We start from the raw sequence: 115,343 nt of genomic DNA, 5'->3' as shown, positions 1-115,343 counted from the left end.
ACGGAGCCTGCCAGGAAGCGCTGAGACAACTTGCCCTGGTCCAGCCCGGCGAGCCAGGCTTCGCGAACGACGGTTAATGGGAGTTCTTCCTGCAACTCGACGACTTCACAGGTTTCCAGCCACGTCTCGCGAAGGGTTTCGAGCTGACCGAGCAGGTAGTCGTCGTGCTCACTCTCTGCGCTGAAAAATAGCTGCATCAAGGCCTGTAATCGCTCGCCCCAGACTGGCGGTGCGGCAGGTTGAGACAGCTCGGCGTGGGCAACTTGCAGTGCGTCGATCAGCGAAACCAAAGGGCCTATGAGGGCCGCGTCCAGCCCGCCAATTTCGTCATAAGGTTCGATGCCGTCATAGGCACTCCCGGCCCCCACTGCGTAACCCAGCAACATCCGGCGCAGGCCGAAGTGCCAGCTATTTTGTTCCAGTGCTTCGGGCAGTCCGAGGCCTTCACGTTGTTTGGCGTTCAGCCCCCAGCGTACGCCCGCGCCTTCGATCCAGCGGTGGAGAGTGGGCAAATCACGCTCGTTGACACCAAAACGTGCGCGCAGAGCCGGGACGTCGAGCAAGTCTAGAATTTCGCTGACCGGGAATCGGCTGTCGGGAATGTTCAGCAGATGCTCGACGGCGATTAGCAGCGGGTCACGACCGCGTTGGCCTTGGTCCGCCAGGGTGAAGGGGATGAAACGACGGTCGTCGCGATCCAGTTGCCCGAACACGGCACGAATATGGGGCGCGTAGCTGTCGATGTCCGGGACCATCACGATGATGTCTCGTGGGCGCAGATCCGGGTCTTTACTGAAGCGCGCGAGGAGTTGATCGTGCAGCACTTCCACTTCACGTTGTGCGCTGTGAGCCACATGGAAACGGATCGAGCGGTCGCTCTTGATATCGACAGCAGGCCAGCGCTCGCGGGTTTCATTCAGGGGACGCAGTTCAAGGATGTCGTCTTGTAGCTGGCTGAGTAGCGTCTGGGGTTCACTGTCGCTGAACAGATCAATGCGACCGTCGCGAAAAATAGAACGGTAGCTGTTCGGATCGTCATGGCTGTCGAGCAGGTTGATGTAGTCGCGACCTTGCTTGCCCCATGCGGCCAACAATGGATGGGCATGTTGATGCAGTGCGTCCGGGTCGAGCACGACCGGCATGCCAGCCTTGCGCGACTGCCGTTTGTATTCGTGACGCAGCAGATCCTTGTCAGCGACGATGTCCGCCCAATGGTGGCGACAGGGGTTGTGCACGCACAGCAGCACCTGACTGAAACGCGCCAGACCGGCCAAGGCTTCCAGTGCCTGGGCGGGCAATGAAGAAATACCGAAGACGATGACCCGAGCGGGCAGCCCCACGGGGGCTTCAGTGAGGTTGTTGATTCGCTCCATGTAACGCTGATGCACACCTGCACGGCTCTGAGCCATGCCCTCAGCACCGACATCGTCAAGCAACGCACGCCACAGCTCGGCTTGCCAGCAGTTCTCAGGCTTGAGAGGGCTGACCTCTCCCCGTACATTTTTCAGTTGATGTAGGCCCGCCGCCCAATCCTCCAGCCAATCAGCGCGATACACCTGATACTGGTCGAACAGGTCGGCCAGTCGCTCGGACAACTGATAGCGTTTGCGCAGGTCGGTGTCGGCGGTCAAGAAGCGTTGCAGAGGTTCGAAGTGAGGCTGATCGATCAACGCCGGGAGCAAACGCATCAGCCGCCAAGTCAGGGGGGCCTTGTCGAGCAACGAGGTTTCCGGGATCTCGTCTTTTCCCAGCACGGCTCGGTATAGCTGCCACATGAAGCTACCGGGTAACTGAACATCAATGGCCGCCGCGATTCCGCAGCCGCCAAGATCATCGTCCAATGCGTCTTCCGCCAATGCCAGTTTCAGCCACTGGGCGATGCCGTTGCTCTGTACCAGAGCGATTTCGTTTTCCAGCGGAGTCAGCGGATAGCGTCGCATCCACGACACCACAAGACTACGCAGCTCATCCGGCCGATTGCCATGCACGACCATGAATCCCGGGTTGAGGCTGGATGTCACCGGCATAGCTGCTTCCTTGGCGTTTGAAGAGGGAGAAGACTAACAGAGGGAGAGGGTCTTGTTGCTCATGGACTTTTCCAAACCCCGGAAAAGACAAAACCCCGTCTGCTTTCGCAAACGGGGTTCTGCAATTGAATCTTGACGATGACCTACTCTCACATGGGGAAACCCCACACTACCATCGGCGATGTATCGTTTCACTTCTGAGTTCGGGATGGGATCAGGTGGTTCCAACACTCTATGGTCGTCAAGAAATTCGGTGTGCCGACTCGTCTTTCGACGCTTCAGCAAATCAGGTATGTGATATCCGTTCGTGACGCAAACTCTCGGTTCGTGTCGTCTCCACAGTCACCGCAATCCGGCCCTTGGCTCAAATTGCTTGGGTGTTATATGGTCAAGCCTCACGGGCAATTAGTATGGGTTAGCTCAACGCCTCACAGCGCTTACACACCCCACCTATCAACGTCGTAGTCTTCGACGGCCCTTCAGGGAACTCAAGGTTCCAGTGAGATCTCATCTTGAGGCAAGTTTCCCGCTTAGATGCTTTCAGCGGTTATCTTTTCCGAACATAGCTACCCGGCAATGCCACTGGCGTGACAACCGGAACACCAGAGGTTCGTCCACTCCGGTCCTCTCGTACTAGGAGCAGCCCCTCTCAAATCTCAAACGTCCACGGCAGATAGGGACCGAACTGTCTCACGACGTTCTAAACCCAGCTCGCGTACCACTTTAAATGGCGAACAGCCATACCCTTGGGACCGGCTTCAGCCCCAGGATGTGATGAGCCGACATCGAGGTGCCAAACACCGCCGTCGATATGAACTCTTGGGCGGTATCAGCCTGTTATCCCCGGAGTACCTTTTATCCGTTGAGCGATGGCCCTTCCATACAGAACCACCGGATCACTAAGACCTACTTTCGTACCTGCTCGACGTGTCTGTCTCGCAGTCAAGCGCGCTTTTGCCTTTATACTCTGCGACCGATTTCCGACCGGTCTGAGCGCACCTTCGTACTCCTCCGTTACTCTTTAGGAGGAGACCGCCCCAGTCAAACTACCCACCATACACTGTCCTCGATCCGGATGACGGACCTGAGTTAGAACCTCAAAGTTGCCAGGGTGGTATTTCAAGGATGGCTCCACGCAAACTGGCGTTCACGCTTCAAAGCCTCCCACCTATCCTACACAAGCAAATTCAAAGTCCAGTGCAAAGCTATAGTAAAGGTTCACGGGGTCTTTCCGTCTAGCCGCGGATACACTGCATCTTCACAGCGATTTCAATTTCACTGAGTCTCGGGTGGAGACAGCGCCGCCATCGTTACGCCATTCGTGCAGGTCGGAACTTACCCGACAAGGAATTTCGCTACCTTAGGACCGTTATAGTTACGGCCGCCGTTTACCGGGGCTTCGATCAAGAGCTTCGCTTTCGCTAACCCCATCAATTAACCTTCCGGCACCGGGCAGGCGTCACACCCTATACGTCCACTTTCGTGTTTGCAGAGTGCTGTGTTTTTAATAAACAGTCGCAGCGGCCTGGTATCTTCGACCGGCATGGGCTTACGGAGCAAGTCCTTCACCCTCACCGGCGCACCTTCTCCCGAAGTTACGGTGCCATTTTGCCTAGTTCCTTCACCCGAGTTCTCTCAAGCGCCTTGGTATTCTCTACCTAACCACCTGTGTCGGTTTGGGGTACGGTTCCCGATTATCTGAAGCTTAGAAGCTTTTCTTGGAAGCATGGCATCAACCACTTCGTGTTCGAAAGAACACTCGTCATCAGCTCTCGGCCTTGAAACCCCGGATTTACCTAAGATTTCAGCCTACCACCTTAAACCTGGACAACCAACGCCAGGCTGGCCTAGCCTTCTCCGTCCCTCCATCGCAATAACCGGAAGTACAGGAATATTAACCTGTTTTCCATCGACTACGCTTTTCAGCCTCGCCTTAGGGACCGACTAACCCTGCGTCGATTAACGTTGCGCAGGAAACCTTGGTCTTTCGGCGTGGGTGTTTTTCACACCCATTGTCGTTACTCATGTCAGCATTCGCACTTCTGATACCTCCAGCAAGCTTCTCAACTCACCTTCACAGGCTTACAGAACGCTCCTCTACCGCATCACCTAAGTGATACCCGTAGCTTCGGTGCATGGTTTGAGCCCCGTTACATCTTCCGCGCAGGCCGACTCGACTAGTGAGCTATTACGCTTTCTTTAAAGGGTGGCTGCTTCTAAGCCAACCTCCTAGCTGTCTAAGCCTTCCCACATCGTTTCCCACTTAACCATGACTTTGGGACCTTAGCTGACGGTCTGGGTTGTTTCCTTTTCACGACGGACGTTAGCACCCGCCGTGTGTCTCCCATGCTCGGCACTTGTAGGTATTCGGAGTTTGCATCGGTTTGGTAAGTCGGGATGACCCCTAGCCGAAACAGTGCTCTACCCCTACAGTGATACATGAGGCGCTACCTAAATAGCTTTCGAGGAGAACCAGCTATCTCCGAGCTTGATTAGCCTTTCACTCCGATCCACAGGTCATCCGCTAACTTTTCAACGGTAGTCGGTTCGGTCCTCCAGTCAGTGTTACCTAACCTTCAACCTGCCCATGGATAGATCGCCCGGTTTCGGGTCTATTCCCAGCGACTAGACGCCCTATTAAGACTCGCTTTCGCTACGCCTCCCCTATTCGGTTAAGCTCGCCACTGAAAATAAGTCGCTGACCCATTATACAAAAGGTACGCAGTCACCTAACAAAGTAGGCTCCCACTGCTTGTACGCATACGGTTTCAGGATCTATTTCACTCCGCTCTCCGCGGTTCTTTTCGCCTTTCCCTCACGGTACTGGTTCACTATCGGTCAGTCAGTAGTATTTAGCCTTGGAGGATGGTCCCCCCATGTTCAGACAAGGTTTCTCGTGCCCCGTCCTACTCGATTTCATTGACAAGAGGTTTTCGCGTACAGGGCTATCACCCACTATGGCCGCACTTTCCAGAGCGTTCCGCTAACCTCAAATCAACTTAAGGGCTGGTCCCCGTTCGCTCGCCACTACTAAGGGAATCTCGGTTGATTTCTTTTCCTCAGGGTACTTAGATGTTTCAGTTCCCCTGGTTCGCCTCTTGCACCTATGTATTCAGTGCAAGATAACGGTCTTGTGACCGCTGGGTTCCCCCATTCAGACATCTCCGGATCACAGTCTGTTTGCCGACTCCCCGAAGCTTTTCGCAGGCTACCACGTCTTTCATCGCCTCTGACTGCCAAGGCATCCACCGTATGCGCTTCTTCACTTGACCATATAACCCCAAGCAATCTGGTTATACTGTGAAGACGACATTCGCCGAAAGTTTGCTATTCACAAACTTTACCTTAGCCTGAAGTTCCACCAGTGAAAGTGGCCTTCAGTCTATCTTTCTATCACATACCCGAATTTTTAAAGAACGATCTGATCAAAGACCAGAAATCAACATTCATCATCAGCCTGATGGAATGCTCATTTCTAAGCTTTAAGCAACACAAGCAGCGGCAAACCAGTAAATGGTGGAGCCAAGCGGGATCGAACCGCTGACCTCCTGCGTGCAAGGCAGGCGCTCTCCCAGCTGAGCTATGGCCCCAGGGAACTGGTAGGTCTGGGCAGATTTGAACTGCCGACCTCACCCTTATCAGGGGTGCGCTCTAACCAACTGAGCTACAGACCTATTAAAGGCTCTGCTTATCGTCTTCTTCAATGAATCAAGCAATTCGTGTGGGAACTTGCGAAGCAGCCGAGTCTTCGATTAAGGAGGTGATCCAGCCGCAGGTTCCCCTACGGCTACCTTGTTACGACTTCACCCCAGTCATGAATCACACCGTGGTAACCGTCCTCCCGAAGGTTAGACTAGCTACTTCTGGTGCAACCCACTCCCATGGTGTGACGGGCGGTGTGTACAAGGCCCGGGAACGTATTCACCGCGACATTCTGATTCGCGATTACTAGCGATTCCGACTTCACGCAGTCGAGTTGCAGACTGCGATCCGGACTACGATCGGTTTTATGGGATTAGCTCCACCTCGCGGCTTGGCAACCCTTTGTACCGACCATTGTAGCACGTGTGTAGCCCAGGCCGTAAGGGCCATGATGACTTGACGTCATCCCCACCTTCCTCCGGTTTGTCACCGGCAGTCTCCTTAGAGTGCCCACCATAACGTGCTGGTAACTAAGGACAAGGGTTGCGCTCGTTACGGGACTTAACCCAACATCTCACGACACGAGCTGACGACAGCCATGCAGCACCTGTCTCAGTGTTCCCGAAGGCACCAAACCATCTCTGGTAAGTTCACTGGATGTCAAGGCCTGGTAAGGTTCTTCGCGTTGCTTCGAATTAAACCACATGCTCCACCGCTTGTGCGGGCCCCCGTCAATTCATTTGAGTTTTAACCTTGCGGCCGTACTCCCCAGGCGGTCAACTTAATGCGTTAGCTGCGCCACTAAAATCTCAAGGATTCCAACGGCTAGTTGACATCGTTTACGGCGTGGACTACCAGGGTATCTAATCCTGTTTGCTCCCCACGCTTTCGCACCTCAGTGTCAGTATGAGCCCAGGTGGTCGCCTTCGCCACTGGTGTTCCTTCCTATATCTACGCATTTCACCGCTACACAGGAAATTCCACCACCCTCTGCCCTACTCTAGCTTGCCAGTTTTGGATGCAGTTCCCAGGTTGAGCCCGGGGCTTTCACATCCAACTTAACAAACCACCTACGCGCGCTTTACGCCCAGTAATTCCGATTAACGCTTGCACCCTCTGTATTACCGCGGCTGCTGGCACAGAGTTAGCCGGTGCTTATTCTGTCGGTAACGTCAAAACAGCAAGGTATTAACTTACTGCCCTTCCTCCCAACTTAAAGTGCTTTACAATCCGAAGACCTTCTTCACACACGCGGCATGGCTGGATCAGGCTTTCGCCCATTGTCCAATATTCCCCACTGCTGCCTCCCGTAGGAGTCTGGACCGTGTCTCAGTTCCAGTGTGACTGATCATCCTCTCAGACCAGTTACGGATCGTCGCCTTGGTGAGCCATTACCTCACCAACTAGCTAATCCGACCTAGGCTCATCTGATAGCGTGAGGTCCGAAGAGCCCCCACTTTCTCCCGTAGGACGTATGCGGTATTAGCGTCCCTTTCGAGACGTTGTCCCCCACTACCAGGCAGATTCCTAGGCATTACTCACCCGTCCGCCGCTGAATCAGAGAGCAAGCTCCCTTCATCCGCTCGACTTGCATGTGTTAGGCCTGCCGCCAGCGTTCAATCTGAGCCATGATCAAACTCTTCAGTTCAATACTGCAATCGGGTTTTGAGAAAACCCTATAAACTTGGCTCAGCAATCGTTGGTTAAACCATGATTTCTCGTGGAGTAATTTGCGATGCTGATAATCTGTTGACTTCAGTCTTACAGCGCAAGCACCCACACGAATTGCTTGATTCAGTTGTTAAAGAGCGGTTGGTCAAGAATCTTTCGTCTCAACCGAGGCGCGCATTCTACAGCAGCGCCTCATCTTGTCAAGCGGTTATTTTCAGAAGTTTTCAAAATTTCTTTTTCAACTTCAACCACTTGCGCTTCGTTCGATTTGGCATCTCACGTTAGCGGGAGGCGAATTCTACAGCGTTACTCGCTGCTGTCAACACCCTTTTTCACCGCTTTCGATTCGAGCCACAAGCCGGAAAACCGAAGCACTTCCAACCCTATCTAGAAACCGTTAACTCGTTGATCTACAAGGAGTTTTCGGTTCCGACTGCGCCGGAAGTGGGGCGAATTATAGAGACATCTGCAGGGGCGTCAACCCCTTTTTTCACTTATTTGTCATATCGGTCAGAAACAGCCCAAAAGCAAAGGGGCGAGCCTTGCGGCTCGCCTCTTTCTTCAGCGTTACAGACTGGGGAACGCGAATTGCGATGCCTCATGGCTCGCACGCTGCGGCCAGCGCTGAGTAATTGCCTTGCGACGCGTATAGAACCGCACCCCATCCGGGCCATAGGCATGCAGATCTCCAAACAGCGAACGCTTCCAGCCGCCAAAGCTGTGATATGCAACCGGTACCGGCAGCGGCACGTTGACGCCAACCATGCCTACTTCGATCTCATCGCAGAACAGGCGCGCCGCTTCGCCATCACGGGTGAAGATGCAGGTGCCGTTGCCGTATTCATGATCGTTGATCAGTTGCATCGCCTGTTCAAGGCTGTTCACCCGCACGATGCACAGCACCGGCCCGAAGATTTCTTCTTTATAGATACGCATATCAGGCGTGACCTGATCGAACAGGCATCCACCCAGGAAGAAACCATCTTCATGGCCAGAGACTGTCAGCCCACGACCATCCACGACCAGCTTCGCACCCGACGCCACGCCGTCTTCTATATAGCCACTGACTTTGTCGCGATGCTGCCCAGTAACCAACGGCCCCATGTCCAAGCCACAGGAAGTGCCCGCACCGATCTTGAGTGCCTTGATTTGCGGAACCAGCTTGGCCACCAACGCATCAGCCACCTGGTCACCGACACACACGGCCACAGAAATCGCCATGCAGCGCTCGCCGCAGGAACCATAGGCTGCACCCATCAATGCACTGACCGCGTTATCCAGATCGGCATCCGGCATCAACACCGCGTGGTTCTTGGCACCGCCCAGCGCCTGAACACGTTTGCCGCGTGCAGTCGCTTCTTTATAGATGTACTCGGCGATTGGCGTAGACCCTACGAAACTCAGCGCTTTGACTTCCGGCGCTTCGATCAGCGCATCCACTGCTGCTTTGTCGCCATGCACTACGTTCAACACGCCTTTCGGCAAACCGGCTTCGTGCAACAGTTGTGCGATCAGTAGCGTAGAGCTTGGGTCACGCTCCGAAGGCTTGAGAATGAAACAGTTGCCGCACGCAATCGCCAACGGGTACATCCACAGCGGCACCATGGCCGGGAAGTTGAACGGGGTGATGCCGGCAACCACGCCAAGCGGCTGGAAGTCCGACCAGGCATCGATGTTCGGCCCCACGTTGCGGCTGTACTCGCCTTTGAGAATTTCCGGGGCAGCACTGGCATACTCGACGTTCTCGATACCCCGTTTCAGTTCACCGGCTGCGTCTTCCAACGTTTTGCCGTGTTCTTCGCTGATCAGTTGCGAGATCCGTGCCTCGTTCTGCTCCAGCAATTGTTTGAAGCGGAACATGATTTGCGCACGTTTCGCGGGCGGCGTGTTACGCCAGGCCGGGAAGGCGGCTTTGGCCGAATCGATGGCCTGCTGAACGGTTTCACGGCCGGCCAGCAGCACCTTCTTGGTCGCCTGCCCTGTGGAAGGGTTGAACACATCGGCGGTGCGGCCATTGTCGCCGACCAACTCGCCGTGAATCAGGTGTTGAACGATGCTCATGTTTGACTCCGAAAAAGGTAACCCACAGGCGCAACCAAGCTGCGCCTGTTGTTAAGAAGAAAGATTGATCAGTCGATCTGATTGAGCGCTTCGCCCACCGCATCGAACATGCGGTCCAGGTCCTGAGGCTTGCTGTTGAAGGTTGGGCCAAACTGCAGGGTATCGCCGCCGAAGCGCACGTAGAAACCCGCTTTCCACAACTTCATCGCCGCTTCGAACGGACGCACAATCGCATCGCCATCGCGAGCAGCGATCTGAATCGCACCCGCCAGACCGAAGTTGCGAATGTCGATCACGTTCTTGCTGCCCTTCAATCCGTGCAGCGAATTCTCGAAATGCGGTGCGGTTTCAGCGACCTGTTGCACCAGATTCTCACGCTTGAGGATGTCCAACGCCGCCAGGCCCGCCGCACAGGCAACCGGGTGCGCGGAATAGGTGTAACCGTGCGGGAATTCCACCGCGTACTCAGGCGTCGGCTGGTTCATGAACGTCTGGTAGATCTCGGAGCTGGCGATCACCGCGCCCATCGGAATCGCACCGTTGGTGACCTGTTTGGCGATGCACATCAGGTCCGGCGTCACACCAAAACTGTCTGCACCAAACATGGCGCCGGTACGACCGAAACCGGTGATCACTTCATCGAAGATCAGCAGGATGTTGTGCTGATCGCAGATTTCACGCAGACGCTTCAGGTAACCCTGTGGTGGCACGATCACGCCAGCAGAACCCGCCATCGGTTCGACGATAACGGCAGCGATGTTCGACGCATCATGCAGCTCGATCAGCTTGAGCATCTCGTCTGCCAGCGCGATACCGCCCTGCTCTGGCATCCCACGAGAAAAAGCGTTGCTGGCCAGCAAGGTGTGCGGCAGATGGTCGACGTCCATCAACTGGCCGAACATTTTGCGGTTACCGTTCACGCCCCCCAGACTGGTGCCCGCAATGTTCACGCCGTGGTAACCACGGGCACGGCCGATCAGCTTGGTCTTGGTCGCTTGACCTTTCAAACGCCAGTAAGCACGGACCATCTTCACCGCGGTGTCAGCGCATTCAGAGCCAGAGTCGGTATAGAAAACGTGGTTCAGGTTGCCCGGCGTCAGGTCGGTGATTTTTTCAGCCAACTGGAACGAGAGCGGATGACCGAACTGAAACGCAGGCGAGTAGTCCAGCGTGCTTAGCTGCTTGGCGACCGCTTCCTGAATCTCCTTGCGAGTATGGCCCGCGCCACACGTCCACAGACCTGAAAGGCCATCGTAGATCTTGCGCCCCTTATCGTCTGTCAGGTAACCGCCTTCTGCCGCCACGATCAGTCGCGGGTCGCGCTGGAAATTGCGGTTTGCAGTGTAGGGCATCCAGTGCGCATCGAGCTTGAGCTGACTGGCCAGAGACATATCGGACGATTCGGGCATGTTCATTGGAATAACCTCACAAGGACGTGGGTGGCCTGTCTTCCTCTCCCTTGAAAGGAAGCAGGGCCGGTTGCAGCTACGTTGCCATGGGCATAAAGTCGCTAAAATCCTGCTTTTATGATCTTTAGTTACTGGACTGCTAAACAATGAGCACTCGCCGTTCTGACCCGCTGGCGCAAGTCAGCGACTTCGACATTCGTCTGTTGCGCATCTTTCGAAGCGTAGTCGAGTCAGGGGGGTTCTCTGCAGCGGAAAGCGCGCTCGGCATCGGCCGTTCGGCGATCAGCCAGCAGATGAGTGATCTTGAACAGCGTCTAGGGTTGCGCCTGTGTCAACGAGGCCGCGCAGGTTTTTCGCTGACGGAAGAAGGCCGCGAGGTTTATCAGTCGTCGCTCCAGCTTTTGAGCGCGCTTGAGAGTTTTCGTACCGAAGTGAACGGCCTTCACCGACATTTGCGCGGTGAACTGAACATCGGCCTGACTGACAACCTCGTCACCCTGCCCCACATGCGCATTACTCACGCCCTTTCCCAGTTGAAAGAGCGTGGGCCGGACGTGCACATCAATATCCGCATGATCGCGCCTAACGAAGTGGAGCAAGGTGTGCTCGACGGCAGCCTGCATGTCGGCGTGGTACCACAGGCGACGGCCCTCTCCGGCCTTGAATATCAGCCGCTGTACAGTGAGCGTTCGCTGCTCTACTGCGCGGTGGGTCATCCGCTGTTCTATGTGGACGATGCGCAGTTGGGCAATGAGCGTCTGTCCGATCAGGAAGCCATCGCCCCCACTTTTCGCTTGCCTGCTGATATTCAAGCGCACTATCAGGCACTCAAGTGCACGGCCAGCGCGTCCGACCGGGAGGGCATGGCATTTTTGATTTTGACGGGCCGCTTTATTGGCTATCTACCGGACCACTACGCGATGTTTTGGGTGCAGCAGGGACGGTTGCGGGCGCTGAAGCCTCAGGCGCGGTTTTATGATCTGAGTCTGGTGACCGTGACTCGCAAAGGCCGTCGCCCTCATTTGGTGCTAGAGAGTTTTCTGGAGAGCCTGGCTGCTACACGATGAGGCTGGGTGTCTGCTCACTGGCAAATCCCAACGATATTCAGATTCTTTTTTCGAATGGCAAGCCTATGTTTATAAAAGGAAATGTTTAGACATGCCCATAACTACCTGATCACTTGGACAGGTTTTTGCAGTGACAGGCCCATAAAGGTTGGTGGCTGAATATCCTGATCGCGAGCAAGCTCACTCCTACAGGGAGAGGGGATGTTTCGCAGGGCAACAGGCCACTTTCCAATCTGGCCAGACACAAAAACCGAGAACCCAGCATGCAGCCCAACGCGTCAGACACCCACGACCTGATCTACGGCCTCAACGACCGTCCGAAACCCGCGCCCGCCATTCTGGCCGCCGCGCAGCATGTGCTCGCCGCCTTTGTTGGCATCATTACGCCCCCCTTGATCATTGGTTCCGCGCTGGGACTCGGGGCCTATTTGCCCTACCTGATCAGCATGGCGTTGATGGTTTCGGGTGTAGGCACGTTCATTCAGGCGCGTCGTCCTTTCGGCATTGGTGCGGGAATGATTTGCCTGCAAGGCACCAGCTTCGCCTTTTTGGGCGCAGTGCTGTCAGCCGGTTTCATGGTGAAACAGCGGGGTGGCAGCCCCGAAGACATCATGGCGATGGTGTTTGGTGTGTGTTTTTTCGGCGCACTGGTGCAAGTCGTGTTGAGTCGCTGCATGGGTCAACTGCGTCGAGTGATCACACCGTTAGTGACCGGGATCGTCATCACGTTGATTGGCGTCAGCCTGATCAAAGTCGGCGTGACCGATCTGGGCGGCGGCTTCAACGCGCCCGATTTCGGCGAACCCGTCAATCTGATTCTGGGCGTGTTCGTGCTGCTGGTAATCATCCTGCTCAACCGTTCGAACACGCCATGGGTGCGACTGTCAGCCATTATCATCGGCCTGGCAGTTGGCAGTATTGCGGCCTGGTTCAGCGGCAAACTCGTTCCGCACTCGATCAGCGATGTCGAATTGATCAGTGTCCCAACCCCCTTCCGTTTCGGATTCAGCTTCGACTGGGCCGCTTTCCTGCCGGTCGCGCTGATTTATCTGATCAGCAGCATCGAAACTGTCGGTGATCTCACGGCCAATTGCATGTTGTCCCGCGAACCCATCGAAGGACCAAGCTACATCGCGCGTTTGAAAGGCGGTGTTCTGGGCGACGGCGTCAGTTGCATGATCGCCGCAACCTTCAGCGCCTTCCCGAACACCACGTTCGCGCAGAACAACGGCGTGATTCAACTGACCGGTGTGGCCAGCCGCTACGTGGGCCTGTACATCGGCGCGATCCTGTTCTTACTCGGACTTTTCCCGGTCATCGGCGCGATTCTTCAGCAGATCCCCAAGCCAGTGCTCGGAGGCGCAACACTGGTGATGTTCGGCAGTGTCGCGGCAGCGGGCGTTCGAATTCTTGCGCAATCGTCACTGGATCGGCGCAGCATGTTGATCATCGCGACCTCATTCGGCGTGGGCCTGGGCATCGCCGCACAACCGACGCTGCTACACCACTTGCCCCAACTGGTGCAGAACCTGTTTGACTCGGCGATCACCAGCGGTGGCCTCACAGCGATCGTGATGTGCCTGCTGTTGCCTGAAGCCAAGGCGACCAGCGCCGTAAAAAAGCCGGAAATTGAAGCCCTTGAGCACTGATTTTCATCGTCAACGCTTGTCGGATCGTCTTGGGTGCGTTATCTGTTCACCCCGTCGCACCCACTGATCCGTCTGGAACCGCACATGACCCTTGAAGTCCCTGCTCACAGCGTCAGCGCCACCAAACCGGCGAGCCGTATTCGCCAGAAGAACGAAGAAGCGATCATGAAGGCTGCCGAGGACGAGTTCGCGCGTCACGGCTTCAAAGGCACCAGCATGAACACCATCGCTCAGAATGCCGGGCTGCCCAAGGCCAACCTGCATTACTACTTCACCAATAAGTTGGGGCTGTACATCGCCGTCTTGAGCAACATCATTCAGTTGTGGGACAGCACCTTCAATAACTTGAAGGTCGAGGATGATCCGGCTCAGGCATTGGCCCAATACATCCGCGCAAAGATGGAGTTTTCCCGACGCCAGCCACAGGCTTCGCGCATCTTCGCGATGGAGATCATCAGCGGTGGCGAATGCCTGAATGAGTATTTCAGCCAGGATTACCGGACCTGGTTTCAGGGGCGAGCGTCTGTGTTCCAGGCCTGGATCGACGCTGGAAAAATGGACCCGGTCGACCCGGTTCATCTGATTTTTCTGCTGTGGGGCAGCACGCAGCATTACGCCGACTTCGCCACTCAGATCTGCCAGGTCACGGGGCGCTCGCGCCTGACCAAGCAGGATATGGAAGAAGCGGGCAACAACCTGATTCGCATCATCCTGAAGGGTTGCGGACTGACCCCGCTGATTTGAATGTACGAAATCTCCTGATTTTTAGCTGGAACCGTCATGCCCTCTACCCTCGTCGGCCCTTGTGAATTTCGCGAAGAGATTCGCAAGAGCCGCTTCATCACCTTCGCAGCGCCCATCAGCAGCCCGGCTGACGCCCAAGCGTTCATCGAACAGAACAGCGACCTCAACGCCACGCACAACTGCTGGGCCTGGAAACTGGGCGCGCAGTACCGCAGCACAGACGACGGCGAGCCAGGAGGTACGGCGGGCCGTCCGATTCTCGCGGCCATCGAAGCTCAGGATTTCGATCAAGTGGTGGTACTGGTGATTCGCTGGTACGGCGGCATTCAACTCGGCACCCGCGGATTGGCCCGAGCCTACGGCGGCGGTGCCAACAAGTGCCTGCAACAAGCTGCTCGCGTGCCCTTGATCAATCGGGTTTCGCGCCGCTTTGAATGCACGTTCAGTGAGCTGGCCTTGGTCAAGCTACGCCTGAGCGAACTGAATGGATTGGTGCAGGAAGAACACTTCACCGCTGTAGGCGTCGAACTGTCGATTGCGCTCGGTCCAGAGCAACTGGATACCTACCAACGCCAGCTTTCCGATATCAGTCGCGGGCGTATCGTTTTGCAGTCCGATCCAGCCGACTGACACGCCCCGTTCTGGACCTCGCTGACCCGCGCACGTTTCCCACATCTACTGTGCACCTGCCTGTGGACAAGCTGAGCACACTCCCCCAAGCGCCTTGATTTACAAGGCCTGCAAGCCTTTGCTCAGTTTTTGAGCAATTCGGTTATCCACTGCATAAATCAACCCTAAAACAGTCAGTTAGCGAGCCTTATCGCGAGTCGCTCCTACCCGCGCCGGGCTTATGCCGCGCCTTTGGGCTTGCTCACATTAACTGTGGAGCAACCTGTGGATAACGCGTGCAAGGCTGTCCGCAGCGCCGGGGATACCTCGCCTGTCGTCGTTTGGTCATTTTTTGTACAGAAAAATTGAACCAAATTGAATCGGCAGCGAAATGCTACGCCCAGCAGTGGTGCTCTTGATTTCAAGGGCCACAGCATTTTTGTGACAGCACGGCTTGTCGGCGGTGGCGATTTTCATAACGCCATCGTCGGCAAGCCGTGCTGCTAAAGGGGTCAGCTAGATATGCACAAAAAAGCTGACCGGCTGGCCAAGAAATTGCTATGTGCAGGGGCGACCCACTTTCCACCGAGTCTGTCATGCCTCATTCAGCGAATACTGCGCGATTGCAACTGCGCCATATCACTAAGCGATACCCCGGTTGTCTTGCCAATGACGCCATCGACCTGACCATCGAACCAGGTGAAATCCATGCGTTGCTCGGCGAAAACGGCGCAGGGAAAAGCACCCTGATGAAAATCATCTATGGCGTGGTTCAGCCTGATGCCGGTCAGATCATCTGGGAAGGCCAAAGCCTGACCATGCGCAATCCGGCTCAGGCCCGTGAGTTGGGCATCGGTATGGTGTTTCAACATTTTTCCCTGTTCGAAACCCTGACGGTCGCACAAAACATTGCCTTGGCCATGGGCGCTTGCGCAGGCACACCGAAACAGCTAGAGCCGAAAATTCGCGAAGTGTCGCAGCGCTATGGGATGACGCTGGAGCCACAACGGCTGGTGCACAGTCTGTCGATCGGGGAGCGGCAAAAGGTCGAGATCATTCGCTGCCTGATGCAAGACATCCGTCTCTTGATCCTCGATGAACCGACGTCTGTGTTGACGCCGCAGGAGGCCGACGACCTGTTCGTCACCCTGCGTCGCTTGGCCAGCGAGGGTTGCAGCATTCTATTTATCAGCCACAAGCTCGGCGAAGTCCGTGCCCTTTGCCACAGCGCCACCGTCCTGCGCGGCGGCAAAGTGTCCGGACATTGCGTGCCCGCCGAGTGCAGCGATCTGGAGCTGGCACGGTTAATGGTCGGTGACGCTGAAGGGCTGGTCGCGCAGTATCCAAAAGCGACGGGCGCTGCGCCCTTTCTTCGAGTGGATAAGTTGTCGTGGCATAACCCTGATCCATTCGGTTGCTCGCTGATCGACGTGGATCTTCAAGTGCGCAGTGGCGAAATCGTCGGTATTGCCGGGGTCGCGGGCAACGGTCAGGACGAGTTGCTGGCGCTACTCAGCGGCGAGCAAACCTTGGGCCGATCCGAGGCGCAACGCATTGGCTTCGCTGAACAAAGCGTTGCCCATTTACGCCCGGATGCGCGCCGTAAACTCGGGCTGGCCTTTGTGCCCGCCGAACGCCTCGGCCATGGTGCGGTGCCGGACATGAGCCTGACCGATAACGCCCTGCTCACCGCGTTTCAGCAAGGGTTGATCAGCAGGGGGCTGATTCAGCGGGGCAAGGTGCAGGCGCTGGCCGACACCATCATCCAGCGTTTTTCCGTGAAAACGCCTGACGCACAAACCCGCGCTCGCAGCCTGTCCGGCGGCAACCTGCAGAAATTCATCCTCGGTCGCGAAATCCTGCAAAGCCCGAAGCTGCTGGTGGCCGCTCACCCGACATGGGGCGTGGACGTGGGCGCTGCTGCGGCGATCCATCGCGCATTGATTGCCCTGCGTGACGCAGGCGCAGCGATTCTGGTGATTTCCGAAGACCTCGACGAACTGTTTCAGATCAGTGATCGCGTCGCGGCGTTGTCAGCCGGGCGCCTTTCAACCCTCGCACACACCGCACAGACCAGCCCAGTGCAGGTCGGCGGCTGGATGGCGGGTCAATTCGACGCTGCCCCGCTCATTTAACGGAGACGCCCATGTTGCTTTCACTGGAGCCGCGCGGCCAGGAATCCCGCGCCATGTTGTGGTTTTCTCCGCTGCTCGCGGCGACCCTGACGCTGGTGTCGGGGTCATTGCTGTTTCTCGCCTTGGGTCTGGACCCTTTGCTGACACTGCACACATTGCTCATCGCACCGGTCAGCGATCTGTACGGCGTGTCCGAACTGATGGTCAAGACGCTGCCGATCCTGCTCTGCGCACTGGGCCTGGCTGTGGCTTATCAGGCGCGCATCTGGAACATCGGCGCCGAAGGCCAGTTGCTGATCGGAGCGTTGGCGGGCGGTGCTGTAGCCGTCAACGTCATCGACATCGAAAGCCGCTGGGTGCTGGTGCTGATTCTGTCGGTGGGCGCAATGGCGGGTGCCGCCTGGGCAGGCCTGACCGCCTGGCTGCGCACGCATTTCAATGCCAATGAAATCCTTACCAGCATCATGCTCAACTACATCGCTCTCAATCTGTTGCTGTTTTTCGTACACGGCCCGCTGAAAGATCCGGCTGGTATGAACTTCCCCGAGTCAGCCATGTTCGGTGATGCGAGCCGTCTGCCCTTGCTCACCGAAGACGGGCGCGCGCACGCCGGGGTGTATTTCGCGCTACTCGCTCTGGTCGCGGTGTGGGTGTTGTTGCAGCGCAGCTTTGTGGGCTTCCAGATCAAAGTGCTCGGTCTGGATAAACGCGCGGCCGGCTTCGTCGGTTTTCGTGAGAAAGGTCTGATTTGGCTCGCGTTATTGATCAGCGGCGGGTTGGCCGGTCTGGCGGGCGTGTGCGAAGTCACCGGTCCCATCGGCCAGTTGGTGCCTCAAGTGTCGCCGGGCTATGGCTACGCGGCGATCACCGTGGCGTTTCTTGGCCGCTTGAATCCACTGGGCATTCTGTTTTCCAGCCTGTTGATGGCGTTGTTATACCTGGGCGGCGAAAGCGCGCAGATGACCCTCAACTTGCCTCAAGCCATCACGCAATTGTTTCAGGGGATGATGCTGTTCTTCCTGCTGGCGTGTGACGTGCTGATTCTCTACCGCCCGCGCTTGAAGCTGCGCTGGGCCAGACGCCAGATGGCCGTTGTGCCGGGAGCCGCGTGATGGATATCGATCTGCTGAGTAATATTTTTTTCGCTACCGTTCGCTGCGGTACGCCGTTGCTTCTGGTGGCACTGGGCGAACTGGTCTGCGAAAAGACCGGCGTTCTGAATCTGGGTCAGGAAGGCATGATGCTGTTTGGCGCAGTGATCGGCTTCATCTTCGCGCTGAGCACCGGCAGCCTGTGGCTGGGTGTGCTGCTGGCCATTCTGGCGGGAATGCTGCTGTCGTCACTGTTCGCGCTGGTGGCCTTGGTGTTCAACGCCAATCAGGTCGCAACCGGACTGGCATTGACGATCTTCGGGGTCGGCCTGTCGAGCTTCGTCGGCGCGGCGTGGGTCGGCAAGCCGTTGATGGGCTTCGAACCCATTGCGATTCCTGGACTGAGCGCAATTCCGCTGATTGGCCGCATGCTCTTTGCGCAGGACGTATTGGTGTATGTGTCCTTCGCACTATTCGCCGTGGTGGCGTGGATCCTTCTGAAAAGCCGTGTGGGTTTGGTGATTCAGGCCGTAGGAGAAAACCCCAACGCCGCCAGCGCGATGGGGCTGCCGGTGCTGTTGGTCCGCACCTTGGCCGTCTTGTTCGGCGGCGCCATGGCGGGGCTGGCCGGGGCGTATCTGTCGTTGGCGTACACGCCGATGTGGGCGGAGAACATGAGCGCGGGCCGCGGCTGGATCGCACTGGCCCTCGTGGTGTTCGCCAGTTGGCGGGTGTGGCGCCTGTTGCTGGGTGCGTATTTGTTCGGTTTCGCCAGCATCCTGTATCTGGTGGCGCAAGGTGTAGGCTTGGCGATCCCGTCCAATTTGCTGGCGATGCTTCCTTATGTCGCAACGATCGTGGTGCTGGTGTTACTGTCGCGCAACGCTTTGCGCATCCGACTGTATGCCCCCGTCTCCTTGGGACAGCCTTGGCAGTCGGGACACTAAGTATGTGAGCAGGCGACGACCGTTGCGCGGGAGGATCAAATTCCTTCGAGCGCGCGCGGTCAACCCTGCTGACACCGCTTCGTTTCGTTCTTCAAGGAGTGACCTTCATGTCTGCCAAAAAAACCGCGTTGATCATCGGCGCCTCCCGTGGCCTGGGCCTTGGGCTGGTCAAACGTCTGACCGAAAAGGGCTGGGACGTCACCGCGACAGTGCGTGATGCGCACAAGGCCGATGACCTGAAAGCCGTCCCCGGCGTGCACATTCAGACGCTGGACATGGACGAGCAATCATCGCTGGAAGTCCTGACCCACAACCTCAAAGGCCAGGTGTACGACGTACTGTTCGTCAACGCCGGGGTCATGGGGCCACTGCACGCCAACCCGACCGACGCCACCGCAGGCGAACTGGGCCAGTTGTTTCTGACCAACGCTGTCGCGCCGATTCGTCTGGCCAAACGCTTCGTCGACCAGATCCGTCCCAACACGGGAATCATTGCGTTCATGAGTTCAGTGCTCGGCAGCGTTACCATGCCGGATGCCCCGGAAATGGCGCTGTACAAGGCCAGTAAGGCGGCCCTCAACTCGATGACCAACACCTTCGTCACGCAACTGGGCGACCACAAACCAACGGTGCTGTCGATGCATCCGGGCTGGGTGAAGACGGACATGGGCGGCGAAGGCGCGGATATCGACGTTGAGACCAGCGTGCGCGGGATGGTTGAACAGCTGGAGCGATTTGCCGGCGAAGGCGGGCATCATTTTGTGAATTACAAAGGGGAAATCATTCCTTGGTGACGCCTGACGGATTGCGGTGAGCTTTTGTGGGAGACGGCCGGGCGTCTCCCACAGTAAATAGCAAATTGGCCGCCCCATCGTGTCGCCCCTTGATTACGCGGCGATATCGAACATAAACTCCGTCTCCTCGCCTTACGGCGACCCTGGATCAGCAGACAGGGCAACACTGAGCTGGCGACCTGAACCCATATTTTCAGAGGAGCCGGCCCATGCCCGCGATCCGTATCTGGTTAAAAAATCCCCTTGCCGTGTTTACCGCCAATGCCCTCGATGCCCGAGGTGGACTGGTGGTCGAGAACGGCGTGATCGTTGAAATGCTCGCACCAGGCCAGTCGCCTGCCCGGCCTTGCGATCACGTGTTCGACGCACGCGAACATGTGCTGCTCCCGGGGTTGATCAATACCCATCACCACTTTTATCAAACCCTGACCCGGGCTTGGGCGCCCGTGGTGAACCAGCCGTTGTTTCCCTGGCTGAAAACCCTGTACCCGGTATGGGCGCGGTTGACACCCACGAAACTGGCGCTGGCCAGTAAGGTCGCACTGACCGAGTTGTTGTTATCGGGCTGTACCACGGCTGCCGACCACCATTATCTGTTTCCGAACGGGCTGGAAAACGCCATTGATGTACAAGTCGAGACCGTTCGCGAACTGGGCATGCGGGCCATGTTGACGCGCGGCTCGATGAGTCTGGGTGAGGCCGATGGCGGGCTGCCGCCGCAGCAAACGGTCCAGCAGGGGCAGGTGATTCTGGAAGACAGCCAGCGCCTGATCGAGCGCTATCACGAACGAGGCGATGGCGCGCAAATCCAGATCGCCTTGGCGCCCTGCTCGCCATTTTCAGTGACCACCGAGATCATGTCCGAAAGTGCGGCGCTGGCCGAAAAACTCGACGTGCGCCTACACACTCATCTGGCAGAAACACTGGATGAGGAGGATTTCTGCCTGCAACGCTTTGGTCTGCGGACGGTGGACTATCTGGACAGCGTCAGTTGGCTCGGCCCTCGCACCTGGCTGGCCCATGGTATTCACTTCAATGAACAGGAAATCAGACGATTGGGCGACGCGGGCACCGGTATCTGCCATTGCCCGAGTTCGAACATGCGTCTGGCGTCCGGCATCTGCCCGACACTGGACCTGACCGCAGCGGGCGCGCCGATCGGGCTGGGGGTTGATGGCTCGGCCTCCAACGATGGGTCGAACATGATCCTTGAAGCGAAGCAGGCGCTGTACCTGCAACGGCTGCGGTATGGCGCCGAGAGGATCACCCCTGAAGTCGCGCTAGGCTGGGCGACGAAAGGCTCGGCCACGCTGTTGGGGCGCCGTGACATCGGTGAGCTGGCGGTGGGGAAACAGGCTGATCTGGCGTTGTTCAAACTCGACGAGCTGCGTTTTTCCGGGAGCCATGATCCGTTGTCGGCACTGCTGCTGTGCGGGGCCGATCGTGCGGATCGAGTAATGATCGGTGGCCAGTGGCGGGTGATCGACGGACAGGTCGAGGGGCTGGATGTGAAGGGGTTGATTGCCGATCACCGGCAGGCGGCTGCGGAGTTGATCCAGGCATAAGCCATCATGTGGGAGCCGGCTTGCTGGCGAATGCGGTTTATCACGCGACATTGATGCCACTGACCAGACGCTTTCGCCAGCAAGCCGGCTGCCACAGATCCACGAACAACCCGCAAGACCGATGCGCTAAGCCAGTAGCTCCTACAACCCCAACAACGACAACATCACGAACGTCGCGAACAGCACGAAGTGGGTCATGCCTTCAATGGCGTTGGTTTCGCCATCATTGAGGTTGATGGCACTGACCAGCAAGGTGACGAAGATCATCACGGTCTGCACCGGGGTCATCGCCATCTGGAAAGGCTGACCGGTGTACAGCGCCATCGCCTCCATCACCGGAACGGTCAGGATCACGGTGGACAAAGACGCGCCGAGCGCGATGTTGACCACCGACTGCATGCGGTTGGCCAACGCAGCACGCAAGGCGGTCAAAATTTCGGGCGCAGCGGAAATGGCGGCCACCAGAATCGCCGTCATGACAGGCGGTGCGCCGCTGCCTTCAAGGCCCAGATCGAGGGTCTTGGACATGACCTCGGCCAACGCACCAATGACCACCACGCCAAACACCAGAATGCCAATGGAAAGCGCCAGATTGACCTCTTCGGCGGCATGCTCTGGCTGGTCCTTGCGACGTTTTTTGTCCGGGTAGCTGTAGCTGAAGAAATAGCTGTGCGGCCCGACCTGCATGCGCAGGAACAAGCCATAGAGAAGAATCATCGCGCCGATGGTGAAGCCCGAGTACACCTTCCAGTTGGATTCCGGTATGAATTCAGGCACGACCATCGATACGGCCATCGCCGTCAAGATCATTACGCTATAGGAACGCGCAGAGTCGTCATTGTAGGACTGTTCGCCATGCTTGAGCCCGCCCATCAACGCAGCGAGGCCCAGAATGCCGTTGACGTCCAGCATCACCGCCGAATAGATGGTGTCCCGCACCAGCGTCGGCGAGGGTTCGTTGCTCATCATGATCGCCAGAATGACCACCTCTACCAGCACTGCCGAGAGGGTCAGAATCATCGTGCCGTAGGGGTCCCCGACTTTTTCCGCGAGCACCTCGGCGTGATGGGCCACGCGCAAAGAGGCACAGACGATAAACCCCACCAACGCGATCCCCGCGATCAACGCCACCGTGTTTCCATGGCTGAGCAATTGGTGCTCGAACGGATACGCGAAACAGGTCGCGATCACCGCCAGTAGAAGAAATTTTTCCTGCTTGAGAATCGTGCCCATCGCTGCCCTTTATCCCTGCGACCGACGCCGCACGTCCATGAAGTGGTAACTGCTCAAGGCGTTGAGAGTGCGTGTTGTAAGTAAAGGTTTCAAGACATGCGTGGCCGGGAACGGATATGGCATTTCATTGTGGGAGCGAATTCATTCGCGAAAAATATCTCGGTCCACAGAGATGTATCGGTGGAGCCGACCAATCGCGAATGAATTCGCTCCCACAGGGTGATCTTCAGATAGCACGCCAACCTGCACCAGTTCGCGGCGCTCATCATGACGTCGGCACCTTCTGTGATCACCCGCGTCACTCTCCCTCGTCGGAAGAGCAACAAAACCGCACCTAACACCTTACCTGTCTCATTGGTCAGCTTTTTGCATTGAGTCGAACGCCCAGCCCTGACGGCCCGGCCTACAAGACCAAAGGAGCTAGACCTGCATGCTTTCCACCCTTCACTCACGTCGTCCGCTGAAAAAACTGATGTGCGCCATGGCCGCTGTCGTAGGGCTGAGTTCAAGTCTGATGGCGGCAGCAGACCCTCTGAAAGTGGGTTTCGTCTATATCGGCCCCATTGGCGACCATGGCTGGACGTACCAGCATGAACAGGGCCGTCAGGCGATGGCCAAAGCGTTGGGCGACAAAGTGACCACCAGTTTTGTCGAGAACGTCCCCGAAGGAGCGGACGCCGAGCGCGTGATTCGTAACATGGCCAAAAGCGGCTACGACCTGGTGTTCACCACCTCGTTCGGCTACATGAACCCGACGCTGAAAGTCGCCAAACAATTTCCGAAAGTCACCTTCGAGCACGCGACCGGGTACAAGCAAGACAAGAACATGGGCACCTACCTGGCGCGCACCTATGAAGGCCGTTACGTCGGGGGTTTCCTCGCGGCGAAAATGACCAAAACCAAGAAAATCGGCTACGTGGCCTCGTTCCCGATCCCGGAAGTGCTGCGGGATATCAACGCGATTCAACTGGCGCTGAACAAATACAACCCTGGCACTGAAATCAAAGTGGTGTGGGTCAACTCCTGGTTCGACCCAGGCAAGGAAGCCGATGCGGCCAACGCGCTGATCGATCAAGGCGTGGACGTGATCTTCCAGCACACCGACAGCCCGGCGCCAATCCAGGCTGCTGAACGACGCGGTGTCTACGCTGTGGGGTATGCATCGGACATGGCGCATTTCGGGCCGAAAGCCGTGTTGACCTCCATCGTCAACAACTGGGGACCGCATTACATTCAGGCCACCGAATCGGTGATCAACGGCACCTGGAAATCTCAGGATTATTGGGGCGGCCTGAAAGAGGGCACCGTTGAACTGCCGATGAGTGATCTGGTGCCTGCAGACGTGAAGGCCGAAGCGCAGAAGATCATCGCGGACATCGAAAGTGGCGCGTTCCATCCATTTACCGGACCGATCAAGGATCAGACCGGTGCGGTGAAGATTCCTGAGGGCGCAGTGGCGACCAATGCAGAGCTGGCGTCGATGAACTACTACGTCGAGGGCGTGAAGGCGGATTTGCCGAAGTAAGCGTGCATTCCTCTAGATACACACGATAGGCACTGTGGGAGCCGGCTTGCTGGCGAAAGCGGCGTGTCAGTCAATACATTCATTGCTGATACACCGTTTTCGCCAGCAAGCCGACTCCCACAAGGATGGCGTCATCCGAAATAACCATGGAGCCCGCATGAACCCGCTTCCCATCATCGACATTTCCCCGCTCTACGCCCAGGACGATCAGGCCTGGCACGAGGTCGCCCGACAGATCGATTCGGCCTGTCGCGAGTGGGGCTTCTTCTACATCAAGGGTCATCCGATCAGCGCCGAACGCATCGAGCAGGTCATCGGCAGCGCGCAGCGTTTCTTCGCTCAGCCGCTGGAAGAGAAGCTCAAGATCGATATCACCCAGAGCCAGCACCACCGCGGCTACGGCGCCATCGCCACCGAACAATTGGACCCCAGGCTGCCGAGCGACCTCAAAGAAACCTTCGACATGGGCCTGCACCTGTCCGCCGATCACCCTGAGGTGTTAGCGGGCAAACCGTTGCGCGGCCCCAATCGCCACCCTGATCTAGACGGTTGGCAAACCTTGATGGAACAGCATTATCAGGACATGCAGGCGCTGGCCCAAACGCTGCTGCGCGCTATGACTCCAGCGCTGGGTATCGAACAGGATTTCTTCGACCAGCGCTTCGCGCAGCCGGTCAGCGTGCTGCGGATGATTCATTATCCGCCTCGTCACACGGCCAGCAGCGAGCAGCAGCAAGGCGCGGGAGCGCACACCGATTACGGCTGCGTCACGTTGCTGTATCAGGACGTCGCTGGAGGGTTGCAAGTGCGTGACGTTCGCGGCCAATGGATTGATGCACCGCCCATCGAAGGCACCTTCGTGGTCAATCTGGGCGACATGATGGCGCGCTGGAGCAATGATCGCTATGTCTCTACGCCCCATCGCGTAATCAGCCCGCTGGGCGTAGACCGTTACTCGATGCCGTTCTTCGCCGAGCCGCACCCGGACACCCGCGTCGAATGCCTGCCAGGCTGTACTGACGCCGAGCATCCGCCACTGTACCCGCCAACGACCTGCGCCGAGTTTTTGCTCTCGCGTTTCGCTGACACCTACGCTTACAGACGGGAGCCGGAAATCAGGGTCTGAACCTTTCGGTCAGGTTTTTAACCAGCCGACGCGCCCGACTCTGTAGAATGCCCACTATTGCACCTGACGAGAAAAGCACATGTACGACTGGTTGAACGCCCTGCCCAAGGCTGAATTGCACCTGCATCTGGAGGGCTCACTGGAGCCCGAACTGCTGTTCGCACTGGCCGAACGCAACAAGATTGCCCTGCCCTGGTCGGACGTCGAAACCCTGCGCAAGGCCTATGCCTTCAACAACCTTCAGGAGTTTCTCGACCTCTATTACCAAGGTGCAGACGTGCTGCGCACCGAGCAGGACTTCTACGACCTGACCTGGGCCTACCTGCAACGTTGCAAGGCGCAGAACGTAATTCACACCGAACCGTTCTTCGACCCCCAGACCCACACCGACCGGGGCATCCCCTTCGAGGTCGTGCTCGATGGCATCTCGAAAGCGCTGGATGACGGCAAACAGCAACTGGGCATCAGCAGCGGCCTGATCCTGAGCTTCCTGCGCCACCTCAGCGAAGACGAAGCGCACAAGACACTGGATATGGCGCTGCCCTACCGCGACACCTTCGTCGCCGTCGGTCTGGACAGTTCGGAAATGGGCCACCCGCCGAGCAAGTTCCAGCGCGTGTTCGATCGCGCGCGCAGCGAAGGTTTTCTGACTGTCGCTCACGCCGGTGAGGAAGGACCACCGGAGTACATCTGGGAAGCGCTGGACCTGCTGAAGATTCAGCGTATCGACCACGGCGTGCGCGCCATCGAAGACGAGCGACTGATGCAGCGTATCATCGATGAGCAGATTCCACTGACGGTCTGCCCACTGTCCAACACCAAGCTGTGTGTGTTCGATCACATGAGTCAGCACAACATCCTCGACATGCTGGAGCGTGGCGTGAAGGTGACGGTCAACTCCGATGACCCAGCGTACTTCGGCGGCTATGTGACGGAGAACTTCCAGGCGCTGCATGAGCACCTGGGCATGACTCAGGATCAGGCCAGACGTCTGGCGCAAAACAGCCTGGATGCGCGACTGGTCAAACCCTGATCAGGATCTGTAGCAGGACGTCGCCCGGATATCCTGCTACAGCAGCGGTACTTACGCCGCTGACGCGATCTTGCTGATCTCCCGCTGCCCGTTGGAGGACACTTGCAACGTGCTGGCCTCCTCCGTGGCGCGCAGCCACCCTAACTGCATGAACAGTTGCAATAACCCCGCCCCGAGCGCGCCCCCCAGATGCGGATTGGCGTCGTTGCACTCGACGCAGGCGCAGACGGTTTCCCTTTGTCGATGCGCCAACGCCGGAACAAAGATGCCACGCTCGGCGAACCGGGTGATCCCCACACTGGTCACTTCCAGACGCTGATCGGATTGCTCGATCCACCCTGCACCGAGCATTCTCTGGTACAACGCGGTCCCCAACTCACCGCCAAGATGATCCTCGCAGATACTTGCCCTGAGCAGTGGCAGAGGGGGAAGCGGCTGCGCGAGGTTTCGATTGATGGTTTCCGCGCTGGCCATCGATGCACTCGCCAATGCTTGCACCGCTTGCCCGACTTCCGGTGCAGCCATTCTGAAAAAGCGCTTCTTGCCACGCGTTTCCTGCCTGAGCAAACCGCCTGCGGCCAGACGCCCCAAGTGTGCCCCTGCCGAGGAAGTCGACAAGCCCACCAGCAACGCAAGCTCATCTGCCGTCCGAGAAGCCCCATCCAGCAACGCCCACATCATCGCGCTGCGCTTGGGATCAGCCAGCAATGCCGCAATCTGACTGATGCACGGTGCCTGTTCCATGTTTTCACTCCCTGTTGAAACGTTCACCTGGTACAAAAACCGGGTTGTCTTGTAATACCCACATTGTCGCCTTGAACGAACGTTGGCCTTGATCTACATCATTTCATGGAAACTCCAGGTAACGAAAATCGCGGAGCAATACAGATCTAATGATTAGCCGCGACAGTTTTAATACCGTGCCTTAATGGGTATCCACTACGACTGCATAGTATAAGCACTGCATCAGGATACCAAGGCAAGGTTCCGGACTTGCGCATAAGCCAACGTCAACTCATACGGCATAACTTCGGGCAGGATCGGCCTCTTGTACTGGTGCAATGCGAACACCTGAATCGTCCGGGAAAGCCCTTTCCAGAGGGCCTTTCTGTTTTACCCCAGGCGATGTGCTCTGGTTGGCCCGGGGCAAATGCCTACAACGAAAACTCCAAATACACTCAAGAAAAAAATCTCTATTGCAGACTTTTAAAGTAGCGTCAGAGCGGCTGGATTGCCGGGACGCGACTTTCCAGGCAAATATTTTCCACGCACCCAGTACCAGGTGTTAACGGTCAAGTTTGAAATCCCGGCTAACCGAACATGTCTGTACAGCGAACCATGAAGGCAGCTGTACACACTAAAGACAATCCGCCAGGCGGCGCTAAATACGCACATCCGAGTGCAAGGCCAGCTCGTCACGCTTCTTCTGCGCCCGACGCGTCACGGTGGCAAGTCCCGCCGTCAACACACCACACAGGGTAATGACGGTCGCCATGGGCACGGCAGTACCGTCATGTAGTACGCCAACTAACGCTGCCGCGCCCGCAGCAACGCTGAACTGCAGGCAGCCCAGCAGCGCCGACGCACTGCCCGCGCGCTTGCCTTGTCCGGCCATCGCACAGGCCGATGCGTTGGGAATGATGCAGCCCAGGCTGGAAATGTAGATGAACAGCGGAATCAACAACGGCCACAGCTTCTCGGTATGCAGTGACGCGATACCCAGCAGCACCACGGCAGCACTCAGGTACAGCCAGACGGCACGGGACAGCATCCAGGCCGGACCGAAGCGGCCGACCAGCCGGGCGTTGACTTGAGCGACCAGAATGAACCCCGCCGCATTGGTCCCGAACAGCCAGCCATAGTGCTCGGCAGGCACACCGTACAACTTGATAAACACGAAAGGCGAACCCGCAATGTAGGAAAACATCCCAGCAATTGCGATACCGCCGGTCAACGCATGCCCTAGGAAAATCCGGTCTCCGAGCAGTTGCCAATACGAACCCAGGGCGCCGGACAGCGGCGCACGCGGATGCCCCGCAGGCATGCTTTCCGGCAGGCCGACAGCGACGGCTGCTGCTGTGAGTGCACTGAACAGGGTCAATGTCATGAAGATCGTTTGCCAGCCGTAGACGTTCACCAGCAACCCGCCGAGCATCGGTGCCAGGATCGGTGCAAGGCCCATGACCAGCATGAGTTGGGAAAAGACTTTGGCCGATTCGATCGGTGAGCATTTGTCACTGACGATCGCTCGCGACAGCACCATCCCCGCGCAACCGCCCAGAGCTTGAACGAAGCGCGCTACGATCAGCCACTCAAGACTCGGCGCGAATGCGCAGCCCAACGACGCCAGCGTGAACAGGCCCACCCCGAACAGCAGTGGCACGCGACGGCCAAAGCGGTCGGCAATCGGGCCGTAAACCAGTTGGCCGATACTCAGCCCCAGAAAATAGGACGCCAGCGTCAGTTGGACATGCTTTTCATCCGTGCCAAATGCGGCAGCAATTGCCGGGAATCCGGGCAGATAAAAGTCGATGGCCAAAGGACCGAAAGCGCTGAGGGCGCCAAGAATCAGGATCGTTCGCAGGTTCATTCATTTTCCCAGGCTATTGCGCGCAGCTGTGCAGTTTAACAACCTTGTATGTTCTCAGGCCGCTCACGGGAAAATTACTAAAAGTTTTTTCAGGAAATGCCCGCCATTCAGCGCAATCCGGGAACTAATCGCACAAGACCGGGCATCGGTTAATGGATTTCTCACACCCCTTTTACAAATAACTCACGGATCCGCTTCTAGACTTTTCACATAAGTCGAGGAAAACGGAAATGAACACGCGTTGGGTTGTGCTGTGGTGCTGTTTGGTTGTCGCCGGATGTCAGTCTACCCACGACCAGCTACTGGCCGAAGGTTATCCACCGGCATTTGCGGACGGTTTTCAGGACGGGTGCGGCAGTGGGCGACAGTCCATAGACCCCATGAAAGGCCAGTACAAGAAGGATGTCCCGCGTTACTTGCGCGATACGGTTTATGCGCAGGGCTGGGGTGACGGATTTCAGCAATGTCAGGCTCAACTGGTCAACCGCAACGTTCAGGATCAGGGGCGCGACAGTATCTGGAATGATCGGGACCGCGCGTGGGAACAGCAGAAAACTCAGGATGCGGCCAAGGCATATCGCTCACGTTGATGGCCAAGCCTTATCAAATGCACGAATACCGGTCCAATAACGTACTCCTGTGGGAGCGAATTCATTCGCGAGAGGCCTGTGCACTCGCCCCATCTCTACCGCATCTGCCGACGCATCGCGAATAAATTCGCTCCCACGGAGATCAGTCGCAAGCCGAAGAGGTATGACCGATTCAATCCAAACAAAAACGAAGCCCGAAGGCTCCGTTTTTATGCCACCAACCCGAATCAGGCCAGTTTCTTGTGACGCACGCGGTGCGGCTGGGCAGCGGCTTCGCCCAGCCGCTTTTTGCGGTCGGCTTCGTACTCGGTGTAGTTGCCTTCGAAGAATACGGCTTGCGAGTCGTCTTCGTACGCCAGGATGTGAGTCGCCACGCGGTCCAGGAACCAGCGATCGTGGGAAATCACAATGGCGGCGCCCGGGAAGTCCAGCAAGGCTTCTTCCAGGGAACGCAAGGTTTCGACGTCGAGGTCGTTGGACGGTTCGTCGAGCAGCAGGACGTTGCCGCCCTCCTTCAGCGTCAATGCCAGGTGCAGACGACCGCGCTCACCGCCGGAGAGGTCCTTCACGAACTTCTGCTGATCGCCACCTTTGAAGTTGAAACGGCCAACGTAGGTACGCGACGGGATTTCATAGTTGCCGATCTTGATCAGGTCGGAACCGTCGGAGATCTGCGCAAATACCGTCTTGCTGCCGTCCAGGTCTTCACGGCTCTGATCAACGCAGGCCAGTTGCACGGTTTCACCGATCTCGATGGAGCCCGAATCCGGCTGCTCCTTGCCCATCAGCATGCGGAACAGGGTCGATTTACCGGCACCGTTACCACCGATCACGCCGACGATGGCACCTTTGGGCATGGAGAACGACAAGTTGTCGATCAGCACGCGATCGCCGTAACCCTTGGTAACGTTCTTGAACTCGATGACCTTGTCGCCCAGACGTGGACCGGCCGGGATGTAGATTTCGTTGGTCTCGCTGCGCTTCTGGAATTCCTGCGATTGCATTTCTTCGAAGCGTTGCAGACGGGCCTTGGATTTGGACTGACGCGCCTTGGCGCCTTTACGCACCCACTCCAGTTCCTCTTTCATGGCCTTTTCGTGAGCCGACTGCTGCTTGGATTCCTGGGCCAGACGATCGGATTTGGCTTCCAGCCAGCCCGAATAGTTGCCTTCGTACGGAATACCGGCACCGCGGTCGAGTTCCAGAATCCAGCCCGCGACGTTGTCCAGGAAGTAACGGTCGTGGGTAATCGCTACCACGGTGCCCGGGAAGTCGTGCAGGAAGTGTTCGAGCCAGGCAACCGAATCGGCATCCAGGTGGTTGGTCGGCTCGTCGAGCAGCAGCATGTCAGGGGCGGACAGCAGCAGTCGGCACAAGGCCACACGGCGTTTCTCACCACCGGACAGGTGCTCGACCTTCGCCTCCCATGGCGGCAGACGCAGTGCATCGGCGGCGACTTCCAGTTGACGCTCCAGGTTATGACCATCGCTGGCTTGCAGAATGGCTTCGAGCTTGGCCTGTTCAGCGGCCAGCTTGTCGAAATCGGCATCAGGCTCGGCGTAGGCGGCGTAAACTTCGTCCAGACGCGCTTGAGCGTCCTTGATCACGCTGACCGCCTCCTCGACCACTTCACGAACGGTTTTAGCAGGGTCAAGTTGCGGTTCTTGCGGCAGATAACCCACATTCAGCTCTGGCATCGGGCGCGCTTCGCCGTCGAACTCGGTGTCGACGCCTGCCATGATTTTCAGCAAGGTGGATTTACCCGAGCCGTTCAGGCCAAGGACGCCGATCTTGGCACCCGGGAAGAACGACAGGGAGATGTTTTTCAGGATTTCCCGCTTCGGCGGAACAACCTTGCTCAGCCGATGCATGGTGAAGACGTATTGAGCCATGGAATGAAAACCTGGAGTGTGACGGTGAATGATTAAAGGCGCGAGCTTAGTGCTCTGACGCAAAAATTGCTTTTTATTTATCGTCGCAACTTGCCGCCAGCCGATTCAGGGCCTTGAATTGATTAAGACTTGATCCGTACAACGGCGACATCGGGAACTTCCGAGTATCGGTCATGGAGCTGGAGCAATGTTTGCAAGCAATGCGCAAGTCTTGCAGAACTGGGCACTTCGCGCGTCGCGCCAAACTACCCGAATGCGGTCGACAGGGCAAACCGTGCGGGCCGATAAGGCTGGCACTTAGCCACAAGTCAGGGCATGCTAGCCGCCCTTTGGGCGTCGAGCTTATAGTACATTTCGCACACGCTGATTCAGTCCAGCAGTCAGGATCACAGTTTGTCCACACCAGCCCCCATTTCTCCTTTGCGCTCGACTAAAAGCGCGACGTCAGTGCCTTTCCGGGGCTCGCTCAAAGGCGCGCTGGCAGTGCTGGTGCTGCTGATGCTCGTGCTGTTGTTATGGCAACTGTTCGAACAGTTCCAGCAAACGCAGGAGCGGCAACATCAACGCAGCGTCGATTACAGCATTCAACTGGCCGACCGCCTGAGCCTGAACATGGCGCTCAACGCACAGGTCGCCCTCAACGTACTGGACGATGCCAAAGGGCGTGCGCAAACCACCGAACAACACGCCGCAACGCTGGAGCGGCTGCGCCAGGCCATGCCGGAGCTGCGCAGCGTGGCGTGGCTCGACAGCGACGCCAATATCCTGATCGACAGCGCACTGAACAGCTCGGACGCCAGCTTTTTGACTCAGCAGCGCGAGCGTATCAAGGGCCGCACCTATTATTACGCCGACGCGCCGGATGGATCGCTGTTTTACCTGTTCGTGCGCCAACCCGGCGGCGATACCGAGCGCTACTGGGCCATTCGCCTCAACCCGCAGGCGCTGAAATCCCTGACACGGCAAAGCGATCAGGATTACAAAGCAGCGTGGCAACTGGAAAATCGCACCACCCAACATCTGGTTTATCGGAGTGAAACCGATACGGACGAAGCCGCCAGCGGCGACGTCCAGACCGTATTGCTCGAACCGCTGACCAACAGCGACTGGCAACTGCGTGGCCTGTTCGATACCACCAAAGCCCGCCAGGCCTTGATCGCCCCCTTGATCGGCAAATGCCTGATCGCGCTGCTCTGCTCCATCCTGCCGTTGCTGGCATTGCGCAGCCTGCATCGCCGCCAGCAGCAGTTGCACGAAAGCCGCCGTCGCTACAAAGACATCTTCGAAGGGACCGGTGTTGCGCTGTGCGTGCTTGACCTGTCCGGCTTGCCCGCTTACCTCAAACATCTGCAAATCGACAACAGCGAAGAACTGCACACACGCCTGCTCAATCATCCGGATCAGCTCAAAGGGCTGTTGCGCCAGTTGCGCATCACCGAGGTCAATCAGGTGGCCGCCAGTCTGTTGCGCGCCGAATCCGCCGAGCAGGTCTGGAAGCAACTGATCGAAGGCTGTCCGCGCTCGCAACAGGGCATCGGTGTGCAAGTGTTGAGCGCCGTACTCGACTGCCAGCCACAACTGGAGCTGGAAATCGTCCTCCCGGACGCCAAGGGCAACGATCAGCATTTGTGGCTGGTGGTGCGCCTTCCCGAGCACCCGGAAGACTTCAACGCCGTCATCCTCAATATCAACGACGTCACCAATCGCAAGCAGACCGAGCTGGCGTTGCAGGAGCGTGAGAGCTTCTGGTCGGAAGTGGTCCAGACCGTCCCCGATCACCTGTACGTTCAGGATGTCGTGACCCGGCGCATGATCTACAGCAACCACCATCTGGGGCACTCGCTGGGCTACAGCAGGCAAGACGTGCAGGAGATGGGCGAATACTTCTGGGAAATCCTGCTTCACCCGGACGACACCGAACCTTATGAGCGCCTGCGTCTGATGCGCAGCGAAGAGAACCGCAGCGACCTGATCCAGGAGCAATTGCGCTTCCGGGACCGTCGGGGCAACTGGCGGCGTCTGGATATTCGCGAGCAAGCCTTGGCGCGGGACGAAAATGGCCGGATCACCCGCATCATCGGTGTGGCCAAGGACATCACTGAACAGGTCGAAGCGAGTCAGTCTCTGCGCGACAGCGAGCAGCGTTATCGCATGCTGGCAGAAAGCATCAGCGACGTGATTTTCTCCACCGATGCCCGCTTGCGCCCGAACTACGTCAGCCCTTCGGTGAACACCGTGCTGGGCTACAGCGCCGATTGGATACTGGAAAACGGGTGGAGCTCGATCATCGCCAACCCTCAACAGTTAGCGGGTGTCCAGGCGCTATTGCACAGAGTGGGCAAGGCGCTGAACAAGCCCGACGTATTGTCGCAATTGCGCAGCGAAGTGCCGACTCAGGTCTTCCTTTTCGACTGCTTACGGGCGGACGGGCGCAAAATTCCGGTCGAACTGCGTCTGGTGCTGGTGTGGGACGATTCGGGGGCGTTTGAAGGCATTCTCGGCGTGGGTCGTGATATCAGTCAGCAGCGCCGCGCGGAAAAAGACCTGCGCATGGCGGCGACCGTATTCGAACACTCGACATCGGCCATTCTGATCACCGACCCTGCCGGCTACATCGTGCAGGCCAACGACGCGTTCAGCCGGGTCAGTGGCTATGCGGTTTCGCAAGTGCTGGATCAATTGCCGGTGATGCTCACGGTCGAGGATCAGCAGGAAGCCCACATGGGCTACATCCTCAAGCAATTGCACCAGCGCGGCAGTTGGGAAGGCGAACTGTGGCTCAAGCGGCGGGACGGCGAGCATTACCCGGCGTGGGTCGGCATCACGGCAGTGTTCGATGACGAAGGTGATCTGGCCAGTTACGTGTGTTTCTTCAGCGACATCAGCGAACGCAAGGCCAGCGAGCAACGCATTCATCGCCTGGCCTATTACGACGCCCTGACGCATCTGCCCAACCGGACGCTTTTCCAGGATCGACTCCACACGGCATTGCAACATGCCGAGCGCCAGAGTGCGTGGGTCGTGCTGATGTTCCTCGATCTGGACCGTTTCAAACCGATCAACGACTCTCTGGGTCACGCCGCTGGCGACCGCATGCTCAAGGAAATGGCCTCGCGACTGCTGGAGTGCGTGGCCGAAGACGATACCGTCGCACGCATGGGCGGCGACGAATTCACGCTGCTGTTGCAACCGGGGGCTTCACAACAGGCGGCGCTGACCCGCGCCATTCATGTCGCCGAACAGATTCTGGCCAGCCTGGTGAAACCGTTCGTGCTGGAAGGCCGGGAGTTCTTCGTCACCGCCAGTATCGGCATCGCGCTCAGCCCGCAGGACGGCCATGAGTTGAGCCAGTTGATGAAGAACGCCGATACGGCGATGTACCACGCCAAAGAGCGCGGCAAGAATAACTTCCAGTTCTACCAGGCGGACATGAACGCCAGTGCGCTGGAGCGTCTGGAACTGGAAAGCGATTTGCGCCACGCACTGGAGCAAGAAGAGTTCACCCTGTTCTACCAGCCGCAGTTCAGCGGCGACGGCAAGCGCCTGACTGGCACTGAGGCCCTGTTGCGCTGGCGCCATCCGCGTCGAGGGCTGGTTCCGCCGGGGGATTTCATTCCGGTGCTCGAAGAGCTGGGTCTGGTAGTAGAAGTCGGCGAATGGGTGCTCAAAGAGGCCTGTCGGCAACTGCGCGAATGGCATCAGGCCAAAGTCCGCGTGCCGAAAGTGTCGGTCAACATTTCGGCGCGGCAGTTCTCTGATGGCCAGTTGGGCATGCGCATCGCCAACATTCTTCAGGAAACCGGCCTCCCCCCTGCGTGCCTGGAACTGGAACTGACCGAAAGTATCCTGATGCGCGAAGTCAGCGAAGCGATGCAGATCCTCGACAGCCTCAAGCGGTTGGGCCTGAGCATTGCGGTCGACGACTTCGGCACCGGTTACTCGTCGCTCAACTACCTCAAGCAATTCCCCATCGACGTGCTGAAGATCGACCGCACGTTCGTTGACGGCCTGCCGTCCGGCGAGCAAGACGCACAGATCGCCCGCGCCATCATCGCGATGGCGCATAGTCTGAACCTCGCGGTGATCGCCGAAGGCGTGGAGACCCACGAACAACTGGACTTCCTGCGCGAACACGGGTGTGACGAGGTGCAAGGCTACCTGTTCGGCCGCCCGATGCCTGCCACGCGGTTCGAGGCGCAGTTCAGCAACGATGCGTTGTTCATGATCGATTGAACGCCCGCTTGCCACCGATGCGACGCAACAACTGTGGGAGCCGGCTTGCTGGCGAAGGCGTCAGGTCAGACAGCTCAACATTGAATGACCCTGCGCTTTCGCCAGCAAGCCGTCTCCCACAACGTCACGGGTCAGCCATTCAGGCACATGAAAACCGCTTGTCTGCGGCATGACCGCCTTTCATATGTCATATGAAACCCGATGCGGTAGAATGCCCCCCTTTTCAACTGCCCGATCCTCGAGGACCGCCATGTTCAGCCGTAATTTGACTATCGCCAAGTACGACTCCGACCTGTTTGCTGCTATGGAACAAGAAGCCAAGCGCCAGGAAGAGCACATCGAGCTGATCGCCTCGGAAAACTACACCAGCCCTGCGGTGATGGAAGCGCAAGGCTCGGTTTTGACCAACAAGTACGCTGAAGGCTACCCAGGCAAGCGTTACTACGGTGGTTGCGAATACGTCGACATCGTCGAGCAACTGGCCATCGATCGCGCCAAAGAGCTGTTCGGCGCTGACTACGCCAACGTCCAGCCGCACGCCGGTTCCCAGGCCAACAGCGCCGTTTACCTGGCACTGCTGAATGCAGGTGACACCATTCTGGGCATGAGCCTGGCCCACGGCGGTCACCTGACCCACGGCGCCAGCGTTTCTTCGTCCGGCAAGCTGTACAACGCTGTTCAGTACGGTATCGACGGCAACGGCCTGATCGACTACGACGAAGTCGAGCGCCTGGCGGTCGAGCACAAGCCAAAAATGATCGTTGCCGGTTTCTCGGCCTACTCGCAAGTGCTGGACTTCGCCCGTTTCCGCGCCATCGCTGACAAGGTTGGCGCTTATCTGTTCGTCGACATGGCTCACGTAGCCGGTCTGGTCGCCGCAGGCGTCTACCCGAACCCGGTGCCCTTCGCTGACGTTGTGACCACCACTACCCACAAAACCCTGCGCGGTCCACGTGGCGGCCTGATCCTGGCGCGCGCCAACGCCGACATCGAGAAGAAGCTGAACTCCGCGGTCTTCCCGGGCGGTCAAGGCGGTCCTCTGGAGCACGTGATCGCCGCCAAAGCGATCTGCTTCAAAGAAGCGTTGCAGCCTGAGTTCAAGGCGTACCAGCAACAAGTCGTGAAGAACGCCAAGGCCATGGCCGCCGTGTTCATCGAGCGCGGTTTTGACGTCGTTTCCGGCGGTACTGAAAACCACCTGTTCCTGCTGTCCCTGATCAAACAGGACATTTCCGGTAAAGACGCCGACGCCGCGCTGGGTCGCGCCTTCATTACCGTGAACAAGAACTCCGTGCCAAACGACCCACGCTCCCCGTTCGTCACTTCCGGCCTGCGCTTCGGCACCCCGGCTGTGACCACTCGTGGCTTCAAGGAAGCAGAGTGCAAGGAACTGGCGGGCTGGATCTGCGACATCCTGGCTGACCTGAACAACGAGGCGGTGATCGACGCCGTTCGCGAGAAGGTCAAGGCCATCTGCGCCAAGCTGCCGGTTTACGGCGCTTGATAGCGGTTCGCTGATGTGAAAAGCCCGGCTCTTTAGCCGGGTTTTTTATTCAGGCGACGCCTTACCCTCCATGAAATACACACCCTGTGGGAGCCGGCTTGAACTGGCGAAAGCGGTGTCATTCAGCATAGAGGTGTTTGACCTGACGCTTTCGCCAGCAAGCCGGCTCCCACAAGGATTCGCTGTGCGTCAGTCCACAGCAACTCTGGCAAACCCCTCCCGAATCTTCTCTTCCGGTAACTCATCGGCGATGAACACCATCACGCTCTCGCGCTGTTCGTCTGCCCTCCACTCCACATCAAAGTCGAAGCCATACAGCTTCAACACGCCCTGAAACACCAACTTGCGGTCTTCACCGGCAATGTTCAGCACGCCTTTGTAGCGCAACAGTTGTTTGCCGTGGGCTTCCAGCAGGTCATTCATGAACTCGCTGAGTTTGTCGATATCCAGGGCCTTGTCGCTGCGCAGCACCAGGCTGCTGATGCGGTCGATCGAACGCCCCGAAGGCGCGGCCGGACGCAGCAACATGCCGCCGACATCGGCGTTGAGGTTGAAGCCGCGCACGTCGAGTAATTCGGCCAGATCGATCTTGCCGTGCTCGACTACACGAACCGGTGCCCGGCGGTTAATGCGGGTCAGGCGCTCGCTCAGGGCCTTGAACGTTGCTTCATCCACCAGATCGGTCTTGCTCACCAGCAGGCGGTCGGCAAAGCCGATCTGAGCCTGGGCGATGGTCTGTTCCAGATGGGTGTCGGCGTGGGCTGCGTCGACCAGCGTGATGATGCCATCGAGGATGTAACGCTCACGCAGTTCTTCGTCGATGAAAAAGGTTTGCGCCACAGGGGCCGGGTCGGCCAGGCCTGTGCATTCGATCACCAACCGGTCGAAGAAGATCTCGCCGCTGTCCAGCCGCTCAAGCAGCAGCACAAGGGCCTTGGTGAGATCGGTGTGAATGGTGCAGCACACACAGCCGTTGGACAGGGTCATGACTTGCACGGGCTCATCGCCCAGCAACTGGGTATCGACCCCGGCATCACTGAATTCGTTTTCGATCACGGCGATTTTCAGGCCGTGCTCTTCTTTGAGGAGGTGACGCAGCAGCGTGGTCTTGCCTGCGCCGAGAAAGCCACTCAGGACGGTGACGGGGATGGGTGTGAACAAAACAGATATCTCCAATACAACGCAAATCTGTGGCAATACGACGGATTAATGTGGGAGCCGGCTTGCTGCGGGCGGCTCCCACGCGTGTAAAGCGGTGTTATCGACCTATCAACAACACTTCGGCCCACCCTTGCCGCCGTAACGCGCATCCTGGCGTTCCCGAAAGAACACCTCGTACGACATCACCGGTTTGTCCGGGTGTTTGGTCTGCATATGTTCGACGTAGGTGTCGTAGTCCGGCATGCCGACCATCAGACGCGCCGCCTGACCCAGATACTTACCCAGCCGACTCAAGTCATTGAACATACACAACTCCTCGCGTCAGCGCGCACTCAATGGGTTTTAGGGAAGGCCTGGAACGGCGCTTCCTTGTCGGTACGCTCTTGCTTGACCCACGCCGCGCGACCGACCTTGATCGCATAGAACAGGATGCTCAGCACCACGAACAGGAACAGCGTGGTCAGCGCCGCGTTGGTGTACGCATTGAAGATCACGTGCTGCATCTGCTCCATGGATTTGGCCGGGGCCAACACTTGACCGGCGTCTGCCGCCGCGCTGTATTTCTTGGCCAGAGCCAGGAAGCCAACCGCAGGGCTTGGGTCGAACAGCTTGATGAAGCCCGCTGTCACGGTGCAGATCAGCAGCCACGACGCCGGGAGAATCGTCACCCACGCGTACTGTTGACGCTTCATTTTGATCAGCACCACGGTGGCCAGCATCAGCGCGATACCGGCCAGCATCTGGTTGGAGATACCGAACAGCGGCCACAGGGTGTTGATACCGCCCAGTGGATCGATCACACCTTGATACAGCAGATAGCCCCACAGCGCGACGCAACCACCGGTGCCGATGGCGTTGGCGCTCCAGGATTCAGTGCGTTTGAGCGCTGGCACGAAGCTGCCCAGCAGGTCTTGCAGCATGAAGCGACCAGCGCGAGTACCCGCATCGACCGCTGTCAGGATAAACAGCGCTTCGAACAGAATCGCGAAGTGGTACCAGAACGCCATGGTGTTCTGACCCGGGAAAGCTTGGTGCAGGATCTGCGCGATGCCGACAGCGAGGGTCGGCGCACCACCGGCACGGGCCAGAATGGTGTTTTCGCCGATGTCTTTGGCAGTGGCCACCAGTTGATCCGGCGTAATCACGAAGCCCCAACTGCTGACCATCTGCGCGACCGCGTTGACATCGGTGCCGACGATCGCCGCTGGGCTGTTCATGGCGAAGTACACGCCCGGCTCGATGACCGAGGCGGCGACCATGGCCATGATGGCCACGAACGATTCCATCAGCATGCCGCCGTAACCGATGTAACGGGCGTTGACCTCGTTATCCAGCAGTTTCGGCGTGGTGCCCGAAGAGATCAGCGCATGGAAGCCGGACACGGCGCCACAGGCGATGGTGATGAACAGGAACGGGAACAGCGTCCCTTTCCAGACCGGGCCCGAACCGTCGGTGAACTGGGTCAGCGCAGGCATTTTCAGCTCGGGCGCCAGAATCAGGATGCCGATGGCCAGCGCGACGATGGTGCCGATTTTCAGGAAGGTCGACAGATAATCGCGCGGTGCCAGCACCAGCCAGACCGGCAGCATCGCGGCGACGAAGCCGTAACCTACGAGCATCCAGGTGATCTGCACGCCGGTGAACGTGAACAGGGGCGCCCATTCAGGGCTGGCGGCCACCTGACCGCCAATCCAGATCGACAGCAGCAACAGCCCCACGCCTACCACCGAAATCTCCCCGATTCGGCCCGGACGGATGAAGCGCATGTAGATGCCCATGAACATCGCGATCGGGATAGTCGCCATGACCGTGAACATGCCCCATGGGCTTTCGGCCAGGGCTTTGACCACGATCAACGCCAGCACCGCGAGGATGATGATCATGATCAGGAAGCAGCCGAACAAGGCTATGGTGCCGGGAATGCGGCCCATTTCCTCACGGACCATGTCGCCCAGCGAGCGGCCATTACGGCGGGTGGAGAGGAACAGGATCATGAAGTCCTGAACCGCACCGGCTAATACCACACCGGCGATGAGCCAGAGGGTGCCAGGCAGATAACCCATTTGCGCGGCCAGCACCGGGCCGACCAGCGGACCTGCGCCTGCGATGGCGGCGAAGTGGTGACCGAAAAGAATGTGTTTGTTGGTCGGCACGTAGTCCAGACCGTCGTTGTTCAGCACCGCCGGGGTGGCCCGGGTCGGATCGAGTTGCATGACACGATTGGCGATGAACAGGCTGTAGTAGCGATAAGCGACCAGATAAATGGCAACCGCGGCGACCACGATCCAGAGTGCGTTGATTGCCTCTCCCCGACGCAATGCAACCACCCCCAGGGCGCAGGCCCCAAGAATCGCAACAATCAGCCAGGGCACATGGCGCAGCAGACTATTATTGTTTTTCATTTTTTATTTCCAGCTGAGTGGACTTGTTATTTGACCAGCCTTTGGAGTTTAGCGCCGCTGAAGCGAAAGGCCACCCCCAACAATGGTCTAGCCTATAGTCTATGCACTCGCCGCCACACGGCTCAGGAGAAGTCGAGTCATGACAGATTCCCACGAAGAGCGTCGCCGTTTTAAACGTATCTCGTTCGATGCCAGGACCGAGCTGACTCAGGGCCAGAAAAGCTGGCCTGTGCACCTCATCGATCTTTCTCTAAAGGGATTGCTGATCGAACGCCCGTCGCCCTGGCTGGGCAATCCGGACGAACCGTTCATCGTCGACATTCATTTGAATGTGGATATCGACGTGCAGATGGAAGTGAGGCTGACCCACGACGACCACAATCATCTGGGTTTTGTCTGCGAGCACATCGGGCTGGAGTCAGTGACGCATTTGCGCAGGCTAGTGGAGTGGAATCTGGGTGATCCCAAAGAGCTGGAGCGCGAACTGGCGGCGCTGATCGAGGTATGAGGCACGGGGCTGGCCCCGTGCCTGCTGATTGGTCCGCTTAGATCAGCTTCTGTTTGACCGCTTCTTCCAGCGAGCTTTGCGTCAGGTGCTGGATGATGCCGTCCGGCGACTGGTTGAACGGCAGCGCGAACACCAGCAACAATTGCATCCAGGTCGTGACCGTCTCACTCTTCTCGACACGGCCGAGCGTTTTTCCGTCGCGGTCCTTGTACACCGTTTCCAGAACCAGCTTGTTGTCGAACGTGGTCGGGATCACGTAAAGGGTGGCACCGGTCAGGATCGCACTGGCAAAACTGCCGGTTTCCTGATTGCGCAGCGTGGCGTAGACATACACATCCGACTCGGTCTTGTCGGTGGTCACGCTCTGGAAGCGCTCGGACTGTTTGACGTTATCGACGAACACCTTTTCCCACGCCGCCGGGCTGGTGCCGCCCGGCGTCTGCTGGCCATTCATCGTGTGCAGGGTGGTGAACCGAATGTAGGCCGAAGGCTTGGCTGCCGCTTCCTTGTTCGGCAACGGCCAGTTTTGCACCACGGGCAAATCATGTTGCGAGTACGACACGCAGCCCGTCAGCGATACCCCAACCAGCAACAACAGCGTTTTCAACGTGCGCTTCATATTCTGTCGAATCCTTTCAGTGAGCATTCAATTGCGTGACAGCGTCGTCTGTCAGCTTGGTGATCAACGCGCGCAGTTGTGGACTGCCCAGACCGGGCGCTGCGTAATCGGGATCGAACAATCCGACGTTGCGTGGCTGATCGACTCGCTGCATCGACTTGGCCAGCGTTTTGCCCGTGCGATCCTCGATGCTCAGTTCGCCCGCCAGATCATAGGTGTCGACGTAAACCGGGCCGTTGACCCAGATGTAGATCGTCAACGTCAGCAAAGCCCCCGGAAAGTAAGCCGGGTGCGGCGTGCGTTTGCCGTGCAAGGAGGTCAGGTTGAATTTCAGCAGAACGTCCTGATCACCCAGTTTTGCCGGAAACACCGACAGGTCTTTGAAGTAACCGGCGCTTTCCAGGTAGTGATTGATCTGGTCCGTCAGTTGACGACTCGCGTTCTTGCGCAGGTCGTCGTTGATATCAGGGGCGGAAATGACCACATCCGACATCTGCGCAACACGAGGACTGCTGACCGAGGCTGCCTTTTCAGGCTCGCCCAGAGGGCCGTAGGTATTGAAAGAAAAACAGCCCGTCAGCGAAAGCATCGCGCTCAACAGCAAAAAACAAGAAACCCGTTTCACAGCCAACATCCTTATTTCGGGCGAACAGCCGTGCGTATCGGTCCAGAGCACCGACGCGGCAATATTCAAATCTGAGGGAGGGGGAGTAACCAGAGCAACGCGGAAGAGTGCGCCAGCGAAACCACGGGCGCGATATTAATGTGACATCATTATGGCGTCAATTTTTCAGTCGCGTTATCGAGCCATCGCCGACGAGTCGGCCGCCATCGCTCTACTCCTCGAACAGCGCATCCAGCGCCTGATCCAGCCGGGTCACGGCCACCACGGTCAGTCCGGGCGGCGCCTCCTTCGGTGCGTTGCCTTTCGGCACGATGGCACGTTTGAAGCCATGCTTGGCCGCCTCCTTCAAGCGCTCCTGACCACTGGGCACCGGACGCACTTCCCCTGACAACCCCACTTCGCCGAACACCAGCAAATCCCCCGGCAGGGCGCGATTGCGCAGGCTCGACATGACGGCTGCCATCAACGCCAGATCAGACGCGGTTTCCAGCACCTTCACCCCACCGACCACATTGAGGAACACGTCCTGATCGTGGGTCGGAATGCCGCCGTGGCGATGCAGCACCGCCAGCAGCATCGACAGCCGGTTCTGATCCAGACCGAGGGTCACGCGGCGCGGGTTGGACAGATGGCTGTCGTCGACCAGCGCTTGCACCTCCACCAGCATTGGCCGGGTGCCTTCCCACGTGGCCATGACCACGCTGCCTGCGACCGCTTCCTGGGCGCGGGTCAGAAAAATCGCTGAAGGGTTGGAGACCTCTTTCAGGCCCTTGTCGGTCATGCCGAACACGCCCAGTTCGTTGACCGCACCGAAACGGTTTTTCACCGCCCGCAGCAAACGCAGACGCCCGTCAGACTCGCCTTCGAAATACAGCACCGTGTCGACCATGTGTTCGAGCACGCGAGGTCCGGCCAATGCGCCCTCTTTGGTCACGTGGCCGACCAGAAAGATCGCCGTACCGCTCTGTTTCGCGTAACGCACCAACAACGCAGCACTTTCCCTCACTTGGGACACGCCGCCCGGTGCCGATTGCAGTTGCTCAGTGAAAATGGTCTGGATCGAGTCGATCACCATGACTTTCGGCTGTTCGATACGGGCTGTGGCGATGATGGTTTCGATGCTGGTCTCGGTCATCACCCGCAGCTTGTCCTGCGGCAAACTCAAGCGGCGGGCGCGCATGGCGACCTGTTGTTGCGACTCTTCGCCCGTCACATACAGCGCTGGCATGCGCTCGGCGATGGCGCAGAGGGTTTGCAGCAAAATGGTCGACTTGCCGATACCGGGGTCACCGCCGATCAGCACCACCGAGCCATCGACCAGACCGCCGCCGAGGACACGGTCCAGTTCTGCCGAGTTGGTGGAGAAACGCGGGATCTCCTCGACACTGACCTCTGCCAGCGTCTTGATCTGCGCCTGCTGCCCCGCCCATCCGCCACGCCCCGCTGGCGCCGCTGCGCCGCCGCTCTCGATCATGGTCTCGGTCAGCGTGTTCCAGGCGCCGCATTCGCCGCACTGCCCGGCCCACTTGGGAAAGGTCGCGCCACACTCCGTGCAGCCATACATGCGTTTGGCCTTGGCCATGGAACCCCCGCAGCAAAAAAGGGCAATCATACCCCATGCCTCACATCAGGGTTTATCCAAGGAGTCTGAGGCGGGTTTCTGGATCATTCGATAAAACTAACGCGCCACGGTCCGGTCGATTGAATGGATTACGCGAGATGCAGGTCACTGACTTACACTGCATCTACCACCCTCATCTGTAACAAAGGAATACACCATGAGCGTACTGAGCGAGTTCAAAGCCTTTGCCGTCAAAGGAAACGTGGTCGATATGGCCGTCGGGATCATCATTGGCGCGGCATTCGGCAAGATCGTTTCGTCGTTCGTCGGCGATGTCATCATGCCGCCCTTGGGGCTGCTGATTGGCGGCGTGGACTTCAGTGATTTGGCTATCACCTTGCGCGCCGCAGAAGGAACGGCTCCGGCCGTTGTTCTGGCCTACGGCAAATTCATCCAGACCGTGATCGACTTTCTGATTGTGGCGTTCGCCATTTTCATGGGTGTGAAAGCGATCAACCGTCTGAAACGCGAAGAGGCCAAGGCGCCATCCGTTCCGCCAGCACCAACGCCACAGGAAACCTTGCTGACCGAGATCCGCGACCTGCTTAAAGAACAGAACAGCAAACCGGCTGCGCCGCTGCCGGTGAATCCTGATCGGTTGGTTTGACGCGCTGTTTCTACCCGAAGGGCGTAGGAGCGTGGCCAGAATCAAAAGCCAGTATCTTTACCAATAATTCTCCACCGCCACCTGACCCGGCTTACGGGTCAGGGCCAGGCGCATGTCGCGAGTTTTGAGCAGCGCGCGGGTGTCGTCGATCATTTGCGGGTTGCCACAGATCATCACCCGCGAATGCTCTGGCGACAGTTCAACCCCTGCGGCCTTCTCAAGCTCGCCGTTCTCGATCAGTGTGGTGATGCGACCGTGCAGCGCGCCAGGATGCTCTTCACGGGTCACCGTCGCGATGAACTGAAACTTGTGGGCATACTCGGCCAGGTACTCGCGTTGCGTGAGTTCGGCGATCAGTTCCTGATACGCCAGTTCCTTCGCCTCCCGCACGCTGTACACCAGAATGATGCGCTCGAACTTCTCCCACACTTCGAAGTTCTGCAGGATCGACAGAAACGGCGCAACGCCCGTGCCCGTGGACAACATCCACAGGTCGCGTCCATCGGTGAAGCGGTCGAGGGTCAGGTAACCCGTGGCCTGTTTCTCCACCATCACGGTGTCGCCCTCGCGCAGCCGACTCAGCTCACTGGTGAACTCGCCGCCTGGCACCACGATAGAGAAAAACTCCAGAAATTCGTCGAAGGGTGATGACACCACCGAATACGCCCGCCATACCGTACTGCCGTCGGCTTTGGTCACGCCCAGACGCGCAAATTGCCCTGCCGTGAAACGAAACCCCGGATCACGCGTGGTGCGCAGGGTAAACAGGCTCGGGGTCAACGGGGTCACGTCCAGCAGCGTTTGCCGGGTGAATTTTTCTGCACTGGCAGTCATGGGCGCGTCGGGCTCCTGTCGCTCACTCAATGACGCACAGTTTCCCGCAAACCGGGGCCGATAAACACCGCAGGTTTGTAGTGATATCCCTCGACGCCCGGTTGAGCACCTGCGTTTCTTAGAGTATTTCGCGATTGATGTTATCGCGACAAAAGATGAACGCCCCTTGGCCGTCGAGCTAACCCGTTGATAAAAAACGACCTGCTCGAAAGCTTCGCAGCCTCGTGAACTCCCCTCCGTCATCCCTCCACGAGCAGGGTACGCCCGTCAGCAGATTCCTTTTCTAGACTTCAAGAACAGGGCAGTCAGTCAAAACGGACATGGGGTGGGTGATGGACTACATGAAACTGGACCTGCTGCGCATGACGACTGCCAAACCACTGCTTCACAGGGGCCTGACGTCGCGAGAAATAGAGGTGCTCAAATGGTCAGCTGAAGGTAAAACGGCCGCTGAAGTGGCGCTGATTCTCAACGTGAAAATACGCACAGTGAACTTTCACATCAGCAGCGCGATTCGCAAAATGGGGGTCAGCAACAAAATATCGGCGGTAGTGCAGGCAGCATTGCACGGCGCCATTCCCATCATGGCAGTGGACGTCGAGGGTGGCGATACCCCTGAAAAGCCGCAGGTGCGCGAGCGCGAAAAACACGTAAAATCGCTGGTTTCGTGAGTCCGGTTGCAACGGCGCTTACATGACATCCGCCGCGTGCCCGATCACGTCGTCAACGAATGGAATTTTCCAGCACATGCCCCTGCTTACCACGCCCTTCGCCGAGCTCGATCTGATTCGCCAGCCAGAACAGTCGGATGAACCCCTGCAAGCATTCGACGCTGCGGACGAGTACCTGCTCAATCACGTGGCCCAGCACGGCGTAACGCTACAGACCCGCGTATTGATCCTCAACGACAGCTTCGGTGCGCTGGCCGCCAGCCTGGCCCCTCACGCCTCCGTATTCAGCAGCACCGATTCGTTTCTGGCGGTTCAGGCGCTGGAAAAAAACCTTGCCCGTAACGGCCAGGCGTATAACGCGGTGCCTGTGATCCCGGCCAGCGAGCCGTTGAACGGACCGTTTGACTGGGTGTTGATTCGCGTGCCAAAGACCCTGGCATTGCTGGAGGAACAACTGATTCGCCTGCAAGGCCAACTGGCACCCGGCGCACACGTCGTGGCGGCGGGCATGATCAAACACTTGCCGCGCTCGGCAGGCGAGTTGATGGAGGATTACATCGGTCCGGTGCAAGCCTCGCTGGCGGTCAAGAAGGCCCGATTGCTGTTCTGCACCCCCGAGCCGAAAGACTTCCAGCCCTCGCCCTTCCCGACGCGCTACACGCTGGACGCGCCGAAAATCGAACTGGTCAACCACGCCAACGTGTTCTGTCGCGACGGGCTGGACATTGGCACACGGGCATTCCTGCCGCACTTGCCGAAAAACCTCGGTTCAGCGCGGGTGGCGGATCTGGGCTGCGGCAATGGCGTGCTGGCGATTGCCAGCGCGTTGGCCAACCCGGATGCCCAGTACACGCTGGTAGATGAGTCGTACATGGCCGTGCAATCGGCGCAGGAAAACTGGCGGCTGGCACTGGGTGACCGTGAAGCGGTGATTCGCGCGGCCGATGGGCTTGAAGGCCAGGAACCGGACTCGCTGGACGTGGTGCTGTGCAATCCGCCGTTCCATCAGCAGCAAGTGGTCGGGGATTTTCTCGCCTGGCGGATGTTTCAACAGGCGCGTTCGGCATTGGTGACCGGCGGCGCGTTGTACATCGTCGGCAACCGGCATTTGGGCTACCACGCCAAACTGGCGCGGTTGTTTCGAGGCGTAGAACAAGTGGCGGCGACGCCGAAGTTCGTGATTCTCAAGGCCAGGAAGTAAATCTCACAGCTCCGGATACACCCTGTGGGAGCCGCCTTGGTGGCGAAGGCGAAGTGTCAGTTGGCATCAATTTATCTGACACACTGCTTTCGCCACCAAGGCGGCTACCACGAGGGTTCATCGTTGCGGCTGAGCGTTGATCAGTGCGTCTTCATCCCCGCCGCTGTCATGAACATCCGCAACAGGCTGGCGACAATGAACAGCGCCAGCACGCTGCCCGACCAGATCACCAGCAGCCAGCCCAAGCGCTGCCAGAGCGGCTTTTTCAGCGCAACGTCATCTTCTTCGTTCGTCATCGCCCTGCCCTTTTAGTGGTAGCCGTCTTCGTGGGTGACCTTGCCGCGGAACACGTAGTAGCTCCAGAAGGTGTACCCCAGAATGAACGGGATGATGAAAAGCGTGCCTACCAGGATGAAGCCTTGGCTCTGTGGCGGCGAAGCGGCGTCCCAGATCGAGATCGACGGCGGGATGATGTTCGGCCACAGGCTGATGCCCAGACCGCTGTAACCCAGGAAGATCAACACCAGCGTCAGCAGAAACGGCGTGTAGTGCGCGTTGCGCTGCACGGCCTTGAACAAACCGTACATGGTCACCAGCACCAACGCAGGCACCGGCATGAACCAGAACAGGTTCGGCAGGCTGAACCAGCGATCGGCGATGTCCTGATGCGCCAGTGGCGTCCACAGACTGACGATCGCCATGACCACCAACGTAGCGACAGCAAGCGGGCGCGCCAGATCGTGCATGGCCTTCTGCAAGCCGCCTTCGGTTTTCATGATCAGCCAGGTACAACCGAGCAACGCGTACGCAACGATCAGCGCCAGGCCGCAGAACAGCGAGAACGGCGTCAGCCAGTCCAGGCCGCCGCCTGCATAAGCGCGGTTGACCACCGGAATGCCATCGATGAACGCGCCCAGTGCCACGCCCTGGAAGAACGTTGCCACCAGCGAGCCGCCGATGAAGGCCTTGTCCCAAAGATGGCGTTTCTCGTCGGTCGCCTTGAAGCGGAACTCAAATGCCACGCCACGGAAAATCAGCCCGAACAGCATGAAGATCAGGGGCAGATACAAGGCCTCGAGCACGACGGAATAGGCCAGTGGAAACGCGCCAAACAAACCGGCTCCGCCCAACACCAGCCACGTCTCATTACCGTCCCAGACCGGTGCGACGGTATTCATCATCACGTCGCGGTCTGATTTGCCTTTGATGAACGGGAAAAGGATGCCAATCCCGAGGTCGAAGCCGTCCATGACGACATACATCATGATGCCGAAGATGATGATCACGGCCCAGATCAGTGGAAGATCGATACCCATGACTCAGTGCCCCTCGTGCAGGCGGTCTTTGTGGCCTTCTTCGGTGCCTTCGTCGGCAGCAGAGAGAGGACGTGCGGGTGTGCGTTTTTGACCTGGCCCGCCGTGCGGCAGATCGTCGCCCTCGTGGGTTTTCGGCCCTTTGCGCACCAGGCGCATCATGTAGCCGAAACCTGCGCCGAACAGCGCAAAATACACGACGACGAACAGCACCAGCGTCAGGGTCATCTGCCCCACGCTGTGATTTGACGACGCATCGGCGGTGCGCAGCAGGCCATAAACCACCCACGGCTGACGGCCGATTTCAGTGGTGAACCAGCCTGCCAGCAGCGCGATCAACCCCGACGGCCCCATGACCATAACCAGCCGCAGGAACCAGCGATTGCTGTACAACCCGCCGCGCCAGCGCAGCCAGGCACTCCATAGGCCCACGGCAATCATCAGCATGCCCAGACCGGCCATGATGCGGAACGACCAGAACACGATGGTGGAGTTGGGTCGGTCTTGCGGCGGGAATGATTTGAGCGCCGGAATCTGCTTATCGAGGCTGTGGGTAAGGATCAGACTGCCCAGATACGGCACTTCCAGCGCAAATTTGGTTTTCTCTTCTTTCATGTCCGGCCAGCCGAACAGGATCAGAGGCGTTGGCTCATCGCCGACGTTCTCCCAGTGGCCTTCGATGGCCGCGATCTTCGCCGGTTGATGCTCCAGGGTGTTTAACCCGTGGGCGTCACCGACCATCGCTTGAATCGGAGCAACGACCAGCGCCATCCACATGGCCATCGACAGCATGCGCCGAATCGCCGGATTGTCACGCCCGCGCAGCAAGTGCCAGGCTGCCGAGGCGCCGACGAAGAAGGCCGTTGCGACAAACGCAGCAATCGCCATGTGCGCCAGACGGAATGGGAACGACGGGTTGAAGATCACCGCCAGCCAGTCGACCGGAATCACGCGGCCGTCGACGATTTCGTAACCTTGCGGCGTCTGCATCCAACTGTTGGACGCCAGAATCCAGAAGGTGGAAATCAGCGTGCCAACCGCGACCATGACGGTTGAAAAGAAGTGCAGGCCACGGCCCACGCGGTTCCAACCGAACAGCATGACGCCCAGAAAACCCGCTTCGAGGAAGAAGGCCGTGAGCACTTCGTAGGTCAGCAAGGGGCCTGTGATGGCACCGGCAAAGTCGGAGAAACGGCTCCAGTTGGTGCCGAACTCGTAAGCCATGACCAGACCGGAGACCACGCCCATGCCGAAGTTGACGGCAAATATCTTCGACCAGAAGTGGTAGAGGTCGCGGTAGGTGTTGTCGTGGGTCTTGAGCCAGAGGCCTTCGAGCACCGCGAGGAAACTCGCCAGACCGATGGTGATGGCAGGGAACAGGATGTGGAATGAAACGGTGAACGCGAACTGCATTCGGGCGAGATCGAGCGCCTCTAAACCGAACATAGGTCTTCCTCTATCAGGTGATACCGGCTAGTGAGCGGCTGCCCCCCACGATGTATTGAGTTCAGCGTGACGCGTTCGTTCTTTTGGGTTTCGCGCTCAGATTCGGGTCGCAGGGGCCGTGTCAAGCCGACCGATCAACCAAAGGCCATTGCGCCCTTGATACAGGTCAACCGACCTTGAAAGAGTAGTCCCATTTCGGCGCATGAACTGCGTGGCCTTTTGTCGCGTGACGAGTTGCCTCACCCTTTGATGCAGAGCAGTTGGCGGGGGAGCGGATCAGATGAGTGGTAATGAATCTCCGGCATGTGATGGCGCGCTTTGGCTTCTGGCCGTAGGCCGTAGGCCGTAGGAACGAGTCTTGCCCGCGATCACAGTGAGCTGCGCAAAAAACCGAGCAGTGCCTTGACCAAGCGCTGATACAGCGTATCAACCTCCGGCACCTGCCCCTTGCCGCGCAGGCTGCCATGCACCAACCCCATGCCGGGATCGAACTCAGTCATAACCCCCGCCTCGCGCAACGCTCGTTCGTAGCAGAGCCCGTCGTCACGCAGCGGGTCGAACTGCGCAACCGCAATGAACGCAGGTGCAAGCCCACGAAAATCGGAGGCGTTGAGCGGCATCGCATAAGGCGAACGCTCGTCGTCCTTGAGGTAAAGCTGCCGATAAAACGTGAGGTCCGCCGTACTGAGCAGAGGCGCATCGGAACACTCACTGCGCGACGGCAGGTCATCACTGCCGCCCAGCCCCGGATAGACCAACACTTGCCCCACCGGCTGACGCTCGCCGGAATCGCGCAAGGCCAGACACACCGCTGCCGCCAGATTGCCCCCCGCGCTGTCTCCAGCGATGGCGATGCGATGCGGGTCGATATCCAGCCGTTGAGCTTGAATCTGTAGCGCGTGCCAGACCGCCAGGCAATCCCCAAAACCGGCGGGAAACGGATGCTCGGGGGCCAGACGATAATCCACAGCGATGACCACCGCATTCAGATCCACGGCCAGCGCTGCGGTGAGAAAATCATGAGAATCCAGATCTCCCACCACCCAGCCGCCGCCGTGCAGGTACACCACACAGGGCGCGAGTTGATCGAGGGGTAATTGATGAGGGCGATAAGCGCGCACAGGCACCCCCGCCAGGGTGAAATTTCGGACCTCCAGACGACGGGAACGAATAGGGGTGAAGGCCTCGCACATCCGAGAATAAGCACGGCGTTGCGCCGCGATTTCCAGCGAATCGACGCTGAAGCTGAGGGTTTTCTCGATGAACAGCGCCATTTCTGGCGAGAGCGGATAGCTCATTGCGTCCTCCCTTCTCCGATCACGCCGCATGAGGGTGCGTATCGAATGTCTCGGGCTGGATGCAATGCTTGTGGTAGCCGGCTTGCTGGCGAAAGCGGTGAATCAGTCATGAATTCATCGACTGACAGACGCCATTCGCCAGCAAGCCGGCTCCCACAACATAACCCAGCCGACAACGTTGTAACCGCCAAGCAAATAGCAACCCAACGCTCGATTACTTATTAACCGCCACCTGCACTGCCGCCGCTGCATCCTTGCCATCAAACGTGGTCACACCTTCCAGCCAGCGCTTCATGTCCTCCGGGTGATCCTTGAGCCATTGCTTGGCCACATCGTTCGGCGCCTTGCGGTCCATGATCGGCACCATCATCTGGCTTTCCTGAGCAGCGGTGAACTTCAGGTTGCTCATCAGCTTGTTGACGTTCGGGCAACGGGTCGCGTAGTCCGGAGCCGTGACCACGGATACGGTCGCAGCGCCTTCACCCGGACCGAACACGTCCTCGCTGCCCGTCAGGTAGGCGATTTTCATGTTGATGTTCATCGGGTGCGGGGTCCAGCCGACGAAGACGACCCACTCGTTACGCTTGGTCGCACGTTGCACGGCGGCAAGCATGCCCGCTTCACCGGACTCGACCAACTGAAAGCCACCCAGACCGAACTGGTTCTTCTCGATCATGCCTTTGATGTTGGCGTTGGCGCCGGTTCCCGGCTCAATGCCGTAGATCTTGCCGCCGAGTTTGTCTTTGAATTTGGCGATGTCAGCGAAGGTTTTCAGGCCGCCGTCGTACACGTATTGCGGCACTGCCAGAGTGGCCTGGGCGTCGCTCATGCTGGGGGTGTCGAAAACCTTGACCTGCTTGGCCTCGACGAAGGGCGCGATGTTCTTGTCCATCGCCGGTTTCCAGTAACCCAGGAACACGTCCAGACGATCATCGCGCAAGCCACCGAAGACGATCTGCTGTGCGGCGCTGGTCTGCTTGACCTCGTAACCCATGTTCTGCAGCAGCACCTCAGCCACTGCGCTGGTGGCGATCACGTCGGTCCAGTTGACCACCCCCATCCGCACGCTCTGACATTTGGCAGGCTCCGCTGCCGTTGATGCTGCCATGTAAGCGGTACTGCTCAGCATCAACACCGCGCAACTGATCTGGCGAATAATTCTGTTCATGCGTGCTCCTCGGGTCGGCTCGTTATTTTTAATCAGCTCTTTTCGGCAGTTTATTTCTAAGGCTTGAAGCCCCACGACAATGCATTGCTGCCGCGTTGATGCAAATTACGCAGCCGCCTTGCGAGCCAAACGCACCAGCGCGACCTGTGCTTGCACTGGGGCGACATTGGTAAAGGTAGCGGGTTGACACCACTCTATCCGCCAGCCACAGATTCCCGTGGGAGCCGGCTCCCACAGGAGAACGGGGCGCCTGACGAAATGACTATCCAGACAAATCCCATCCCCCGACCGGCACCCGCCCCCTTTGCGCAACGCTGCTGGTATGATGCGCGGCTTTTTGTGACTGGCAGAATTTGTGCAGGCTGTTTCGGCTCGCTGTGCTTTGCTGTTTTAGTCGATTTCATTAATGGCGCAATGCGTCACCGGGGAGCCACACATGCTGGAACGGCTGTTTCAACTCAGAGCACATAACACCAATGTGCGTACCGAAATTCTGGCCGGGGTCACGACGTTCCTCGCCATGGCCTACATCCTGTTCGTCAACCCGAGCATCCTCGGCGCGACCGGCATGGACAAGGGCGCCATCTTCGTCGCGACCTGTCTGGCAGCTGCCATCGGCTCCACGGTCATGGGCCTGATCGCCAACTACCCGATTGCCCTGGCGCCGGGCATGGGCCTGAACGCCTTCTTCACCTACACCGTCGTCCTGCACATGGGCCACACCTGGCAAGTGGCACTGGGTGCGGTGTTCATTTCGGCGGTGATGTTCTTCCTGCTGTCGATCTTTCGCATCCGTGAATGGATCATCAACAGCATTCCATTGCCGTTGCGGTCGGCCATTGCGGCCGGTATTGGCCTGTTTCTGGCGCTGATCGCCCTGCACAACGCGGAAATCGTGGTCAGCAACCCGGCCACCATGGTCGGTCTGGGTGATCTGGCCAAACCCGCACCGATCCTCGCGGCACTGGGTTTTGCCCTGATCGTGGGCCTGGAAGCCCTGAAAGTGCGCGGCGCGGTGCTGATCGGCATTCTGGCGGTGACCATCGTTTCGATCGTGCTGGGCTTCTCGCCGTTCGGTGGCGTGGTGTCGATGCCGCCATCGCTGGCGCCGACCTTCCTGCAACTGGACATCGCGGGCGCGCTGAACATCGGCCTGGTGAGCGTGATTTTCTCTTTCCTGTTCGTTGATCTGTTCGACAACTCCGGTACCCTGATCGGCGTTGCCAAACGCGCAGGCCTGATGGGCAAAGACGGCCACATGCCGAAAATGGGCCGCGCCCTGATCGCCGACAGCACCGCCGCCATGGCCGGTTCGCTGCTGGGCACCTCGACCACTACCAGCTACATCGAATCCGCTGCGGGCGTGAGCGCCGGAGGCCGCACCGGCCTGACCGCCATCGTCGTTGCCGTGCTGTTCCTGCTGGCACTGTTCTTCGCTCCGCTGGCCGGTAGCGTTCCCGCGTTCGCCACTGCCCCTGCGCTGTTGTTCGTCGCCGTGCTGATGACCTCGGGCCTGGCGGAAATCAACTGGGAAGACATCACCGAAGCCGCGCCTGTGGTGCTGACTGCGTTGGCGATGCCGTTCACCTACTCCATCGCCAACGGCATCGCCTTCGGCTTCATTTCCTGGACCGTGATCAAGCTGTTGTCAGGTCGTGGCCGTGAGCTGAATTCGGCGCTGGTCGTGCTGTCGATTCTGTTCGTGATCAAGTTGGGCTTCTACCCATGAGTGCTCCGTTCGACCCCGCCAACTACAGCCAGCAGCTCGACGAAAAGGCCCAGCGCCTGCGCGAGTTGCTCAAGCCGTTTGACGCGCCTGAACCGCAAGTCTTCGATTCGCCCCGCGAGCACTACCGCCTGCGTGCCGAATTCCGCCTCTGGCGCGAAGACGGCAAGCGTCACTACGCGATGTTCGCGCCCGGCGACAAATACGCGCCGATCCTGATCAACGATTTCCCCATCGCCAGTCAGCAGATCAACGCGTTGATGCCCGTGTTGCGTGATCGTTGGGAAGCCAGTCAGACGCTCAACCACAAGCTGTTCCAAGTGGATTTCCTGACCACATTGGCGGGCGACGGCATGGTTACGCTGTGTTACCACCGCCCGCTGGACAACACCTGGCAGCAAGAGGCCGAGCAACTGGCGAAGGATCTCAACGTCAGCGTGATTGGTCGCTCCAAGGGCCAACGTCTGGTCATCGGTCACGATTACGTGACGGAAGAACTGGACGTCGCTGGGCGCACCTTCAGCTATCGCCAGCCAGAGGGCGCGTTCACCCAGCCCAACGGCACCGTGAACCAGAAAATGCTGAGCTGGGCGTACGAGGCGTTGGGCGAGCGGGAAGATGACCTGCTGGAGCTGTATTGCGGCAACGGCAACTTCACCCTGCCGCTGGCGACCCGTGTGCGCAAAGTGCTGGCCACTGAGATCAGCAAGACGTCGGTCAACGCCGCGCTGAGCAATCTGGCGGACAACGCCGTGGACAACGTCACGCTGGTGCGTCTGTCTGCCGAAGAGCTGACCGAAGCGCTGAATGACGTGCGCCCGTTCCGTCGTCTGGCCGGTGTCGATCTGAAGAGCTACGACTTCGGTTGCGTGTTCGTTGATCCCCCACGTGCGGGAATGGACCCGGACACGTGCGAGCTGACCCGACGTTTCGACCGGATTCTGTATATTTCCTGCAACCCGGAAACCCTGGCCGCCAACATTGCGCAATTGCACGACACCCACCGGGTCGAGCGTTGCGCATTGTTCGATCAATTTCCGTATACGCACCATATGGAGTCGGGTGTGTTGTTGGTCAGACGCTGATCCGACAAACACCGCCGGACCTGTGGGAGCCGGCTTGCTGGCGAATGCAGTGTGTCAATCGACATTAATGTTTCTGACATCCCGCTTTCGCCAGCAAGCCGGCTCCCACAAGTTTCCTGTCAGCTCAATACCCGGCGGTCAGTCAACTAACAACGCACCATCCATCATTAAATTTCTGACAGTAAGAGGCATATACCTCCTTACCGGTGTATAACGGTCGGCCGTCTTTCGCTTCGATGGATGTCCTGCCTTGAGTTCCGATACGCCCGCCTCGTCTGCCTCTGAAAGCGCGCTCAAACTGCCCGGTTTCCTTGCCTTCCTGACTGCCCGCCTCGCTGCCGTGTTTGCCATGCAAATTCAGGCCGTCGTCGTCGCCTGGCAGGTCTACGACATGACCCGCGACCCGATTTCCCTCGCCTACGTGGGGCTGGCGCAGTTCATTCCGATGCTGTTGTTGCTGATGCCCGCAGGCGATCTGATCGACCGCTACGACCGCAAGTTGATCCTGGCCGTCAGTTGGACCGTACAAGCGCTGTGCAGCCTGATGCTGATGCTGTTCTCGGTCACCCACCATCAAGACACCCGCCTGATTTACGCGACCCTCGCCCTCTTCGGCTGCGCCCGCGCCTTCACCGGCCCGGCGCTGCAAAGCCTGCTGCCGCAAGTGGTGCCCCGCGAGAAGCTGGCGTCGGCGATTGCGACGAACAGCATGATCATGCGCATCGCCACTATTGCAGGTCCCTTGGTCGGCGGTGGTCTTTACGCTGCGGGTGGCGGTGGGCTGACGTACACCGTGTGCATGGCCAGCTTCATCGCGGGCGTGCTGTTGTTGATGCGGGTGCCGGTGCTGTTCGCCGGGAAGAAACAGATCCTTGAATCCACCGCCTGGAAGCGCTTCACCGCAGGCATTGCCTTCATTCGTTCGCGACCGATCATCCTCGGCACCATCTCGTTGGACCTGTTCGCGGTACTGCTGGGCGGTGTGGTGGCGTTGCTGCCGATCTACGCTCATGAAGTGCTGCATCTGGGGCCACAAGGGCTGGGGGCGCTGCGCAGTGCAATGAGTCTGGGTGAAGTCAGTACAGGGCTGTATCTGGCGGCGCGTCCGTTTGATCGCCATGTCGGGCTGGTGATGTTCATCGCCGTTGCGGTATTTGGCCTGGCCAATCTGGTGTTCGCCTTGTCGACGCTGTTCTGGCTGTCGTTGCTGGCGCTGATGATCGCCGGTGCGGCAGACATGGTCAGCGTCTACATTCGCTCGACGCTGGTGCAGTTCTCGACCCCGGACGACATGCGCGGCCGGGTGAACGCGGTGAACATGCTGTTCATTGGCTCGTCCAACGAGCTGGGTGAATTCCGCGCGGGCAGCAGCGCTGCGATGTTCGGCGCGGTGCCTGCGGCGGTGCTTGGTGGGCTGTGCACGCTGGGTGTGGTGGGGACCTGGATGTGGGGCTTCAAGCCGCTGCGGCAGGTGAATCACTTTGCCGATGCGTCGCCTACTGAGGTGACCGAGAAACAGACGGCGCGGGTTTGATCCCACTCCACAAGTGCATACCGTACTTGTGGGAGCCGGCTTGCTGGCGAATGCGTCGGATCAGTCACATCAATGCTGAATGACATACCGTATTCGCCAGCAAGCCGGCTCCCACAGGGTTGATCGGCGTTTGGGCTACAGCGCTGAATCAGTAATATCCCCATCCACCAACCGGCGAATCTTCAGCGGGTTGGCGTTTTGCAACGCCTCGGGCAGCAGGGCATCCGGGTAGTTCTGGAAACACACAGGGCGCAGGAAGCGGTCAATCGCCAGTGTCCCCACCGAAGTCCCCCGAGAATCCGAGGTCGCCGGATACGGTCCGCCATGGACCATCGCGTCACACACCTCCACCCCTGTCGGATAACCGTTGAGCAACACGCGCCCGACCTTCTCCTGCAACGCTTGCATCAGCCAGGCATGGCTCGTCAATTCAGCCGACTCGCCGATCACGGTAGCCGTCAGTTGGCCGCGCAATCCGTTTAGCGCCGCTTTCAACGTCGCCTCATCCTCGACTTCGATGACGATGGTGGTCGGACCGAACACCTCTTCCTGCAAAAGCTCATCCCCGTTGAGCAGCAGGCTCACGTCTGCCTTGAACAACTGCGGCTGCGCTTGTTTGCCTTGCTGTGGATGACCGGCCAAATGCGTCACTCCGCCGTGGCCATGCAAGTGCCCCAGCCCTTTGCTGTAGCTGACCAGCCCACCCGCGTTGAGCATGGTCTGCGGCGCCTGATCGTTCATGTTGGCGCTGAGCTGTTCAAGGAAACGGCTGAACGCAGGCGAACGCAGACCAATGACCAAACCGGGGTTGGTGCAGAACTGACCACAACCCAAGGTGACCGAAGCGGCCAGTTCCGAGGCGATCTTTTCGCCACGCACCGCCAACGCCTCGGGCAACACGAACACCGGGTTGATGCTCGACATCTCGGCGAACACCGGGATCGGCTGAGGACGCTCCGAAGCCATTTTCACCAGCGCGTTACCGCCCTTGAGCGAGCCGGTGAAGCCGACCGCTTGAATCAGCGGATGCTTGACCAGCCATTCGCCAACGCCATTACCGAAGATCATGCTGAACACGCCTTTGGGCATGCCGGTGCGCTCGGCGGCGCGGGTCACCGCTTCGGCCACGCGCTCGGCGGTGGCCATGTGGCCGCTGTGGGCCTTGACGATGACCGGGCAACCGGCGGCCAACGCGGACGCGGTATCGCCACCCGCCGTGGAAAACGCCAGCGGGAAGTTGCTCGCCCCAAACACCGCAACCGGGCCGACGCCGATGCGCACCTGACGCAAATCAGGGCGTGGCAGTGGCTGGCGATCCGGCAACGCGCGGTCGATCCGCGCGCCGTAGAAATCACCACGCCGCAGCACCTTGGCGAACAGGCGCATCTGGCCGCTGGTGCGACCGCGCTCGCCCTGGATGCGCCCGGCAGGCAAAGCGGTTTCGCGGCAAACGGTGGCCACGAAGTCATCGCCCAGCGCGTCCAGTTCATCGGCAATGACGTCGAGAAACTGCGCACGCGTTTCCGCTGGCAGGTTGCGATAGATTGGAAACGCTTCGGCAGCAGCTTTGGCGGCGGCTTCGACTTCGGCCTCGGTCGCCTGCACGAACGCATGCGGCAAGGCATCCCCGGTGGTGGCGTCGAGGCTGTTCAACCGCACCGAACCCTGCGCGCTGCGCTGCCCGGCGATGAAGTTGTGTCCTTGATTCGAAGACATCACACGCTCCTCAAAGGGTTTTGACCTGACCGATCGCCACCGGACGCGGGCCTTCGCCGATGCCATTTTCCAACGGCGCGCCGAACGCATCGAGGCTGATCTGGAAGCGGTCGCCAGGCTGGGTTTTCACGCCGTCGGCAAACGACAGCGTCGCCGTGCCGAAGTAATGAATGTGCACGTCCCCCGGACGCAGGAACTGCACGTACTTGAAGTGGTGGTATTCGAGGTTCGCCAGGCTGTGGCACATATTGTCCTCGCCGCTGAGGAATTCCTTCTCCCAGATCACTTCTCCATTGCGCTTGATGCGGCTCATGCCGGACAGGTGACGCGGCAGCTCGCCGATGCGTAGCTCAGGGCCGTAAGCGCAATAGCGCAGTTTGGAATGGGCGAGGTACAGGTAGTTACGGCGCTCCATGACGTGGTCGGAAAACTCGTTGCCCAGCGCGTAGCCGAGGCGGTACGGCTGGCCGTCGTCGCCGATGACGTAGAGGCCGGTCAACTCGGGCTCTTCGCCTGCGTCTTCGGCAAACGGCGGCACCGGGAAGTCCGCGCCGGGACGCACGACGATGCTGCCGTCGCCTTTGTAGAACCACTCCGGCTGCGCGCCGACCTGGCCTTGGGCGGGTTTGCCGCCTTCGATGCCCCATTTGAAGATTTTCATGGTGTCGGTCATGCCCGCTTCGACCTCACCGTCATGCTGGTGCATCTTGTCGCGAGCCGAGGCGCTGCCCAGATGGGTCAGGCCGGTGCCGCTGATCAGGCAGTGGGCCGGGTCTTCGTGATCCAGTGGCGGGAGAACCTGGCCGTTTTGCAGCAAGGCTAAGTAATCAGGACCAGACTCGGTGCCGCGTTTGCTGACTTCGGTTTGCAGAGAGTGTTGGCTGCGAATGGCGGCCAGAGCCAGTTCGCGGGTGCTGGTGGTATTGCGAACGACGTTGACCTGCGCACCTTCGACCACGCCGACCTGGCGTTGTCCGGTGCTGTTTTCGAATTGGATCAGGCGCATTGTTTGTCTCCAGAAGCCGGTCTTTCAAAAACACACGTGACGATCCTGTGGGAGCGAATTCATTCGCGATTCGGTTTTACGTTCAAAACATTTGTGTCGGATGTGCCGACCTCTCGCGAATGAATTCGCTCCCACAGAGTGAGATGCGCCCGCCGCGCAATCGCAGGCGGGCGACGTTTGCTCATCACTCGATAATGTTGAACTCGCTCAGATACTCTTCCGAGATCTCCAGCCCCAACCCCGGCTTGTTGTCGTCCAGCTGGATGTAGCCGTTGACCGGCGCAGGCTCGCCTTTGAACACGTAGTAGAACAGCTCGTTGCCGACCTCGACGTCGAACACCGGGAAGAACTCGGACATCGGCGAGGCGGTGGTGGACATGGTCAGGTGGTAGTTATGCATCTGACCGGCGTGAGGAATGACCGGCACCGACCAGGCTTCAGCCATGGCGTTGATCTTGCGCGCAGCGGTGATGCCGCCCACGCGGTTGGTGTCGTACTGGATCACGTCGACCGCGCGGCGTTCGAGCATGTCTTTGAAACCATACGAAGTGAACTCGTGCTCGCCGCCAGAGATCGGCATGATGCCCATCTTCTTCAGCTCGATGTAGCCTTCCAAGTCGTCGGCAATCACCGGTTCTTCCAGCCAGCGCGGTTCGAATTCAGCCAGTTTCGGCAACATGCGACGGGCGTATTCCAGGGTCCAGCCCATGTAGCACTCCAGCATGATGTCCACATCGGGACCTGCCAGTTCACGCAGCGCGCGCACTTGTTCGATGTTACGACGCATGCCTGCCGGGCCGTCTTTCGGGCCGTAGCCGAAACGCATCTTCATCGCTGTGAAGCCCTGGCTCAGATAGCCCTGCGCTTCTTCCAGGAACAGGTCCAGATTGTCGTTGGCGTAGAGCTTGGAGGCGTAGGTCCAGATCTTCTCTTTGGTGCGGCCACCGAGCAGTTTGAACACCGGCTTGTTGACGGCCTTGCCCATGATGTCCCAGATGGCGATGTCGATGGCCGAAATGGCCGCCATGCCGATGCCTTTGCGGCCCCAGGCGTGACTCTGGCGGTACATTTTCTGCCAGATGTATTCGTTGTCGAACGGGTCTTCGCCAATGGCGATCGGGGCCAGGTAGGTGTCGATGATTTCCTTGGCCACGCGAGGTGCGAGGGCGCAGTTACCAATGCCGACGATACCGTTGTCGGTCTCGACTTCCACCACCAGCCAGCCGTGGAAACGAAAGGAGCCCATCGCGTCGCCGCGCTCGAACAGGATGTCGCTGGCGTTGGTGCAGAAGTGCGCTTGTGGTGGAACGACCTTGCCTTTCCATTCGAAGACGCGGGTACGGATTGCCTTGATTTTCATGGGTGCGATTCCTTGATTGCTACTTCAGGATTTGAGTTCAGCCGACCTGTGCGCTGGTCAGCGGAGTGGGAGCGTTCGGGGTGTCTTGCTGCTTCAAACGAGCGATCAAAATGGCGCCGAGAATGCCAACCGCCGCCAGGGCAAACATGCCTGCGCGCGGGTCGCCATAGCTGGCTTCCATGATGGTTTTCAGGTTCGGCGCGACGAAGCCGCCGAGATTGCCGATGGAGTTGATCAACGCAATGCCGCCTGCCGCTGCGGCGCCGCTCAGGTAGTTGGTGGGGATGGTCCAGAACAGCGGTTGCACGGCAACGAACCCGGCCGCCGCGAAGCAAAACGCGATCACCACCGGCACCGTGCTCGTGCCCAACGCCGAGGCGGCGATGCCCAACGCGGCCATGGTCAACATGCACACGGCGAGACGACGGTGCAGGCCAGTACGGTCGGCGTAACGGGTGATCAAGCGAGTGACGATCAGCGCGCAGACCCACGGGATCGCGGTGATCAGACCAACATTGAGACCCACGTGGCCGTCGCCCAGACCCGCAATGCGGGTCGGCAGGTAGAACACCACGCCGTACACACTCATCTGAATGGTGAAATACGCCACGCAGAACTTGAGCACGCGACCGTTGCGCAGAGCACTCAAGAAACCATGCGGGCTGGCTTTCTTCTTCGAATCTTCTTCAGCCAAGGCACTGCTCAGCGCATGCTTTTCTTCATCGCTCAACCAGCGAGCCTGCGCCGGACGGTTGACCAGATAGAAGTACGCCGCGATGCCCACGGCCGACGCCATCAGGCCCTCGACGACGAACAGCCACTGCCAGTTGGTCAGGCCGAACACGCCGTGGAAGTCCAGCAACCAACCCGACAGCGGGCTGCCAAAGACCAGCGCCAGCGGCAGGCCGAAGTAGAACAGGCCCAACGCCTGGCCACGGCTTTTCGACGGGAACCAGTAGGTGAGGTAAAGGATGATGCCGGGGAAGAAACCGGCTTCGGCCACACCCAGCAGGAAGCGCAGGACGTAGAAGGTCTGGGCGTTGTGGGCGAACATCATTGCCGCCGAAACCAAACCCCAGGTGACCATGATCCGGCACAGCCAGACCTTGGCGCCGAGCTTGTGCAGCATGTAGTTGCTGGGCACCTCGAAGAAGGCATAACCGATGAAGAAGATGCTCGCGCCAAACGCGAACGCCGCATCGCCCAGACCGGTATCAGCGGCCAGCGCGGCTTTGGCAAAGCCGACGTTGGAACGGTCGATGAAGGCCAGGATGTACATGAGAATCAGGAAAGGCAGCAGGCGGAGCCGGCTTTTGGAAATGGCCCGATCAAGAGCCTGAGCAGAAACAGGAGCTGTCATCTGTGTGTTCCTCGGTGCCCGCTACCCCGCATGAGACGGGACAGGCTTTTTGTAGTTGTTATTCGATGCGTCTGGCGCTGGCGCTGCGCGTCGATGGGGTGAATTTAGCCAGCCGGAACGGGGCGCGGCCAATCACTTATGCGTATCCAGTGATAGCTACAGGTGATCACTTAGAAAGCATTTAGATACGTGGGGTTATAGGGCGGTGAGAGCTGCCTTCCGCAGAATCGCGCCGATCATGAATCCACGGTGCGACACACATCTCTGTGGGAGCCGGCTTGCTGGCGAAAGCGGGGTTTCATTCAACGTTGATTTATCTGACCCGACGCATTCGCCAGCAAGCCGGCTCCCACGCCTTCGGCAGAAGCTATATATCCGCGATCAAAAAACCGCAGGCAAAAAAAACCGCAAAGCGCTCATCACACCTTGCGGCAAAAACATGGGCTGTTGCTGTAGAGCTCAGCGGGTCAAACGTTGCTCTGCCCCATCCGGCAGGCAATCTCGAACGCCTGGCGAATCGCGCCAACATTCGCCTTGCCCTTCCCGGCAATATCGAAAGCCGTCCCATGGGCAGGCGTGGTAATCGGGATCGGCAAGCCGCCCTGCACCGTCACGCCGCGCGAGAACCCCATCAACTTGATCGCGATCTGGCCCTGGTCGTGGTACATCGTCACCACCGCGTCGAACGCGCTGGCATCGCCCTGTACTTTCAAGAAAATCGTGTCCCCCGGATACGGCCCGTCAGCGTTGATGCCCTGTTCCTGCGCGGTTTTCACCGCTGGACCAATGATGTCCAGCTCCTCGCGGCCAAACGAACCGTTGTCGCCGTTGTGCGGATTCAAGCCGCACACACCAATGCGTGGCGCCTTCAGGCCGTTGCGCTTGAGGGCGGTGTCGATCAAGCGAATCGCCTCGATCACCCGCTCCTGACTCAACATCCCCGGCACCGCCGACAACGCCACGTGAGAGGTCACGCGGGAAGTCCACAAATTGTCCAGCACATTGAATTCACAGAACGGCCCGTCGAACCCCAACAGCTCGGCAAACCAATGCAGTTCATCGTTGTGGGCCATGCCCGCCATGTGCAACGAAGTCTTGTTCAGCGGCCCGAACAACACAGCGTTGGTGGTCTTGGCGGCTGTCAGCTCAAGGGCGACTTTCAGCGTGTCCAGCGAGTAACGACCGCCGATGACACTGGCCTCACTGCGCGGGAATTCGCCCACGGCATCGCCCCGAAAGTTGTAAAAGAGCGGCGTGTCATCGGTGAAATCCAGCGCATCCAGCGACTCGATCTGCCGATACGGAAACGACAGCCCCGCGATGTCCATGCCCCTACGCATCTCGCTCTCATCGGCGATCAGCACGACGTGAGCCTGACTGCGCACTTTTTCATCGCTGAGCAAGCGAGCGATCAATTCCGGCCCAATGCCCGCCGGGTCGCCGAGCACCATCGCAATACGGGTTTTGTTCATGCCTGACTCCTCATCTGTTCCTGCCGTGGACGGGCCAAGGCACACGGCTCACAACGGTAAATGCGTTGCGCGTTGCTGTAGAAAAGACGCTCCTGATCGGCACGGGGCAGATCACGAACGATGTGTTTGAAACCGCTGTAGATGTCGTCGAACGAGCCGCACAGGCTGTCGACCGGAAAGTTGCTGGCGAACATCGCGCGCTCGGCGCCGAACATGGCGATGATCTCGCGCACGATCCAGGCGTTGTCTGCGGCGCTCCAGCGTCTGCCAGGCAAACCCAGCCCGGAGATCTTCACCACGACGTTAGGCTGCTCGGCCAGTCTCGACATCGCTGCATGCCACCCGGCAAGCCCTTCAACGCTGCGATCCGAGGGTAAGCCCGCGTGGTTGAGGATCAGTGTGGTCTGGGGAAAGTCCCGTGCCAGCCACTCGGCTTCCGGCAAGTTCCACCACGGGGTTTGCAGGTCAAAACGCAAGCCCAGTTCATGCAGCGTCGCGTAACTGCGGCGCCAGTGCTCATCACTCATCAGCGTGCGTAGCTCACCCACTTGCTCGGGTGATGTCGGGCCGCCCGGCTTGTGCCGCACACTGCGCACGCTGGAGAACAACGCCTGCTCAGCCAACAGTGAAGTCGCTTCGGGATGATCGAGCCACGCCTGCGCCACGACCGCGTTGGGCACGCCGTAGCGCGCGGCGATTTGTTCAATGAAACGGGTCTCGCCAATCGGGTCAGTCGGGTCCCATTCGGTCTCGACGTAAACGGTCTGCACCACGTTGTGCTCGCCTGCATCGGCGAAGTATTCCGGTGGCAAATAGCGACGTTTGATCGCCGAGTAATCGCCGTAACGAAACGGGATGTTTGCCCCCTCCGCCAACCAAGGGTGATAGTTGGCCTGCGGGTCCCAGAAGTGATGATGAGCATCGACAATCGGCCCGTTGTAGACCGCCTCAGACATGGTTCACCTCCTGCTTGCCGTCGAGACCGATCAGCAACGTCGCAAGGACGAACAGCGCTGCGCAGATCGCGAAGAAGCCCAGCACCGCGCCGAAGCCACCGAAGAATTGCAGGATCAGGCCGACCAGAATCGGCACGAAGATGCCACCGATGCTGCCCGCCAGGTTCATCACGCCGCCGATCAAACCGACGCGAGCCGGAGTCGCGAGCAACGCCGGGAAGCTCCAGTACAGGCTGCCCCACATCAGGAAAAACGCGGTCATCGCCAGCAGTGCGACGGCTGCAATCGGGTCACTCAACTGTGGCAGTGCCAGCAGCGCGCCAAGAGCAATCACGCCGGAGAACGTCAGCAGCCCTTTGACCGCCACGCCACGGCGCACGCCTTTGCGAATCAAGCCGTCGCAGAGGAAACCGCCAGTCAGCGAACCGAGCGAGCCACAGATGAAAATCACAAAGGTCGCGAAGCCGATTCCCTTGATATCGAAGCCGCGCGCTTGAGCCAGATAACTCGGCCCCCAAGTCAGCAGACCGAAATACACCATCGCCCACGTCGAACGCCCCACCAGCAGGCCGACCAGCGAACGCGCCGCAATGCCCAGCCCTTTGACCTTGGCCTTCGCCGCCTCGGCTGCCGTGGTTTCACGACCAGCGTTGATCTTATCCAGCTCCGCTTCGTTGACCTGCGGATGCACCAACGGATCGTCACGCAGATAACGCCACGACACCCAGCCCAACAGCAGCGTCGCCACACCGGCAATCACAAAGGCCGAACGCCACGAATCTAGCGAAACGATCAAATAAGCGATGATCAGCCCGCCCAGCGCCACGCCCAACGGGCTGCCACTGTCCATCATCACCGCGCCGCGACTGCGCTCGCTCGGCGCCAGCCACAACGAAATCAGCTTGCCGCCCGACGGAAACAGCGGCGCTTCAGCAGCACCGAGGAACATCCGCGCAAACAGCAGCGAAGCGCCGCCCGTGGCGAACCCGGCCAATACCTGAAACGTGCCCCACAAACCGGTGGACCAGGTGATCACACGGCGCGGCCCAAAGCGGTCGATCATCCAGCCGCCGGGAATCTGCAACAGCGCGTAGGCCCAGAAAAAGCTGCTCAAAATCAGCCCCTGCATCGCAGGCGAAAGGGTGAATTCCTTGGCGATGGTCGGCATCGCAATCGACAGCGACACCCGGTCGATCAGGTTGACCATCGTTAGCACAAAAATGATTGCGAAGATGCGCCACCGCACCGTGCTGGCCCGGGCGGCACTGGCAACGCTTGACGTAGGGGATGCGAAGGAATCGCCCGTTGCGGACAGGGGCACATCGGCGCTGCTGCGAGCCATGGGTGCGTACCTCGATGTTGTTGTTTTTATTGTCGACGCCCTGCCAGAAGTGCGCCGGTCATGGCAGCCACTATCGGAGGTGCAGCGATAACCGTCTAATCAAAGCTGGAAATACGGCGATAGCTGGAGGATATAGCAGGCGTGAGGTTTGGTGATTGCAGACCGCAACGCTCGCTTTGGCTTTGGCCCTTCATACACAAATAGCAAAAGCGAACGGCAGGGGCAGGGGCAGCCAACGGCAACGGTTTCTGATAGCCAGACTCTCGACCATGGAAGCTCTAATAGTCCTTAAATATTTCTAGATATTGCGAATAAGCCCATAATCGGATCTTCCAATCCCGACGCCAGCGTTCTCTAGATGTCAGACCCGACTGCACCGTCCAGCGCATCCGAACAGCCCTCTCAGCCCCTCTCGCCCACGCGTCGCTTCAAGCGCCCGCGCTGGCGGCAATGGCGCCAGCGGTTCGCATTCTGGGTGGGTGCACTACTGACGGGGCTGGTCGCACTGGCTTTTGCGTGGCTGGCGGATGAGGCATTTGTGCTGTTCAAACGCACCCTCGATGTCAGCCGTTGGCTGCCCGTGTTGATCACCCCGCTGGGCTTCGGCTTGCTCGCCTGGGTCACCAATCGCTGGTTCGGCAATGCGCGGGGCAGCGGTATTCCTCAGGTGATCGCCGCCTTGGAGTCACCCTCTCGACGCTTTCGTGCTCAGGTCCTGGCGCTGCCAGTGGCCGCAGTGCGCATGTTTTTCACCCTCGGTGCGCTGCTGGTGGGCGGGTCCGTCGGTCGTGAGGGCCCCACCGTTCACGTCGGCGCAGCGGTGATCTATGCGTTCGGACGGCAACTGGGGCTGCATGGCCGAAATACCACCGCTGGGCTGATTCTCGCCGGGGGCGCCGCCGGTATCGCAGCAGCTTTCAACACACCGTTGGCGGGTATCGTGTTCGCTATCGAGGAACTCAGCCGAACCTTTGAACAACGCTTCAGCGGGCTGGTGCTGACCGCCGTGCTGATTGGTGGCGCGGTCACGCTGGGATTGATGGGGCACTACGCCTATTTCGGCGACATCAGCGGCGGCCTGCCCACCGGCTGGGGCTGGAGTGAAATTCCCGCCTGCGCTTTGCTCGGCGGCGGGTTGGGCGGGTTGTACGTCAAGCTGGTTCTGCCGAGTCAAAAGGGCTGGCTGGGGCGCATGGCCCAATTACGCGGACGCTTTCCGGTGCGCTTCGCTGCGACGTGCGGACTGCTACTGGCGATACTGGGACTGATCTCGGGAAACCACGTCTACGGCACCGGCTATGAAGAAACCCGCGCCCTGCTGGAAGGCCATCCCATGACCGACAGCGGCTTTCTGTTGTGGAAGTTTCTGGCCAACGTGGTTTCGTATCTGGCTGGCATTCCAGGCGGTCTGTTTTCGCCTTCGCTGAGCATTGGCGCTGCATTCGCTCCTCTGCTTTCGCTGCTACCCGACGTTAATCCCCAAACCTGTGCCTTGCTCGGAATGGGCGGCTATCTCGCCGGTGTGACCCGTTCTCCGCTGACGGCCTCGGTGATCGTGCTGGAGCTGTCCCACAGCCCGGATCTGGTGATTCCAATGCTCGCTGTCGCCGTTCTGGCGTCAGCCATTTCCGGCTGGATTATGCCGGTCTCGCTCTATCACGCGCTGGCAAAGCAGGTGCTGGACAAGGTCGTGCCAATCACGACGCGCTAGCGCCTGGAGGAGTGAGCTTGCTCGCGATTGCGCTTCATCAGACATAGTTGCACCCACAGCTCCACCGCTATCGCGAGCAAGCTCACTGCTACCGAAAAGCGGCGCACACCAATTGTCCCCAAATTCGAATCAGTGAGTTCGAATTCTGCTGGATTGTTAGCCGATCCAAGCTCCCCTAAAGTTCACCCCATGCCGCAGCCAATGAGCACAACGCCACGGTCGGCGCCGATTTCAAACCTACTCTCTCGACTCAAAAAGGAATGCACACATGACTACTTACAAGCGCCTGGACAAGAACGACGCCGTACTGCTGCTGGTTGACCACCAAACCGGTTTGATCTCGCTGGTACAGGATTTCTCGCCAAACGAGTTCAAGAACAACGTGCTGGCCCTGGCCGATTGCGGCAAGTTCTTTGACCTGCCGACGATCCTGACCACCAGCTTCGAATCCGGCCCGAACGGTCCGCTGGTCCCTGAGTTGAAAGAGATGTTCCCGGATGCGCCTTACATCGCTCGCCCTGGCCAGATCAACGCCTGGGACAACGAAGATTTCGTGAAAGCGATCAAGGCCACTGGCCGCAAGCAACTGATCATTGCCGGTGTGGTGACTGACGTGTGTGTGACATTCCCGACGCTGAGCGCGTTGGCGGAAGGCTTCGATGTGTTCGTGGTGACGGATGCGTCGGGCACCTTCAACGAGGGTGTGCAGCAAGCGGCGTGGAATCGCATGTCGGCAGCCGGTGCGCAGTTGATGAACTGGTTCGCCGTGGCCTGTGAGCTGCACCGCGACTGGCGCAACGACATCGAAGGCCTGGGCAACCTGCTGTCCCAGCGCATTCCGAACTACCGTAACCTGATGAACAGCTACTCGGCGCTGACGGCTGCCAAGAAGTAACTTCACCCCAAAGTAATCTCCCCCAAGGCAAAGGGCGGGCATTGTGCTCGCCCTTTTTGTTGTATCCAAAAACTCTCTGGTAGGCGGGAAACCTGTAGGAGCCGCCTTGGTGGCGAATGCGGTTGACCAGCCCAGATAGAATCTCCCACAGGTCCGAATTTAGCGCTCCAACCGATAACCCCAGGCTATCGGTGTATGTGATGTTTTGAGTAGACGCGACATGGCAACTTTCCCACACTCCTCGCACGGCTGATCACAACGATGGCCACTCATAACAACTACAAAAACGAGGATCACCATGCGAACCGCCTCCTTCCGACGCGCGTCCCGTTTGCTGTTTGGCTGCACATTCATGTGTGCCGCAGCCCTTCCCACCTTCGCTCAAGCCGCCTGGCAACCTGACAAGAACGTCGAGATCGTCGTGGCCGGTGGCCCCGGTGGCGGCACGGATCAGTTGGGTCGCCTGATTCAATCGATCATCAGCACCCACAAACTGCTGGACGTGAACACCGTGGTCCTGAACAAGGGCGGCGGCAACGGCGCGGAAGCCTTTCTCGACATGAAGGTCTCCAAAGGCGACGCCGACAAACTGGTGATCGCGACCAACAACATTTACCTGCTGCCGCTGGTGTCCAAGCTCGGCTACGAATGGCAGGAACTGACCCCGGTGGCCGCCGTGGCGGAAGACGACTTCATCCTCTGGACCTACAAAGACGCGCCCTGGAAAGACGCCAAAAGTTTCTACGAGGCGGTCAAAACCGACCCGTCGCGCATGAAAATGGGCGGCAGTCAGTCCAAAGACGTCGATCAGACCCTGACCCTGCTGCTCAACCAGACCAACAACACCAAGCTGGTTTACATCCCGTTCAAGAGCGGCAGCGAAGCCGCGACCCAACTGGCCGGCAAACACATCGCCGCCAACGTCAACAACCCCGCCGAAAGCATCAGCCAATGGCGCGGCGACCAGGTACAGCCACTGTGCGTGTTCAGTAAAGAACGCATGGCCTACACCGAAAAAGTCGCGGGCGACAAATCCTGGGCCGACGTGCCTACCTGTCAGGAAGCCGGTCTGGGTATTGATCAGTACCGTTTCCCACGCACCATCTTCATGCCCGGCAATGTCAGCGCCGAACAGCGCGCGTTCTATATCGACCTGATGCGCAAAGTCTCGGAAACGCCGGAATTCAAGGCTTACGTGACACAAAACGCGCTGGTGCCGACCTTCCTCGAAGGCGATCAACTGACCGCCTACATCGAGAAAGACACCGCCCGCGTCACCCCGGTATTCAAGGAAGCCGGCTGGCTGCGCAACTGACCTGCCCTGCTGCCACGCCCCTGTGATTGCAGGTCGCGGCAGCGATTCGCTGGAGGTGTTTATGTCTGATTCTTCCCGTTCAGCCTCACTGGTGGGCACCCGCTGGGTCGAGATTGGCCTGGCGTCGTTCACGCTGTTGATCGGCGCGGTGGTGATGTTCGGCAGTATCGAGCAAGGCATCGGCTGGGGTGATGCCGGTCCTGAGCCCGGGTATTTCCCGTTTTATATTGGGCTTTTGCTGGCGACGGCGAGCCTGGCTAACGCCGTGCTGACATTGATTCGCTGGAAGCCGCTGAACATCAGCTTCGTCAGCCGGGGCGAGTTTCGGCAGGTGCTGTCAGTGTTCATCCCGATTGCCCTGTTCGTCTGCGCAATGCCCTTCACCGGTATCTACATGGCCTCGGCGGTGTTCATCGCCTGGTTCATGTGGCGTGACAAAGTGCGCGCAAAGCCTTACGGGCTGCTGATGATCGGCTGCGTTTCGGTTGGCGCGGTGGTCGCCAGTTACCTGATCTTCGATCTGTGGTTCAAGGTGCCGCTGGACGCAGGCCCCGTGGGAGATTGGGTCGCCATGGCCGGGAGGTCGCTGAAATGAGCGAGTTCGATTCTCTGCTGCAAGGCATGAACCTGATCCTCACGCCCGGTCACATCGGGTTGATGGTCGTGGGCGTGCTGCTGGGCATTCTGGTCGGCGTGCTGCCAGGCCTCGGCGCCCCGAACGGCGTGGCTTTACTGCTGCCGATCACCTTCACCATGTCGCCGGTCTCGGCGATCATTCTGCTCTCGTGCATGTATTGGGGCGCGCTGTTTGGCGGGTCGATTACCTCGATTCTGTTCAACATTCCCGGCGAGCCGTCGTCGGTGGCGACGACCTTCGATGGCTACCCGATGGCCCGCGAAGGCCGCGCTGCCGAAGCCCTCACTGCCGCCTTCAGCTCGGCGCTGATTGGCGCGTTGGCGGGCGTGATGCTGCTGACGTTCCTCTCGACTCGCATCGCCGAATTCGCCATGACCTTCAGCTCACCGGAGTTTTTCGCGGTGTACCTGTTGGCCTTCTGCACCTTCATCGGCATGAGCAAGAACCCGCCGCTGAAAACCGTGGTGGCTATGATGATTGGTTTCGCGATGGCGGCAGTAGGCATGGACACCGTGTCCGGCAACCTGCGCCTGACCTTCGATCAACCGGTGCTGATGACCGGCATCAGTTTTGAAGTGGCGGTGATCGGCCTGTTCGGCATCGGCGAAATCCTGTGCACCGTCGAGGAGGGCTTGGTGTTTCGCGGCGAACATGCGCGCATCACGCCGATGGTCATCCTGCGCACCTGGGCAAAGCTGCCGCGTTACTGGTTCACCATTTTGCGCAGCACGATCGTCGGTTGCTGGATGGGCGTGACACCCGGTGGCCCGACCGCCGCGTCGTTCATGAGCTATAGCATCGCGCGGCGCTTCTCGAAGAACCGCGACAACTTCGGCAAAGGCGAAGTTGAAGGCGTGATCGCCCCGGAAACCGCCGACCACGCCGCAGGCACCAGCGCGTTGCTGCCGATGTTGACGCTGGGCATTCCCGGATCAGCCACGGCAGCGGTCATGCTCGGCGGCCTGATGATCTGGGGGCTGCACCCCGGCCCGACGCTGTTCGCCGAGCAGCATGATTTCGTCTGGGGCCTGATCGCCAGCATGTACCTGGGCAACGTGGTCAGCCTGCTGGTGGTGCTGGCGACGGTGCCGCTGTTCGCCTCGATCCTGCGCATCCCGTTCTCGATCATTGCGCCGATTATCATCATGGTCTGCGCCATCGGGGCATATTCGGTGCACAACTCGATGTTCGACGTGCTGCTGATGTTGGGCTTTGGCGCGCTGGGTTATCTGTTCAAGAAACTCGGCTACCCGATCGCCCCACTGGTGCTGGCTGCGGTGCTGGGCGACAAGGCCGAAGACGCGTTTCGCCAGTCCATGCTGTTCTCGGACGGACAACTGGGCATCTTCTGGTCCAACCCGCTGGTGGGCAGCCTGACCACCACCGCATTGCTGATGTTGTTCTGGCCGATGATTTCCAGTGGCATCAAAGCCGCATTCGGCTGGCGCAATCGCCATGCAATCAAGGCGAAAACGCTGTGATGGCACGCAACGCTGGAAATGCCTTGCAGTTCTTGTCAGGCTCGCCGCAAACAACAATGCGAGCGAGCCACATGACCCGAATTCCCGACGCCAGTGTTATCCACAGCCGCCTGCGCCTGCGCCAGCTGCGGTTGATGCTGGCGTTACAGGAGTTCGGCTCGCTGCGCCGTGCCGCCGATAACATCGGCATGACCCAACCGGCGGCGACCAAGATGCTGCATGAGGCCGAGGACCTGCTCGGCGTCGAACTGTTCGAGCGTCTGCCGCGAGGCATGCGCCCGACGCCGTTCGGGGAAACCGTCATCTATTACGCGCGCATGGTGTTCGCCGAACTGAGCGGCATGCGCGAAGAACTGGTGGCGCTGGAATCCGGCAACCTGGGCCGCGTGGCAGTCGGCGCGATTCCGGCGCTGGCCTCGGGTCTGCTGACGCGCACCATCGCCACGTTGAAGAAAAGCCACCCGCGCCTGTCGATGAGTATTCAGGTCGACACCAGCGACGTACTGGTTCAGGCCTTGTTGCAAGACCAACTCGACGTGGTCCTGGGTCGGATTCCCGGTGGCGCTCGCGCTGAAGAATTGCAATTCGACAGCCTCGGCGAAGAAGCCTTGTGCGTCATCGCCGGTGCACAGAACCCGCTGGTCAACGTCAAGGGTCTGAGCTGGGCCACCCTGCAAAACGAGACATGGGTGTTGCAACAACACCCCAGTCCCATGCGCGCGATCATCAATCAGGTGTTCCACAACGCGCGGGTCGACGTACCGAACAGCATCGTCGAAACCACGTCGATCATGACCCTGCTTTCGCTGGTGCAACAAACCGACATGCTCGGCGTCACCCCGCTGTCCGTGGTCGAAGACTACGCCGGTCGCGACCTGCTGGCCGTCCTGCCCATCGACTTCGAAGCACGCCTGCCACCTTATGGACTGATTACCCGACGTCATCGGATTCAGTCCTCGGCGATGCAGGCGTTCATCAATTCGGTGAAGGCAGAACAGCCTGATTTGTAGGATTTTTGAACCCTGTACCTAGAACCATTCTGATTTTGCCGAAACTGCCGCCCCAATCATCGTAAGGCCCGCGCCGTTTACCTATCCTCGCCCGCTTCAGGGTAATGGCGCGGTTCACCTCCAAAAACCTCGACATCATTGAAGAGTATTTGCCCAATTGCCGAAGTGTCATCAACACAAAAAGCCTTTGGGGAGGAGACATTAGAGGTCGGCATATACGACTCAGCATGATATTCGCCACTATGTGGATGCCTGAAATCATGTATCGCAGAGGTGACATCACTAAAAATGCACATCTGAACATCCCTCTCTATCTACGGCGACGCATTTGGGCACTTAACATTTGGCTCTTTATTAACTGCGGCTCATTGGCAGCTTTGACCTGTTCAATGGAATTACTCCGGTAACCCACGGCTCAGAGCGCATTCAACCTGTTTGAATGCGTCCTGAACCATTCCTCACCTCTTCCCTCTTAAGTCCCGATACCAGACGACCGGCCATCCCCGCCGTCTACACTTCCTACACGACTCAAAGAGGGTTCCTACCATGCTCTGGAAAAAAGGACGTCGCAGTGACAACGTCGTCGACGCGCGCGACGACACCGGGGGTGGCGGTGGTCTGCGCCTTGGGGGCAAGGGGCTGGGGCTTGGCGGGATTGTGATCATCGTCGCCATTGGCCTGTTGACCGGTCAGGACCCGATGCAGATTCTCGGGCAGATCGCCGGGCAGATGGGCACGCAGCAGACCAGCGCCGTCAATCCGCAAACCCGTCAGGCGCCGCCCGCCAATGATGAACAGGCGGATTTCGTGCGGGCGATTCTGGGGGACACCGAGGATACGTGGCGGCAGATCTTTCAGCAGGGTGGCCGTCAGTACAAAGATCCGACGCTGATTCTGTTCCGGGGCCAGGTGCAGTCGGCCTGCGGTTTCGCGTCATCAGCCAGTGGCCCGTTTTATTGTCCGGCGGATCAGCGGGTTTATCTGGACATGGATTTCTTCCGTGAAATGGCGCATCGCTTCAAGGCGGCAGGGGATTTCGCTCAGGCGTACGTGATTGCACATGAAGTTGGCCATCATGTGCAGACCTTGCTAGGCGTTTCAGCTAAAGTTGACGCCGCCCGTCAGCGCGGAATGCACATGGAGGGCGATAACGGTCTGCTGGTGCGTCAGGAGTTGCAAGCCGATTGCCTCGCCGGCGTTTGGGCCTATAACGCACAAAAGCGTTTGAACTGGCTTGAACCCGGTGATATTGAAGAGGCGCTGAATGCGGCCAACGCCATTGGCGATGACCGTTTGCAACAACAAAGCCAAGGGCGTGTAGTGCCTGACTCGTTCACTCACGGGACGTCTGCCCAGCGGGTTCGCTGGTTCAAGACAGGTTTTGCCCAGGGACAAATCAACCAATGCGACACGTTCGCCGCCAAGAGCCTCTGATCCTATGATGAAACCGCTTTCGATCCTGTTGTTGGGCACCCTGATGAGCGTTACCGCTCATGCTGCGGATCAGGCGGTCAAATCCATCAGCCCGGACCGGCTGCTGATCAATGGAACCTCCCAGGCCACGCTGGGGCTGAGCCAGAGCTGGGTGCGCCCCAGCCCACAGATTCAGCGAGTGGTCATTGTGTTCCATGGCCGCCTGCGCAATGCCCAGACGTATCTGCGTAGCGTCGAGCGCGCCGCGAATCAGTCCAAGCAGCGCTCGAAAACGCTGCTGATCGCGCCACAGTTCCTCGATGAGAAAGACATCACCGCGCACCATTTGCCAGAAAACATTTTGCGCTGGCATCGCAACGACTGGATGGCAGGCGACAAGTCGCTAGGGGCCAAGCCGATCAGTTCGTTCGTGGTGATCGATCATATCCTCAAGCGCCTGAGCGACAGCAAACTGTTCCCGAACCTCAAGGAAATCGTGATCGCTGGCCACTCCGGCGGTGCGCAGGTGGTGCAGCGCTACGCCGTGATCGGCGGCAAGGAAGACGCGTTGTTGAAGAAAGAAGGCATCAAGCTGCGTTACGTGATCGCCAACCCGTCGTCCTACGCCTACTTCGACGCGACCCGGCCTTTGCCGGTGAGCGCAGCCACCTGCCCGGCGTTCGACACCTGGAAGTACGGCATGAACAAGTTGCCGCCTTACGCGGGCAAAGACACGGCTGCCGAACTGGAAGCGGCGTATGTGAAGCGTGACGTCACGTACCTGCTGGGTGATCAGGACACCGACCCGAACCACCCGGCGCTGGACAAGGATTGCGGTGCTGAAGCGCAAGGGCCGTTCCGTCTGGTGCGTGGCCACAATTACTTCGATTACCTGACCAAACGTCATCCAGAAGGGATCAATCAGCGTTTGATCGAGGTGAAAGGCGTGGGTCACAACGGCGATGCGATGTTTACCTCGCCCGAGGGGCAAGCGGCGTTGTTCAAGGGGAATTGAAAACGTCCATCACAGTGTCGCGCCGATCGGCATTTGTCGATCCGACGCGATCATTGTAGGAGCCGGCTTGCTGGCGAAAGCGGTGTGTCAGTCGACATTGATGTTTCTGGACTGACGCTTTCGCCAGCAAGCCGCCCCCCACAGATTGCGTATTCCAATCAATTTCGAGGGTTAATCGAGCATTTCGCGCAGCACTGCACAATCCCGCGCATGCCAATCCGTCAATTCCGGCCACGGATTTTCCGGCAAATTGACCAGCACGGTATGCGTCCCCGCCGCCCTGCCACACGCCAGGTCGAACTGATAATCCCCCACCATCACCATCTGCGATGGCTCGACGTTCCAGGCCTCGGCCAGTTTCAGCAGCCCGTCCGGGTCGGGCTTTGGCGACGCATCGTCTCGCCCCATCACGTCGTCCACATGAAAACAGTCAGCGATGCCGATGGCTTCGAGGGTTACGTGAGCCAGCTCGCGGGCGTTGCGGGTCAAAATGCCCAACCGGTAACCCCGCCCAGCCAATTCGCGCACCAAGTCAACAGCGCCCGGCGCAGGCTTCGACGCGATGGCCAGTTCGCGTTCGTGCTCCAGTAACCACGCATGCTTGGCGGCAGCGACGTCGTGGGGGAGCGCGGCGAGGTGGGTCAGTATGTCGTCTTCCAGAGGAATGCCCAGTGCCCGTTTGATCGCAGGAAAATCATGCACGGCAATGGTCAGGGTACCGTCCATGTCGAACACCCAATGCCGCAGTTGCGACAGACTCATGCCCAGTCCTTGCGATGGCGGATCAAGCCTTCCTGACTGACCGACGCAACCAGTTTGCCCGCGCGGTTATACACGCTGCCTCGCGAAAAACCACGAGAGTTGCCGGCCCACGGGCTGTCCATCGCGTAGAGCAACCAGTCGTCCGCACGCAGTTCGCCGTGGAACCACAGAGAGTGATCGAGGCTGGCGATCTGCATGTCCTTCTGCCAGACCGTCTTGCCGTGGGGCAGCAGCGAGGTGGTCAGCAGGTTGAAGTCCGAGGCGTAGGCGAGCATGTATTTGTGCAGCGCCGGGATGTCCGGCAGCGTGCCGTCGGCGCGAAACCACACGTATTTCACAGGATCCGTGGGCTTGGGGTTGTACGGGTCATTTTCGGTCACCGGGCGAAACTCGATGGGTTTCGGGCACAGCAACTTGTCTTTCATGTGCTCGGGGATCAGGTGCTCGCGCTGGCGCATCAATTCCAGTTCAGACGCCAGGTTTTCCGGACCAACCACTTGCGGCATCTGGCTCTGGTGTTCGAAGCCCTGTTCGTCGTACTGAAATGAAGCGCTGCACGTGAAAATCGGATTGCCTTTCTGGATGGCCGTCACACGACGGGTGCTGAAACTGCCGCCGTCACGCACCCGGTCGACCTGATAAACCACCGGCAAATGCGCATCGCCGGGGCGCAGAAAATAGCCATGCAACGAATGAACATGGCGTTCGTCTTCAACGGTCTTGCTCGCCGCCGAAAGCGACTGGCCCAGCACTTGCCCGCCAAACAACTGACGAAAGCCCAAGTCCTGGCTGCGTCCACGAAAGAGGTTTTCTTCGATGGGTTCCAGGCTCAACAGCGACACCAGATCATCCAGCACGTGGCTCATTCAGGGCTCCTCATACACAGTCATCACAGGCAAATCCGGCCACGGACGCCGAACGGCGGCGAACGTGGCGATTGGGCGAAATGATACAAGATGTTTGCCGCGTGATTCGCGTTCATCACAAGGTCGCGAGCCATTGCTGGCGATTGATGCGATACAGCACGTGGGGCTTGAGCGGATGGCCGTGGGGCAGATTGGGATGATCGAAATCGTCAGCGGGGTTGTTCTGCATGCCGATGGCCTGCATGACTTTCTGCGACGGCAGGTTGCTGACGGCCGTGAACGAGACGATTTCGTGCAGCTCGACATGCTCGAAGCCACAGCCCAGCACCGTCCACGCCGCTTCGCTGGCGTACCCCAGCCCCCAATGCTCGCGCGCCAGACGCCAGCCGATTTCCACCGCCGGGGTAAAGCCCGCCTCGAAGCCCACCACATTCAGGCCGGTGAAACCAACGAATTCGCCCGTGTCCTTACGCTCCAGAGCCCACAGGCCGAAGCCATATTCGGCGAAGTGCCCACGAATGCGCCCGATCATCTTCGCGCTTTCCAGACGCGTCAGCGGCTGCGGAAAGTAACGCATCACCTGTGGATCGGCGCACATCTGCGCGAAGGTTGGCAAATCATCATCTCGCCATTGACGCATCAGCAGCCGCGGGCTGTTGAGCTCAAGTATCGGCTCCATCGAACATCTCCCCTGCCCCACCGCTCAAATGACCTAGCCGCTTATCAACGTCCTGATCAGCCTTCCGGCTGTGCGCTGACAGCCATAACTGGCAAGATCCCCTTTCGAATTCGACGCGTACCCTCTATGTCACTGCCGCTTATCTACCACGAAGATTACAGCCCGGCGTTTCCGCCCGACCATCGCTTCCCGATGGACAAGTTTCGCTTGTTGCATGACCACCTTATCGACAGCGGCCTGACCACGGATGCTCAATTGTTCCGCCCAGAGGTTTGTCCTGATGACATTCTGGCCCTGGCCCATGACCCGGCGTACATTCGGCGCTACATGGACGGCGACCTGTCCCGCGAAGACCAGCGTCGGCTGGGTCTGCCCTGGAGCGAAGACCTGGCCCGGCGCACCGTTCGGGCGGTGGGCGGCTCGCTGCTGACGGCAGAAAAAGCGCTTCAGCACGGCCTGGCCTGTCATCTGGCGGGTGGCACGCACCATGCGCATTACGACTACCCCGCTGGATTTTGCATTTTCAACGACCTGGCCATCATCAGCCATTACCTGCTGCAAAGCGGCCGCGTGGACAGGGTGCTGATCTTCGACTGCGACGTGCATCAGGGCGATGGCACTGCGCGGATTCTGGAGCACACCGAAGACGCCATCACCGTCTCCCTGCATTGCGAAAAAAACTTCCCCGCACGCAAGGCCCAGAGCGACTGGGACATTCCGCTGCCTATGGGCATGGGGGACGAGGATTACCTGAAGGTAGTCGATGACACGCTCAATTACCTCCTGCCGCTGTATCGACCCGACCTGGTGTTGTATGACGCAGGCGTCGATGTGCATAAAGATGATGCGCTGGGGTATCTGAAGCTGACTGACGAAGGCGTGGCGCGACGGGATGAGGCCGTGATGCGCCATTGCCTGGGACGAGACATTCCGGTGATGGGCGTAATCGGCGGCGGGTACAGCAAGGATCGTGAAGCGCTGGCGCGGCGGCATGGGATCTTGCATCACAGTGCACACCGGGTTTGGGTGTCGGAGGGGTTGTGAGTTTTCTCTTTGGCCTCACACGACCTTGTGGGAGCCGCCTTGGTGGCGAACGCAGTGTGTCAGTCAACAAATTCGCCACTGATACACCGCCTTCGCCAGCAAGCCGGCTCCCACAAATTCAGCGTCGATAACGAGATTAGAGTTCGACGCGATCCCTGTGGGAGCCGCCTTGGTGCGGGTGGCGTTCGGACGAAGGTGTTTGACCAGGCAACATAGAATCTCCCACAAGTTTTGCGTGTAGAACACCATTGCTCACTTACCCACATCCGCTGTGGAGCGGCCTGTGGATAACCTGAGTGCAAGGCGTCAGACCCCATATTCCGCGCGGCTCGCGAAACGCTGTACGTTTTTTGCTCAATAGTTTTCCACAGCCCGCTCCTTTGTCACGGCGCTCGGGTAGAATGCGCGGCCTACTTCATCGATACGCAGTTTCCCCCATGACCTCAGCCACCTCCACTTCCCCTCAATCAGTCGCCATCATCGGAGGTGGCCCGGCGGGCTTGATGGCCGCTGAAGTGTTGAGCCAGGCGGGGTATCGCGTCGATCTCTACGACGGCATGCCATCGGTGGGGCGCAAGTTTCTGCTGGCGGGTGTGGGCGGCATGAACATCACCCACTCGGAGGCGTACCCGACGTTTCTGTCGCGCTATGCCGAGCGCGCGCCGATGATCGCCCCACTGCTGCGCAGTTTCGGCGCTGAAGCGTTGTGCGAGTGGATTCATGGCCTGGGCATTCAAACCTTCGTCGGTAGCTCGGGCCGAGTGTTTCCCACCGACATGAAGGCCGCGCCATTACTGCGCGCCTGGCTCAAGCGCCTGCGCGAGAGCGGCGTGGTTATCCACACCCGCCATCGCTGGCTGGGCTGGAACGCTGACAACAGCCTGCGTATCGCCAGCCCCGAGGGAGAATTGGCGATCCAACCTGCCGCGGCCCTGTTGGCATTGGGCGGGGCCAGTTGGGCGCGCCTGGGATCAGACGGCGCCTGGCTGCCGTTGCTGGAACAACGTGGAATCGACATCGCGCGATTGCAGGCCTCCAACTGCGGGTTCGAGGTGTCAGCCTGGAGTGAATTGCTACAAAGCAAATTCGCCGGAGCACCGCTGAAAAACGTCGCCATGGGTTTGCAAGGGCGGACGTTGCGCTTGGGCGAATGCGTGATCACTCAGACGGGCATCGAAGGCAGCCTGATTTACGCGCTGTCGGCGCAGATTCGCGAGGCGATCAATCAACGGGGTTCGGCCACTGTCGAAATCGATCTGTTGCCGGGCAAGCGCCTGATGGACGTGGAAAAGGCCGTCGCCAAACCCCGAGGCTCGCGTTCGATGGCCAAGCACTTGCACAGTCAGCTGGGCATTGACGGGGTCAAGGCTGCACTGCTGCGAGAACTGACTTCGGCCGAGACCTTCACCGACTCCAGCCTGCTGGCCAAGGCGATCAAGGGGTTGCCATTGACACTAGTCCGACCTCGCCCGCTGGACGAGGCGATCAGCACCGCAGGCGGCGTGCCGTTCGAAGCGCTGGACGAGCATCTGATGCTCAGGTCATTGCCCGGCGTGTTCTGCGCAGGCGAAATGCTCGACTGGGAAGCCCCGACCGGCGGCTACCTGCTGACGGCCTGTTTTGCCAGTGGCCGCGCAGCAGGGCTGGGGATGGTGAGGCGGTTGCGCCACGGGTAAGGCAACTCACGCAATGCGGTCAATCTGCGGCTTCAACGATTGCACCGCTTCCGGTTTATCCACCGCCGTTTTGACCTTCGCCGAACCACCCACCACCCGTTTGCCCAGTTCGTAGCCTTTCATTTCGATGTACTTGTGAGCGAACGCCGCGAGGATCACGCTCGCCACCGCCACGCAGACCACAAAGATATCGTTGGCCAGTACGGAGCCGGTGTCCATGAAGCGCTGGCCGTCGATCATCGGCGCCAACTCCAGCCCTGTCACTTTTTGCGCCACGATGAAGATCGTCGACAGACAAAAGATCAAGGCCGCATGGGTCATGTAGATCGAATACGACAGCTTGCCCAGCAAGACGAACAGCCACGTTTTGAGCAGCGACGACACCAGCCCGCCTTCAAACGCGAACAACAACACCAGCGCACAGAACGTCAGGCTGCCAATGGGCGAGCGGAAATCGAAGTCGTTCATCACGATCCAGTACGTCGCGTACATCATGGCGCATTCAAGCACGGTCACCAGCCAAGGTCTAATCGTCCATTTGTCGCGAATCAACAGGTAGACCAGGTAGGTGATGTTGCCTGCGAAAAAGCACGACAGTCCAAGCATCGCCCGTTCCACCAGCGGCTCGTTTTCCGAAAAGATCAGGATGAAGGCCACCAGAGAAATGGCCGCAAACATCAGAAAACGGTTTCTCATCGAGAGCATGCACAGCCCACCGAACAGCATGTAGATGTAAAACTCAATGCTGATGGTCCACGACGGGTAGTTGAACGACATGGTTTCGGTAAGCGGCGTCCAGGCCTGAACCAGAAACAGGTTCGGCAGAATTTCCTTGGGTGCGAACAGCCCGGTGAACGGCACGTTATTCAGGTAGAAGCCTTTCTTGTAGGCCATCCAGCGCACAGTTTCGAACAGGATGAACACTGCCAGCATGACCAGATGCAGGGGGTACAGGCGAAAGACCCGAGAGATGAAAAAGGACTTGAACGAGAGGCCGGGCTTCATGCCATAAGTGTGGGCGAGCACGAAACCGCTGAGGACGAAGAAGAAATTGAGCAAGACCTCGTCGCGTCGAAAGAATGGCTGGGTGATAAAGCTGTCGACGACATGCAGGTGGAAAAACACAACCAACAACGCGCAAATACCTCTGAAACTGTCGAGAGTGGTAAATCGCTGAACAGGTTTCATAACGCAACTTCCGTACTGGTTTATGAAATCGCCACCGGGCCGAAGCTGGAGCCAGTACACGGTATTGGGTTCGACCAGCCCTCGATAGTTGAAATATTTCATCCCGGATACATTCACGTGAGGGAAAGTTGACGCCATGGATCGACTTCGCTGACTTTACAGTCACGCCAAGACGTATCAGTCGCGAAACGCCAGAAAATTGTCTCTGATGCAGCCTCCCCGAGCACGCCTATCCCCTGACGCCGTGCAGGTCCCTTACCACCGCCCCCGCAGAAATCAGCGCATCTGTGACAGATTGAAACAAAGGGCCGTCCTTGTTATCGCTGACATTTCTTACAGATTTTTCAGCCGCTGCCGATGCAGTCGTATATTTGATGGTTTCGCTGGCCTTCCATAACAAAAACCCTCCAGCTGACGACTTCGAACAATGGACATTCTGGAGAATTGCGATGAAGAGCTGGTTTGCGAATATCAGCGTCAACATGAAACTGGCCCTCGGGTTCGGCGTTGTACTTGTCTTTACGGCCTTGCTTGCGCTCATTGGCTGGACCAGCCTGGGTAACATGACCTATCGCAGCGAACGCGTGGCCGATATCACCAGGCTGGGCCACAAGCTGACGGATCTGCGCGTGACCCGCTTGCAGTACATGATCAGCAACGGCGATGAAGCGGTTGCGCAAAACGTGCAGACGGCGCTGGATGCCTACAAGGCCCAGCAGCAGTACCTGCTAAGCACCTTCAGCAACCCGCTGAACGTGCCGCCGATCAAAGCCCTGGGCGAGCAGATCAGCGCTTATCAGACCTCGCTGAACAAAATGCGCGAGGGCTACAAAACCAGCGCCAAGGTCAGGGCCGACATGGGCGTCGATGCCGTGAAAGCCGCTGACCTGATCGCCGCGATCAACGACGACGTCATGAAGCTGGACCCCACTGACGAGCGCCGCTTCCAGCAATACCAGACCATCATCAAGGCCAAGGAAGACGTGATGCTGGTGCGCTATGAAGTGCGCGGCTACACCGGCAATGTCACGGCCAAGACAGAAGAGGCGGCCCAACGCCAACTGGCTGCGGCCATCAGCGGCCTGGATCAGCTCAACGCGACCTTCAGCGGCACTCAGGCGGACCGCCTCAAGCAACTGGAAGCGTCGTTGATCGGCTATCGCAACTCGGTGCAAGGCTTCAAAGTCGCCAACGACAACATCAACGCCGCCCGTGCCGAGATGACTGAAGAACAGGCGAACATTGTCAAGCTCAGCCAGCAACTGATCGATATCCAGAACTCGCTGGGCGAAGCAGATACCCGTCAGGCCCGCACACTGCAGATCGGCGGCACCCTGCTCGCTCTGATTCTGGGCGCGTTTGCAGCAGTGATCATTACTCGCCAGATCACCCGTCCGTTGCAGGAAACCCTGGCCGTGGTCGACCGTATCGCATCGGGCGATTTGACCCGCGACCTGGTCGTCACCCGCAAGGACGAGTTGGGCGTGCTGCAACAAGGCATCCAGCGCATGGGCGCGACCCTGCGCGACCTGATCGGAGGCATTCGCGACAGCGTCACTCAAATCGCCAGCGCCGCTGAAGAGCTGTCCGCCGTCACCGAACAGACCAGCGCAGGCGTGAACAGCCAGAAAGTCGAAACCGATCAGGTGGCCACCGCCATGCACGAAATGTCGGCCACGGTGCACGAAGTCGCGCGCAACGCCGAACAGGCTTCGGTGGCCGCGTCAGCCGCAGACATGGAAGCGCGTGATGGTGACAAAGTCGTGGGCGAAGCCATCGCGCAGATCGAGAAGCTGGCCAAGGAAGTGGTGCGCTCCACCGACGCCATGACCGTGCTGGAACAGGAAAGCGACAAGATCGGCAAAGTGATGGACGTGATCAAGGCCGTTGCCGAACAGACCAACCTGCTGGCCCTCAACGCCGCCATCGAAGCCGCCCGTGCTGGTGAGGCCGGACGTGGCTTTGCCGTGGTGGCCGACGAGGTTCGTGGCCTGGCTCAGCGCACTCAGCAATCGACCGAAGAAATCGAAGGCCTGGTCGCTGCCCTGCAAAACGGCACCCGCCAGGTGTCGGACATCATGCTCAGCAGCCGCAACCTGACCGACAGCAGCGTCGCACTGACCCGCAAGGCGGGCACTTCGCTGGAAAGCATTACCAACACGGTGTCCAACATTCAGGCGATGAACCAGCAGATCGCCGCCGCTGCCGAACAGCAAAGCTCGGTGGCCGATGAGATCAGCCGCAGTATCATCAACGTCCGCGACGTGTCCGAACAGACCGCCGCCGCCAGTGAAGAAACCGCTGCCTCCAGCGTCGAACTGGCCCGCCTGGGCAATCAGTTGCAGATGCTAGTCAGCCACTTCAAGGTCTGACACAAAAAAGCCGCGCCCGGAAATGCAGTCCGGGCGCGGCTTTTCCAATCGTTCCCTCGCTCCGCGTGGGAATGCAGCCCACGACGCTACGCGTCGCTATGAACTGCCTGCGGTGGCGTCTTTGAAACCGCCGCCAGCAAGCGGAGCGCCGCCCGGCCGGACTGCTACAAGGCCCGTGTTTGCTGCACACCCGTGTGGTGATGGCGACATCTCACTGACCGAGCCTCCTCAGCCCGACAACTGATTGGCAAACTGCCCCACTGCGCTGACCACTTTCTGCGCACCGTCCTGAATTTCGACGATCACCGCCCCCGCCTCGCCCGCCAGCGCAAGGCCCTGCTGCGCCTGTTGCTTACCGCTGATGATCACGTTCACCGCCTGTTCGGCCAATTGCTGGTTCTGCTGCACGACGCCAACGATTTCTTCGGTGGCTTTGCTGGTACGCGAGGCCAGTTGCCGGACTTCGTCGGCGACCACTGCAAAACCACGTCCCTGCTCACCCGCGCGAGCGGCTTCGATGGCGGCATTGAGGGCCAACAGGTTGGTCTGATCGGCAATGCTGCTGATGCTCTGGATGATCGATCCGATCAACTGCGATTGTTTATCCAGTGCGGCGATTCGCTCGGCAGCCTGTTCCATGTGTCCGGCCAGCTCGCGCATGACCTCGACCGTCTGCTGAACCACCGCAGTACCTTTCTGTGCGCTGCCATCAGTCTGTTGTGAGGTGCTGAACGCAATGTTCGCCGCTTCGGCTACCGCATTTTCGCGATTGACCTGATCAGTGATGACTGTCGCGAATTTCACGACTTTGTACAGGCGCTCATGGGCATCGGTGATCGGGTTATACGACGCCTCCAGCCAGACTTCACGGCCGTGGCTGTCGACGCGCTTGAAGCGACCTGTGACGAATTCGCCTCGACGCAGCGTGTCCCAGAACGCCTGATAGGCTGAAGAATTGTACTCGGCAGGATCACAGAACAGGCGGTGGTGCTGCCCTTGAATCTGCGCCAGCGAATAGCCCATGGCGCCGAGAAAGCGATCATTGGCGGTCAGCACTTCGCCGCTGAGGTTGAACTCGATCACGGCAGTGGAGCGCTGCAAGGCTTCGATCAGGTTTTCGTGTTCGCGGGAGTTTTCAATAGTGCGCGTCAGATCACTGGAATGAACAGTGAAGTACTTCACACGCCCTGTGCTGTCGCGCACTGGCTGCACGATCGAGCGCAGCCAGGCCTCTTGGCCGTTGCCGCGCCACAATCGCAAGGCACCGCTGAAATGCTCGCCACGGCTGATCGCGGACTTCATCCGCTGATGGAAATCCAGGTTTTTCACGTGCGCAGGCACCAGCTCCTCGATGGCGCGTCCCACAAGGTCGGCATTTCGGTAATGCATTTCCTTTTCGAAATTACCGTTGACCGACTCGATACGACCCTGCGGGTCCAAGCGCATGCACAGCATTTCGCTGTCCAGACTGCTCCTCACCTGCTCGACGGACGAAAGCTCTTCACGCAGGGCAGCCAACTCTTGTTTGAGACGTTTATTGAACATGAACGACGAACTTCCAGAGAGGTGAAGGGTATCGCCATGAACATCGGCCCGGCGGCGGCTTTCTTGAATGATGCGCAGCCCGGCTGTCGCTTTCGGACAGGCCTCATGGTAGGGACCCCGGCACGGTAAATATCGTCTGTGACTCAGCAATTGCAACAAAGGGATTTACACCCCCGACAATTGCCACATACTGCCCGCGCCTTTTTAATTTCGTCAGTGTCACTTTCAACAAAGCCAAGGTCATCTTCATGAAGAAAATTCTCCCCTATTTGCTGAGCGCCGCCGTCACCTTCATTCCAATGGCGTTCACCCAGGCCGCAACCCCTGCCGCTCCGGTGCAACTGATCGTACTGAGTTCCGGCGGCATCATGGGCGCATTCAAGGCCGTTACCCCGGATTACGAACAGCGTGTGGGCGTCAAACTGCAAGGCGAAGTCGCGCCGTCCATGGGGGCCACACCTCAGGCCATCCCCAATCGCCTGGCGCGCAAAGAGCCTGCCGATGTGGTGCTGATGGTCGGCGCGGCGTTGGACAAGCTGATCAAGGACGGCCAGGTCGATCCGAAAACCCGCGTCGATCTGGGCAAATCCTACATCGCCATGGCCGTCAAACACGGCGCACCGCACCCTGACATCAGCACAATGGAATCTTTCAAACAGACCCTGCTCGACGCCAAGAGCATCGCCTATTCCGACAGCGCCAGCGGCGTGTATCTGTCCCGCGTGCTGTTCAACCAGATGCACATCGCCGAGCGCATTCAGGGCAAGAGCCAGATGATTCCGGCCACACCAGTGGGTGAGGTGGTGGCTCGCGGGGACGCCGAAATCGGCTTCCAGCAGTTGAGCGAATTGAAGCCGGTGGACGGCATTGACATCATTGGCCTGATTCCTGATCAGGCGCAGCAAATGACCCTGTACTCGGCGGGCGTCGTCAGCAAAAGCAAACACCCGGAACAGGCAAAGCAGTTTCTGGAGTTTTTGAGTTCAGCGGCGGCAGCGCCCGCGATCAAGGCGAGTGGATTGGACCCGATTGCGAAGTAAATGAAGGCAAATATGATCTCAAAATCCGAGTGACGTCCCTGTGGGAGCGAACTCATTCGCTCCCACAGGGGATGTTCGTCACGCCTCGGACGACACCAGCGCCGCCTGACGAGCCTGCGCACGCTTCATGCTGACCATCGCCAGTAACGCGACCACCGCCACCAGCGAGGCGAAGAATTCACCGACATGGGGCAAACCGAACGCCCGCACGCTGAAACCGACCGCCACCACAGGCACCGAAATCGAGATGTACAACACCACGAAAAATGCCGAGGTCACGGCCGCTTTTTGATGCGGCGGGCTGCTCGCTGTGACCGCCCCCATCCCAGCGCGCAGGATCATGCCCTGCCCGATCCCCGCCAACAGCCCCGCACCCACCAACAGCAGCAATTGCGCCGTCGCGATGCTCAGGCACAGGCAGATCATTCCGGCGATCAGCCCCACACATCCCAGCGTCATGTGCGAACCTTTCGGCAACCATTGCAGCAACGCCTGGCCGATGATCGATGCCACGAAAAACAGCCCGATCACTGCGCCGATCAGCACCCCACCATGGACCTGCATGATGTGCATCATCACCGACGGCACCATGCTGGTGAACAGCCCGGCGACGCTGAATCCGGCCAGCCCGGCAATGGACGCCGAAATGAATACCCCGCGCACCGAGGCGGGCACGGACGGCTTCTGAATCGCCAGTTTGAGCTGCGGCGGGCGCTGCACCGTTTCCCGGATCACTGCCACACCCACCGCCGCCAGCAGCAACAGCGCCAGATGGACGTAGAAGATCAGGTGCAGCGGGTCTTGCAGATGTTGCGAGGTGAAACCGGCTAGCAACGGGCCGATGCCCAAACCGAGCATGTTGGCGGCGGTGGCCATCAGCGTGGCGTTTTTCCAGTTTTTGGGTGCCAGCTCGATAACAGCAACCGTGGCCGTGCCGGTCATGATTCCGGCAGAAAAACCTGAGAACAGCCGCCCGAGCAACAGGCCGCCAATCGAATCGGACAGCAGAAAAATAGCTGCACTGACCGCCCCCATGAACAGCCCCGCCAGCAGCATGGGCCGACGCCCGACCTGATCAGACCAACTGCCCACGGCCAGCAACGCTGCAATCACGCCCGCCGCGTAGATGGAGAAAATGATCGTCAGCCAGCTTGCGTCAAACCCCAGCCGTTGCTGGTAGATCGCGTACAGCGGCGTCGGCAGCGTGGTGCCGACCATAGCGATCAGCAACGCGGCAGCGGCGATGAAGAAGTCGCGTGAAGACGGTGAAGCAGGCGAGGTCATGAACCCTCCGGGCAGGATAAAAAAGGACACACATTATCGGCCAATTGAGTACAAGACGTCGGAAAACTTCCGTAGCGAATGGACAACATGATTTACGCAGGCGTTCGATAATCGCCATCGAGTGGCAAGTAACGCCACAGAATTCAGGGATGAAAACGTTAACATCCGACGTGTTTAGCGCATCGCTTTTGCCCCTCGTCGTGCTAGCCTTGTGCACTTCAGCGTTCATGCGGGGAATCCGCATGGTGTTTCGTTTCAAGGCGCCAGAAGTCCATGAGCAAAAAGACGCCCGTCACCATTTCCGATATCGCCCGCCGCGTGAACATGACCCCGGTCACCGTGTCCCGCGCGTTGAACAAGCCCGATCTGGTCAAGCCCGCCACCCTGGCGAAAATCCTGGAGGTGGCGCAGGAGCTGGATTACGTTCCCAACGCGTTCGCCCGTAGCCTCAAGCGCAGTGAAAGCCTGATCATCGGCGTGATCACCGCTTCGGTGGACAACCCCTTCTACAGCGAGATGATCAAGGCGATCTCCCGCGAGGCCAAGAAACACGGCTACACCATCATGCTGGTGGACACCGACGGCTCCGAGGAGCTGGAACGCAAGGCTGTCGATACGCTGCTCAGTTATCGCGTGGCAGGCATCGTGCTCTCGCCGGTCTCGGACGAGCCGGAATATCAACCCAATTACCTCAACCGCCTGAGCAACGGCGACGTGCCTGTAGTGCAACTGGACCGTGCGCTGCACGGCAGCCCGTTCAGCCATGTGGTGCTCGACAACTACCACAGCGGCCTCAAGGGTGCGCGCTACCTGCTGGCAGAAAACCCGGACATGCAACGCCTGCTGGTGCTGACCGGCCCTGCCCATTCACGCATTTCCGAAGAGCGTCTGAAGGGCGTCAAAGCCGCAGTGGCTGAAAGCGGCAAAGAGGTGCAACTGGACGTGTTTGCAGGGGATTACACCCTTGAGCCGTCCTATCAGAGCACGCTGGATTACCTGCGGGACCACCCTGTGCCGGATGCGATTTTCGGCTTCAACCAGTTGATTACCTTGGGCGCTATGCGCGCATTGCGCGATCGAGGTATCGCCCACGACAGCCTGCCGATCTGCGGCATTGACCGCCTGCCCTTCGCTGACATTTTTGGCATTCCCATCGCCTGTATCGCCCACGACGCGTCGCGGGCAGGGAGCAGCGCGGTGAAGCTGCTGCTGGAGCGGATTCAGGATCGGTATCTGCCGAAGGCGAAGGTGGTGATTGTGGGGGAGTTGGAGAATGGTACGAACTGATCAGCTTGATCACACTTGTGGGAGCCGGCGTGCTGGCGAATGCGGAGTACCATTACCTGAGATGTCGACTGACATGCCGAATTCGCCAGCAAGCCGGCTCCCACAGTAATACGTGTCGAGCCATGGATTTATGATCAGAGCCGATTCTGCGGTATCGGGTGACTAACGCGCGGTATACCCCCCATCAATCGGCAACGCTACGCCACTGATCATCGACGCGGCATCACTGAGCAAAAACAGGATCGGCGCCGCCACCTCCGCCGTCTCGGCAAAACGCCCCAACGGAATCGCCGCCAACGCCGGATCGCGCTTGCTCGGTTCGCTCCAGGCCATCTGCGCCATGGGCGTCAAGGTCACAGTCGGATTGACGCTGTTGACCCGAATCCCGAATTTGCCCCACTCGCCACACTGCACCCGAGTCATGGCATCCATAGCGCCTTTCGACGCGCAGTAACTCAGGTGATCGTCCAGCGCGACCAATGACGCCTGGCTCGACACGTTGACGATGCTGCCTTTCACGCCGTCTTTGATCATCGCTTTGGCCACACTCGCGGCCACCATCGCCGAGGCTCGCACGTTGACGGCCATGACCTGATCGAAGGCGTCGGCGCTGACGTCGGTGGCCGACTCAAGGATGGAAATACCGGCGCAGTTAACCAACCGGTGCATCGTCGGCAAATCAGCGAGCAATCCTTTCAATTGCGCCTGATCAGCAATGTTCACACGCAATACGCGGCAGCCCTGAGCCTCCAGTTTTTGCAGCGCGCAAGCGTCACGCCCCATGGCATACACCTCGGCGCCGCTGTTCAGTAACTGTTGAGTCACTTCCCAACCGATGCCGCTGCTGGCGCCGGTCACCAACACACGCTGGCCAGTGAAATCAAAACGGGCGGTGTTCACATTCAGGCTCCCTGCAAGCGATGCATGATCGGTTTAAGCGCCGGGTACAGCGCCACGTAATCGGCGAACAAGCGCGAGTACAACGCAACGTTTTCAGCCCGAGGCTCGGCGCGACGCTCCAGTTGCACCCAGCCTTTGTGCACTTGATCTTCGTCCACCAGACCCACCGCATGGGCCGCGAGCAAGGCCGCGCCGAGCGCCGCTTCAACCTCCTGAACGATGGTATAAACCGGAAACCGCGTGACGTCGGCGATGATCTGCATCCACAAATCCGAATGGCTCGCGCCGCCGACCACGATCAGACGCGGGTCCAGCGACTGCGCGCCTTTGGTGCCCGCTTCGATGTTGTGGCGCAAGGCGTAGGTGACGCCTTCCAGCACCGCGCGATAAAGATGCGTGCGGCTGTGATAGAGGTTCAGCCCAACGAAACTGCCGCTGGCTTTGGCGTCCCACACAGGGCTGCGCTCGCCCATCAGATAGGGTTGAAACAGCACCCCTTCGCTGCCTGCCGGGATCTTCGTTGCGGCGCGTTCGAGGATCGCGTGGCTGTCCTCGCCAGTCTCGCGACCTTGCTGTTCTTCTGCCTGACAGAACTGTTCGCGAAACCAACTGACGGACGCGCCTGCGGTGATCGCACCGCCAAAAATGTAGAGGTCTTTCGCGCCGTTGAAGACGTGGGGAAAGCTCACCAGTCCATGACGCGCATCGACCTGTTGATTGAGGTAACCCCAACACATGCTGGTGCCAATCATCGCCACGTGGTTACCCGCCTGGGTGACGCCTGCGGCGAAGGTGGCCATGGCCGCATCGACCCCGCCGCCGAGCAGAGGCGTCCCGGCGTTCAGGCCCAGACGCTCAGCCCACTCAGGCAGCAATCCTGCGACCACATCGCCAGAGTGCACCAGCCGTTCAGGCATCATCGATGCAGGAATGCCCAAGGCCTCCAGCATCTCGCTCGACCAACCTCGCGCCCCGATGTCGTAAATGCCGCCGATGTTGCCCGCCGAGCTGTGGTCCACTGCAACCTCGCCAGTGAGGCAGTAGTTGATGTAACTGTTGGGCGGTAGCAAGTAACGGGTGTCGACCCATATCTGTGGCTGTTTGTCCTTGAGCCAGAGCATCTTGGTGAAACCGTAATAGCTGTCCACCGAGTTGCCGGTGATCGCGTACAGGCGTTCGAGATCGACGTTCTGATTGACCCACGCGACTTGCTCTTCGGCGCGGCGGTCCATCCAGATCAGGCACGGATAAAGCGGTTTGATCTGCGCATCGACGGCAATGCCCGAGCCACCATACAAGCTGCTCACACAGAGCGACTTGACGCTGTCTTTCGGCACGTTGCTTTTGCGCATGCAGGCCGCCACACAGATTTCCACGGCATCGAGCCAGACCTGGGGCCATTGCTCGGCCCAGCGTGGTTTGGGCGTGTCGACTTTGTAGCCATGGCTGTGCTGCGCGACGATGCTGCCCGTGGCATCCACCAACAATGCCTTGGTGCTTTGGGTGCCGATGTCGACCCCGATGACGTATTCCATCTTCACGCACTCTCTTGTTATGGGATCAATCGCCAGATCGTTGTTGCCTGCAACGACGTCATCGCGGATGAATCCGCTCCCACAGGGATTTGCATTCCACCTGTGGGAGCGAATTCATTCGCGATGCGATGTACGACGCGCCGCGAACTCAGACACTCGCCACCGGCTTGAGCAACACCTTGATCGACTTGGTCGAGTTCGCCAGCTCGAACGCCTCGGCGAAATCATCAAGGCCGAAGTCATGGGTGACGATACCTTTGGAGGTCACCAGCCCGCGCTCGAACAGGTCGATGGCGATCGGGTAGCAATACGGCCCCAGGTGAGCGCCGCGCACGTCCAGTTCCTTGCGATCGCCGATGATTGACCAGTCGGCACTGGTCTCGGCGCCGAACACGCTGAACTCGACGAAACGCCCCAACTTGCGAATCAAATCCAGGCCCTGGGTCACACCCACAGGTACGCCAGTGGTTTCGATGTACACGTCGCAACCATAGCCATCGGTGAGGCCGTTGATGATCGCTTTGGCGTCATCGCGGCTGGGATTGATCACCACGTCGGCGCCAAATTTCTTCGCCAGTTCCAGACGCTCGTCGACCATGTCGATGACCACCAGTTTCTTCGGCGTTTTCAGCGCAGCGACTTGCACCATGCACAGCCCCAACGTGCCCGCGCCTGCGATCACCAGCACGTCATCGAGCTGCACATCGCCGCGGTTGACGGTGTGAATCGAGCAGGCCATCGGCTCGATCAGCGCCGAGTCTTCCAGCGAGACCGATTCGGGGATTTTGTGCACGATGGCGGTTTTCGGGATGCGCATGTACTGCGCCATGCCGCCCTCGGCGACGTCCTTCTGGAAGCCAAAAATGTTGTGCACCTCGCACATCCAGTACTTGCCGGACTTGCAGAATTTGCACTTCTCGCAGGGCACGATCTGCTCGGCGATCACCTTGTCACCGACCTTCACGCCGAAGTGCGCTTCAGCGCCCTCGCCCACTGAATCCACGTAACCGAAGAATTCGTGGCCCGGCACCACTGGCGCCTTGACCCACGGGCTTTCGCCGCCCCAGAACATCGCCGCCCCCGAGTGGCATTTGCAGTCACTGGCGCAGATGCCACAGGCGCCGATGCGAATCACCAGTTCGTTGGCGCGGGCGACGGGCTTGCCAATGCGCTCCAGACGGTAGTCTTTCGGCGCGTGGCAGACGACGGCTTGCATGGTGTTTGTCGTGTTGTTTTCCATGTCGGGTTACCTGTTCGGGATAAGTCTTGTATACGTATGCGCGTTCCCTTGTGGGAGCCGGCTTGCTGGAGAAAACGTCGGTTCAGACACTTTTTGGGGAGCTGACCCACCGCATTCGCCAGCAAGCCGGCTCCCACAATGTTCCGCGTGATCGCTGTTTATTTATGCCGCTGCCGACTGATGAAAATCGCCAGCAAGATGATTGCGCCCTTGATCACGCTCTGCACGTAAGGCGACACGCCGAGCATGTTCAATCCGTTATTGAGCACGCCCAGCAGCATCGCGCCGACGAGAGTGCCAATGATCACGCCACGCCCACCGGCGATCGACGCACCACCCAGCACCACCGCCGCAATCGCGTCCAGCTCGAAACCGACCCCGGCATTGGGTTGGCCGCTCATCAAACGCGAAGACAACACCAGCCCTGCAATGGCCGCCGTCAGCCCGCTGATCGAATACACCAGCAGCTTGAATCGCGAAGCCCGGACGCCGGACAAACGCACCGCCTCTTCGTTGCCACCAATCGCGTAGACATAGCGCCCGATGCGCGTGTGTTGCAGCAGCACCCAGGCGAAGAAATAGGTCAGCAGCATGATCAGGATCGGCACCTGAATACCGAACAAGGTGCCGCGACCGAACCAGGCGAACCAGTCCGGCATGCCGGAGATCGGATAGCCGTCGGTGTACATCAGGCCCAGCCCGCGCGCGATGCCCATGGTCGCGAGCGTCACGATGATCGGCGGCATTTTCAGGTAGGCGACGAAGATGCCGTTGCCCACACCGAAGCCCACGCCGATCAAAAGCCCGATCAGGATCGCAATCGGCGCCGGAACACCCGCAACCATCAAGCCGGTGGTCAAGGTGCCGGACAAGGCCATGACCGGCCCGACCGAGAGATCGATACCGCCGGTGAGGATCACGCAGGTCATGCCCACCGCGATGATCGCGTTGATCGACACTTGCCGGGCGATGTTTTCCAGGTTCGCGCCCGTGAGGAATTTATCGCTGGCGAAGATCATGAAGACCGTCACCAGCACCAGGCCGACGAAGGGGTAAAACGCCGGTGAGCGGATGAGCTGGACGACGTTCAGCCTCATGCTGTTTTTCGTACGGTCGGCGTGTGCAGTCATGGTTTTAATGGACGTGTTCACTGTTCAGACTCCCGGTCGCATGGCGCATCACTTCTTGCGGGTTGATGTCGCGGGCCTCAAGCACGTTGACGATGGCGCCTTTGTTGAAGACGGCCACGCGGTCGCACATGCCGATGATTTCCGGCAATTCCGACGAGATCATGATGATCGCGAAGCCTTGTTCAGTGAGTTTGCGCATCAGGGTGTAGATCTCCGCTTTGGCGCCGACGTCGATGCCGCGGGTCGGTTCGTCGAAGATCAGAATGTCGCAGTGGTGATTGATCCAGCGGGCGATCACCACCTTCTGCTGATTGCCGCCGCTGAGGTTGAGCACGCGGCTTTCGCAGGTCGGCGCCTTGATCGACAACTGCTTCATCAGCTCGGCGGTGGTGGCGTCTTCCTTGCTGCGGTCGAGCAGGTGCGCAGCGCTTTCGTACTTGCCCAAGTTGTTCAGCGAGATGTTTTCACGAATGCTGAAATCGACGATCAACCCTTCGCTCTTGCGGCTTTCCGGCAACAGGCCAATACCATTGGCCAGTGAGTGAGCAGGGTCACTCAAGTTGACCGGCTGGCCACGCAAGACCACATCTTTGCTCACCACCGGCAGCGCGCCGATCACGCCCAACGCCAATTCCGTGCGGCCTGAACCGACCAATCCGGCAAAGCCGAGAATCTCGCCTTTGTGCAGGTTGAAGCGGTTGTGCGGGCCGTTGCGGGTCAGTTGAATGTCGCGTACTTGCAACACCACATCGCCCAGCGGCTTGTCAGGCTTGGGTGGAAAACTGGCCTCCAGACGGCGCCCGACCATCATTTCCACCAGCGTGTCGATGTCGCTGTCAGCCACGGTCAGCGCGCCGACATTGGCGCCATCGCGCAGCACGCTGATGCGGTCGCAGACCTGAAAAATTTCCTCCAGATGGTGGGAGATGAAAATCACCGCCACGCCCTGGCTTTTCAGCTCGCGCATGATGTCGAACAGCAGGTCCGCTTCGGATGGCGTCAGCGTTGCCGTTGGCTCGTCGAGAATCAGCAAGCGCGCCTCAAGGGCCAGCGCCTTGGCGATTTCGACGAACTGCTGCTCAGCCACGCTCAAATGCTGCACCGAGCAATCGAGGTTGATCGTCACACCCAAGCGATCGAACAGCGCGATGGCCTTCTCGCGCATGTCCTTCTTGCGCAGCAGGCCCAAGCCGTTGACCAACTCGTGCCCGAGGAAAATGTTCTCCACCGCATTGAGGTACGGGATCAGGCTGAATTCCTGAAACACGATGCCGATCCCGGCCGCAATGGCTTCGTTATAGGTCGCAAAATGCTGCTCGGCGCCATCGATGAGGATGCTGCCTTTGTCTTGGTGCTCGACACCGGCGAGGATCTTCATCAGCGTGGATTTGCCCGCGCCGTTCTCGCCCAACAGCGCGTGAATCTCGCCGCGCTCGACCGACAGATTGATCGACTTGAGCGCATGCACGCCGGGGTAGCTTTTACAGATGTTTTCCAGTTGCAGAAGGCAGCTCATGGGCACCTCGTCAAACCGCAGCTCGCGTGAATCCGCGCCACTCGCCGGACGCGGAAAACGTCAGGCGAGCAACTGCTTTCGTATCACCAGGTGAAGGTTTTGGCCTTGGCCTGATCCACCAGCAGGATGTCCACCGGGATGGTCGCCGGGACTTGCGATCCCCACTTCTTGGCCAGCGCCAGACCTAGCGCCAGACGCACCTGATCACGCGGGTATTGAGCGGAGGTGGCGATGAATTTGCTGTTTGGTTTCTGGATTTCTTTCACGGCTTCCGGCGAGCCGTCGACGCTGGTCAGCTTGACGTCCATGCCGCTGGATTCGATGGCGGCCAGTGCACCGAGCGAGCCGTTGTCATTGACGCTGAACAGGCCTTTCAGATTCGGCTGCGCTTGGAGCATGTTCTCGGTCACGCTCAGTGCCTGATCACGTTCCTGCTTGCCGTTCTGAATGCTGACGATCTTGATGTCCGGGTACTTGCCCATCGCCTCTTTGCAACCGCGCACACGCTCCAGAATCGGCACTACCGCGATGCCGTCGAGAATGCCGACGTCGCCTTTGCCGCCGATGTTCTTGGCCAGGTAATCGCAGGCTTGCACGCCTGCGTCGAAGTTCTTCGAACCGACGAAGGAGTCCAGCGGGCCGTTGGCCTGCGCGTCCACAGCGACCACCACGACGCCTTTGTCATGGGCCTGCTTCACGGCCGATTGAACACCCACTGAATCGGTCGGGTTGATGATCAGCACGTCGATGCCTTTTTGCAGCATGTCCTCGATGTCGCTGATCTGCTTGGACACGTCATGCCGCGCGTCGGTGACCAAAAGGGTCGCGCCAATGCTGCCGGTGGCGTCCTGCAGGGCGTCCTTCATGGTCACGAAATACGGGTTGTTGATCTCTTGAAACGAGGCACCGATCTTCAACGGACCGGCTTTGGCGTCAGCGGCTTGGGCGGCGAAGGAACCAGCACACGCCACAGCCACGGCGAGGGAACAGAGGACGCTGGAAAAGCCTTTCTTGAGGCGAGTTGTCATAGCGAAAAATCCCGTTGTTTTTATTGTTAAAGCGGAAATGTCATCGTTAACATTTTCGAAATTAGCAGAGAAAAATGGGGTTCGCAACAGGCCGTGAGACGCCACTTATCCGCCAGTTGGCGCGTTGACAAACTTTGCAACGCCTGTCGATAATCCTGCGAAATGTCATATGACAACCGATGACACCCATAACAACAACGTCAACACCAGGGTTCCTCACGATGACTCAATCCGTTGCCTACACCCCTTTTCACCGTATTTTGCTGACAGGCGCCGCAGGTGGCTTGGGCAAGGTGCTGCGCGAAAGCCTGCGTCCTTACGCGGCTGTTCTGCGTCTCTCCGATATCGCCGAAATGGCCCCCGCTGCGGGACCTCATGAAGAAGTGCAAGTCTGCGATCTGGCCGACAAACAGGCCGTTCACCAACTGGTCGAAGGCGTCGATGCCATCGTGCATTTCGGTGGGGTGTCGACCGAGCATTCGTTTGAGACGATCCTGGGGCCGAATATCTGCGGTGTATTTCATATCTACGAAGCCGCTCGACGCCATGGCGTGAAGCGGGTGATTTTCGCCAGTTCCAATCACGTGATCGGCTTCTATCGCCAGGACGAAACCATCGACGCCAGCGCGGTGAAACGGCCAGACAGTTACTACGGTCTGTCCAAGTCGTATGGTGAGGACATGGCCAGTTTCTACTTTGATCGCTACGGTATCGAAACCGTGAGCATACGCATCGGCTCGTCATTCCCCGAAGCGCAGAACCGGCGCATGCTCAGCAGTTGGCTGAGTTACGACGACCTTACCCAGTTGATCGAACGCGGCCTGTTCACGCCCAACGTCGGCCACACCGTGGTGTATGGCGCGTCGAACAACGAGAAAGTCTGGTGGGATAACCGTCTGGCCAATCATCTGGACTACCAGCCCAAGGACAGCTCTGAGCCCTTCCGGGCCAAGGTCGAAGCGCAACCGGCTCCAGCGGCGGACGATCCGGCGATGGTGTATCAGGGGGGCGCATTTGCCGTCGCCGGGCCTTTTGGCGATCAGTAACGCCCTTTTTCCTCACTTGATGGAACGCATGCCATGCAGGCTGAGTTGATCCTCGACGCACGCAACGCCACGGGCGAAAGCCCGGTGTGGAACGTGCAAGAACAGGCGCTGTACTGGGTCGATATTCCGGCTGGGCGTTTGCATCGCTGGCGCTTGAGTGACGGCCGCTCCGACGCCTGGCAGGCGCCGCAGATGCTCGCCTGCATCGCCGACCTGGGCGACGGCAACTGGCTGGCCGGGATGGAAGACGGCCTGTACCGCATTCGCCCTCAAGACAACGGCACCCTTGCGTCAGAACGTCTGGCTGAAGTCGACCATCCTCGCGTCAACATGCGCTTCAACGATGGCCGTTGCGACCGTCAGGGTCGGTTCTGGGCGGGCACGATGTTCATGGACATGGCGCAAGCGGCCTCTGTGGGCTCGCTCTATCGCTACACCCACGATCAACGCGAACCGCTCAGTCCGTTCATCACTGACATGATCGTGCCCAATGGCTTGGGCTTCAGCCCCGATGGCCAGGTGATGTACCTCTCTGACTCCCACCCTTCGGTGCAGAAAATCTGGGCATTCGATTACGACATCGACAGCGGCACCCCGCACAATCGCCGCCTGTTCGTGGACATGAACCACTTTCCCGGACGCCCCGATGGCGCGGCGGTGGACGCCGACGGTTGCTACTGGATTTGTGGGAACGACGAAGGGCTGATTCACCGCTTCACCCCGGCAGGCAAACTGGACCGCTCGCTGGCTGTGCCAGTAAAGAAACCGGCCATGTGTGCTTTCGGTGGGCGCGATCTGGACACGCTGTTCGTGACATCAATACGACCAGGTGGCGACGTTGGCGATCAACCGCTGGCCGGTGGCGTGTTTGCGTTAAGGCCGGGGGTGAACGGTCTGGTCGAGACACCTTTCCGACGATAAGGCAACTTTGCCAGTTCCGCCGACACACAACGCTGTGGGAGATTCTATGTTGCCTGCCAGCCTCATTCGCCACCAAGGCGGCTCCCACAAAGATCGGGCTGTATCCAAATCTCGCGCTTGGCACTGAATCTGTGGGAGCCGGCTTGCTGGCGAAAGCGTGCTGTCAGGTTATTCCCCGATAAGTGACCCACTGATTTCGCCAGCAAGTCGCCCCCCACTAAAAGCCTGACACACAGCGGAATACTCAGAAACGCCAAGACCTTCAGGCAAACTTATCGAATAACCTTATGTAATTTGGTTATCTTCATAAGCAACCTGCATAAACTCCTCTTCTATATTTATGACAAAAGGTGATTAGCTTTACGCAGATTTATATCTTTATGATCTGAGCCACAACAACCTAAACAGGAGTTCAGGACATGGCGATTCAGATCAACCCCGTGGCAGGGAAAATCGGTGCCGAGTTGAGCGGCATCAAACTTTCCGGTGACATCTCTGAACAGGATTTCGAGTTCATCCACCAGGCGCTGCTGAAACACAAAGTGCTGTTCTTCCGCGAACAGTTCCTCACCGACGAGCAACACGAACGTTTCTCCCGCCGCTTCGGTGAGCAGGTGCCGCACCCCACCGTACGCTCCGCCGAGCAAAGCGCAGCGATCCTCAACCTGGACTCCCGCGAAACCCGCGCCAACTCCTGGCACACCGACGTCACCTTCGTCGCCAACTACCCGAAAATCTCCATCTTGCGCGGCGTGGTCATCCCTCCGTACGGTGGGGACACCGTCTGGGCCAACACCGCAGCGGCCTACGCTGACTTGCCTGCGCCATTGAAAACCCTGGCCGACAGCCTGCGCGCCCTGCACACCAATGTCTACGACTACGCGGCGCCCAAAGACACCGGCGAAGCGGGCGTGAAACGCTATCGCGAGCAGTTCACCGCCGAGGTCTATGAAACCGAACATCCGCTGGTCCGCGTGCACCCGGAGACTGGCGAGCGCAGCCTGATCCTCGGCCATTTCGTGAAGCAGATTCAGGGCGTCAGCAGCAACGACTCCAAACAATTGATCCGCCTGTTCCATGACCGCATCACCCAGGTCGACAATACCGTGCGCTGGCGCTGGAGCGAAGGCGACGTGGCCATCTGGGACAACCGAGCCACCCAACACATCGCCATCAACGACTACGGCCAGGCCCAGCGCATCGTGCGCCGCACCACGGTGGCCGGTGACATTCCGATAGGCGTCGATGGCCGCGCCAGCCAGGCGATCAAGCCCACACCTGAAACCCTCTCCCCGCGAACAGAAGCCGACAAAAAACATCTGGCCGCCTGATTTTCGTCACCCCATTTTTAAGGAAGAACCGTCATGGCAAAGACCAAGCGAACATCTGTATTCAGCAAAACGAGCGTAGCTACCGCACTGGCGGCGCTGCTGATGATGCCCTTGGCCGAAGCCGACGTACTGCGCATCGGGGTTGCCAGCGCGGGCGGCGGCGATCCGGTGACATTCAGCGGCTCGCCCCTGGGCATCGTGCGCAACCAGCAGCTTCTGGAAAAAGCCTTCGAAGGCACCGGCACAGAGATTCAGTGGTTCTTCTTCAAGGGCGCAGGCCCTGCGGTGAACGAGGCGCTGTCCAACAAGCAACTGGACTTCGCCTACGAAGGCGATCTGCCGCAAGTGGTGGGCCGTGCCAACGGGCTGGACACCAAATTGCTGGCTGCCATCGGCGTGCGCTCCAACGTCTACCTGGCAGTGCCCAAAGGCTCCGACATCAAGACCATTGAAGACCTGAAAGGCAAGAAAGTCGCGGTCTTCCGCGGCACCAACGGCCATCTGGTGTCGATCAATCTGCTGGCCGATCACGGTCTGACTGAACGCGACTTGAAGGTGATCAATCTCGACAGCGGCAGCAGTCAGGCAGCGCTGGCGTCCAAAGGCGTCGATGCAGCGTTCGGCGGTCGCGAGCTGTTCAAACTGCGCGATCAGGGGCTGGTCGACATCATCTTCGACAACCCGAACAACGACGTGCGCTACACCCGTCAATGCGCGCTGGTGGTTCGCGGCGAGTACGAAAAAGAACACTCGGCCAACGTGCAGAAAGTGGTCGACACGCTGGTGGACGCCGCCAGGTGGGAATCCGAAGAAAGCAACCGCGACGCCGTTCTGAATGAATGGGCCAAGACCAACGAGCCACTGGCATCGCTCAAGGCTGACTTCGGCCACATCACCCTGCGCGACAGCGCCTCGCCACTGGTGGATGACTTCCTGCGCGCCCGCTATCAGGCCGTTGCCGATCAGGCCAGAGACGAGAAAATGATTCGTCGCCCCGTCAGCATCGACGGCTGGTTCGAGACCAAATACCTGGAAAACGCACTGAAGTCCAAAGGGCTGCAGAACTACTGGACCGCCTACGGTGCAGACGGCAAAGCAGGCGCGAACACCGCCACGGCGTCGTCGGATAAAGCCGTCAACAACGGAGGCTGACGCCATGGCCAGAGCCAACGCCACTGCGCTCGATCGACAACACACGCCCGCGAAAACGCTGGCGCCCGTCGAGCGACTGCCTAACTTTCCGACCCGCGCACCACGCCGGGTCGCTGCCAGCAAACCTCCGCGTTCGGCCTGGCAATCCCGCACGCTGAACGCCGCCCTGCCCTGGCTGCTGCCTATTGCCCTGCTCGGCCTCTGGTATCTGGGGACCGAACGAGGCTGGCTCTCGGAGCAGGTGCTACCGCCGCCTGCCTACGTCTACCAGACGCTGCAAGATCTGGTGACCACCGGCGACTTGTGGCTCAACGCCTCGGCCAGTCTGCAACGAGTGCTGGTCGGATTTCTGATCGGTTCAGGACTTGGGGCCGTTCTCGGTCTGGCGATGGGGCTGTCGAAAACGATCGAAGATTACCTGCTGCCCACCTTCAACGCGCTGGTGCAGATCCCGGTGTTGGGCTGGATGCCCTTTGCCTTGCTGCTATTCGGTATCGGCGAACCGCTGAAGTACGTGCTCATCGCCCACGCGGCGCTGGTGCCAGTCACGCTGTGCACCTTGCAGGCGTTTCATCAGGTGCCCAAACGCTTGCTGGAAGTGGGCCGGGCGTATGGATTCAGTCAGCGCCAGATCGTTACCGACATCGTGCTGCCCTCGGCGGTCGCGCCGATCTTCACCGGCCTGCGGCTGGGATTCACCAAGGCCTGGCTGTCGCTGGTGGTGGTCGAATTGCTCGCCTCCAGTGAGGGGCTGGGCTACCTGATCGCCTACGGTCGCCAACTGTTTCAACTGGATCTGGTGATGGCAGCAGTGGTCGTGGTCGGCACCGTCGGGCTGTTGATCGATCGCGGCTTTGAAGTCATCGAGCGCCGTCTCAACAAGGGTCGGCCTGTGACACCGGGGAGGCTCGCATGAGCAGCGCAATCTTGACCAACGCCCCACGCCAACATCGCTATCGCGGCTGGGTCTTGCCCATCGTCGGCGTTGCCCTTTGGTGGCTGGCCGCGAATCAAGGCTGGAGCGACTCGGGCCTGTTGGTTTCGCCGCAAAAGGTCGCCGTCACGGCTTGGCATCAGGTGACCTCGGAACAGTTCTGGCGAGCCATTTCATCCAGCCTGGCGCGCAACCTGAGCGGCTTTTTCATCGGTACGGTGCTGGGTCTGATCCTCGGTTGCCTGCTGGGCTTTTCACGGCTGTTCGAGCGCTTGGTCGGACCGAGCTTCAACACCTTCAAACAGATCTCCCTGTTTGCGTGGATTCCCCTGATTTCGGTGTGGTTCGGTTTGGGTGACGTCGCGAAAGTGGTGTTTCTGTCGCTGGCCGCACTGGTGCCGGTGGTGGTCAATACCTGCGACGGCCTGCGCAATGTGCCCAACGCGTTTCTGGAAGTGGCCAAGGTCTATGGCTTCAGCCGCTGGCAGACCATCCTCGGCGTCATGCTGCCCGCTGCGCTGCCATCGATCTTCACCGGGATCTACTTGGCGCTGGTGTACTCGTGGCTGGCGACCATCGGCGCCGAATACCTGCTGGTGTCCGGCGACGGCATCGGCAACACGCTGATCGATGGCAGCGAGCATTTCATGATGGACCTGGTGCTGTTCGGCATGGTGATCATCGGTCTGGTGGGCTGGGCGCTGAACGTCCTGGCGCGCCGACTGGAGCGACGCCTGCAACGGCTCTACGGCATCACGCCCCGTTAATTTTTTGCAGAGGGAAAACCCATGCCTGCCACTCAATCGCTTCCTCCGCTTCCCGCACAGCAAGGTAATGGCCTGCGTCTGGAACACATCAACAAGCATTTCTCCAGCGCAGACACTCAATTGCAGGTGCTGGAGAACATTCAGCTCGACATCGCACCGGGAGAATTCGTCGCCATCGTCGGCGCCAGCGGGTGCGGCAAGTCGACCTTGCTGCGGCTGATTCTGGGTCTGGACGAGGAATTCGACGGACGCATTCTGCTGGATGAAAAGCCGATCAAAGGCACCGGCCTTGAGCGCGGCATCGTGTTTCAGGATCATCGTTTGTTTCCGTGGCTGACCGTCGAGCAGAACGTCGCGGTGGGCTTGAAGAACGCCCCGCTGACACCTGCACAGAAGCGTGAAACGGTGCGCGAGCATATTCATCTGGTGGGTTTGCAAGATTTCACCGACTCATACCCGCATCAGATTTCCGGCGGCATGGCTCAACGCGTGGCGATCGCCCGGGGGCTAGTGAATCGCCCTAGCGTGTTATTGCTCGACGAGCCGTTCGGCGCCCTCGACGCCCTGACGCGCACACGTCTGCAACGGGAACTGCAAAACATCTGGCAGCAAGAAAAAATCACCATGGTGCACGTCACCCACGACGTGGACGAAGCGGTGTATCTGGCCGACCGCGTGGTCGTGATGCAACCCCATCCAGGACGCATTCGGCGCATCGTCGACATCGACCTGCCCCGCCCACGCAACCGCAGCGATGCGCGGTTCATTGCGCTGCGGGATGATGTGCTGAGTGATTTCGCGGAGGTGTCATAGGGCTGCGCGCAGTCTCGCGCAACAAACACGCTCCCACAGGGGATCGTGCTCATCCGCCAGACCTCAGCCAGCCCCGTGCAATGACACCTGATTACGCCCGTTCTTCTTCGACGCATACAACGCTTGGTCGGCCCATTCGATCAGGGTTTTGTGGTCGCTTAGAGGGGCGTTCATGTCGGCTACGCCCAAACTGATGGTGAAACGAATGGTCTCGCCTTCGTGCTGCACTTCCTGCGCTTCAATCGCCACACGCAAGCGCTCGGCGAACATGCCGCCGCCGTACTTGTCGGTGTCCGGCAGCAGCACCGCGTACTCTTCGCCGCCGTAGCGACCCGCGAGGTCCGAGTCGCGAATGTGCTCGCGAATCACATCGGCCACACGCTGAATCACCTTATCGCCGCACTGATGACCGTAGGTATCGTTAACCCGCTTGAAGTGATCGATGTCGAACATCACCAGCGCCGCCGAGGTGCTGTAACGCACATGGCGGGCGTACTCCAGCCGCAGCGCCTCTTCCCAGTGCCCACGGTTGTATAGCCCGGTCAGTCGATCCGTGCTGGAGAGTTTTTGCAGCTCCCGATTGGCGGCCTGCAATTGCAGACGGTTGGTCGCGACATCGGTCACGTCGTAGATCACCAGACACACATGAGTGACCTCGCCGTTGGTCGCGCGCAACGGGAACATCGTGGTGTTCTGGTACATGAAGTCTTCTTGCCCGGTGATCGGCTGGTAGCTCTTGAAACGCACCAGGTACGGGCGCTGTTCCCAGATGGTGAACGCCGGAGTGCCAAGCGTGATCACGCTGTCGATCTTCTTTTTCAGCCAGTCCTGATTGACCTCGGGAAACAAGTCGAAGAACGAGCGATTCGCCGCTTCGTAGGGCAAGACCCCGGAGCGGTTTTCCATGAACGTGTTCCACACCTGCACCTGATATTCCTGATCCAATACCACCACGCCCACGTCGATACTTTGCGTGATAGTCAGCAGCCAATGCAGTTCTTTGATGTCGATACGATCGTTCATGGATCAGCTCATCAGGTAGGCGAGTTTGCGCGACAGCCGCTCTACCGAGTCTTCGGTGAACAACATCAACAAATCGAAATGGACGTTGTGCCCTTCCAGGCTGTAACTGATTTCTACTGCGAGCGTTTTCTTCCACCGCTGCTGGTTGATGCGGATCAGTTCTTCAATGCCGCTGTGAACACCGAGCACTTGCGGATGGCCTTGTGAGAACGCGATGTCGATCTGCTCGGCAATTCCGCTGAGGCACGCGCCGATGAGGATCGACGACAGGTCCAGCAACATTTCCATGTCCGAGTAATCCTTGTCGCGGATTCTCATCAACTGCGCCATGTCGGCAATTTCGGAGTCATGGAACAGCAGCAACGCTTCGCCCGCGATCCCTCCGCCGATGTAGCCCTGACACACTGCCGTCAGCCGGTCACTGCCCTGAGCGTCAGCCAGCGCCATATGCAGTTCGCCAACTTCCAGCATGTTGACGTTGGGCACCGGCAGTTGCACGAAGACGCCCAATACTCGTGCCAGCAAGGCGGCCGCGCGCCCCATCGCCACGTTGACCGTCTCGCGGAACGCATCCTGAAAACTGATGGAGGTGGGTTCGGCTTTCGGTATGACGAAAGCGGGCTTACTGGGTTCGCCTAACAAACCCAGGCGCTGCAACGTCAGTTGCAATTCGAGCGGGTCTGCCGGTTTTTTCAGGAAGGCCAGCGCACCCAGTTCCCTCGTGCGCCGCACAGCCTCGTCCTGAACGTCGCCCGATACCACGATCACCTTGGCTTGCAGGTTTTCCGCACGTATGGCCGCCAGCGCCTGATAGCCGTCCATATCAGGCATGGTCAGGTCCAGTAACACCACCTGGCCTAACCCTTGGCGAATGGCTTCAAGGCCTTCGTGCCCGTTGGTTGCGGTCGTGACGGACACTCCCCAATTGGAAGGCAAGGCGCGTATCAACTGTTTGCGCGCCATATTGGAGTCGTCGCAAATCAGCAAGGGAATCGTGGGCATTGCTTTCAATCTCACGGCAAAAGAGTTTCAGGCAGCGCCCGGAATATCTGTGCAATCAATTGTTTTGCAACACTCGCACCGCATTGAACTCCGGAGAGTCAATTAACTATCCGCGGACAAAGTGAGTCGAATCTTCACTCATTCAGAGATAAGCTGCGCAGTATGCAATATTTATGCTCACCCTCACGTTAAGCCGCACATTTCAATAAGAAATGCACGCGCTGGAATGTTGGCGTCAATAGATTAACCAAATCGTGAAAACAGGCCGTCTATTGTTGGTCAGGGACGATGCTACACGGACGGGGCAAGCCGAGAAGCCCGGTTTTAAGCGGGCTGACGGAGAAAAATACCGACACACCCATTATTAAGTACCGGTACTAAAGGATGAGTAGTAACGACTCATCAGTCAGAAGAAGTCATTAAACGCTTGTTCTTAAATGCGAAAGCGATAAAGACGTGCAATGTTCCTCGCTCCGAATACCACACTTGAACCAAGACAGTGCGTTATCGGCATGATCCAGGGCATCGTGCTCAGGTCAATGTCGACTCAAGACAATCAATCAATGCCTGGGCTTGAAAAGGTTTGGCGAGGAAACAGATCGCACTTCCCGTCATGGCGCGCTTGCGCACTGTTTCTTCGGGGAAGGCAGTAATGAAAATGGTGGGGATATGAATCCCTTGCGCCGTGAGGTGTTCATGCAATTCCACACCACTCATGTTCGGCATTTGCACATCGGTGATGAGGCAATCGGTACGGCGCATATCAGGCGAAGCCAGGAACGCCTCAGCCGAGGAAAAAATGCACACGAGAAAACCCAGCGAGCGAACAAGGCTGTCGATACTGGCGCGGACCGCGTTGTCGTCGTCGACTACAGCGATCAGAGGGGAGCTGGACAAGCGGATTACCTTCAATTGCAGGCTTGAATGAATGCACGACGCCGTGCACAACAACAGTCCACACGTTACCGGCCCCGCTTAACGCCGAGAATTATACGGGTGTATGAATACGACCGGCGGGATCATTCCTGACCATTCAGACAACCCCTTTTAACGCGCTCAAACCCAGCGTTCGGCCGTGAACGAGAACTCGATACGCTCTTGGATGAACGTTTCAAACGCGTGGGTTTCCAGCGCTTTTGCGTAGTAGTAGCCCTGCGCTTCGTCACAACCGCGCACCGTCAGAGCATCGAGAATCGCAAAGTCTTCGACACCTTCTGCAATGACCTTCATGTCGAAGCTATGCCCGAGGGTGATGACTGCCTGCACGATGGCCGCGTCCTGCGCATTGCTCAACATCCCGCGGACAAAGGACTGATCGATCTTCAGCTTGTCCACCGCGAAACGCTTCAGGTAAGTCATGCTGGAATAGCCGGTGCCGAAATCATCGATCGACATGCGCACGCCCAACGCCTTCAGCCCGCGAACCGTATCGAGCACTCGCTCGGAATGCTCGATCAGGATCGACTCGGTCAGTTCCAGTTCCAACAAGTGGGGCTTGAGCCCAGTCTCGTGGAGCGCACGCCTGACGTCCTGCACCAGATTGCCCTGACGAAACTGCACCGCCGAGCAATTCATCGCCACACTCAACTCGCCCAGCCCCGCCGCCTGCCAGGCCACGGCCTGATGACACACTTTGTGCAGCAGCCAGCGACTGATGGGGATGATCAACCCACTGGACTCGGCCACGGGGATGAACTCACTGGGCGCAATCGGCCCCTGCCCGGGATGTGTCCAACGCAACAGCGCTTCAGCGCCGATGACAGCCCCCGAGCCCAAATCGATCTGCGGCTGATAATGCACCTCCAGTTCGTTTTGCTCGAAGGCCAGGCGCAGCTCGCTCTGAATATGCAGAAAACGCAGCTCCCGCGCCCCCATGGCCGCTTCGTACATCACCCAGGTGTTGCGCCCGTTGCGCTTGGCCTGCGCCATCGCCGTGTCCGCCGCCTTCAGCAGTGAACCGAAGTCATGGCCCTGAGCGGGATATACGGCGATCCCGACCGAGGCCGAGACGGACAGGGTGTAGCCTGCCAGCTCAAGCGGTTGTTGCATGACATGCAGAATGCTTTTGATCAGTTGCGCCAGACGCACGGGGTCGTCGTCATTGACCAGCACCAGGAATTCATCGCCGCTCAGGCGCGCCACGGTGTCGACAGCCGGCTTGAGTGCCACCAGACGTTGGGCCAGACGCGTAAGAACCGTATCGCCCGCCACATGGCCGAGCGAATCGTTGATGGTTTTGAAGTTATCCACATCGATGTAGAACAGCGAAAGGCGTTGCCCTTGCCCGCCATCGTTGATCGCTTGATTGACCCGATCCAGCAAATAGCGACGATTGGGCAATCCGGTCATCTCGTCATGAAGCGCGCTTTCACGCAGCTCGTTCATGATCTGCTGTCGCCGAAGGCGATTGGCCTGCAAGCGCAGGGTCAGGCCAACGATCAGCAGGTACAGTACGCCGCACACCACCGACGACGCGATGACCGTGTACTTCCAGCTCAGCAGGTAATCTTCTGCGGCGAGTCCGATCACCAGCGCCAACGGCAAATCACCAACGCGCCTGAAGCTGTACAAGCGTTTGATGCCGTCGACACGAGAACGCGTGAGCAGCGTGCCATCCTTGACGTTCTCGGCCAGCAGACGCCCGATCTTGTCGCTGCCTGAAGGGGGCGCGCCATCAAAGGGCGCGGGTGGAATTCGAAGCACGTCCTGCGCGTAATCCGTACGACGCAACATGATGACGCCGTGGGCACCGACGTCCACCTCGCGGATGACGTCGAGCACCTTTTCCAGTGGAATACTTTGCAGGTCAAGTGGCACATCCCGAAGCGTATTGCTCAAGCGCGCTTCCAGAATGCGGCTCAAATTCCCCACGTCGGAGATCGCCTGGCGCTGCGCCTGCTGATGCAGCAACCCCAACAACGCGCCGAGCAACAGAATGATCGCAAGCGCCAGCCCGCCCCAGAGCCAAAGATGAAATTCAAGCGTGGGGGCTTTCGTTTTCGAGGGCGTCGGAAGCGATACAAAGGCGGCTCGCGGCCCGGTCACGGATGCGGTGTAGTCAGTCATCGATAGGGCTCGGGAAAGATGGGCGATGGCCTGAACGAAACATTCAGGATCGATGGAAAGAAATTATCACTGCCGTCCAATAATGCCGATTAGCTATCAGACTGACCCCTTCATACTCAGGTATGAGGCCTGCTCAAACACCTTCGAGGGTTTGCGACATCTTCACCAGATCCGCGAATGTGCGAGCCTGCATCTTCTTCATCGCATGCCCGCGATGAATCTTCACCGTGATCTCGCTCAACCCCATTTCGGCGGCGATCTGCTTGTTCATCAAACCGGTCACCGCGTACGCCATGACCTCCTGCTCACGAGCGGTCAGGGTCTGATAACGGGCCTGCAATTGCGCCGATGCCTTGCCACTCTCGCGACGACGGGCATCCTGTTGCAGCGCCAGCGACACGGCATCCAGCAAATCCTGCTCGCGGTAAGGCTTGACCAGAAAATCCAGCGCGCCGGCTTTCATGGCCTTCACTGACATCGCGATGTCGCCGTGCCCACTCACGAACACGATGGGCATCGACACTTTCATGTCTGCCAGACGCACCTGAAAATCGAGACCGCTTTCGCCCTGGAGGCGCACATCCAGAATCAGGCACGCCGGAACGTCCTCGAAAGGATGCTTTAGAAACTCGGCGCCCGACGCGTAGGTGTGAACGCGCATTCCTACCGAACGCAGCAGGCTATCGAGCCCCGCGCGTATGGCCGGATCGTCGTCAACGACGAACACCATCGGACTCAGGTCAGGGGCACTCATGACAACACCGGTTCACAGGTTGGGAGTGAAAAATTCAGGCTGGCGCCATGGCCCAGCTCGCTTTCGGCCCAGATACGCCCGCCATGGGCATCAATGATCGAGCGGCAGATCGACAGGCCCATGCCCATCCCCTCCGGTTTGGTGGTGAAAAACGGATTGAACAGATTGGGCAGGTTCTGCGCTGAAATGCCGGGGCCGTTGTCCTGAAGGCACAGCGTCACCTCACCACCCTCGCCCTTGCTCAGTTGCACGGACAGTGCGCGCTCCTTGCCGTGCATCCCCGACATCGCCTGCATCGCGTTGATCAGCAGATTGATGATGACCTGCTGCAACTGCACCCGATCGCCTTTAACCCAGACAGGTTCATCCACAGGGCACAACACCAGGCTCACGCGATGGCGTATCACTTCTCGCCGAACCAGTTCGACGGACTCGTGCAACACATCATGCAGATCAATCTGAACATGCTGCGGATCGGTCTTGCGCGATAGCGTGCGAATACGCCGAATGACCTCACTGGCCCGATGCGCTTCGCTTTTAATCCGCTCGATGGCACTGCGAACTTCGCCCAGATTCGGCACCTCGCGATTCAGCCAGCGCAACCCGGCTTCCGCGTTGGTGGTCACGGCAGACAGCGGCTGGTTGACTTCATGGGCAATCGACGCGGCCATCTCGCCCAATGTGGTGACCCGTGTGACGTGGGCCAGTTGACTTTGCGAGCGATGAAGCGCCTCTTCCGCATTCTTCGCGGCGGTAACGTCCATCAGCGCGCCGATGTACTCGCAACCTCCGCACGCATCCTGCACCTGCTGAGCCAGCATTCGGACCGACTTGCAGGACCCGTCAGGCATCAGCAGCCGAAATTCCGCCTCCATGTTCGCGTGCCGAGCGTAGGCCTGCTCGATGAGGGACTTCAGGTCCTCGATGTCGTCCGGGTGCGTGCGGCTCATCATGTATTCAAGCGTCGGTTGCAGCGACTCATCGAACTGGAAAATGCGTCGCGCCTCGTCAGACCAGTACATGTGTGCGCTGGGCATTTTCAGACCGATACTGCCCGTCAAGCTCAACCGCTGAGCACCGGCCAAAAAGGCCTCACTGCGGTGCAACAAATGAATCTGGGCCTGAAGCGCGTCCCGCGACGCCATGTTCTTCAACGCCAGAAACGCTGTGATCGCGATGGCACACAGGCTGACCAGACAACGGGCAAACGGCGGGACCAGCCATTCGGTGCCATGGGATAACAGAAACGCCATTAACGTGAGCAAGCCGCAGCCTGTGGACACGGCTGCAACGCTTTTACGAGAGAACACGTCGGCGCACAGCAAGATAACCGCGACATAAAGTACGGCAATGGCCACGTCGAGCGAACTGAGCCAGTCGATCAGAAAGATGATCACCGTCAACATCATCGCCCCGACTCGCAGCAACCAGATGCTGGACGAGACCTCGACGCGGGAAGCTGCCGGTGATGCAGCGGGAAGCGTATTCATTGCGACAGTTTTGCCTTGTTGTGAATCATTGGTACGGCAGCGCAAGTTTTGTCACAGGCGATGAGTGCCTGCGAACACCTCCGCGCCAGGACGGCGCAGAACCGAATAATAATGTGAGAGAACAACGGTCTTCCATTGCACCCTGGTATAGAAGTCAGGGGAGCACAAGAAGCCTATGGTGAAGCAGCCTAGCGCTGCCAGAGAAGGAAAACTTGAGCGAATGTGCTCAATTGTGTCGAAGATGAGTAATTGTACGGATAGAAATAGAACAAGCCCCGGCGCGGGCGCCAGGGCTTGTAATGGCCACATCCTTATGGCCTTCGCATGAACCTTGAATCAACTGACCAACGGCCTCCCTGGCCGTCAATCATCCGTTTCTACGGTCCTTGAGAATCGAATTACTCGGCTTTCAGGCCATCTGCCGAGACAGCTTTAACGCCTTTGATTTTTTTGGTGATATCCACTGCCAGTTTTTTCTGTGTTTCGGAGACCGCTACGGTCGACGACAGGGATACCACGCCTTTGTTGGTCTCAACCTTGATGTCGGAACCTGGAATGCCCTTCTCGGTCAGCAAGTCGGATTTGACCTTGGTGGTGATCCAGGTATCGGAAGTGGCTTCTTTGGCTTTGGTGACTTCACCTGCCGCAACCTGCATTGGCGCCTGAGTGGAGGTTTCAGCCATGGCTACGTTGGCCATGGTCAGGGTCAGAGCGGTGGCAGCAGCAGCGATAGCGAACTTCTTCATACGAGTAACTCCTGTTTTTCTCAGAATCTGCACCCACCTCGTGGGTTGCAGGGTTACCGGATATATCGCAAGCGCTGTGCCAGATTGGGCAAAGAATATTTTTCCATTAAATTCAATAGGTTACGTTTTAATGGATCCGCCTCTATCGTGCAGATTGCCCGGAATGAAAAAGTTCCGCGTGCAAGATGCAAGTTCGACGATGGCTTTTAGAGGTAAGCCATTAATAACGTTGAGGAAATTTATGTTGATTGAGCATGCCGACGGTGGCGAACTGGAGATCGCTGCCATCAGCAAAGTCGGCCAAAGACAGGCGTGCGACGCACCCATAAAAAAAGGCCCCGAAGGGCCTTTTCTTTACAGCGCAGACTGCGTGCGATTAAACGCCCGACGCCTTGGCTGCAGCGACGTCTTTGATCGACAGCTTGATACGACCGCGGTTGTCCACGTCCAGTACCAGCACTTCGACTTCCTGACCTTCTTTCAGCACGTCGGTGACTTTCTCAACGCGAGCGTCGCTCAACATGGAGATGTGTACCAGACCGTCTTTGCCAGGCAGGATGTTGACGAATGCGCCGAAGTCGACAATGCGCTCAACCTTACCAACGTAGATCTTGCCGATTTCGGCCTCGGCAGTGATGCCCAGAACGCGCTGACGCGCTGCTTCCGCCGCTTCCTTGGTTTCACCAAAGATCTTGATCGAGCCGTCGTCTTCGATGTCGATCGAAGCCTTGGTTTCTTCGCAGATGGCACGAATGGTCGCGCCGCCTTTGCCGATGACGTCACGGATCTTGTCGGTGTCGATTTTCATCGAAATCATGGTCGGAGCGTTTGCCGACAGCTCGGAACGCGACTGGCCGATGACATTGTTCATCTGACCGAGGATGTTCAGGCGAGCTTCCAAGGCCTGGCCCAGAGCGATCTCCATGATCTCTTCGGTGATGCCTTTGATCTTGATGTCCATCTGCAGCGCGGTAACGCCTTTGGCAGTACCGGCCACTTTGAAGTCCATGTCGCCCAAGTGGTCTTCGTCACCCAGGATGTCGGTCAGAACGGCGAATTTCTCGCCTTCTTTAACCAGACCCATGGCGATACCGGCAACCGGCGCCTTCATTGGAACGCCCGCGTCCATCAGTGCCAGAGAGGCACCGCAGACCGACGCCATGGAGCTGGAACCGTTGGATTCAGTGATTTCCGATACCACGCGAATGGTGTACGGGAAGTCGTCAGCCGATGGCAGCATGGCCTGGACCGAGCGGCGAGCCAGACGGCCGTGACCGATTTCACGACGACCCGCACCACCCATGCGACCACACTCGCCCACCGAGAAAGGAGGGAAGTTGTAGTGCAGCATGAAGGGGTCTTTCTTCTCGCCTTCGAGGGTGTCCAGCAGTTGCGCGTCACGGGCAGTACCGAGGGTTGCAACGACCAGCGCCTGAGTTTCACCACGGGTGAACAGGGACGAGCCGTGGGTCTTCGGCAGAACGCCAACTTCGATGTTCAGCGGGCGTACGGTGCGAGTGTCACGACCGTCGATACGTGGCTTGCCATCAACGATGTTCTGGCGAACGGTGCGGTATTCGATTTCACCGAAAGCGGCTTTGACTTCGGAAGCGGACGGGCTGCCTTCTTCAACGGCCAGTTTGGCAACGACTTGATCCTTCAGCTCGCCCAGACGTGCGTAACGATCAGCCTTGACGGTGATGGTGTAGGCCTCGGAAATGGCCGCACCGAATTCGGAGCGGATAGCGCCCAGCAGTTCGGTAGCCTCGGCCTGAGGAGCCCAGGTCCAAGTTGGCTTGGCTGCTTCGGCCGCCAGCTCCTTGACTGCCTTGATCACGGCCTGGAATTCGTCGTGGGCGAACAGGACAGCGCCCAGCATCTGGTCTTCGGTCAGTTCTTTGGCTTCGGATTCAACCATCAGTACCGCTTCTTCGGTACCAGCAACGACCATGTCCAGGCTCGAAGCTTTCAGTTGCTCGTAGGTTGGGTTCAACAGGTAGCCGGTGCTTTCGTGGAATGCCACGCGTGCAGCGCCGATCGGGCCATCGAAAGGAATGCCGGAGATAGCCAGTGCAGCCGAAGTACCGATCATCGAGGCGATGTCCGGATCGGTTTTCTTGCTGGTGGAAACGACGGTGCAGACAACCTGCACTTCGTTCATGAAGCCTTCGGGAAACAGTGGGCGGATCGGACGGTCGATCAGACGCGACGTCAGTGTTTCCTTCTCGGAAGGGCGGCCTTCACGCTTGAAAAAACCACCAGGGATCTTGCCCGCAGCGTAGGTCTTTTCCTGGTAGTGAACGGACAGAGGGAAGAAGCCTTTGCTCGCGTCTGCTTGCTTGGCGCCAACGACGGTCACGAGAACGGTGACGTCATCGTCAACGGTGACCAATACCGCACCAGAAGCCTGACGGGCGATTCGGCCTGTCTCCAGAGTGACGGTCGACTGACCGAATTGAAACTTCTTGATTACCGGGTTCACGGTTTCCTACCTTCTTTGTGGCTCTTGGGGGAACTGGTTTCTTGCGAATTCTTGGGTATCGGTGGGAATCGGACCCAACCGCTACGCCAGATAAAACTAGAGGCTGGGAGCCCGCCAGCCCACCGGCAAAAAACACCTGCGGGACATGACGAACAACCAACCTCTAACTGCGGCGTTATTAGCGACGCAGACCCAGACGACCGATCAGGGTGCTGTAACGGTTAACGTCCTTACCTTTCAGGTAGTCCAGCAGCTTACGACGCTGGTTTACCATGCGGATCAGACCACGACGGGAGTGGTGGTCTTTACCGTTGGCCTTGAAGTGGCCTTGCAGCTTGTTGATGTTGGCGGTCAGCAGTGCAACTTGCACTTCTGGCGAACCAGTATCACCGGCAGCTTGCTGGTAGTCGGTTACGATCTGAGCTTTTTCTTCAACGCTGAGTGCCATGTGGGCATTCCTTATTTCGGGAAACCATTCGTGAGAGCGGTTTCAACAGGCCGGGAGCAGCTCCCGTATTAAAAAAGGAGGAGTGACCGTGCCTGTTGACAGCCATCCTCATACCGCCGCGTCAGGATATCCCGACTCGACGGGTCCGGTCACTCTGACCGAATCAGTCGACGCGGCGCAATGCGCCCGTCTTCACTCACTTCACCGATTCCGATGAAGCGTCCTTGATGATCCTGTACCCGCACCATGCCGAAGTTCGGCGCATCCGGTGCGCGGACGGGTTGCCCGTGCAACCAGTAAAACGAACTGTGCTCGGAAAACTTCAACAACGGCCAGTCCTGCAACCCGCTGTCAGAAGGCAGCAGGAAACGATCGACCGCTTCGTTGCCGCCTTCGGCGTGCACGGCTTCCAGTTCTTCCAGCGTGACCGTCTGGGCCAGCGTGAAAGGTCCGGCGTGTGTACGACGCAATTCTGCGACGTAGGCTCCACAGCCCAGTTTTTCACCAATATCTTCCACGAGGGTCCGTATATAGGTGCCTTTGCTGCAACCGACCGACAACCGGGCGGTCTCGCCTTCACTCGCCAGCAATTCCAGGCGCGCAATAGTAACAGAACGCGCCTCGCGCTCCA

General features: G+C 58.9%; 89 protein-coding genes, 2 tRNA genes, 3 rRNA genes and 4 pseudogenes (2 of these 98 running past the window's edge). 43 read left to right on the top strand and 55 right to left on the bottom strand.

Annotated elements, in window-relative coordinates:
- The 8 genes from recC to ACI5GA_RS21050 form a co-directional block, all read right to left on the bottom strand.
- Positions 1–2,027: the 5' portion of an exodeoxyribonuclease V subunit gamma gene (gene recC, locus ACI5GA_RS21085; RefSeq protein ID WP_421424158.1), read on the bottom strand. The gene continues 1,459 nt to the left of window position 1, outside the view; only the first 2,027 of its 3,486 coding nucleotides appear in the window; its start codon is at positions 2,025–2,027; the stop codon falls past the left edge of the window.
- 130 nt (positions 2,028–2,157) lie between these two features.
- Positions 2,158–2,273 (bottom strand): 5S ribosomal RNA (rrf, locus tag ACI5GA_RS21080).
- Between the two features lie 138 nt (positions 2,274–2,411).
- A 23S ribosomal RNA gene (locus ACI5GA_RS21075) occupies positions 2,412–5,299 on the bottom strand.
- 242 nt (positions 5,300–5,541) lie between these two features.
- Positions 5,542–5,617 (bottom strand) — tRNA-Ala (locus tag ACI5GA_RS21070).
- A 7-nt stretch (positions 5,618–5,624) separates the two neighbouring features.
- A tRNA-Ile gene (locus ACI5GA_RS21065) sits at positions 5,625–5,701 on the bottom strand.
- A 79-nt stretch (positions 5,702–5,780) separates the two neighbouring features.
- Positions 5,781–7,317, bottom strand: a 16S ribosomal RNA gene (locus tag ACI5GA_RS21060).
- Together the 16S, 23S and 5S rRNA genes with 2 tRNA genes alongside form the textbook arrangement of a ribosomal RNA operon.
- Positions 7,318–7,907: 590 nt before the next feature.
- Complete coding sequence (locus tag ACI5GA_RS21055; RefSeq protein WP_404639356.1) at positions 7,908–9,401, bottom strand: CoA-acylating methylmalonate-semialdehyde dehydrogenase; 1,494 nt, start codon at positions 9,399–9,401, stop codon at positions 7,908–7,910.
- Between the two features lie 68 nt (positions 9,402–9,469).
- On the bottom strand, positions 9,470–10,816 hold the full coding sequence (locus ACI5GA_RS21050; protein WP_421424156.1) for an aspartate aminotransferase family protein: 1,347 nt from the start codon (positions 10,814–10,816) through the stop codon (positions 9,470–9,472).
- Between the two features lie 140 nt (positions 10,817–10,956).
- On the opposite strand from ACI5GA_RS21050, the gene ACI5GA_RS21045 reads away from it, so the two are divergent.
- The 4 genes from ACI5GA_RS21045 (at position 10,957) to ACI5GA_RS21030 (ending at position 14,900) form a co-directional block, all read left to right on the top strand.
- Positions 10,957–11,877, top strand: coding sequence for a LysR family transcriptional regulator (locus ACI5GA_RS21045; protein ID WP_421424154.1), 921 nt, complete (start codon positions 10,957–10,959; stop codon positions 11,875–11,877).
- A 263-nt stretch (positions 11,878–12,140) separates the two neighbouring features.
- Positions 12,141–13,526, top strand: a complete 1,386-nt coding sequence (locus ACI5GA_RS21040) for a uracil-xanthine permease family protein (RefSeq protein WP_421424152.1) — start codon at positions 12,141–12,143, stop codon at positions 13,524–13,526.
- Between the two features lie 84 nt (positions 13,527–13,610).
- The gene (locus tag ACI5GA_RS21035) at positions 13,611–14,270 is read left to right on the top strand and encodes a TetR/AcrR family transcriptional regulator (RefSeq protein ID WP_404639348.1); all 660 of its coding nucleotides are present in this window, start codon (positions 13,611–13,613) and stop codon (positions 14,268–14,270) included.
- A gap of 36 nt (positions 14,271–14,306) precedes the next feature.
- Positions 14,307–14,900: an IMPACT family protein gene (locus ACI5GA_RS21030; RefSeq protein ID WP_421424149.1), complete on the top strand. Its 594-nt coding sequence runs from the start codon at positions 14,307–14,309 to the stop codon at positions 14,898–14,900.
- A 324-nt stretch (positions 14,901–15,224) separates the two neighbouring features.
- Here the strand turns inward: ACI5GA_RS21030 and ACI5GA_RS21025 are convergent, their stop codons facing one another.
- Positions 15,225–15,356 (bottom strand): hypothetical protein, encoded by a 132-nt coding sequence (locus tag ACI5GA_RS21025; protein WP_404639344.1) that lies wholly within the window; start codon positions 15,354–15,356, stop codon positions 15,225–15,227.
- 119 nt (positions 15,357–15,475) lie between these two features.
- On the opposite strand from ACI5GA_RS21025, the gene ACI5GA_RS21020 reads away from it, so the two are divergent.
- The 5 genes from ACI5GA_RS21020 (at position 15,476) to ACI5GA_RS21000 (ending at position 21,411) form a co-directional block, all read left to right on the top strand.
- Positions 15,476–17,014, top strand: coding sequence for an ABC transporter ATP-binding protein (locus ACI5GA_RS21020; protein ID WP_421424146.1), 1,539 nt, complete (start codon positions 15,476–15,478; stop codon positions 17,012–17,014).
- A gap of 11 nt (positions 17,015–17,025) precedes the next feature.
- Positions 17,026–18,126, top strand: coding sequence for an ABC transporter permease (locus ACI5GA_RS21015; RefSeq protein ID WP_421424144.1), 1,101 nt, complete (start codon positions 17,026–17,028; stop codon positions 18,124–18,126).
- The gene (locus tag ACI5GA_RS21010; RefSeq protein WP_421424142.1) at positions 18,126–19,052 is read left to right on the top strand and encodes an ABC transporter permease; all 927 of its coding nucleotides are present in this window, start codon (positions 18,126–18,128) and stop codon (positions 19,050–19,052) included. Before ACI5GA_RS21015 ends, ACI5GA_RS21010 begins: the two co-directional genes overlap by 1 nt.
- A gap of 107 nt (positions 19,053–19,159) precedes the next feature.
- On the top strand, positions 19,160–19,846 hold the full coding sequence (locus tag ACI5GA_RS21005) for an SDR family oxidoreductase (protein ID WP_404639336.1): 687 nt from the start codon (positions 19,160–19,162) through the stop codon (positions 19,844–19,846).
- Between the two features lie 209 nt (positions 19,847–20,055).
- Positions 20,056–21,411, top strand: a complete 1,356-nt coding sequence (locus ACI5GA_RS21000) for an 8-oxoguanine deaminase (RefSeq protein WP_421424140.1) — start codon at positions 20,056–20,058, stop codon at positions 21,409–21,411.
- 141 nt (positions 21,412–21,552) lie between these two features.
- Here ACI5GA_RS21000 and ACI5GA_RS20995 read toward each other — a convergent pair whose 3' ends face one another.
- The gene (locus ACI5GA_RS20995) at positions 21,553–22,644 is read right to left on the bottom strand and encodes a calcium:proton antiporter (protein ID WP_404639332.1); all 1,092 of its coding nucleotides are present in this window, start codon (positions 22,642–22,644) and stop codon (positions 21,553–21,555) included.
- Positions 22,645–23,074: 430 nt separating this feature from the next.
- Here ACI5GA_RS20995 and ACI5GA_RS20990 point away from each other — a divergent pair, with 430 nt between their 5' ends.
- The 3 genes from ACI5GA_RS20990 to ACI5GA_RS20980 all read left to right on the top strand — a co-directional run bounded on the left by ACI5GA_RS20990 (position 23,075) and on the right by ACI5GA_RS20980 (position 26,328).
- The gene (locus ACI5GA_RS20990) at positions 23,075–24,169 is read left to right on the top strand and encodes a BMP family ABC transporter substrate-binding protein (RefSeq protein ID WP_404639330.1); all 1,095 of its coding nucleotides are present in this window, start codon (positions 23,075–23,077) and stop codon (positions 24,167–24,169) included.
- 157 nt (positions 24,170–24,326) lie between these two features.
- Complete coding sequence (locus ACI5GA_RS20985; protein WP_421424138.1) at positions 24,327–25,295, top strand: 2-oxoglutarate and iron-dependent oxygenase domain-containing protein; 969 nt, start codon at positions 24,327–24,329, stop codon at positions 25,293–25,295.
- A gap of 79 nt (positions 25,296–25,374) precedes the next feature.
- Positions 25,375–26,328 carry an adenosine deaminase gene (locus ACI5GA_RS20980; RefSeq protein ID WP_421424136.1) on the top strand — a complete coding sequence of 318 codons (954 nt, stop codon included), beginning with the start codon at positions 25,375–25,377 and terminating at the stop codon, positions 26,326–26,328.
- 51 nt (positions 26,329–26,379) lie between these two features.
- Here ACI5GA_RS20980 and ACI5GA_RS20975 read toward each other — a convergent pair whose 3' ends face one another.
- Positions 26,380–27,072 carry an ArsR/SmtB family transcription factor gene (locus tag ACI5GA_RS20975; protein WP_421424134.1) on the bottom strand — a complete coding sequence of 231 codons (693 nt, stop codon included), beginning with the start codon at positions 27,070–27,072 and terminating at the stop codon, positions 26,380–26,382.
- A gap of 637 nt (positions 27,073–27,709) precedes the next feature.
- Complete coding sequence (locus tag ACI5GA_RS20970; protein ID WP_421424132.1) at positions 27,710–28,918, bottom strand: multidrug effflux MFS transporter; 1,209 nt, start codon at positions 28,916–28,918, stop codon at positions 27,710–27,712.
- 230 nt (positions 28,919–29,148) lie between these two features.
- Here ACI5GA_RS20970 and ACI5GA_RS20965 point away from each other — a divergent pair, with 230 nt between their 5' ends.
- A complete protein-coding gene (locus ACI5GA_RS20965) occupies positions 29,149–29,508 on the top strand; it encodes a hypothetical protein (RefSeq protein WP_404639320.1) in 360 nt (119 codons plus the stop codon).
- 227 nt (positions 29,509–29,735) lie between these two features.
- Here the strand turns inward: ACI5GA_RS20965 and ettA are convergent, their stop codons facing one another.
- A complete protein-coding gene (gene ettA / locus ACI5GA_RS20960; RefSeq protein ID WP_404639318.1) occupies positions 29,736–31,400 on the bottom strand; it encodes an energy-dependent translational throttle protein EttA in 1,665 nt (554 codons plus the stop codon).
- A 393-nt stretch (positions 31,401–31,793) separates the two neighbouring features.
- Between ettA and ACI5GA_RS20955 the strand changes: the two genes are divergently transcribed.
- On the top strand, positions 31,794–35,633 hold the full coding sequence (locus tag ACI5GA_RS20955) for a sensor domain-containing protein (protein ID WP_404639316.1): 3,840 nt from the start codon (positions 31,794–31,796) through the stop codon (positions 35,631–35,633).
- A 250-nt stretch (positions 35,634–35,883) separates the two neighbouring features.
- Entirely contained in the window at positions 35,884–37,137 is a 1,254-nt protein-coding gene (glyA, locus tag ACI5GA_RS20950; protein WP_404639314.1) for a serine hydroxymethyltransferase, read from the top strand.
- Between the two features lie 189 nt (positions 37,138–37,326).
- On the opposite strand, the gene yjiA is transcribed toward glyA, so the two are convergent.
- From yjiA to ACI5GA_RS20935, 3 genes are all read right to left on the bottom strand, one after another.
- Positions 37,327–38,298, bottom strand: coding sequence for a GTPase (yjiA, locus tag ACI5GA_RS20945; RefSeq protein WP_421424128.1), 972 nt, complete (start codon positions 38,296–38,298; stop codon positions 37,327–37,329).
- Positions 38,299–38,406: 108 nt separating this feature from the next.
- Entirely contained in the window at positions 38,407–38,604 is a 198-nt protein-coding gene (locus tag ACI5GA_RS20940) for a YbdD/YjiX family protein (protein ID WP_404639310.1), read from the bottom strand.
- A gap of 26 nt (positions 38,605–38,630) precedes the next feature.
- Positions 38,631–40,700 carry a carbon starvation CstA family protein gene (locus ACI5GA_RS20935; protein ID WP_421424125.1) on the bottom strand — a complete coding sequence of 690 codons (2,070 nt, stop codon included), beginning with the start codon at positions 40,698–40,700 and terminating at the stop codon, positions 38,631–38,633.
- 139 nt (positions 40,701–40,839) lie between these two features.
- Here ACI5GA_RS20935 and ACI5GA_RS20930 point away from each other — a divergent pair, with 139 nt between their 5' ends.
- Complete coding sequence (locus ACI5GA_RS20930; protein WP_404639306.1) at positions 40,840–41,208, top strand: PilZ domain-containing protein; 369 nt, start codon at positions 40,840–40,842, stop codon at positions 41,206–41,208.
- Positions 41,209–41,245: 37 nt separating this feature from the next.
- Here the strand turns inward: ACI5GA_RS20930 and ACI5GA_RS20925 are convergent, their stop codons facing one another.
- The 3 genes from ACI5GA_RS20925 to radA all read right to left on the bottom strand — a co-directional run bounded on the left by ACI5GA_RS20925 (position 41,246) and on the right by radA (position 44,034).
- A complete protein-coding gene (locus ACI5GA_RS20925; RefSeq protein WP_421424123.1) occupies positions 41,246–41,827 on the bottom strand; it encodes a hypothetical protein in 582 nt (193 codons plus the stop codon).
- Positions 41,828–41,843: 16 nt separating this feature from the next.
- A complete protein-coding gene (locus ACI5GA_RS20920) occupies positions 41,844–42,452 on the bottom strand; it encodes a hypothetical protein (protein WP_256602076.1) in 609 nt (202 codons plus the stop codon).
- A gap of 211 nt (positions 42,453–42,663) precedes the next feature.
- Complete coding sequence (gene radA, locus ACI5GA_RS20915; RefSeq protein ID WP_404639302.1) at positions 42,664–44,034, bottom strand: DNA repair protein RadA; 1,371 nt, start codon at positions 44,032–44,034, stop codon at positions 42,664–42,666.
- A 196-nt stretch (positions 44,035–44,230) separates the two neighbouring features.
- Between radA and mscL the strand changes: the two genes are divergently transcribed.
- Entirely contained in the window at positions 44,231–44,680 is a 450-nt protein-coding gene (gene mscL / locus ACI5GA_RS20910) for a large-conductance mechanosensitive channel protein MscL (protein ID WP_404639300.1), read from the top strand.
- A 57-nt stretch (positions 44,681–44,737) separates the two neighbouring features.
- Here the strand turns inward: mscL and ACI5GA_RS20905 are convergent, their stop codons facing one another.
- Positions 44,738–45,514, bottom strand: a complete 777-nt coding sequence (locus ACI5GA_RS20905; protein ID WP_404639298.1) for a ferredoxin--NADP reductase — start codon at positions 45,512–45,514, stop codon at positions 44,738–44,740.
- A 362-nt stretch (positions 45,515–45,876) separates the two neighbouring features.
- Between ACI5GA_RS20905 and ACI5GA_RS20900 the strand changes: the two are divergent.
- A pseudogene (locus tag ACI5GA_RS20900) lies at positions 45,877–46,086 on the top strand (helix-turn-helix domain-containing protein); the annotation flags it as partial.
- Positions 46,087–46,261: 175 nt separating this feature from the next.
- Positions 46,262–47,386, top strand: coding sequence for a methyltransferase (locus ACI5GA_RS20895; RefSeq protein ID WP_404639296.1), 1,125 nt, complete (start codon positions 46,262–46,264; stop codon positions 47,384–47,386).
- A gap of 140 nt (positions 47,387–47,526) precedes the next feature.
- Here the strand turns inward: ACI5GA_RS20895 and ACI5GA_RS20890 are convergent, their stop codons facing one another.
- The 5 genes from ACI5GA_RS20890 to choX all read right to left on the bottom strand — a co-directional run bounded on the left by ACI5GA_RS20890 (position 47,527) and on the right by choX (position 52,572).
- Complete coding sequence (locus ACI5GA_RS20890; protein WP_404639294.1) at positions 47,527–47,682, bottom strand: DUF2474 domain-containing protein; 156 nt, start codon at positions 47,680–47,682, stop codon at positions 47,527–47,529.
- A gap of 12 nt (positions 47,683–47,694) precedes the next feature.
- Entirely contained in the window at positions 47,695–48,702 is a 1,008-nt protein-coding gene (gene cydB / locus ACI5GA_RS20885; protein ID WP_404639292.1) for a cytochrome d ubiquinol oxidase subunit II, read from the bottom strand.
- Between the two features lie 3 nt (positions 48,703–48,705).
- Positions 48,706–50,145: a cytochrome ubiquinol oxidase subunit I gene (locus ACI5GA_RS20880; RefSeq protein WP_404639290.1), complete on the bottom strand. Its 1,440-nt coding sequence runs from the start codon at positions 50,143–50,145 to the stop codon at positions 48,706–48,708.
- Between the two features lie 368 nt (positions 50,146–50,513).
- Positions 50,514–51,443, bottom strand: a complete 930-nt coding sequence (locus ACI5GA_RS20875; RefSeq protein WP_421424119.1) for an alpha/beta hydrolase — start codon at positions 51,441–51,443, stop codon at positions 50,514–50,516.
- Between the two features lie 214 nt (positions 51,444–51,657).
- Positions 51,658–52,572: a choline ABC transporter substrate-binding protein gene (choX, locus tag ACI5GA_RS20870; protein ID WP_404639362.1), complete on the bottom strand. Its 915-nt coding sequence runs from the start codon at positions 52,570–52,572 to the stop codon at positions 51,658–51,660.
- A 475-nt stretch (positions 52,573–53,047) separates the two neighbouring features.
- Here choX and ACI5GA_RS20865 point away from each other — a divergent pair, with 475 nt between their 5' ends.
- The 3 genes from ACI5GA_RS20865 (at position 53,048) to ACI5GA_RS20855 (ending at position 56,956) form a co-directional block, all read left to right on the top strand.
- Positions 53,048–54,340, top strand: a complete 1,293-nt coding sequence (locus ACI5GA_RS20865) for an NCS2 family permease (protein WP_404639286.1) — start codon at positions 53,048–53,050, stop codon at positions 54,338–54,340.
- Positions 54,337–55,422, top strand: a complete 1,086-nt coding sequence (gene trmA, locus ACI5GA_RS20860; protein ID WP_421424116.1) for a tRNA (uridine(54)-C5)-methyltransferase TrmA — start codon at positions 54,337–54,339, stop codon at positions 55,420–55,422. Before ACI5GA_RS20865 ends, trmA begins: the two co-directional genes overlap by 4 nt.
- A gap of 250 nt (positions 55,423–55,672) precedes the next feature.
- On the top strand, positions 55,673–56,956 hold the full coding sequence (locus ACI5GA_RS20855) for an MFS transporter (RefSeq protein WP_421424114.1): 1,284 nt from the start codon (positions 55,673–55,675) through the stop codon (positions 56,954–56,956).
- Between the two features lie 135 nt (positions 56,957–57,091).
- On the opposite strand, the gene ACI5GA_RS20850 is transcribed toward ACI5GA_RS20855, so the two are convergent.
- From ACI5GA_RS20850 to ACI5GA_RS20820, 7 genes are all read right to left on the bottom strand, one after another.
- Positions 57,092–58,672, bottom strand: a complete 1,581-nt coding sequence (locus ACI5GA_RS20850; RefSeq protein ID WP_421424112.1) for an aldehyde dehydrogenase (NADP(+)) — start codon at positions 58,670–58,672, stop codon at positions 57,092–57,094.
- Between the two features lie 10 nt (positions 58,673–58,682).
- Positions 58,683–59,678 carry an AraD1 family protein gene (gene araD1, locus ACI5GA_RS20845; protein WP_421424110.1) on the bottom strand — a complete coding sequence of 332 codons (996 nt, stop codon included), beginning with the start codon at positions 59,676–59,678 and terminating at the stop codon, positions 58,683–58,685.
- A gap of 184 nt (positions 59,679–59,862) precedes the next feature.
- Positions 59,863–61,038 carry an L-rhamnonate dehydratase gene (locus tag ACI5GA_RS20840; protein ID WP_404639276.1) on the bottom strand — a complete coding sequence of 392 codons (1,176 nt, stop codon included), beginning with the start codon at positions 61,036–61,038 and terminating at the stop codon, positions 59,863–59,865.
- Positions 61,039–61,075: 37 nt separating this feature from the next.
- Positions 61,076–62,398: an MFS transporter gene (locus ACI5GA_RS20835; protein ID WP_421424107.1), complete on the bottom strand. Its 1,323-nt coding sequence runs from the start codon at positions 62,396–62,398 to the stop codon at positions 61,076–61,078.
- A 467-nt stretch (positions 62,399–62,865) separates the two neighbouring features.
- Entirely contained in the window at positions 62,866–63,870 is a 1,005-nt protein-coding gene (locus ACI5GA_RS20830) for a 4-hydroxythreonine-4-phosphate dehydrogenase PdxA (protein ID WP_404639272.1), read from the bottom strand.
- Positions 63,867–64,826: an amidohydrolase family protein gene (locus ACI5GA_RS20825; RefSeq protein ID WP_421424105.1), complete on the bottom strand. Its 960-nt coding sequence runs from the start codon at positions 64,824–64,826 to the stop codon at positions 63,867–63,869. The genes ACI5GA_RS20830 and ACI5GA_RS20825 overlap by 4 nt, the downstream gene beginning before the upstream one ends.
- A complete protein-coding gene (locus tag ACI5GA_RS20820) occupies positions 64,819–66,168 on the bottom strand; it encodes an MFS transporter (protein WP_421424103.1) in 1,350 nt (449 codons plus the stop codon). The genes ACI5GA_RS20825 and ACI5GA_RS20820 overlap by 8 nt, the downstream gene beginning before the upstream one ends.
- 358 nt (positions 66,169–66,526) lie before the next feature.
- On the opposite strand from ACI5GA_RS20820, the gene ACI5GA_RS20815 reads away from it, so the two are divergent.
- The 8 genes from ACI5GA_RS20815 (at position 66,527) to ACI5GA_RS20780 (ending at position 75,645) form a co-directional block, all read left to right on the top strand.
- Positions 66,527–67,879, top strand: a complete 1,353-nt coding sequence (locus tag ACI5GA_RS20815) for a chloride channel protein (RefSeq protein WP_421424101.1) — start codon at positions 66,527–66,529, stop codon at positions 67,877–67,879.
- Between the two features lie 268 nt (positions 67,880–68,147).
- A complete protein-coding gene (ycaC, locus tag ACI5GA_RS20810; RefSeq protein ID WP_404639264.1) occupies positions 68,148–68,774 on the top strand; it encodes an isochorismate family cysteine hydrolase YcaC in 627 nt (208 codons plus the stop codon).
- A 298-nt stretch (positions 68,775–69,072) separates the two neighbouring features.
- Complete coding sequence (locus ACI5GA_RS20805; protein WP_404639262.1) at positions 69,073–70,089, top strand: Bug family tripartite tricarboxylate transporter substrate binding protein; 1,017 nt, start codon at positions 69,073–69,075, stop codon at positions 70,087–70,089.
- A gap of 61 nt (positions 70,090–70,150) precedes the next feature.
- A complete protein-coding gene (locus tag ACI5GA_RS20800) occupies positions 70,151–70,684 on the top strand; it encodes a tripartite tricarboxylate transporter TctB family protein (RefSeq protein ID WP_404639260.1) in 534 nt (177 codons plus the stop codon).
- Positions 70,681–72,207 (top strand): tripartite tricarboxylate transporter permease, encoded by a 1,527-nt coding sequence (locus ACI5GA_RS20795; RefSeq protein ID WP_404639258.1) that lies wholly within the window; start codon positions 70,681–70,683, stop codon positions 72,205–72,207. The genes ACI5GA_RS20800 and ACI5GA_RS20795 overlap by 4 nt, the downstream gene beginning before the upstream one ends.
- Before the next feature lie 71 nt (positions 72,208–72,278).
- A complete protein-coding gene (locus ACI5GA_RS20790; protein ID WP_404639256.1) occupies positions 72,279–73,217 on the top strand; it encodes a LysR family transcriptional regulator in 939 nt (312 codons plus the stop codon).
- 546 nt (positions 73,218–73,763) lie between these two features.
- Positions 73,764–74,651 (top strand): KPN_02809 family neutral zinc metallopeptidase, encoded by an 888-nt coding sequence (gene ypfJ / locus ACI5GA_RS20785; protein WP_421424097.1) that lies wholly within the window; start codon positions 73,764–73,766, stop codon positions 74,649–74,651.
- A 4-nt stretch (positions 74,652–74,655) separates the two neighbouring features.
- Complete coding sequence (locus ACI5GA_RS20780; RefSeq protein ID WP_404639252.1) at positions 74,656–75,645, top strand: alpha/beta hydrolase; 990 nt, start codon at positions 74,656–74,658, stop codon at positions 75,643–75,645.
- A gap of 171 nt (positions 75,646–75,816) precedes the next feature.
- On the opposite strand, the gene ACI5GA_RS20775 is transcribed toward ACI5GA_RS20780, so the two are convergent.
- From ACI5GA_RS20775 to ACI5GA_RS20765, 3 genes are all read right to left on the bottom strand, one after another.
- Positions 75,817–76,407, bottom strand: a complete 591-nt coding sequence (locus tag ACI5GA_RS20775) for an HAD family hydrolase (protein ID WP_404639250.1) — start codon at positions 76,405–76,407, stop codon at positions 75,817–75,819.
- Positions 76,404–77,273, bottom strand: coding sequence for an acyl-CoA thioesterase II (gene tesB, locus ACI5GA_RS20770; protein ID WP_404639248.1), 870 nt, complete (start codon positions 77,271–77,273; stop codon positions 76,404–76,406). Before tesB ends, ACI5GA_RS20775 begins: the two co-directional genes overlap by 4 nt.
- Positions 77,274–77,388: 115 nt before the next feature.
- Positions 77,389–77,952: a GNAT family N-acetyltransferase gene (locus ACI5GA_RS20765; protein ID WP_421424094.1), complete on the bottom strand. Its 564-nt coding sequence runs from the start codon at positions 77,950–77,952 to the stop codon at positions 77,389–77,391.
- 126 nt (positions 77,953–78,078) lie between these two features.
- Here ACI5GA_RS20765 and ACI5GA_RS20760 point away from each other — a divergent pair, with 126 nt between their 5' ends.
- Both ACI5GA_RS20760 and ACI5GA_RS20755 read left to right on the top strand, forming a co-directional pair.
- Positions 78,079–78,996 carry a histone deacetylase gene (locus ACI5GA_RS20760; RefSeq protein WP_421424092.1) on the top strand — a complete coding sequence of 306 codons (918 nt, stop codon included), beginning with the start codon at positions 78,079–78,081 and terminating at the stop codon, positions 78,994–78,996.
- 437 nt (positions 78,997–79,433) lie between these two features.
- Complete coding sequence (locus tag ACI5GA_RS20755; RefSeq protein ID WP_421424090.1) at positions 79,434–80,672, top strand: TIGR03862 family flavoprotein; 1,239 nt, start codon at positions 79,434–79,436, stop codon at positions 80,670–80,672.
- A gap of 6 nt (positions 80,673–80,678) precedes the next feature.
- On the opposite strand, the gene ACI5GA_RS20750 is transcribed toward ACI5GA_RS20755, so the two are convergent.
- Positions 80,679–81,860, bottom strand: coding sequence for an acyltransferase family protein (locus ACI5GA_RS20750; RefSeq protein WP_404639240.1), 1,182 nt, complete (start codon positions 81,858–81,860; stop codon positions 80,679–80,681).
- 374 nt (positions 81,861–82,234) lie between these two features.
- On the opposite strand from ACI5GA_RS20750, the pseudogene ACI5GA_RS20745 reads away from it, so the two are divergent.
- Both ACI5GA_RS20745 and ACI5GA_RS20740 read left to right on the top strand, forming a co-directional pair.
- Positions 82,235–83,329: pseudogene (locus ACI5GA_RS20745) on the top strand (methyl-accepting chemotaxis protein); the annotation flags it as partial.
- A gap of 39 nt (positions 83,330–83,368) precedes the next feature.
- Positions 83,369–84,232 (top strand): methyl-accepting chemotaxis protein, encoded by an 864-nt coding sequence (locus ACI5GA_RS20740; RefSeq protein WP_421425503.1) that lies wholly within the window; start codon positions 83,369–83,371, stop codon positions 84,230–84,232.
- Positions 84,233–84,460: 228 nt separating this feature from the next.
- On the opposite strand, the pseudogene ACI5GA_RS20735 reads toward ACI5GA_RS20740, so the two are convergent.
- Positions 84,461–84,895, bottom strand: a pseudogene (locus ACI5GA_RS20735) (methyl-accepting chemotaxis protein); the annotation flags it as partial.
- A gap of 105 nt (positions 84,896–85,000) precedes the next feature.
- Positions 85,001–85,678 (bottom strand): annotated as a pseudogene (locus ACI5GA_RS20730) (PAS domain-containing protein); the annotation flags it as partial.
- 347 nt (positions 85,679–86,025) lie between these two features.
- Here ACI5GA_RS20730 and ACI5GA_RS20725 point away from each other — a divergent pair.
- Complete coding sequence (locus ACI5GA_RS20725; RefSeq protein ID WP_404639238.1) at positions 86,026–86,817, top strand: extracellular solute-binding protein; 792 nt, start codon at positions 86,026–86,028, stop codon at positions 86,815–86,817.
- A 78-nt stretch (positions 86,818–86,895) separates the two neighbouring features.
- On the opposite strand, the gene ACI5GA_RS20720 is transcribed toward ACI5GA_RS20725, so the two are convergent.
- Positions 86,896–88,101, bottom strand: a complete 1,206-nt coding sequence (locus tag ACI5GA_RS20720; protein WP_404639236.1) for an MFS transporter — start codon at positions 88,099–88,101, stop codon at positions 86,896–86,898.
- A gap of 273 nt (positions 88,102–88,374) precedes the next feature.
- Here ACI5GA_RS20720 and ACI5GA_RS20715 point away from each other — a divergent pair, with 273 nt between their 5' ends.
- Positions 88,375–89,388, top strand: coding sequence for a LacI family DNA-binding transcriptional regulator (locus ACI5GA_RS20715; protein ID WP_421424087.1), 1,014 nt, complete (start codon positions 88,375–88,377; stop codon positions 89,386–89,388).
- A 162-nt stretch (positions 89,389–89,550) separates the two neighbouring features.
- On the opposite strand, the gene ACI5GA_RS20710 is transcribed toward ACI5GA_RS20715, so the two are convergent.
- The 6 genes from ACI5GA_RS20710 to ACI5GA_RS20685 form a co-directional block, all read right to left on the bottom strand.
- Positions 89,551–90,288: an SDR family oxidoreductase gene (locus ACI5GA_RS20710; protein WP_421424085.1), complete on the bottom strand. Its 738-nt coding sequence runs from the start codon at positions 90,286–90,288 to the stop codon at positions 89,551–89,553.
- A gap of 2 nt (positions 90,289–90,290) precedes the next feature.
- Complete coding sequence (locus ACI5GA_RS20705) at positions 90,291–91,823, bottom strand: FGGY-family carbohydrate kinase (protein WP_421424083.1); 1,533 nt, start codon at positions 91,821–91,823, stop codon at positions 90,291–90,293.
- Between the two features lie 148 nt (positions 91,824–91,971).
- A complete protein-coding gene (locus ACI5GA_RS20700; protein WP_421424081.1) occupies positions 91,972–93,039 on the bottom strand; it encodes an alcohol dehydrogenase catalytic domain-containing protein in 1,068 nt (355 codons plus the stop codon).
- 182 nt (positions 93,040–93,221) lie between these two features.
- Entirely contained in the window at positions 93,222–94,160 is a 939-nt protein-coding gene (locus ACI5GA_RS20695; protein WP_421424079.1) for an ABC transporter permease, read from the bottom strand.
- A gap of 37 nt (positions 94,161–94,197) precedes the next feature.
- On the bottom strand, positions 94,198–95,709 hold the full coding sequence (locus tag ACI5GA_RS20690; protein WP_421424077.1) for a sugar ABC transporter ATP-binding protein: 1,512 nt from the start codon (positions 95,707–95,709) through the stop codon (positions 94,198–94,200).
- A gap of 83 nt (positions 95,710–95,792) precedes the next feature.
- Positions 95,793–96,737: a substrate-binding domain-containing protein gene (locus ACI5GA_RS20685; RefSeq protein WP_421424075.1), complete on the bottom strand. Its 945-nt coding sequence runs from the start codon at positions 96,735–96,737 to the stop codon at positions 95,793–95,795.
- Between the two features lie 221 nt (positions 96,738–96,958).
- On the opposite strand from ACI5GA_RS20685, the gene ACI5GA_RS20680 reads away from it, so the two are divergent.
- The 7 genes from ACI5GA_RS20680 (at position 96,959) to ACI5GA_RS20650 (ending at position 103,701) form a co-directional block, all read left to right on the top strand.
- Positions 96,959–97,783: an NAD-dependent epimerase/dehydratase family protein gene (locus ACI5GA_RS20680; RefSeq protein ID WP_404639221.1), complete on the top strand. Its 825-nt coding sequence runs from the start codon at positions 96,959–96,961 to the stop codon at positions 97,781–97,783.
- A gap of 33 nt (positions 97,784–97,816) precedes the next feature.
- The gene (locus ACI5GA_RS20675; RefSeq protein ID WP_421424073.1) at positions 97,817–98,704 is read left to right on the top strand and encodes an SMP-30/gluconolactonase/LRE family protein; all 888 of its coding nucleotides are present in this window, start codon (positions 97,817–97,819) and stop codon (positions 98,702–98,704) included.
- Positions 98,705–99,123: 419 nt separating this feature from the next.
- On the top strand, positions 99,124–100,035 hold the full coding sequence (locus ACI5GA_RS20670) for a TauD/TfdA dioxygenase family protein (RefSeq protein WP_421424071.1): 912 nt from the start codon (positions 99,124–99,126) through the stop codon (positions 100,033–100,035).
- 33 nt (positions 100,036–100,068) lie between these two features.
- Complete coding sequence (locus ACI5GA_RS20665; RefSeq protein WP_421424069.1) at positions 100,069–101,187, top strand: ABC transporter substrate-binding protein; 1,119 nt, start codon at positions 100,069–100,071, stop codon at positions 101,185–101,187.
- A gap of 4 nt (positions 101,188–101,191) precedes the next feature.
- Positions 101,192–102,103, top strand: coding sequence for an ABC transporter permease (locus tag ACI5GA_RS20660; protein ID WP_421424067.1), 912 nt, complete (start codon positions 101,192–101,194; stop codon positions 102,101–102,103).
- Entirely contained in the window at positions 102,100–102,888 is a 789-nt protein-coding gene (locus ACI5GA_RS20655; RefSeq protein ID WP_421424065.1) for an ABC transporter permease, read from the top strand. Before ACI5GA_RS20660 ends, ACI5GA_RS20655 begins: the two co-directional genes overlap by 4 nt.
- A gap of 21 nt (positions 102,889–102,909) precedes the next feature.
- Positions 102,910–103,701, top strand: coding sequence for an ABC transporter ATP-binding protein (locus ACI5GA_RS20650; protein ID WP_404639209.1), 792 nt, complete (start codon positions 102,910–102,912; stop codon positions 103,699–103,701).
- Positions 103,702–103,764: 63 nt separating this feature from the next.
- Here ACI5GA_RS20650 and ACI5GA_RS20645 read toward each other — a convergent pair whose 3' ends face one another.
- The 10 genes from ACI5GA_RS20645 to truB form a co-directional block, all read right to left on the bottom strand.
- Positions 103,765–104,724: a sensor domain-containing diguanylate cyclase gene (locus ACI5GA_RS20645; RefSeq protein ID WP_404639207.1), complete on the bottom strand. Its 960-nt coding sequence runs from the start codon at positions 104,722–104,724 to the stop codon at positions 103,765–103,767.
- Positions 104,725–104,727: 3 nt separating this feature from the next.
- Complete coding sequence (locus ACI5GA_RS20640; protein ID WP_421424064.1) at positions 104,728–105,726, bottom strand: response regulator; 999 nt, start codon at positions 105,724–105,726, stop codon at positions 104,728–104,730.
- Between the two features lie 531 nt (positions 105,727–106,257).
- A complete protein-coding gene (locus ACI5GA_RS20635; RefSeq protein WP_421424063.1) occupies positions 106,258–106,623 on the bottom strand; it encodes a response regulator transcription factor in 366 nt (121 codons plus the stop codon).
- A 159-nt stretch (positions 106,624–106,782) separates the two neighbouring features.
- Positions 106,783–108,792, bottom strand: a complete 2,010-nt coding sequence (locus ACI5GA_RS20630) for a putative bifunctional diguanylate cyclase/phosphodiesterase (protein ID WP_421424062.1) — start codon at positions 108,790–108,792, stop codon at positions 106,783–106,785.
- 133 nt (positions 108,793–108,925) lie between these two features.
- A complete protein-coding gene (locus tag ACI5GA_RS20625) occupies positions 108,926–109,546 on the bottom strand; it encodes a response regulator transcription factor (RefSeq protein ID WP_404639199.1) in 621 nt (206 codons plus the stop codon).
- Positions 109,543–111,036 carry a sensor histidine kinase gene (locus ACI5GA_RS20620; RefSeq protein ID WP_421424060.1) on the bottom strand — a complete coding sequence of 498 codons (1,494 nt, stop codon included), beginning with the start codon at positions 111,034–111,036 and terminating at the stop codon, positions 109,543–109,545. Before ACI5GA_RS20620 ends, ACI5GA_RS20625 begins: the two co-directional genes overlap by 4 nt.
- A gap of 398 nt (positions 111,037–111,434) precedes the next feature.
- Positions 111,435–111,782 carry a BON domain-containing protein gene (locus tag ACI5GA_RS20615; RefSeq protein WP_404639195.1) on the bottom strand — a complete coding sequence of 116 codons (348 nt, stop codon included), beginning with the start codon at positions 111,780–111,782 and terminating at the stop codon, positions 111,435–111,437.
- A 376-nt stretch (positions 111,783–112,158) separates the two neighbouring features.
- Positions 112,159–114,264, bottom strand: a complete 2,106-nt coding sequence (pnp, locus tag ACI5GA_RS20610) for a polyribonucleotide nucleotidyltransferase (protein ID WP_404639193.1) — start codon at positions 114,262–114,264, stop codon at positions 112,159–112,161.
- Positions 114,265–114,442: 178 nt separating this feature from the next.
- Positions 114,443–114,712, bottom strand: coding sequence for a 30S ribosomal protein S15 (gene rpsO, locus ACI5GA_RS20605; RefSeq protein ID WP_404639191.1), 270 nt, complete (start codon positions 114,710–114,712; stop codon positions 114,443–114,445).
- Positions 114,713–114,861: 149 nt separating this feature from the next.
- On the bottom strand, positions 114,862–115,343 hold the 3' portion of the coding sequence (gene truB / locus ACI5GA_RS20600; protein WP_421424058.1) for a tRNA pseudouridine(55) synthase TruB. Its footprint extends 436 nt past the window's final position; the window shows 482 of its 918 coding nt (coding positions 437–918); its start codon lies off the right edge, out of view; it ends in the stop codon at positions 114,862–114,864.

Source organism: Pseudomonas sp. Pseu.R1 (assembly GCF_045764065.1).
Taxonomy (GTDB): Bacteria; Pseudomonadota; Gammaproteobacteria; order Pseudomonadales; family Pseudomonadaceae; genus Aquipseudomonas.
The sequence above is the reverse complement of the archived record's forward strand: the minus strand, read 5'-3'. Positions and strand labels throughout refer to the sequence as shown.

Bases quoted from the DNA above. Each gene is read 5' to 3' on its own strand.
- ACI5GA_RS21055 (WP_404639356.1), bottom strand. From the start codon at position 9,401: ATGAGCATCGTTCAACACCTGATTCACGGCGAGTTGGTCGGCGACAAT.
- ACI5GA_RS21050 (WP_421424156.1), bottom strand. From the start codon at position 10,816: ATGAACATGCCCGAATCGTCCGATATGTCTCTGGCCAGTCAGCTCAAG.
- ACI5GA_RS21045 (WP_421424154.1), top strand. From the start codon at position 10,957: ATGAGCACTCGCCGTTCTGACCCGCTGGCGCAAGTCAGCGACTTCGAC.
- ACI5GA_RS21040 (WP_421424152.1), top strand. From the start codon at position 12,141: ATGCAGCCCAACGCGTCAGACACCCACGACCTGATCTACGGCCTCAAC.
- ACI5GA_RS21035 (WP_404639348.1), top strand. From the start codon at position 13,611: ATGACCCTTGAAGTCCCTGCTCACAGCGTCAGCGCCACCAAACCGGCG.
- ACI5GA_RS21030 (WP_421424149.1), top strand. From the start codon at position 14,307: ATGCCCTCTACCCTCGTCGGCCCTTGTGAATTTCGCGAAGAGATTCGC.
- ACI5GA_RS21025 (WP_404639344.1), bottom strand. From the start codon at position 15,356: ATGAAAATCGCCACCGCCGACAAGCCGTGCTGTCACAAAAATGCTGTG.
- ACI5GA_RS21020 (WP_421424146.1), top strand. From the start codon at position 15,476: ATGCCTCATTCAGCGAATACTGCGCGATTGCAACTGCGCCATATCACT.
- ACI5GA_RS21015 (WP_421424144.1), top strand. From the start codon at position 17,026: ATGTTGCTTTCACTGGAGCCGCGCGGCCAGGAATCCCGCGCCATGTTG.
- ACI5GA_RS21010 (WP_421424142.1), top strand. From the start codon at position 18,126: ATGGATATCGATCTGCTGAGTAATATTTTTTTCGCTACCGTTCGCTGC.
- ACI5GA_RS21005 (WP_404639336.1), top strand. From the start codon at position 19,160: ATGTCTGCCAAAAAAACCGCGTTGATCATCGGCGCCTCCCGTGGCCTG.
- ACI5GA_RS21000 (WP_421424140.1), top strand. From the start codon at position 20,056: ATGCCCGCGATCCGTATCTGGTTAAAAAATCCCCTTGCCGTGTTTACC.
- ACI5GA_RS20995 (WP_404639332.1), bottom strand. From the start codon at position 22,644: ATGGGCACGATTCTCAAGCAGGAAAAATTTCTTCTACTGGCGGTGATC.
- ACI5GA_RS20990 (WP_404639330.1), top strand. From the start codon at position 23,075: ATGCTTTCCACCCTTCACTCACGTCGTCCGCTGAAAAAACTGATGTGC.
- ACI5GA_RS20985 (WP_421424138.1), top strand. From the start codon at position 24,327: ATGAACCCGCTTCCCATCATCGACATTTCCCCGCTCTACGCCCAGGAC.
- ACI5GA_RS20980 (WP_421424136.1), top strand. From the start codon at position 25,375: ATGTACGACTGGTTGAACGCCCTGCCCAAGGCTGAATTGCACCTGCAT.
- ACI5GA_RS20975 (WP_421424134.1), bottom strand. From the start codon at position 27,072: ATGGAACAGGCACCGTGCATCAGTCAGATTGCGGCATTGCTGGCTGAT.
- ACI5GA_RS20970 (WP_421424132.1), bottom strand. From the start codon at position 28,918: ATGAACCTGCGAACGATCCTGATTCTTGGCGCCCTCAGCGCTTTCGGT.
- ACI5GA_RS20965 (WP_404639320.1), top strand. From the start codon at position 29,149: ATGAACACGCGTTGGGTTGTGCTGTGGTGCTGTTTGGTTGTCGCCGGA.
- ettA (WP_404639318.1), bottom strand. From the start codon at position 31,400: ATGGCTCAATACGTCTTCACCATGCATCGGCTGAGCAAGGTTGTTCCG.
- glyA (WP_404639314.1), top strand. From the start codon at position 35,884: ATGTTCAGCCGTAATTTGACTATCGCCAAGTACGACTCCGACCTGTTT.
- ACI5GA_RS20940 (WP_404639310.1), bottom strand. From the start codon at position 38,604: ATGTTCAATGACTTGAGTCGGCTGGGTAAGTATCTGGGTCAGGCGGCG.
- ACI5GA_RS20935 (WP_421424125.1), bottom strand. From the start codon at position 40,700: ATGAAAAACAATAATAGTCTGCTGCGCCATGTGCCCTGGCTGATTGTT.
- ACI5GA_RS20930 (WP_404639306.1), top strand. From the start codon at position 40,840: ATGACAGATTCCCACGAAGAGCGTCGCCGTTTTAAACGTATCTCGTTC.
- ACI5GA_RS20925 (WP_421424123.1), bottom strand. From the start codon at position 41,827: ATGAAGCGCACGTTGAAAACGCTGTTGTTGCTGGTTGGGGTATCGCTG.
- radA (WP_404639302.1), bottom strand. From the start codon at position 44,034: ATGGCCAAGGCCAAACGCATGTATGGCTGCACGGAGTGTGGCGCGACC.
- mscL (WP_404639300.1), top strand. From the start codon at position 44,231: ATGAGCGTACTGAGCGAGTTCAAAGCCTTTGCCGTCAAAGGAAACGTG.
- ACI5GA_RS20905 (WP_404639298.1), bottom strand. From the start codon at position 45,514: ATGACTGCCAGTGCAGAAAAATTCACCCGGCAAACGCTGCTGGACGTG.
- ACI5GA_RS20895 (WP_404639296.1), top strand. From the start codon at position 46,262: ATGCCCCTGCTTACCACGCCCTTCGCCGAGCTCGATCTGATTCGCCAG.
- ACI5GA_RS20890 (WP_404639294.1), bottom strand. From the start codon at position 47,682: ATGACGAACGAAGAAGATGACGTTGCGCTGAAAAAGCCGCTCTGGCAG.
- cydB (WP_404639292.1), bottom strand. From the start codon at position 48,702: ATGGGTATCGATCTTCCACTGATCTGGGCCGTGATCATCATCTTCGGC.
- ACI5GA_RS20880 (WP_404639290.1), bottom strand. From the start codon at position 50,145: ATGTTCGGTTTAGAGGCGCTCGATCTCGCCCGAATGCAGTTCGCGTTC.
- ACI5GA_RS20875 (WP_421424119.1), bottom strand. From the start codon at position 51,443: ATGAGCTATCCGCTCTCGCCAGAAATGGCGCTGTTCATCGAGAAAACC.
- choX (WP_404639362.1), bottom strand. From the start codon at position 52,572: ATGCTGAGCAGTACCGCTTACATGGCAGCATCAACGGCAGCGGAGCCT.
- ACI5GA_RS20865 (WP_404639286.1), top strand. From the start codon at position 53,048: ATGCTGGAACGGCTGTTTCAACTCAGAGCACATAACACCAATGTGCGT.
- trmA (WP_421424116.1), top strand. From the start codon at position 54,337: ATGAGTGCTCCGTTCGACCCCGCCAACTACAGCCAGCAGCTCGACGAA.
- ACI5GA_RS20850 (WP_421424112.1), bottom strand. From the start codon at position 58,672: ATGTCTTCGAATCAAGGACACAACTTCATCGCCGGGCAGCGCAGCGCG.
- araD1 (WP_421424110.1), bottom strand. From the start codon at position 59,678: ATGCGCCTGATCCAATTCGAAAACAGCACCGGACAACGCCAGGTCGGC.
- ACI5GA_RS20840 (WP_404639276.1), bottom strand. From the start codon at position 61,038: ATGAAAATCAAGGCAATCCGTACCCGCGTCTTCGAATGGAAAGGCAAG.
- ACI5GA_RS20835 (WP_421424107.1), bottom strand. From the start codon at position 62,398: ATGACAGCTCCTGTTTCTGCTCAGGCTCTTGATCGGGCCATTTCCAAA.
- ACI5GA_RS20830 (WP_404639272.1), bottom strand. From the start codon at position 63,870: ATGAACAAAACCCGTATTGCGATGGTGCTCGGCGACCCGGCGGGCATT.
- ACI5GA_RS20825 (WP_421424105.1), bottom strand. From the start codon at position 64,826: ATGTCTGAGGCGGTCTACAACGGGCCGATTGTCGATGCTCATCATCAC.
- ACI5GA_RS20820 (WP_421424103.1), bottom strand. From the start codon at position 66,168: ATGGCTCGCAGCAGCGCCGATGTGCCCCTGTCCGCAACGGGCGATTCC.
- ACI5GA_RS20815 (WP_421424101.1), top strand. From the start codon at position 66,527: ATGTCAGACCCGACTGCACCGTCCAGCGCATCCGAACAGCCCTCTCAG.
- ycaC (WP_404639264.1), top strand. From the start codon at position 68,148: ATGACTACTTACAAGCGCCTGGACAAGAACGACGCCGTACTGCTGCTG.
- ACI5GA_RS20805 (WP_404639262.1), top strand. From the start codon at position 69,073: ATGCGAACCGCCTCCTTCCGACGCGCGTCCCGTTTGCTGTTTGGCTGC.
- ACI5GA_RS20800 (WP_404639260.1), top strand. From the start codon at position 70,151: ATGTCTGATTCTTCCCGTTCAGCCTCACTGGTGGGCACCCGCTGGGTC.
- ACI5GA_RS20795 (WP_404639258.1), top strand. From the start codon at position 70,681: ATGAGCGAGTTCGATTCTCTGCTGCAAGGCATGAACCTGATCCTCACG.
- ACI5GA_RS20790 (WP_404639256.1), top strand. From the start codon at position 72,279: ATGACCCGAATTCCCGACGCCAGTGTTATCCACAGCCGCCTGCGCCTG.
- ypfJ (WP_421424097.1), top strand. From the start codon at position 73,764: ATGCTCTGGAAAAAAGGACGTCGCAGTGACAACGTCGTCGACGCGCGC.
- ACI5GA_RS20780 (WP_404639252.1), top strand. From the start codon at position 74,656: ATGATGAAACCGCTTTCGATCCTGTTGTTGGGCACCCTGATGAGCGTT.
- ACI5GA_RS20775 (WP_404639250.1), bottom strand. From the start codon at position 76,407: ATGAGTCTGTCGCAACTGCGGCATTGGGTGTTCGACATGGACGGTACC.
- tesB (WP_404639248.1), bottom strand. From the start codon at position 77,273: ATGAGCCACGTGCTGGATGATCTGGTGTCGCTGTTGAGCCTGGAACCC.
- ACI5GA_RS20765 (WP_421424094.1), bottom strand. From the start codon at position 77,952: ATGGAGCCGATACTTGAGCTCAACAGCCCGCGGCTGCTGATGCGTCAA.
- ACI5GA_RS20760 (WP_421424092.1), top strand. From the start codon at position 78,079: ATGTCACTGCCGCTTATCTACCACGAAGATTACAGCCCGGCGTTTCCG.
- ACI5GA_RS20755 (WP_421424090.1), top strand. From the start codon at position 79,434: ATGACCTCAGCCACCTCCACTTCCCCTCAATCAGTCGCCATCATCGGA.
- ACI5GA_RS20750 (WP_404639240.1), bottom strand. From the start codon at position 81,860: ATGAAACCTGTTCAGCGATTTACCACTCTCGACAGTTTCAGAGGTATT.
- ACI5GA_RS20740 (WP_421425503.1), top strand. From the start codon at position 83,369: ATGGGCGCGACCCTGCGCGACCTGATCGGAGGCATTCGCGACAGCGTC.
- ACI5GA_RS20725 (WP_404639238.1), top strand. From the start codon at position 86,026: ATGAAGAAAATTCTCCCCTATTTGCTGAGCGCCGCCGTCACCTTCATT.
- ACI5GA_RS20720 (WP_404639236.1), bottom strand. From the start codon at position 88,101: ATGACCTCGCCTGCTTCACCGTCTTCACGCGACTTCTTCATCGCCGCT.
- ACI5GA_RS20715 (WP_421424087.1), top strand. From the start codon at position 88,375: ATGAGCAAAAAGACGCCCGTCACCATTTCCGATATCGCCCGCCGCGTG.
- ACI5GA_RS20705 (WP_421424083.1), bottom strand. From the start codon at position 91,823: ATGGAATACGTCATCGGGGTCGACATCGGCACCCAAAGCACCAAGGCA.
- ACI5GA_RS20700 (WP_421424081.1), bottom strand. From the start codon at position 93,039: ATGCAAGCCGTCGTCTGCCACGCGCCGAAAGACTACCGTCTGGAGCGC.
- ACI5GA_RS20695 (WP_421424079.1), bottom strand. From the start codon at position 94,160: ATGAGGCTGAACGTCGTCCAGCTCATCCGCTCACCGGCGTTTTACCCC.
- ACI5GA_RS20690 (WP_421424077.1), bottom strand. From the start codon at position 95,709: ATGAGCTGCCTTCTGCAACTGGAAAACATCTGTAAAAGCTACCCCGGC.
- ACI5GA_RS20685 (WP_421424075.1), bottom strand. From the start codon at position 96,737: ATGACAACTCGCCTCAAGAAAGGCTTTTCCAGCGTCCTCTGTTCCCTC.
- ACI5GA_RS20680 (WP_404639221.1), top strand. From the start codon at position 96,959: ATGACTCAATCCGTTGCCTACACCCCTTTTCACCGTATTTTGCTGACA.
- ACI5GA_RS20675 (WP_421424073.1), top strand. From the start codon at position 97,817: ATGCAGGCTGAGTTGATCCTCGACGCACGCAACGCCACGGGCGAAAGC.
- ACI5GA_RS20670 (WP_421424071.1), top strand. From the start codon at position 99,124: ATGGCGATTCAGATCAACCCCGTGGCAGGGAAAATCGGTGCCGAGTTG.
- ACI5GA_RS20665 (WP_421424069.1), top strand. From the start codon at position 100,069: ATGGCAAAGACCAAGCGAACATCTGTATTCAGCAAAACGAGCGTAGCT.
- ACI5GA_RS20660 (WP_421424067.1), top strand. From the start codon at position 101,192: ATGGCCAGAGCCAACGCCACTGCGCTCGATCGACAACACACGCCCGCG.
- ACI5GA_RS20655 (WP_421424065.1), top strand. From the start codon at position 102,100: ATGAGCAGCGCAATCTTGACCAACGCCCCACGCCAACATCGCTATCGC.
- ACI5GA_RS20650 (WP_404639209.1), top strand. From the start codon at position 102,910: ATGCCTGCCACTCAATCGCTTCCTCCGCTTCCCGCACAGCAAGGTAAT.
- ACI5GA_RS20645 (WP_404639207.1), bottom strand. From the start codon at position 104,724: ATGAACGATCGTATCGACATCAAAGAACTGCATTGGCTGCTGACTATC.
- ACI5GA_RS20640 (WP_421424064.1), bottom strand. From the start codon at position 105,726: ATGCCCACGATTCCCTTGCTGATTTGCGACGACTCCAATATGGCGCGC.
- ACI5GA_RS20630 (WP_421424062.1), bottom strand. From the start codon at position 108,792: ATGACTGACTACACCGCATCCGTGACCGGGCCGCGAGCCGCCTTTGTA.
- ACI5GA_RS20625 (WP_404639199.1), bottom strand. From the start codon at position 109,546: ATGAGTGCCCCTGACCTGAGTCCGATGGTGTTCGTCGTTGACGACGAT.
- ACI5GA_RS20620 (WP_421424060.1), bottom strand. From the start codon at position 111,036: ATGAATACGCTTCCCGCTGCATCACCGGCAGCTTCCCGCGTCGAGGTC.
- ACI5GA_RS20615 (WP_404639195.1), bottom strand. From the start codon at position 111,782: ATGAAGAAGTTCGCTATCGCTGCTGCTGCCACCGCTCTGACCCTGACC.
- rpsO (WP_404639191.1), bottom strand. From the start codon at position 114,712: ATGGCACTCAGCGTTGAAGAAAAAGCTCAGATCGTAACCGACTACCAG.